Here is a 115,343-nt window from a genome sequence, read left to right as displayed (position 1 = left end):
TTGAACGGCGTGCGGCACAAGTGGGGGTTGCGAAGGCCGAGCGGTATCCGAAGTTTTCGCTGAATTTGGCGGACGGGATTCTGGCGGCGTCTTATCTCGGGTTGCCTACGTTGACCGACAATCTGTTCAGTGCGGCGTTGAGTGCAACTAGTCCGATCTTTAACGCTGGGCGTATTACCGCCGATATCACGCAAAGCGAAAGCCGGATGCGCGAGTCGGAACTCGGGTTAAGGCAGACGATGCTGCAGGCGCTGCGGGAAGTAGAGGACTCGCGTGCGAATCTCGTCAGTTCCGATGAAGCGACGCGGAAGCTTGATAGTGCATTGGCGGCTTCCGACAAGGCGCTTGGGTTGGCGAATCAGCTTTACAAGGGCGGCGCGACGGATTTTCTCGATGTGCTGTCCGCGCAGGAGGTGTATCTGCGGGACTCGGATTCGCTCAATCAGGTCAAGCGGGAACATGCGCTGGCGGCGGTGGCGTTGTATCGGTCGCTTGGGGGTGGGTGGAGCCGGAATGATGCGGCGGGTGGGCCGGAGGTGGAGGCGGTAGCGAAGAACTGAGCGGAATCACGATACGGCGCCGGCTTCGCCACTCGCCGGCGCGCCGCTCGTCAGCCGCACGATGAGGATCGGGCCGAGCACATTCATGGTGACCATCTGTTCTTCGGTAAACCGGCTCTTCTTCATGACTTCCTTTTCTCCATTGGAAGCCATTCTCTCTGTTTCAACTGGTCCGAAAATCCCCCGGGGCGGGTCACTCACATGCCCGAACAGGACGACTATCCCACACGGCGTCGTTCCCGGCCGCAAGTTGCACGATTGAAACATTTCTAGATAAATCACAGCAATGGGGCGCGCAGGAATCGAATGCCTGCCGTCGACGCAAAGCTGCGCCATACGTGTGTTTCCTTGCTGCGCGCGGGACTTGGAGAATCAGCGCGTCCTTCTGGAGTTTCAGAACTGAAACAACGTTGGGGTCCGAACGTTGCCTCACATCGCCTATCGATCGCTCGGCCCCGTGGTCATTGAGCCACCGCGTGCTGGTCCACTCCTTGCTCACGTGTTTCGCACACATCCACGCCGCACGGCCGTACAGCCCAGTGCAGGCAACGAACAACCAAAACGCAGGTCGGGGAAATCATGTCCAAGTACGCTACGGCTGCCATGCGGCTGCCTTCTCGTATCACCCCTCCGTACACGTTGATTGAGCCGCGCTCACGCGCGCGGTGAGAACTCGATACACGACGTGTTCGGGGGTACGTATGAAATGCAGAAAAGACTTGCATTCGCCACCTTCAAGGCTGGCATGCATCACCGGCGTATTGCCGCTTCCTTCTGGTGCGACAGCGGAGGTCGAGCCCGGCTGGCCAACGCACACCGCGGCACTGTCGCAGCGAGCGTTGCAACTTTTGAATGACGGGCACTTTGAGCAAAGTGCCGAGTGCGCGAGGCAGGCCATCTCTGTCGATCAGGGCTGCGGCTTCCTGCGTCTGCTCCTGGGCGTGGCATTGAACCAAGGTGGCCGACCACGCGAGGCGCTCGAGGAGTTCACGCTGGCCGCCGCGCTCGCGCCTCATGATCCGCAGATACGCTACAACCTTGCCGTTGCCTTGCACGAATCCGGGCAGCAAGAACTCGCGATGTATGAGTATCGCGCCTGCTTGGAAAGAGATCCGGATTGTGCCAATGCATTATGGAATTACGGCGAGCTTCTCCGGCTCCGGGAGCATTTCGGCAAGGCGCTCGAATGCTTTGACCGACTGGCTCACCTCGAGGGCAGATTGCGCGACAAGGCGGCACACCGGATGGCCGTGTGCTGCGCTTATCTGGGACTGGATGAGCGTGCCCAGGCCCTGTTCGAGACGCAAATCGCCGACGACAACGATCCGGTCACGCATTGGGAATACGCGCATTTTCTGCTTGGCAGGGGGCGGTTCAGGGACGCCTGGCCACATTATGCGAGGCGATTCGATGCGGGTAAGGAAATCAGCCTCAAAGGCATGCGCTTTCCGTATTCCGCATGGAGTGGCCAGTTCGAAGCGGGCTCGACGTTGATTGTTTCCGGCGAGCAAGGTGCCGGTGACGAGATCCTGTTTGCCGCGTTTCTGCCGCTGCTGCTGAAGCGGGCGCGATCGACCAATATGCGCGTGGTGGTGGTGTGCCGGCCCGCGCTCGTGCGGCTGTTCCGCGAGAGTTTTCCGTCGGCATTGGTATTGGGGGGAATGGTCACGCAAGCGCCGGATCTTCTCGCAGTTGCTCAACAGTCCTCAAGAATCTGGCAAATCGCGATCGGCGATTTACCTTTGTGGGTGGACAAACCTGAGCCGGTCGCTTATCTGAAGCCCGCGCCAGAGGATCAGCGCACTGCGCGGCAGTTGGTCGCGCAGTCGCGCTCGGGCGAGGGTTGCCGGCATATCGGCATCGTGTGGTCGGCCAATCCCGTCTCGACCGCGTCGAACCGGCTCGCGCGCAGTGTGCCATCGGAGCTGCTGAACGCGTATCTGAAAGACATTGGCTGTGTGCGCTTCTATTCGCTGATGCCCACTGAACATCGCGCGGTTCTCGCCGGTGTGCCCGATTTGCCTGTTACCGATCTTTCTCATTTTTTGACCGACTTCAGCCGGACTGCAGCGGCAATGCAGTGTCTGGATGAAATCGTGTCGGTGTGTACGTCGAGCGCCAATCTTGCGGGTGCGCTTGGACTGAAGACACATGTGCTTTTGCAAAAGCATGCCGATTGGCGGTGGTTTGGAGACACCGCCTGGTATCCCGATGTCGTGACATACAGGCAAGAAGCGCGCGCGGACTGGGGAACCTGTCTGCAAGCGCTCTCCGCGAACTGGCGCTGATGAGAACTGGGGGACAACATGAACAAGATCTACAAGTGCATTTTCAGCAGACGGCTGAATCAGATGGTTGTCGTTGCGGAGAGCGTGACGGGACAGGGGAAGTCAGGGGGCCGCTCACGTGCGGTACGGCGAGTGCGGGCCATTGCTGCCGCCGCGCTGGCGGCTGGCACGTGCATGTCTCTTCCGCAGTTGGGATGGGCGGACAGCATTTGCTATAACCACGGTCCCAGCAGCGACACTTGTGGAAGCACCTCGGCGACGTACACGGGAAGCGGGACCAACAACTCATTCTACGGGTATGTGAGCGGTACCGGCTTGACCGGCAACTCGGACACGGGTAACGGTGCCTTTTCGAGCTACAACGTCACGGGGGACTCGAATACGGGTAACGGGGCTTATTCGAGCTACAGCGTCACGGGCAGCAACAACACGGGAAGCGGAGCCAATTCCAGCTATGCCGTTACGGGCAGCAACAACACGGCAGTCGGTACGAGCGCTGGTCAGTACGTGAACGGTAACGGAAACGTAGCGTTGGGTGCATCTGCTGGATCGGGAACCAGCGGCAGCCCGCTCAATATCACCAACACCACGGCGATTGGCAACAGCGCGACGGCTACGGGGACAAACTCCGTTGCGCTGGGTTCCAGCAGCACCGACGCAGGCGCGGCCAACGTTGTGAGCGTGGGTAGCAGCTCGCTGCAGCGCAAGATCATTAATGTGTCGAGCGGGAATGTGGCGTCCGGTTCGACGGATGCGGTTAACGGCGGGCAGCTCTTTTCGCTCTCCACGAGCTTGAGTACGACGAACAATAACATGACGAGCCTGTCGACTTCGACCTCGACGGGGATCAGCACGGCGCAGAGCGGCGTGAACTCGCTGTCGACGGGCTTGAGTACGGCGAACAGTAACGTGGCGAGCCTGTCGACTTCGACCTCGACAGGGATCAGTACGGCTCAGAGCGGCGTGAGCTCGCTGTCGACGGGCCTGAGCACGGCGAACAGTAACGTGGCGAGCCTGTCGACTTCGACTGCGACGGGGATCAGCACGGCGCAAAGCGGCGTGAGCTCGCTGTCGACGGGCTTGAGCACGGCGAACGGAAAGGTGACGAGCCTGTCGACTTCGACTTCGACGGGGATCAGCACGGCTCAGAGCGGCGTGAGCTCGTTGTCGACGGGCCTGAGCACAACGAACAGTAACGTGACGAGCCTGTCGACTTCGACCTCGACGGGGATCAGCACGGCGCAAAGCGGCGTGAGCTCGTTGTCGACGGGTCTTAGCACAACGAACAGTAACGTGACGAGCCTGTCGACTTCGACCTCGACAGGGATCAGTACGGCTCAGAGCGGCGTGAGCTCGCTGTCGACGGGTCTGAGCACAACGAACAGTAACGTGACGAGCCTGTCGACTTCGACTTCGACGGGGATCAGCACGGCGCAAAGCGGCGTGAGCTCGTTGTCGACGGGCCTGAACACCACGAACAGTAACGTGACGAGCCTGTCGACTTCGACTTCGACGGGGATCAGCACGGCTCAGAGCGGCGTGAGCTCGTTGTCGACGGGCCTGAGCACAACGAACAGCAACGTGACGAGTCTGTCGACTTCGACCTCGACGGGGATCAGCACGGCTCAGAGCGGCGTGAGCTCGCTGTCGACGGGCCTGAACACCACGAACAGTAACGTGACGAGCCTGTCGACTTCGACTTCGACGGGGATCAGCACGGCGCAAAGCGGCGTGAGTTCGTTGTCGACGGGCCTGAACACCACGAACAGTAACGCGGCGAGCCTGTCGACTTCGAGCTCGACGGGGATCAGTACGGCTCAGAGCGGCGTGAGCTCGCTGTCGACGGGCCTGAACACCACCAACAGCAACGTGACGAGCCTGTCGACGTCGGCTGCGGCCGGCATCAGCACGGCTCAAAGCGGTGTGAGCTCGCTGTCGACAGGTTTGAACACGACCAACAGCACCCTCGGTGCACTGTCGACCCAGGAATCGACCGACGTCGGATCGCTGTCGACCAGCTTGAATACGACCAACGGCAACGTCAGCTCGTTGTCCACGGGCCTGAACGCCACAAACAGCAACGTGACAAGTCTGTCGACGTCGGCTGCGGCCGGCATCAGCACGGCACAAAGCGGCGTGAGCTCGCTGTCGACAGGTCTGAACACGACCAACAGCACCCTCGGTGCGCTGTCGACCCAGGAGTCGACCGATGTGGGCTCGTTGTCGACCACGTGAATGCGACGAACAGCAACGTCAGCTCGTTGTCGACGGGTCTGAGCGCCAGAAACAACAGCAACGTGACAAGTCTGTCGACCTCGGCCGCGGCCGGCATCAGCACGGCGCAAAGCGGCGTGAGCTCGCTGTCGACAGGTCTGAACACCACCAACAGCACCGTCGGTGCGCTGTCGACGCAGGAGTCGACCGATGTCGGATCGTTGTCGACCAGCTTGAATACGACCAACGGCAACATCAGCTCGTTGTCCACGGGCCTGAACACCACGAACAGCAACGTGACGAGCCTGTCGACCTCGGCTGCGGCCGGTATCAGCACGGCACAAAGCGGCGTGAGCTCGCTGTCGACAGGTCTGAACACGACCAACAGCACCCTCGGTGCGCTGTCGACCCAGGAGTCGACCGATGTGGGCTCGTTGTCGACCAGCGTGAATGCGACCAACGGCAACGTCAGCTCGTTGTCGACGGGTCTGAGCGCCACGAACAGCAACGTGACAAGTCTGTCGACGTCGGCTGCGGCCGGCATCAGCACGGCACAAAGCGGCGTGAGCTCGCTGTCGACAGGTCTGAACACGACCAACAGCACCCTCGGTGCGCTGTCGACCCAGGAGTCGACCGATGTGGGCTCGTTGTCGACCAGCGTGAATGCGACGAACAGCAACGTCAGCTCGTTGTCGACGGGTCTGAGCGCCACGAACAGCAACGTGACAAGTCTGTCGACCTCGGCCGCGGCCGGCATCAGCACGGCGCAAAGCGGCGTGAGCTCGCTGTCGACAGGTCTGAACACCACCAACAGCACCGTCGGTGGCTGTCGACCCAGGAGTCGACCGATGTCGGATCGTTGTCGACCAGCTTGAATACGACCAACGGCAACATCAGCTCGTTGTCCACGGGCCTGAACACCACGAACAGCAACGTGACGAGCCTGTCGACCTCGGCTGCGGCCGGTATCAGCACGGCACAAAGCGGCGTGAGCTCGCTGTCGACAGGTCTGAACACGACCAACAGCACCCTCGGTGCGCTGTCGACCCAGGAGTCGACCGATGTGGGCTCGTTGTCGACCAGCGTGAATGCGACCAACGGCAACGTCAGCTCGTTGTCGACGGGTCTGAGCGCCACGAACAGCAACGTGACAAGTCTGTCGACCTCGGCCGCGGCCGGCATCAGCACGGCGCAAAGCGGCGTGAGCTCGCTGTCGACAGGTCTGAACACCACCAACAGCACCGTCGGTGCGCTGTCGACGCAGGAGTCGACCGATGTCGGATCGTTGTCGACCAGCTTGAATACGACCAACGGCAACGTCAGCTCGTTGTCCACGGGCCTGAACACCACGAACAGCAACGTGACGAGCCTGTCGACGTCGGCTGCGGCCGGCATCAGCACGGCTCAAAGCGGTGTGAGCTCGCTGTCGACAGGTTTGAACACGACCAACAGCACCCTCGGTGCACTGTCGACCCAGGAATCGACCGACGTCGGATCGTTGTCGACCAGCTTGAATACGACCAACGGCAACGTCAGCTCGTTGTCCACGGGCCTGAACGCCACAAACAGCAACGTGACAAGTCTGTCGACGTCGGCTGCGGCCGGCATCAGCACGGCACAAAGCGGCGTGAGCTCGCTGTCGACAGGTCTGAACACGACCAACAGCACCCTCGGTGCGCTGTCGACCCAGGAGTCGACCGATGTGGGCTCGTTGTCGACCAGCGTGAATGCGACGAACAGCAACGTCAGCTCGTTGTCGACGGGTCTGAGCGCCACGAACAGCAACGTGACAAGTCTGTCGACCTCGGCCGCGGCCGGCATCAGCACGGCGCAAAGCGGCGTGAGCTCGCTGTCGACAGGTCTGAACACCACCAACAGCACCGTCGGTGCGCTGTCGACGCAGGAGTCGACCGATGTCGGATCGTTGTCGACCAGCTTGAATACGACCAACGGCAACATCAGCTCGTTGTCCACGGGCCTGAACACCACGAACAGCAACGTGACGAGCCTGTCGACCTCGGCTGCGGCCGGTATCAGCACGGCACAAAGCGGCGTGAGCTCGCTGTCGACAGGTCTGAACACGACCAACAGCACCCTCGGTGCGCTGTCGACCCAGGAGTCGACCGATGTGGGCTCGTTGTCGACCAGCGTGAATGCGACCAACGGCAACGTCAGCTCGTTGTCGACGGGTCTGAGCGCCACGAACAGCAACGTGACAAGTCTGTCGACCTCGGCCGCGGCCGGCATCAGCACGGCGCAAAGCGGCGTGAGCTCGCTGTCGACAGGTCTGAACACCACCAACAGCACCGTCGGTGCGCTGTCGACGCAGGAGTCGACCGATGTCGGATCGTTGTCGACCAGCTTGAATACGACCAACGGCAACGTCAGCTCGTTGTCCACGGGCCTGAACACCACGAACAGCAACGTGACGAGCCTGTCGACGTCGGCTGCGGCCGGCATCAGCACGGCTCAAAGCGGTGTGAGCTCGCTGTCGACAGGTTTGAACACGACCAACAGCACCCTCGGTGCACTGTCGACCCAGGAATCGACCGACGTCGGATCGTTGTCGACTAGCGTGAATGCGACGAATAGCAACGTGACAAGTCTGTCGACTTCGGCTGCGGTCGGTATCAGCACGGCGCAAAGCGGCGTGACCTCGCTGTCGACGAGCCTGACCACAACCAACAGCACCCTCGGGGCGCTGTCGACCCAGGAGTCGACCGACGTCGGATCGTTGTCGACCAGCGTGAATACCACCAACAGTAACGTGGCGAGCCTGTCGACCTCGGCGGCGGCCGGCATCAGCACGGCTCAAAGCGGTGTGACCTCCCTGTCGACCAGCCTGACCACGACCAATAGCACCCTCGGTGCACTGTCGACGCAGGAGTCGACCGACGTGGGATCGCTGTCAACCAGCGTGAATACGACGAACAGCAACGTGGCGAGCCTGTCGACCTCGGCTGCGGCCAGTATCAGCACGGCGCAAAGCGGTGTGACCTCCCTGTCGACCAGCCTGACCACGACCAACAGCACCCTCGGTGCACTATCGACCCAGGAGTCGACCGACGTCGGATCGTTGTCGACCAGCTTGAATACGACCAACGGCAACGTCAGCTCGTTGTCGACGGGTCTGAGCGCCACGAACAACAACGTGGCGAGTCTGTCGACTTCGGCTGCCGGCGGCATCAGCACGGCACAAAGCGGCGTGAGCTCGCTGTCGACAGGTCTGAACACGACCAACAGTACCCTCGGTGCACTGTCGACTCAGGAGTCGACCGACGTCGGATCGCTGTCGACCAGCGTGAATGCGACGAACAACAACGTGACAAGTCTGTCGACTTCGGCTGCGGCCGGCATCAGCACGGCTCAAAGCGGCGTGACATCCCTGTCGACAAGCCTGACCACGACCAACAGTACCCTCGGTGCGCTGTCGACACAAGAATCGACCGACGTTGGATCGCTGTCGACGAGCCTGAACACCACCAACAGCACCCTCGGTGCACTATCGACCCAGGAGTCGACCGACGTGGGATCGCTGTCGACCAGCTTGAATACGACCAACGGCAACGTCAGCTCGTTGTCGACGGGCCTGAGCGCCACAAACAGCAACATGACAAGTCTGTCGACGTCGGCTGCGGCCGGCATCAGCACGGCACAAAGCGGCGTGAGCTCGCTGTCGACAGGTCTGAACACGACCAACAGCACCCTCGGCGCGCTGTCGACCCAGGAGTCGACCGATGTGGGCTCGTTGTCGACCAGCGTGAATACCACCAACAGCAACGTGGCGAGTCTGTCGACTTCGGCTGCGGTCGGCATCAGCACGGCGCAAAGCGGCGTGAGCTCCCTATCGACGGGCCTGAACACCACCAACAGCAATGTGGCGAGCCTGTCGACGTCGGCCGCGGCCGGTATCAGCACGGCGCAAAGCGGTGTGACCTCCCTGTCGACAGGTCTGAACACCACCAACAGTACCCTCGGTGCACTGTCGACCCAGGAGTCGACCGATGTGGGCTCGTTGTCGACCAGCTTGAATGCGACCAACGGCAACGTCAGCTCGTTGTCCACTGGCCTGAGCGCCACGAACAGCAACGTGACGAGCCTGTCGACGTCGGCCGCGGCCGGTATCAGCACGGCGCAAAGCGGTGTGAGTTCCCTGTCAACGAGCCTGAACACGACCAACAGCACCCTCGGGGCACTGTCGACTCAGGAGTCGACCGACGTCGGATCGTTGTCGACCAGCGTGAATACGACGAACAGCAACGTGGCAAGCCTGTCGACCTCGGCCGCGGCCGGCATCAGCACGGCACAAAGCGGCGTGACCTCCCTGTCAACGAGCCTGACCACAACCAACAGCACCCTCGGGGCGCTGTCGACCCAGGAGTCGACCGACGTCGGATCGCTGTCGACCAGCGTGAATACCACCAACAGTAACGTGGCGAGCCTGTCGACCTCGGCTGCGATCGGCATCAGCACGGCGCAAAGCGGTGTGACCTCGCTGTCGACGAGCCTAACCACGACCAACAGCACCCTCGGGGCACTGTCGACGCAGGAATCGACCGACGTCGGATCGCTATCAACCAGCGTGAATACCACCAACAGCAACGTGACGAGCCTGTCGACCTCGGCCGCGGTCGGCATCAGCACGGCGCAAAGCGGCGTGAGTTCCCTGTCGACAAGCCTGACCACGACCAACAGCACCCTCGGTGCGCTGTCGACCCAGGAGTCGACCGACGTGGGATCGCTGTCGACCAGCGTGAATGCGACGAACAGCAACGTCAGCTCGTTGTCCACGGGCCTGAACACCGCGAACAGCAACGTGGCAAGCCTGTCGACGTCGGCTGCGGCCGGCATCAGCACGGCACAAAGCGGTGTGACCTCGTTGTCGACGAGCCTGACCACGACCAACAGCACCCTCGGTGCACTATCGACCCAGGAGTCGACCGACGTCGGATCGTTGTCGACCAGCTTGAATACGACCAACGGCAACGTCAGCTCGTTGTCGACGGGTCTGAGCGCCACGAACAACAACGTGGCGAGTCTGTCGACTTCGGCTGCCGCCGGCATCAGCACGGCACAAAGCGGCGTGAGCTCGCTGTCGACAGGTCTGAACACGACCAACAGTACCCTCGGTGCACTGTCGACTCAGGAGTCGACCGACGTCGGATCGCTGTCGACCAGCGTGAATGCGACGAACAACAACGTGACAAGTCTGTCGACTTCGGCTGCGGCCGGCATCAGCACGGCTCAAAGCGGCGTGACATCCCTGTCGACAAGCCTGACCACGACCAACAGTACCCTCGGTGCGCTGTCGACACAAGAATCGACCGACGTTGGATCGCTGTCGACGAGCCTGAACACCACCAACAGCACCCTCGGTGCACTATCGACCCAGGAGTCGACCGACGTGGGATCGCTGTCGACCAGCTTGAATACGACCAACGGCAACGTCAGCTCGTTGTCGACGGGCCTGAGCGCCACAAACAGCAACATGACAAGTCTGTCGACGTCGGCTGCGGCCGGCATCAGCACGGCACAAAGCGGCGTGAGCTCGCTGTCGACAGGTCTGAACACGACCAACAGCACCCTCGGCGCGCTGTCGACCCAGGAGTCGACCGATGTGGGCTCGTTGTCGACCAGCGTGAATACCACCAACAGCAACGTGGCGAGTCTGTCGACTTCGGCTGCGGTCGGCATCAGCACGGCGCAAAGCGGCGTGAGCTCCCTATCGACGGGCCTGAACACCACCAACAGCAATGTGGCGAGCCTGTCGACGTCGGCCGCGGCCGGTATCAGCACGGCGCAAAGCGGTGTGACCTCCCTGTCGACAGGTCTGAACACCACCAACAGTACCCTCGGTGCACTGTCGACCCAGGAGTCGACCGATGTGGGCTCGTTGTCGACCAGCTTGAATGCGACCAACGGCAACGTCAGCTCGTTGTCCACTGGCCTGAGCGCCACGAACAGCAACGTGACGAGCCTGTCGACGTCGGCCGCGGCCGGTATCAGCACGGCGCAAAGCGGTGTGAGTTCCCTGTCAACGAGCCTGAACACGACCAACAGCACCCTCGGGGCACTGTCGACTCAGGAGTCGACCGACGTCGGATCGTTGTCGACCAGCTTGAATGCGACCAACGGCAACGTCAGCTCGTTGTCCACTGGCCTGAGCGCCACGAACAGCAACGTGACGAGCCTGTCGACGTCGGCCGCGGCCGGTATCAGCACGGCGCAAAGCGGTGTGACCTCCCTGTCGACAGGTCTGAACACCACCAACAGTACCCTCGGTGCACTGTCGACCCAGGAGTCGACCGATGTGGGCTCGTTGTCGACCAGCTTGAATGCGACCAACGGCAACGTCAGCTCGTTGTCCACTGGCCTGAGCGCCACGAACAGCAACGTGGCGAGCCTGTCGACCTCGGCGGCGGCCGGCATCAGCACGGCACAAAGCGGAGTGACCTCCCTGTCGACGAGCCTGACCGCGACCAACAGCACCCTCGGTGCGCTGTCGACGCAGGAATCGACCGACGTGGGCTCGTTGTCGACCAGCGTGAATACCACCAACAGCAACGTGGCGAGCCTGTCGACCTCGGCTGCGATCGGCATCAGCACGGCGCAAAGCGGTGTGACCTCGCTGTCGACGAGCCTAACCACGACCAACAGTACCCTCAGTGCACTGTCGACTCAGGAGTCGACCGACGTCGGATCGCTGTCGACCAGCGTGAATACCACGAACAGCAACGTGGCGAGCCTGTCGACCTCGGCTGCGGCCGGCATCAGCACGGCACAAAGCGGTGTGACCTCGCTGTCGACGAGCCTAACCACGACCAACAGCACCCTCGGGGCGCTGTCGACCCAGGAGTCGACCGACGTCGGATCGCTGTCGACCAGCGTGAATACCACCAACAGCAACGTGGCGAGCCTGTCGACCTCGGCTGCGATCGGCATCAGCACGGCACAAAGCGGAGTGACCTCCCTGTCGACGAGCCTGAACACCACCAACAGCACCCTCGGTGCACTATCGACCCAGGAGTCGACCGACGTCGGATCGCTGTCGACCAGCGTGAATACGACGAACAGCAACGTGGCAAGCCTGTCGACCTCGGCTGCGGCCGGTATCAGCACGGCGCAAAGCGGCGTGAGCTCCCTGTCGACGAGCCTAACCACGACCAACAGCACCCTCGGGGCACTGTCGACGCAGGAATCGACCGACGTCGGATCGCTATCAACCAGCGTGAATACCACCAACAGCAACGTGACGAGCCTGTCGACCTCGGCCGCGGTCGGCATCAGCACGGCGCAAAGCGGCGTGAGTTCCCTGTCGACAAGCCTGACCACGACCAACAGTACCCTCAGTGCACTGTCGACTCAGGAGTCGACCGACGTCGGATCGCTGTCGACCAGCGTGAATGCGACCAACGACAACGTCAGCTCGTTGTCCACGGGCCTGAACACCACGAACAGCAACGTGGCAAGCCTGTCGACGTCGGCTGCGGCCGGCATCAGCACGGCACAAAGCGGCGTGACCTCCCTGTCAACGAGCCTGACCACGACCAACAGCACCCTCGGGGCACTGTCGACGCAGGAATCGACCGACGTCGGATCGTTGTCGACCAGCGTGAATACCACCAACAGCAACGTGACAAGTCTGTCGACCTCGGCTGCGGCCGGTATCAGCACGGCGCAAAGCGGCGTGAGTTCCCTGTCAACGAGCCTGAACACGACCAACAGCACCCTCGGGGCACTGTCGACTCAGGAGTCGACCGACGTCGGATCGTTGTCGACCAGCGTGAATACGACGAACAGCAACGTGGCAAGCCTGTCGACCTCGGCCGCGGGGCATCAGAACGGCACAAAGCGGCGTGATTGTCAACGAGCCTGACCACAACCAACAGCACCCTCGGGGCGCTGTCGACCCAGGAGTCGACCGACGTCGGATCGCTGTCGACCAGCGTGAATACCACCAACAGTAACGTGGCGAGCCTGTCGACCTCGGCGGCGGCCGGCATCAGCACGGCACAAAGCGGTGTGACCTCCCTGTCGACGAGCCTGACCGCGACCAACAGCACCCTCGGTGCGCTGTCGACGCAGGAATCGACCGACGTGGGCTCGTTGTCGACCAGCGTGAATACCACCAACAGCAACGTGGCGAGCCTGTCGACCTCGGCTGCGATCGGCATCAGCACGGCGCAAAGCGGTGTGACCTCGCTGTCGACGAGCCTAACCACGACCAACAGCACCCTCGGGGCACTGTCGACGCAGGAATCGACCGACGTCGGATCGCTATCGACCAGCGTGAATACCACCAACAGCAACGTGGCGAGCCTGTCGACCTCGGCTGCGGCCGGCATCAGCACGGCACAAAGCGGCGTGACCTCCCTGTCAACGAGCCTGACCACGACCAACAGCACCCTCGGTGCGCTGTCGACCCAGGAGTCGACCGACGTGGGATCGCTGTCGACCAGCGTGAATGCGACGAACAGCAACGTCAGCTCGTTGTCCACGGGCCTGAACACCGCGAACAGCAACGTGGCAAGCCTGTCGACGTCGGCTGCGGCCGGCATCAGCACGGCACAAAGCGGTGTGACCTCGTTGTCGACGAGCCTGACCACAACCAACAGCACCCTCGGTGCACTATCGACCCAGGAGTCGACCGACGTCGGATCGCTGTCGACCAGCGTGAATGCGACGAACAGCAACGTGGCAAGCCTGTCGACCTCGGCTGCGATCGGCATCAGCACGGCGCAAAGCGGCGTGACCTCCCTGTCAACGAGCCTGACCACGACCAACAGCACCCTCGGTGCACTGTCGACGCAGGAATCGACCGACGTGGGCTCGTTGTCGACCAGCGTGAATACCACGAACAGCAACGTGGCGAGCCTATCGACCTCGGCCGCGGCCGGCATCAGCACGGCACAAAGCGGCGTGACCTCCCTGTCGACGGGCCTGGCCACGACCAACAGCACCCTCGGTGCACTGTCGACGCAGGAGTCGACCGACGTCGGATCGTTGTCGACCAGCGTGAATACCACCAACAGCAACGTGGCAAGCCTGTCGACTTCGGCCGCGGCCGGCATCAGCACGGCACAAAGCGGCGTGACCTCCCTGTCGACGAGCCTGACCGCGACCAACAGCACCCTCGGTGCGCTGTCGACGCAGGAATCGACCGACGTGGGCTCGTTGTCGACCAGCGTGAATACCACCAACAGCAACGTGGCGAGCCTGTCGACCTCGGCTGCGATCGGCATCAGCACGGCGCAAAGCGGTGTGAGCTCCCTGTCGACGAGCCTAACCACGACCAACAGCACCCTCGGGGCACTGTCGACCCAGGAATCGACCGACGTGGGCTCGTTGTCGACCAGCGTGAATACCACGAACAGCAACGTGGCAAGCCTGTCGACCTCGGCCGCGGCCGGCATCAGCACGGCACAAAGCGGCGTGACCTCCCTGTCAACGAGCCTGACCACGACCAACAGCACCCTCGGTGCACTGTCGACGCAGGAGTCGACCGACGTCGGATCGTTGTCGACCAGCGTGAATACCACCAACAGCAACGTGGCAAGCCTGTCGACTTCGGCCGCGGCCGGCATCAGCACGGCACAAAGCGGCGTGACCTCCCTGTCGACGGGCCTGAACACCACCAACAGCAACGTGGCGAGCCTGTCGACCTCGGCCGCGGCTGGTATCAGCACGGCACAAAGCGGCGTGACCTCCCTGTCAACAGGTCTAAACACGACAAACAGCAACGTGGCGAGCCTGTCGACTTCGGCCGCGGCCGGTATCAGCACGGCGCAAAGCGGCGTGACCTCCTTGTCGACAGGTCTAAACACGACAAACAGCAACGTGGCGAGCCTGTCGACTTCGGCCGCGGCCGGTATCAGCACGGCGCAAAGCGGCGTGACCTCCCTGTCGACGGGCCTCAACACCACCAACAGCAAAGTGGCAAGCCTGTCGACCTCGACCGCGGCCGGCATCAGCACGGCGCAAAGCGGCGTGACCTCCCTGTCGACGAGCCTGACCGCGACCAACAGCAACGTATCAAGCCTGTCGACTTCGGCCGCGGCCGGTATCAGCACGGCGCAAAGCGGTGTGACCTCGCTGTCGACAGGTCTGAACACGACCAACAGCAAAGTGGCAAGCCTGTCGACCTCGACTGCGGCCGGCATCAGCACGGCGCAAAGCGGCGTGGCCTCCCTGTCGACGGGCCTGAACACCACCAACAGCAATGTGGCGAGCCTGTCGACGACGGCCGCGGCCGGCATCAGCACGGCGCAAAGCGGTGTGACCTCGCTGTCGACAGGTCTGAACACGACCAACAGCAAAGTGGCGAGCCTGTCGACCTCGACCGCGGCCGGCATCAGCACGGCGCAAAGCGGCGTAAGCTCGCTGTCGACTGGCCTGAACACGACGAACAGCACGGTCGGCTCGCTTTCCACGAGCTTGAACACGACGACCGGCAGGGTCAACTCGCTATCAACGAGTCTGAACACGACCAACAACAACGTATCGAGCCTGTCGACATCGGCATCGACCGGAATCAGCGCGGCGGCGAACGGCGTGACTTCACTCTCCACGAGCCTGAACACGACGAACAGCAATCTGGCGTCGTTGTCGACCTCGTATTCCGGCTCGATTGCCTCCTGGCTCAACAAACTGAACGCGGTCAACAACAGCCTGTCGACGTTGAGCCTTTCCACATCGACCAGCGTGGTTCAGCTCTTCACCGGCGTTGCGTCTCTCTCGACCGGCTTGAACACAACAAACGGCAAGGTGGCGGCGTTGAGTACCACGGTGACATCGCTGTCGACGGGGCTGGCCTCTCTGTCCACGCAGATAAACTCCCAGGGGTCTGGCAAAGGCGCGGTGCAAAGCACGAGTACGTCTACTGCTACCGCGCTCTCGACATCGACCTCGACAAGTGCCAGTACCGCGCAAAGCACCTCATCGACAGGGACGGCTTCGCTGTCTACCAGTTCGACCTCGCTCTCGACCAGCACGAAGGCAGTCGTTGCCGCGCAAGCAGTTCAGGGCATGTCGGCAAACCCGGTCGCGACAGGCGCCGCAGCACAGGTCGTCAACAGCTCCGCCACGGCAGCGGGCACCAACGCGCTCGCCTCGGGGACGAACTCGGTTGCGCTCGGCGCGGGAGCGGTAGCAACAGCGGAGAATTCGGTCGCGCTAGGCGCGAGCTCAATCGCAAACGAAGCGAACACGGTGTCGGTGGGCTCGCCTGGCAACGAGCGCAGGATTACGAATGTGGCGCCCGGGATGAACCCGACGGACGCGGTCAACATGTCGCAATTGGGAGCCGTGCAGTCGAACGTGAATCAGGTGGCAAGGATGGCCTATTCCGGAATTGCCAGTGCCGCCGCGCTGACGATGATTCCTGAAGTTGATCCCGGGAAGACGCTCTCGTTCGGCATAGGTACCGCCGGCTACCAGGGATATCAGGCGGTGGCCCTTGGTTTTACCGCTCGAATCACGAACAACCTGAAGGTCAAGGGAGGGGTGGCGATCAACGGTGCGGGCGGCAATACGTACGGTGCTGGCGCAGCCTACCAGTGGTAAGCCACGCATACGCACTCGGGTGAACAATCATGCGAATCGGAATTTCGGTTTTCACGCATGCCGGCCAGAACGTCTGGGAAAACGGCCTGGGCCAGAACGTGTTCTATCTGGCCCGCTTGTTGCGCACGTTGCCGTTTGTCGAAGAAGTGTTGCTGCTCAATTGTGGCGATCAGTCACACCTGCCCGATGACGTCGAGCCGGACGGTGCCGGCTTTCGGCTGATTGCGCCGCAAGACACAACCGACTTGATCGACGTGGCGATCGAAATGGCGGGCGGGCTCGACGTCAATTGGCTCGACCAATTGCGCTCGAAGGGAAAGAAGGTGGTCTACCACTGCTGCGGACAGCCCTATGCAGCCCTGATCGAGCCAACGATCTTCGGCAAGGAGGGCTATTCCTCCCGTTTTGAGCGCTGCGATGAAATCTGGACCTTGCCGAGAGACCGGTGCTTTCACCCAATGCTCGAATCCCTTTACCGATGCCCGGTGTACGACGTGCCCTATTTGTGGGAACCGGCATTTCTCGAGCGGCGCGCCACATTGCTGCGCAGGGACCATGCTGTCGAATTCGGATATCGTCCCCAACCTCGCAAGGAATATACGTTTCGCGCACTCAGGGCTGCGGTATTGGAGCCGAATATCTCCGTCACCAAGACATGCAGTATTCCAATGCTGATCTGCGATGCAGCTTTTCGCGCGAACGAGGATGCCATTGCCGAACTGCATCTGCTCAACACGATTCAGATGAAAGATCATCCGACGTTCGTGCATCTTGCCAACTCCCTGGACCTGACGAAGCGCCGGAAAGTCCGCTTCGAGCAACGGCATGATTTCGCCGGCTACATGAGCCAGTTCGGCGACGCCGTTGTCACGCATCAGTGGCAACAAGATCAGAATACGCTCTATCTGGATGCACTTTACGGCGGATACCCGTTGATCCATAACTCGAAGTGGCTGGGGTCGGCAGGGTACTACTATCCGGATGCGGACATACCGAGCGGCGCATGTCGGCTCATTGAAGCTTCCCGAAACCACGATGAGAATTTCGATTCCTATCGGCGCTCCGCAAGCGAGTTTCTGGCCGCGCTGAGCCCGCTTCACACGATGAATCAGACTGCGTATTCGCGCAGCTTGTTGCGGTTGACATCCGTACGAGATCGGAGGGCGGCATGTTGAATGGTTGGGGGCTCAAGGTAGGGGTGACGCTCTTCGTGCGTTCAGGTCAGCAATCCATGTGGGAAAACGGGATCTTTCAGAACTGTTTCTTCCTGGCCATGCTGCTCGCGAAATCGCCGCTCGTCGAGGCAGTATTCCTGGTCAACGGTGGCGATGGTCGTGCCGAGGATGCACAAGAATTTCTGGCTGATGCGCCGGCGCAGGTGATCGATCTGCAAACGGCGCGCTCGCAGCTTGATGTGATCATCGAGCTGAGCGCGCAGCTCGACCCGCAGTGGGCGCGAGACTTCCGGTCGCGCGGCGGGCGTGTCATCGGCATGCGCGTGGCCAACGATTACGCAATCGATGTCGAGCGCATGATCTTCAATCGCCCTCATGGCATGCTTGTTTCCGGTACCGGATACGACATGATCTGGACATTGCCTGCCTTTGAAAGAACGTGCTCTGCCTATTACGAAGCAGCATTGCGTGCCCCGGTGCGAACGATGCAGCATATCTGGAGTCCGGTGCTCCTCGAACGCGCAGTCGGCCGGAGTGCGCCGACGCAGCCGTTCGGCTATACCCCCGGCCGCTCGCGCTGGCGCCTCGCCATCCTTGAACCCAATCTATGCATGGTGAAGACCAGCCACGTTTCGATGCTGCTTGCGGATGTCGCATATCGTCAGTCGCCCGACATCATCGAGGTGCTGCGTGTATATAACTCGTTTCACCTGAAGAGCGACCCGCTGTTTGTCGGATTCGCGACGAGCCTCGACCTCGTGCGGCACGGGCTTGCTTCATTCGAGGCGCGCTTTCCCACGTATGAAATCATGGCGTTGCAGGCTGACGCGATCATTTCTCACCATTGGGAGAATGGACAGAATTACCTGTACTACGAGGCGCTGTATGGCGGGTACCCGCTTATCCACAACTCGACGCTGCTTGGGGACAGTGGATACCGGTATACGGACTTCGACCCTCAGGACGGCGCTTTGGCGCTACGCCAGGCGTTTGCAGAGCACGATGGGCGGCTCGACGACTACCGGTGTGCCGCGCGTGGTTTCTTGAAGACGCTTGATCCGCATGCAGAGCGCAATGTCGAGCAATACAGCGCGGCGATCGCAGAACTCTATCAGTGATCAAACCTTCAGTTTTTGCTCGAGACGGACGATTTATCGGCCGCGCAGCGCACTGCGCGAAGCCGGCAAGGCACTCGGCGTGGATCCAGCGATCGTCGATCGCGTTGCCAAGCAACACCGATGGTTCGACTCGCGCCAGGCCTGCTGCGGCGCGTCGTCGAGGCCGGCCTCGCCCACAAAAATGCGGACAGGTTCTCGCTGCGTTACCGGTCCAGCGCCAGCTTCGCGCCAAGTCCCAACAGGATCGTCCCCATCACCGCGTCGATCGGCTTGCGCAGTTTCGCGTAGCCGATCTGCACGCGGTTCGTCGAGAACAGCACGGCGACCGTGCAGAACCACGTCAGCGAGACAGCGACGACAACGGCCAGCGTCGCGCCATGCACCCATGCCGGCGCATGCGCGGGCAGCAGCGTGACGAACAGACTGCCGAAAAACGCCGCAGCCTTCGGATTCGTCAAGCCGACCAGCAACCCTTTCCGATATGCGTGCACGCCACCACGGACAACCGGCTGGCTCGCGGATTCGGCCGGTTGCGCGGACTGGCGCAGGCTCGATAGCGTCTTGATGCCGAGGTAAATCAGGTACGCGGCACCGGCGATGCGGATCGCCTCGTACAGCCACGCGAGCTTCGCGACGATCAGCCCGAGCCCGAAAATCGCCATCGCCGCCCAGGCTGCATGCGACGACGCGATGCCCAATGCAGCAAGCAGACCCGCACGGCGATTGCCGAGCGCATGGGACGAAACAGCGATCAGGTCGGGGCCGGGGCTGACGCAGCCAGCAACATCACGCCGCCGACTGCGGCGAGTTGGGGAAGATAGCTCATGGCGATTCGGTTGGATTCAAGGTGAAGGACGAAAGGCGATCTAATCTGACATGCCGATTTTCCGTGGATGCGGGACGGCAGGAAGTACGACGTGCAGGCATATCGCGCAAGCTTTCGAGCTGCTGACACGCCCCTAGCAACTTCGAATTACAGCGGCGGCCGCTTCAGCTTCACCCAGCGCTGCACCGACGGCCGCTCCCACTGCGCACGCGCATAGTCGGCGAGGCGTTGCGGCACCGGATCGTCATTCAGCACCAGGCGGTTCAGCATCACCGCCAGATCGAGATCGGCAATGCTCCACTCGCCGAACAGGTTCGCCGCGCCCGGCGCGAGCAATTTGTCGGCGGCCGCGAACAGCTTCTGCGCGGCAGCCTGCGCCAGATTCGACAGCGGCTCGCTCGTCGGGCCGTAGAACAGCACTTCGGTCGACCGCTCCGTGCGGATCGGCATCAGGTCGCTGCGCAGCCACGCCTGCACTTGTCGCGCACGTGCACGCTGGCGCGAATCGACCGGATAGAGCCGCGTGCCCGGGAATGTCTCGTCGAGATACTCGGTAATCGCCGACGATTCCGACAGCGCGAAATCGTCGTGCACGAGCGTCGGCACGCGTTGCGTCAGCGACGTCGCCGCATAGTCTGGCGCGAAATGCGCGCGGTTGCCGAGATCGACGGTGACCAGTTCGTATGGCAGTGCTTTTTCCTCGAGGGCGACGAAAACCGACATCGCGTAAGGGCTCGCGTATTGCGTATCCGCGTAGAGACGGAGATTACCGGTTTGCACTGCAGGCTCCTTGTGAGTGCGGAGGTCGGCGGCTACGGGGCGGGTGCGCCGACGGGCTCCGGGTGGGTCAATGCGGTGTGTGCGACAGATTAGCAGTGGCGGGAAAGGCGGTGCTAGTGGTTTCGTGTGCGTTGTGGCCGTTTGGTCATACTGCGCGTAAGTCGACACCTGATCTCTCAGTCAGTGTCAGATCAGATCCGAGCTCGATTGGCCGTCGCTTCATCGAGGGCCGTGATCGGCCCTTCCGAGACATTCGGCTGCTTCGAGGCGAGCGGCCGGTTCGGCCGGCGGATTCAACCGGCCGTTTGCACAGGCTTGCGTCGACGTCCGAGACGGGCCGGGTCGCGCCGATCGGTGAGCAGATGTCATTTGAACACCCCATCGGTGCCCTCGCGGAATCCGGCCGTTGCGCGCTCCTACGCGAACGACAACTCAATGCGCATCGATGAACGCCAACACCGCAGCGTTAAACGCGGTTGGATTGATCCGCGGCATGGAGTGACTGGAGTTCATGATGCGCACCTGCTCTGCATGCTTCAGGCAGGGCAGGAGGTTGGCCTGGACCTGACTCATCGAGGGTGTGATCTTCTCGGAACGCAGCAGCAGAACCGGTGCTTCGATGTGCTGGGCGTCCTCACAGGTGTACGGCGCCCAGTGGTTGCCTTCGTTGTCGGGGGCAATGAAAGTCCACGCATTGTCCCGGTACCACTGCCTGGCGCTCTCCGACATGGCATCCCAGGCGCCTGGGCCGTTGACGAATGTCGCAAAGGCGATCAGGCCGGCATCCTTGTCGCCCTGCTTGAATTTCTCGGCCATCTCGCGGTACAGCGCCCGCCGCTCTTCGCCGGCAGAAGAAGTCGAACTCGCAGGCATAAAGGCGCGCATGCCCGACGCGGGCTCGCTCAGCGAGAGACTACGGACCAGCTCAGGCGCGGCCTTGGCGACATACAGTGCCAGGGTGCCACCGCGCGAATGGCCGACCAAATGCACCGGTCCGGCCTTGAGTTGACGGATGAACGTGACCAGATCATCGGCGTGCTGCTCCAGGCTGAACTCACCCTCACCGTTCCAAGGCTCCGGATAGAAATGCCGTAGGCTGACGGAGATAACCCGGTACTTCTGGGCAAACGGGCCCATCTGGGCGCCAAAGAAGCGGTAGTCGGATCCTGCTCCTGGGATCAGCACCACCGGGACGCCGGAGCCCTGCTCTATGTAGGCCATGTCGTAGCCATTCACAGGCATCGATTTCACGCCGGGTGGGAGGCCCCAGGTACGTGCGGTGGGCGCCGTAGCCGAGGCGGTTGGCAGTGGAGACCGGCAAGCGGCCAGGCATAGAAACATCAAGGCCAGCAGCGTTGTTCTCATGAGACTCCTCCGTTTTGCTATGACGTGGAGGCCCCGTCTGTGTGACGGACACCCTAGCCAAGCATAGGCGACGGCCAGCGACCTGAATGCACCAAGAATGGCCTGTGAGCGATCGGCAGGCTAATGGGGGTCCGCGGTCTGGGCGAAGGGGACGCCTGAATGTCGGGATGAAGGTGTCGGCGAACGTCTCTTCATGGCCGGCAGGCGACGGCGAGATCGATGCAGCCGACCAGGTGGGATCGTGAATAGTCCTGGCGATTAGTCAGCTCGGTGCCACCGACCTGACTTGTCACACACGCTGACTCTTTCATCATTCAGCCGGACTTGCTCCTCATTTACCTTCAGCGAGGTCGAAAGATCAATGTCAAAGGCGACATTGAGCGCCTGCCTGACATGGATAGCCTCAACGGGAAGCTCCCAGGTCAGGAATAGCTGAGTGCAATCCTGGTCGGGCGGGAAGTCGTCCACATCAAAACCGCTGCTGCCGCGCCGAATGACGCCATGAGGCTGGCAGGTATCGAATATCAGAACCGAACCCCGGGTCAGGGGGATTCGAAGACCCAAAGACGGAAAGTGTACGTCCTGACCCTTATCCTCGCTCAGGAAGAGATTGCAGAAGGCCGCGCCGCCATACTGCTCTCCGTCGTGGTGATACCTCGCGCCGCGGCAAGCCATGAGAGCGACGTCACTGGAGGCAAGTACTCCGGGCAGTCCGAGCTTGCTTGCCCAATCAGCCACTGCCTGCACGCAGTGCGAGTAGTCCGGCCAGCGCGCTCGTGCTCGTGCCAGAGGTAACGCCTCAACATCCCCAGGTTCCAGGGTCATGCGGGACGAAATCTCCCTAGCCCAATCCGCGAGCAGACGCGCCGGCGGCTCTGGCACGTCGACCGTGCCCGACAGCACGATGTCACTAACGCGCCGACTGCGGATGGCGTCGCCGCTCCAGAAATAGGAGGTGAGGACGTTTTGGGGCTGGGGTTGCAGGGAAGGGTCGCTCATTTGTCGCAGTGTAAAGCGGCTACCTTGGTCGCCGTGCCATCTCGCGCCAGCGAATGGCGCTTCCCGGACCCGGAGCGGACCGTCAATGTACTCCGGTGTAAATGGCAGGTTCTAAGTTGGAACGGACGTTCAAACATCCAAACTGAGTGAGGATAAGCAACTTGGTATTTTCATTCAGTTATAACATCGGGTTAACACCTCTTTATGGGCGGCGTTGAACATCCTAGGCTCGTTGTAGCCATTCAAACAGTATTTCGCATCTAAACTACTGGTCAACGGGGTACACAAATGGTTACCAAGAAAGAAACAATAAAGCCACCGACATCGAAAGAATTGAAAGACGCGGGCAAACAGTTGCCGAAAGGACACTCCTCTGCCGGTCGCACTATGGCAGACAAGTCGGTCGCGGTGAAACAAGGCGTTGCAAGTCCAAAGAAGAAATGAAATTACAGACAATGCAGCGGAAAACAGTGGTACGGCGGCGCGAATTCATGGATAACAAAATCAGTTTCAAATAAATCGTCTCCACGCATCGTAAAACGGGGTGGCATATGGCGCTTTACAAATACTCCAATCACTTGCAACAAAACCAGCACGGAAATTTCGACACTCTCCGCGATCCAGGCACACAAGCTCCGGACGCAGGTATCTACAGGTGTAATGCTTGCGGGCACGAGATAGGGATAGCAAAGGATCATATACTCCCGCCTCAGAATCATCACACCCATGCTGCCAATCAGGGGCCTATCCGCTGGAAGCTACTAGTGGCGACGGGAAACTAGCATTCAACGCGCGACAGTGTCATATTTGTCTCCTTGATCGTCACACAAGTTCAAACCAATCCCGCATCCTGACTAAGCACGGTCGGAGGAGAGGATTTCTGGAAATGGCCCAATGTCCGCAGAGGATGACAAAGCAACGCTCGTACGTGGAACTCGAACGGCCGTTTGCGGGTAGAGCCGACATCTGAACTTCCGAATGACCAGCGGAGTTAACGACCGTTCCTGGCCGGACTGGGACACGTGCGACATTTGGTCCGACATCAGTTGCACAAACGTTGCCACGCAGTAGCACGACTGTGGCGCCGGTCGCACTTACTCTGGCGCCCTACGATCGCGGATGTCGACATGTCGCATAAAACTAAATACAAGTTTTTTTGCATCGAATTCTCTGAAATCAGTCGATGAAAATCGATCACTCCAAGGTGGCGCAAACCCGCCGCTGAAAGGCGTACCGGGGTGGACTGCTCCTGTGCCGACCGTGCGTGAACGCACAGACGCGGGCAATCACCCCGGGTAGCTTGCCCGCAGATGCGTGCCGCAAACACCTGCGTGCGCAGCGCGAAGCCGCACGAAAAGCAATCCAGAGGGCACCATCATGAGCGCGCTTCACCAAGGACCACCCGTCCCGTCTGGCCTTCGTCGCCTGTCCTGCGCCACATCCCGGTTGTCACTGCCGGCGTCAGCCGCGCGGCCTTCCCGCCCACGGCTGCGCAGCGCGCTCCTGCTGCTGGCGTGCCCGGCGCTGGTCACGCTGGCGGGCTGCCCGTCGACCGCGACCAGTCTCAAGATCAAGCCCCCACAACTGCAGGCGGTGCAGATCGATCTCAAGCGCCAGCTCGGGGTCTATCTTGCCGAACGCGCGAAGCGCAAGCCGCCCGTGGGACCGCTGGATTGCGGCAAGGGTGACATTGACTTCATGGTGACGACGGTCACGATGGACCTGAAGACCACGATTGACTGGACGGGGGGGGTCGGAGGCAAGGGCACCGTCGGCAGTCCGATCACGGTGCTGCTGCCCTCGGCGACGGGCACCCATGAAAACAGTCAGCACCTGACCTTCACCCAGACTCTGATGCCGCCCGCGCTGCAGGATCCCGCGCTGTTCGACCCAAAGAACGTGGCACTTCTGGAACAGAAACCGTCGGCCATCGCCGATGCCATATTCGCGCTGCGCGACGGGCTCGTGACGGCCGCCATGCGCGCGCCGGACGGCAGCCGCCTACCGTGCATGACCATCGTCGCAGGCGATGCAAAGGACCAGGGTGGCACTTTCGTGATCGGCATCACCGTCAGCAGCGACCTGTCCGGCAACATCACGCTGGGCGCACTCGACTGGGGCCCGACCTTTGCACGAAAAGCCTCAAATGAGAATACGCTCACCGTCACCTTCGTCCCGGTCTCAACCAACCTGCCTGCGGCTGTGCCGCCAGCAAATGGCCCTGGTCAACCTGCCGGTCAGGGCGGCTTCGTTGCGCACGCAGCGAGACCCGCTGCATGCAAGGTCAAGCCCGAGGACATCAATACGCATGTGCTGTGTACGAGCCCGACAAAGCACGACGTGACCTTCTGCGATACCTGTGGACGCGAGATTGGACCGTGGCAGCTGAACGGCGTGGAGGCAATCATGCGCGTGACGCCCCACAACGACCTGCGTTAGTCCAGCGCGGTGAAGTCGCAGTCGACGAGTGCTTGGTGGATTTTCTCGGGCGTATCCAGATAGCCCCTGAGCATCAGGAAGACATCCGGGAAAAGACCGACCGAAAACGTCATCTGGAAATGCGTCGGGTTGTCCTCATCGACCCAAAGGAGGCCTGCTTCAGCATGCGCCTCGTATAATTCGTAACCCTGCACCTCGGTCAGGCGCAGCTTCTGCTCGGTCGTCTTGATCCTCATCAATATGCGGTCGTCTTGCTCATTGCCGTGCTCGAAGATGTAGGCGAGAAACTCCCGCTGTCTGCGGGACAGCTCCACGAGCTTCCCGTGGAGTTCTACCAGGCCATCGAACAGCGCCTTGGCGTCCGCTGAACCGGGTTTTTCGTCCGCATGCTTGAGAAACGACCTCGCGCTTTTGGGCGGCCGATCCTCAACCTTTTCCGCCTGTGCGAGCAGACTGCCGGGCGACATTGCGCGGGCGACGGGGTGCAGCTGTTCGGTGACGTAGTCACTCAGCTTTTTCATCTGCGCGAGCGGAAGCTTTTCGATCGCATCCAGCACGTCGTCGATATCAATAATGTCTGTCTTGTGATCAAACTCGAAATCGTGTTCGGGATCCGTTTCGAAATCCTTCGAGTGGTTCGTTTTCTCGACCAGCATGAGGAACATCAGCCTGTCGTACTGCTTGTACAGCTCGTTTTCAACGAACGTCTCGATCGTCGTCTCGACCTTCGATCTTCCCGACGTGGACGAGAGCTGGAAACACAGCCGCGCACCGGGGTCAGCCAGGTCGATCGCCGCCGCGTTCATCTTCGCGTCGTTCGCGTTGACGAGATGGTACCCATACACCTGGTTCAGCACCTCGCAGTAGAAGCGCTCACAGTGCCGGTTGACGTCGGTCAACCCTCTTTTGGACATGCTTTTGACCACGTAACGCAGCACCGACAGCCGCATTACGATACCTTCGAACAGCTCAGCCTTCTCCAGGACCATATCGTCGCTCCGAGGACTCGGCGTGCCCGAGTGCAAACGCCGGTTTCAAAGCCGACGATTCTAGCGGATGCGGGGACTACCACATCGGAAGCTGCGCAACACGCGATTACCGCGCAATCGCTCAGCCCATAGGAGAAGTACAGGCAGGGCCGCCACGGCCATCACCGCCACGCACGCGGCCTGCATGCGCACGCGCAGGAGCCACAGCGGACACGCCACCATCCCAAGGACGCCGAACAGGATCAGCAGGGAGTCGTGCGGACCTACACCCCGCAGGGTCTCGGCCAGCGCGGCGATCCACGCGACGGCGGCCAGCCATATCGTCCACTCGGGCCCACGGCCGGCATCTGGCGGCAACATGAAAAGCCGCAAGCCGGCGAAGCGGGACCAGATCTGTCGAAACGGTGACATGGACTGTTATAGCCGACTCCGTTTTGATCCGGATGCCGAAGTTGACGTGAACCAGCACGTCGTCGACGTCATCCTAGAATGGACGGCATTTCCGAACTCGCTGCCCCGGATCATCGACGCGTCTGCAACCGGTTCATTTTGGCGTCGGCTGCAACAGGAGAGATTGACGTTGCTGGTGAGCGTCCGCTACTTGAGCGGGAGCCGACTCTCAAGAGTCTGCACTTTAGCCCATGCCAATGTCTGAAAGTGGCCGAACTGTGTCAGACGATCTGACGCTGTCTGTTTGGTCTAGTCTAGCCTTATACACATACTGCGTCGGGCCAGCGGTAGCCGATCACTTCGTTCAACGGGTACGCGAGTTCGCGCACTTCTTCCAGTTGGTTGCCGCCGAACAGGTGGACGTGTTCGTCGTCGTGGCGCAGGTAGAAACCGACGTGACCTTTCCAGCTCACGGGATCGTCGCGCGTCAGGATGGCGATGCAGCCGTAGACCGGGCGTTCCAGCGGGCAGCCCCACTCGAGCCATGAGCGCGCGAGCGCCGAACCCGTGCCGCGAATGCCGGCGTGCGTCATGCACCAGTTGACGAATGACGAGCACCAGGAAATCTTGTCGTCGTAACCGACCAGGTTCGTCTGGTTGTTGTATTCGACGATACGCGGGTTGATGCTGCCAGGCGGGTGGCGGCGGATGCCGAGTTCGGCCAGCGCGACGGACATCCACGGCGGATGACCGGCTTTCGGTTTGCTCTCAGGATTTGATAGGGTCACGTCGTTCTCGGGCGAGTGTCAGTGTGATTTCGCTCAATCTTCGCATGAATATAGCGAGTCTACAGCGCCCTTCCCGCCTTGTGATTTCCTTTCGATCCACCCGTATCATGTCGGCAGCGCCATCGACTCCCCTGCCCGCCATGCGCATCACGCCCCTGCCGCCCCTTCAGTGCCTCGTCGCGTTCGAAGCCGCCGTGCGGCACGCGAGCTTCACGAAAGCCGCCTCCGAACTGCACCTGACCCAAAGCGCGATCAGCCGCCAGATCCAGCAGCTCGAGGAATTCCTCGGCCGCTCGCTGTTCGTCCGCGAGCATCGTTCGTTGCGGCTGACGATCGCAGGCGAGCAATACGCGGCGCAGGTGCACCATCTGCTCACGCAATGCGCGGAAGCCACGCACGACGTGATGAAGCCGTATGGCGACCTCGAACTGACGATCGCGTGCTCGTCCGGCGTCGCGCTGCTGTGGCTTACGCCTCGGCTACCGGACTTTCGCACCGCGTATCCGAACATCAAGCTGCGCCTGATCGTGCGCGATGGTCTTGCGTCGATGTCGCCGGCGGAATTCGACGTCGGCGTCTACTACGTGCGCCAGCAAGCGCCTGCCGAATACACCGCGCGCCGGCTGTTCGACGAGGAAGTGTTTCCCGTATGCGCGCCCGGCTATCTGGCCGGCCGCACGCTCGACGCGACCGATCTCGCGAACGAGACGCTATTGCGCCTCGAGGACGGGCAGCGCCAATGGATGTCCTGGTCCGAATGGTTCGACATGAACGACGTCGACCGGCAGAAGGCGCAGCCGCAGGACATCACGATCAACTCCTATCCGCAGATCGTGCAGATGACCATTCTCGGCCAGGGCGTGTCGCTCGGCTGGCGCTACATGATCGACGCATGCATCGAGGCCGGGCTGCTCGTGCGCGTGACGGAAGCGTCCGCGAGCCACGGCGGCGGCTATTACGTGATCTCGCCCAACGACCGCGCGCAGAACCAGGCCGCCCGCCTGTTCACGCGCTGGCTGTTCGAACAGGCGGAGAAACAGACCGCACCCTGAGCGCGATGCATGCGTGCAGCGCATGCGTGCATGCGAATCTTTCGTTTCAGAAAAAAATCCGGCTGTCCTTAGCATGGGATTCACGCGGGGCAGCCGTCCCGTCTTCTGACAAAGGAAGAGACCATGCAAGGAACGCTTTCCCCGCGCGCCGCGCCTTCCATCGATGTGGCAGTGCAGCAGCGCCGCCGCGCCATGTCGCGACCGTGATCGGCAACGGTCTCGAATGGTTCGACTTCACCGTCTACAGCTTCTTCGCGGTGATCATCGCGAAGCTGTTCTTCCCGACCGGCAACGAACTGACGTCCGTGCTGCTCACCGTCGCGACGTTCGGCGTCGGTTTCTTCATGCGGCCGGTGGGCGGCATCGTGCTCGGCGTCTATGCCGACAAGGTCGGACGCAAAGCCGCGCTGTCGCTCACCATCCTGCTGATGGCAGCCGGCACCGCGCTCATCGGGATCGCGCCGACCTACGAACAGGCCGGCATCGCCGCGCCGCTGCTGATCGTCGTCGCGCGGCTGCTGCAAGGCTTCTCGGCCGGCGGCGAGATGGGCGGCGCCACTGCGTTCCTCACCGAATACGCGCCGCCGGAGAAGCGCGCGTATTACTCGAGCTGGATCCAGTCGAGCATCGGCTTCGCGGTGCTGCTTGGTGCTGCGACCGGCACGTTCGTCACGACGTCGCTCGACGCGCAGGCGTTGCATAGCTGGGGCTGGCGTCTGCCGTTCCTGCTCGGGATCATCGTCGGGCCGGTCGGCTACTTCATCCGCAGCCATATCGACGAGACGCCGGCGTTCAGCGCCGTCGAAGCGCAGGCGAAGGAAAGCTCGCCGCTGAAGGAAGTGCTGTCCACCTACCCGCGCGAGACGTTCGCGAGTTTCTCGATGGTCATTCTGTGGACCGTGTGCACCTACGTGCTGCTCTTCTACATGCCGACCTATTCCGTGCGCACGTTGCATCTGCCGCAGTCGACCGGGTTTGCGGCCGGCATGGTCGGCGGGCTGATGATCATGTGCTGCTCGCCGATCGTCGGCAGGCTCGCCGACGTGTGGGGACGGCGCGTGTTCCTGTCCGGCTCGGCGCTCGCAATCCTCGTGCTCGCTTGGCCGATGTTCGCGTGGATCAACCATGCGCCCGGGTTCACGTCGCTGATCGTGTTCCAGGCCGTGTTCGGTGTGCTGATTGCGACTTATACCGGGCCGATCCTTGCGGCGTTCGCCGAACTGTTTCCGACCAAGGTGCTGTCGACCGGGCTTTCCGTTGCGTACAACTTCGCGGTGACGATCTTTGGCGGGTTCGCGCCGTTCCTGATTACCTGGCTCATCGCCCGGACGGGCAGCAACATGGCGCCTGCCTTCTACGTGATCCTCGCGGCGGCAGTCAGTTTCGTCGGGACGCGTTTCGTGAAGGATGCGAAGCGTGGCGCCTCCATGACTCGATAAGGATATTTCCCCATGACCATTACCGTGCTTCAAGGCGGCAACGTTCTCGACCTCGAACGAGGCGTGTTGCTCGAACATCATCATGTCGTGATCGAAGGCGAGCGGATTGTCGAAGTTACTGATCGGCCGGTGGATTTGCCGAATGCGCGGGTGATTGATGTGCGCGGCAAGACCGTGATGCCGGGGTTCATCGATTGCCACGTGCACGTGCTGGCTTCGAATGCGAATCTTGGTGCCAATGCGACGCAGCCGAATATTCTCGCGGCGATTCGGTCGTTGCCGATTCTCGATGCGATGTTGTCGCGTGGGTTTACCAGTGTGCGGGATGCGGGCGGTGCGGATTGGAGTTTGATGCAGGCGGTCGAGACGGGGCTGATTTCTGGGCCGAGGATTTTTCCGTCGGGGAAGGCGTTGTCGCAGACCGGCGGGCATGGGGATTTTCGGCCTCGGGGGGATTTGCTGGAACCCTGCTCTTGTTGTTTTAGGACGGGGGCGATTGCGCGGGTCGTGGATGGAGTTGAAGGTGTGCGGCTCGCGGTGCGCGAAGAGATTCAGAAAGGCGCGACGCAGATCAAGATCATGGCTTCTGGTGGGGTTGCGTCGCCGACTGATCCGATTGCTAACACGCAATATTCCGAGGATGAGATTCGGGCGATCGTCGATGAGGCCGAGGCTGCGAGTACTTATGTGATGGCACATGCGTATACGGGGCGGGCGATTGCGCGGGCCGTGCGATGTGGCGTGCGGACGATCGAGCACGGGAATCTCGTAGATGAAGCGGCCGCGAAGCTCATGCATGAGCACGGGGCGTTTGTGGTGCCTACGCTCGTTACTTATGACGCGCTTGCCAAACATGGCGCGGAGTTCGGAATGCCTGCGGACTCCGTGGCGAAGGTGGCTTCCGTGCAGCAGAAGGGACGCGAGTCGCTGGAGATCTATGCGACGGCCGGCGTGAAGATGGGGTTCGGGTCGGATCTGCTTGGGGAAATGCACGCGTTTCAGTGCGGGGAGTTTCGGATTCGGGCTGATGTGCTCGGGAATCTGGAAGCGCTCAGGTCAGCGACGACGGTGGCGGCGGAGATTGTCAATATGCCGGGGCAACTGGGCGTCGTGGCCGCCGGTGCGATTGCCGACATGGTCGTGCTCGACGGAAACCCGCTCGACGATATCGGCGTCGTGGCCGGTGAAAGCGAGCACGTCGCCTATGTGCTGCAGCGCGGGCGGATCGTAAAGGCGCGGGACGGCGGGCGTTGACGCGTCACTTGTGCACGCACGTGGACATTCAAGGTCATCGCTTGAATCCGGATGCGTCCGATCGTTTCAACACGCGCGGCGCGGCCTCACGGGCCTTGCGGTCGTGACAGTTGTTGAAGGTGGTTGTGAGCGCGATTCGCACCGTACAAGGCCATGGCCGGGGCAGTTGCGCCCCGGCAGTCAGTCACGTTCGAGCAAAACTTGCAATGCACCCGCAAAGGCCACGCAAAGTGGCCCTTGCTGTTTATGCCTCGTCGTCTTCCTGGGCAGCCTGACCGTAGGGCTGCTCTCGCCAGTTCAGCGCGCTGTGGTCAGGCGTGATGGTGACCTTTCGGAGATCGAAATTGAACTCGAGATAGACGTGATCGCCCGGTTTGAATCCGAACATCTCGAAATGCGCGTCGATGGCGCGCATCCAACGCATGTACGGTTGGCCCTCTTGGGGAAGGTCGGGCTTGTTGTCGAGGGTCAGTTCAACCTCGGGGTACCGTTTGAGCTTCTTGGGACGTGACTTACTATAGGCGTTAGCCATTTCCGACTCCGTGTATGAGTTGGTGGTGGTCAGCGGGTCGTATGGGTTGCCGCCCATGCGGCCCGCGCTTTTTGTTGCCGTGGATTTCCCTACTCTCTCCCCCTTCGCTGCGTCTTGTTGGGCAAGACGGACTTTTTTCGACCATCGGGGCGAAGGGTGCTGCGAACTACTCCGATGGGCGAGAAGCAAGGCTTCATGACCAGTGTAGTCGCGCTGGCATCTCAGAAATGGGGAGTTGGGGGGGATTGGCTGTTAGGTATAGGGATGCGCGTGAAGCGGAAGATCGGGCTGCGAGTCCCCCTTGCGCCAGCGCTCCCCTATTACCGCTTTCAGAGTGTCCGTGTACTAGATCCACCGTCTCTGTTTCATTGCAACACTCTTCACAATGCGAGCATCAAGCGTGTTGGATCAACAGATTGAACTCACAACCGCACTTTTATTAACGTTTAATTTTTTAAAAAAAATCCATAATTTAAAATATTAGTTTTTTAAAAACATCACTGCCACGAAATGCCGAGAAAACATAAAAATTTATTGATATACTATAATTAGTATTTTTAATATTTAGGCAATGCGATAAAATCCACCCTCTTTCACTCCCTACTCATCCCGCGTTTGTGGCTTTTTAAAATTTCAAAATGCCGACGGCCTGAGTTGGCCGTTTTTATCCAAAGACTCAGGAAATAAAGGCTCACACAGACCGACGGCATCAAAGTTTCATCTCACTACCGACAATGTCATTTCATGCAGCGGTAGCTACCAGCTTCTAGATGCGTCCCCACGGCGCAAATGAATTCCCGAAGGATCACGCCCACTGACGTTGAAGCACGTCTCAGATCCAATGTCTTAATTCCTTGCCCGCCATCAGACATAGATTGCTCGCCATGTGCAATCTTGTTTCTTTTATTTTTAACCCAAAGCATTCTTTCCGCGTCACCCTTAATAAAAGGTATTTTTTCCATACCATACGAAATACCGATGACATTTAATTTCCTCGCGTCCACATTTCCCGAGAATAGTGGCTGCCTGCGAAGATAGTCGGAGAATTCAGGAAAAGTCTGCCCCATGGATCTGAACCTGTACTCCTGATCGGCGACTTTATCCGCATCGCTAATGTAAGCCCCCGCAGTCTTACCAAAGGCATAACGGAGCATCTTAATCCGAAAGGCATCTGAAAGATCATCGTAAAACAAAGAAGACGCTCGATCATGAACTCTCTCAATAGCAGAATATGCCGTTGCCTCGATATTATTGTACAGCGCAATAAAAACACTTGATTTAAGAACGACAATCACATCAACCTTGCGACGAATTTCGCTGACGTCGTCAATATGATCAAGCAGCCGACTGATAGAGTACTCTCTATCAGCAAGATCCGCGAGAACCCCATTCATGTTTAGGCTCGCATGGACAAAATGTGATCCTTGACGAAATGAATTCGCTTCAGCAAATTTTCAGTGGAATGAGTCCGATACTCACCATTTATTGATTTATTGAACTCTCGGTCCCTCAACCAATACTGGACATCAATCTTCTTTTTGAGTACTAGTTGAGGTACTTCCTTGAGTGCGAGATGAGTACCAACTGCGATTGCCTCAAAGAAGATACGCGAGGCATCCTTGTTTGGACCCTTAAGGAAGCCATACTCGAAATTCTTGACAACGAATTCGATCATCGAATTGAAATTGAGAAGCTTTTCAGCCTTCTCATCGCTAACGAATTCATCCCGCTTCGACGCCATGTAATGATCAAGTGCTTTGCTAACACTGCGAGAAAATTCCGTATATTTTGGATAAATGTCAACAAGAGCGAAATATCGTAGGACCAACTCCTCATACTCCTGACGCTTCTGGACATTTCGAGAGAGCCGTAGCGCGGTACGGAAATCCATATTATTAGCGCATTCATTATATAAAAAATCGGTAAAGGGTCCTCGATAGACACCCTTGCGAGTTTCCATATTGCGCAGAATATCGCTTCCCTTGTTGATCCGTTCGAAGAGATCATTTTTTATTTCATCCGTCGCGCTTTCTGAAAGAACGATGACGGTGAAGGTCGTATTATTGAATTTTCTCTTTCGTGAAACATCGAAATCATCAAAGGCCATGCCATTCAGCTTAGTGACCTTATCAAGAGCATCAAGGCGCAGTTCGTTATTTAGAAATGCGCTAAGCGTGCGCACCCGCTGCGACCCATCGACAATCTCTAGGCGACCGTCCTTGTTTTCGGCTACAAATATTGGTGGAATAGGTAGCCCGAGAACAATTGACTCAATCAAACGAGACTGGCGCGCATTGTCCCAAACAAAATCTCGCTGATACTCCGGCACGTAAATTTCGTTCTCGTTGTCTTCGATGCCATCCATATACTTTTTCACAAGGATCTCAATAGTATAGTCCTTGCTATCATAGGCAACAGTTTTCTTCAACTCAATAATTTGACTTTCAACATCACTCATTTTTACTTTTTACCTTTATGGTTAAACAATCATCAATACTGCCATGACAACCGCGATTGCAGCGTCTACTGCTTTCGCAAACTGAACACCCGGTTACTGACGCCGATCTGACGTCTAAATGGTCGAGCAACACCATAGACGAACATCGCTTCCTGGCCGAATCCGGTCATCGATACATTGCATCCCCGTACCGCGCGACACGAGCGTCTGCAGTTACATTTCAGTTATTCCTCACACACGCACATGACATCGGGAGACTGCGTCCTATTGAATGACTTTATCTGTATAAGGCTGGACTAGATCAAACAGACAGCGCCAGATCGGCTGACTCAGTTCGGCCAAAAACAGTCATTTCCCAAGAGCTGTTTTCGGCCCCAAGATGGCGAATCTATAGATGCGTCCCTACCACTGCACGAAACCAAACCTCAGTTAGGGCTTGGCTCGCGCTCAGCGAGCACTTAAATCGACGCCCGTAAAAATATCTGCATTATTGAATGCGCTGTTTCGAGCTCCCCGCTTGCGCAGTGACGCCATTTTCAGTCGGCACGAGCGTCCAGATCTTGGCATCAATTCCGTCGTTTTGCAGCTTGCGCAGGAAGTAACGTGCCTGCAGAGCGTCATGGGTAGCGATCACGACCTGGAAACCATGATCAACTATGTAGTCACGCAGCAAATCGAAAACAGCAGAGGCATGCACCAGGTCGTGGTGCTGCGTCGGGTCATCCAACAGCAGCGCTTTCCAAGGAGACCACTGATGACTCATGGCCATTGAGAGTAGGAAGGTCAGTTGAAGATCCGTCAGCTGTGCCTCACTCGCGATATCTGGTACTGGTACCGCTTTATTGCCAAGCGGTACAGAAACGCCAGCACGATCCTTGTTATATGAGCTGAAGAACTTCAGGCTTGCCTCGTTGTCACGGATCGGCGTAAAGGAGCCGGGGATGATCGGCGTAATGGCGCCAGTAGAACTGGGGTAAAGCGCGGGTTCGAACGGTTTCAAGGTTGCGGTTTTTTACCGTTTTTGGCAACTGTATTTTGGGGCAGATCAGGCATGGGTTTCGGTGCGCGTCGGCTGTCGCCTTCAAGCACGAGCCGGTAGGCGCCGTGGCGTAACCGATCCAGAGTTGCTGTGCCGAGGATGCGGTTGTCGGGGAACGCGGCGCCCCATTCATCGAAGTGCAGATTCGATGTGAGGATCGTCGCCGCGCGCTCGTAGCGGGCATCCACGAGATCGTGGAAGTCCTCATCCTGCGGGGTATGCAGAGGTTTAAGCGCGAAGTCGTCAACGATCAGCAGCGGTACCTTGGCGAACTGCTGGAACCGGCGTTCGTAGGTACCGGTCGCGCGCGCGGCGTTCAGCCGCTTGAACAGCTCGGTCTGCGAGATGAACAGCACGTCGCGCCCCTGTCGGGCCGCGCAATGTCCCAGCGCTTGCGCCAGATGGCTCTTGCCCGTGCCTGTCTGCCCGGCGATCAGGATCGAGACCTTCTCGTCGAGATAGCGGCCGGCCGCGAGATCGTAGACGTAGGCGCGGTTCAAGGCGGGCAGCAGGTCGAAGTCGAAGGACTCGAGCGTCTTGCCGATGGCGAAGCCGGCACGCGAGAGGCGGATGGCGAGCTTGCGGTTCTCGCGGCGGGCAACCTCGTCGTGCAGCAGCATCGCGAGGAACTCGGTGTAGGCAAGTTGTCCGTCGATGGCCTCGCGGTTGCGCTGTTCGAGCGAGTCGAGGATGCCGGACAGGCGAAGCTGCTTGAGGATGGAATTCAGTTCGGGACTCGGATTCATGGATTCAGTGGATCAGCAGGGATTGAAGGTCACGGCCGAAGCGGCCGCCGTCCTGGTAGGTACCGCCCGGCATCGCGGTAGCGCGCGTGGTGGCCTGGCCTTCCAGGCCCTTGTCGAGGATGCCCTTGACGGTGCGATACTTCGGGCTGCTGAAGGCGAGCGCGCGCTCGCAGGCCGCTTCCAGCCGGGCGTCGCCGACCTGCTCGCGCAGCCGGATGAGGCCCTGCGCGCCGCGCAGGTTCACGAGCACCGTGTCGTTGAACAACGCGAGGATCACGCCGTGGCACGACGGCCCGATCTCCTTCGCCCGGGCCAGACACCACTGCGGATCGTGTTCGAGCCAGGCCTGAGCTTCGGGCGGCTGATGGTCCCGGACCGTATGGCGACCACCGGCCCGTTGCCGCGGGTGGGTCGCGACGAGCTGATGCTGGTGGTACAACTGGATGACCGTGTCGGTCGCCTTCAGCCAGAGGGGCTTGCCGACCAGTGCATACGGTGCCGAGTACAGCGCGTTGCGGTAGACGATGTGGCCGTCGCGGTGGACGCTGACTTCCTTCCAGACGGAGATCACCGGCGCCACGTCCGGCAACGCCGCGAGCAGCGGCTTCTCGATCGCGAAGCGCGCGAGCGGTTGCTCGTGGGTCGTGCCGTGCGTGCGTGTGCCGGCTTCCTGCAGGACCCACTCGCGAAGCTGCCGATTCGCATCGGCCAGATCCCGGAACTCGCGCAGCGGCACGAAGGACTTCTTGACGTATTTGACGCCCGACTCGACGACGCCTTTCTTCTGGGGATCGCGTGGCGGACAGGCGTCGATCTTGAAGCCGTAGGCCTCGGCAAGCGCCGCGTAGGAGCGTTGTACGGCCGGATCGTACCGGCAGGCTCGGATGATCGCGCACTTCGCGTTGTCGATGATGATCCGGCTAGGCCGGCCGCCGAACCATTCGAAGGCGCGCCGGTGGCAAGCCAGCCACGTCTCGACGGTTTGATCCAGCACGATCTCGGCGTACTGGTGACGCGACCAGCACAACGTCATCACGAAGATCCACGTCCGAACCTCAATGCTCTCGACGCTCAGCACGGGACCGGCGCCGAAGTCGACCTGCACCGCGTCGGCCGGCGCGAACTCGAGGATCGTCGTGGCAGCCACGCCGCGCTCGGCGGCAAGATGCCCAACCATACGGCGAACTGCCGAGTAGCTACCGGTGTAGCCGTGGTTGCGGCGAAGTGCGGCGTGGATCGTGGTGCCCTGAACGCCAGCCGCGAGCCAGTTGCGAATCTGCTCGCGAAACGGCTCCACAGTCGACACACAGGTACTCGGCAGATGCGGCGTGCGGCCGAAGACCCCTGCAATAACCGTATCGTCCGGCAACGGTTGCGTGGGATCGAGCCAACCCCGCGTCTGTGCTTCGCGGCGTACGCTCGTGAGCTTCTTGCGTCCCATCAGTCCGCCGCGCGCGATGTCGCGGTCGGAGTCGCCCTGCCGCATACGGACAAGGACTTGGCGATACTCAAACAATTCGAACCTCCGATTGGCCATGGACGCTCCGTTCAAAAAGAACAGAGCGTACCGACTAGGAAAGTTCGAACCGCGCCTTTGCCCCGGCGCTGCTGGCGTCTTTACGCCGATCCTGGACTGGCGCCTATGCGCCGATCATCAGGTGGCGCCTATATGCCGATCACGGATTGGCTCCATAACGGCGATCCGTGACACTCGTGGAACCTGGACTCCCGCACGACTCGTTTCAGCAGCGCCTGCCAGCGGGGCACCACCTTGGCGACATGCTTTTGAACGTTCTCAATTTCTTTCTTGAGTGAGCCGTCCAGCAAATCCATCGCTTCCGAGATCAAGGTCAATCGGGAGAAGCTGGATTGCGCCGCATTGATGCTGTCATTGAGGAAAGCTTCGAAGACCTCTTCTGAACGGTCAAGACGCTGAGCATCAATCAGCCGCTGGGCCAGTTGTGATTCATTCAACTTGGCCCAAGCAGAGATTTCTACCCCAATACCTTCGAGTGCTGAAACATAGCCCTCAAGGAGCGTCAACGTAGCGTGCAGCGTCGCTTCACGGGCCTGTGCAGCCTCCGCAATTGGGTCGCCGGTCAACTCCAGCTCTTGCCAGCTTGCCCGGAATTGAAGAAGGCGAGTTTGAACCCTTCTGATTTCTTCCTCAATACTCTTGACAACGGCCGATGACTCAAGCAGCTGATGCTGTTGGGTTTCTAGGGCGGATTGCACAGTCCCGACCTTACCGTTTAGATCACTGATCTGCTGTTCCAGCTGAGCTTTTGCTGCAGTGAGTTGCTCTAGCGTACGAACCGGCGGTTCCCCATAGGTGAGCGCGGCCAGTGCGGTGACTGCTTGATCCAGTCGCGTGGCCGCTTCGCTCTGTTGAACTCGGGCCAAGTCAAGCATGTGCTGTGCCGAGTTGAATGCTCGCTCAGTTTGTTCAAAAGCTTCAGGGGTAGGGAGAGCGTCCAACGCCGCTCGCTGATCAGCCAAACGCTTTTTGGCAGGAGAAATGCTATCGAGTTGCTGTCTGAGTGTCTCCCTTGCCAACGAGAGCGAGTCACTAGCCAAAATCGGGTCGGTACGAAACTGCGAAACTTGCCGTCCCAGTTCCAGGCGGCTGGACTCCAAAGCACCCAACTCTCCTCGACTGAGGTCTAGTGCTTGCTGCGCTTTCTCAACCGCGATCTCACCGGCCGTTAACGCTTCCACCGCAGCCCGCAATTGCTGCTCAGCTGAGGTCAAACTAGGATTGATCGCATCAAGGGCTTGAGCCACACGGAACTGAAGTTTGGCTGCACCATGCGGCTCCAGGCAAAGCGGGCATTGATCTTGGTCAGCGGGAAGTTGTTGCGCTATGGATGCAACAGCCTGACGGATTGCATCGGCGGAAGAACTGAGCATCTCATAGTGTGATCGGGCAGTGGCCTCCGCAACCTTACACGTCTCATACGAGGCACGTTCGGCATCCCGATTGATGCTCTGTTTATCGATGAGCACTTCGAGAGCTGTGATTCGCTGAACAACCTCGCTGATCCGCTGCTCAGTGGCCTGCCAGTCGGCAAGCATTAGTCGACCCGCGTCCATGAGATGCTCGGTCTGACTAATGCCCTGAAGCTGGGCGTCAATCTGAGCATGCTGATTACGAACACGTTGGTTGTGCTCATGCTGCTCGCGAAGTACGCGAGAATCTTTTTCAGCCTCACGTAGGACAGCAATCGCTGACGTCAACGCATCATTACGGTGAACGATTTCCTGTTTGGCAGTTGTTTCTCCAATCAGGCGCTCAAGTTGCTGCCCGATACTAGTAAGCTCTTGCCGTGCAGAGTAGATACTGGCCTGATACTCCTGCAATGCGGCACTGCCTTGAGCCCTTGTAGTTGTGTGGCGCTCAAACGCGTCACTTGCCGCTGTGAGGTCTTCATTGAGCTTTTCAAGCTGCTCCTGCGCCGAAACGAAGCTTTCAACAAGCTCATTTACCAAGGCGAGGCTTGAGATATGCGCCCGAACCCTGTCAACCTTTCCTTGCAAAATCTCGGACAGTGCGGAGTGTGCAATCGCCAGCCCCTCTTGGCTTACAGGCCCGGTCAACAACCCGGGCGGAATCTGGCTCTGGCTTTGCGTCTGGTTTGCAGCGTCAGAGAGCATGTCAGCAATTCGATCGCGCGGGCGTAATGCACCTACTGCACCGGCAGCAGCGATGTCACGCTCCTGAAGTAGACGAATCCACTCGTTCAAATCAGTCTTATGCCCAATCAGCGCTTCTTCCGCATGGGTTTTTTGCTCCGTCAGCGAGCGTCGCACAGCAGCAAGGGTGGCGCGAGCTTTAGAGCCATCGCTACCGATCGGCAGCTTGGCGAGCTGTGATCCTGCTTCTTTTTCCTCCGCATTGACGATCCACCCGTTCTCCCTCTGATCTAAAAGGTGGGTTAGACGCAGCAAGAATGGGACGTCATTTTCGGACACGTTAGGGAAGACACTGCTTAAGTCTCCGTCCCGGCTAACCTTGCCCGCTGCAGTCACGCGTGATGTCGCAGTTAGCTCAGAGAAATTCAGACTGACTGTCGCTGCAGCCTGATCATCACGAATGATGTGGGTAAGGTCGTCGCGGAGCCGCGCGATTTTCCCGGTTAGGCCAAACTCGATCGCCTCGAATACTGTTGTTTTGCCGGTACCATTGGGTGCGAGCAAAATAGTCGCTCCGGGACTCAGCTCGATCGTGACGTCAGACCCGAATTTGCGCAGGTTCGACAGGGTGATGGAATTCAACGTGCTCACGACTGAACCTCGCTTTCACTCAGCGAATCGGTAAGGACACGCACCACATCCGCTCCGTTTGGGTTGGTCAGAAGCTGCGCTTTCCAGGCAGCAATGTGAGGAGCCGACCAAGGGTGCGCATTGGACAGTGTGTTCAGTGCCGACACCAAAGGATCGCTAAGTGTCTCGTCATGGCCAGCCGGATCCAAGGCCGCCAAGAATGTCCGGTTAAGAAAGTCACCAACCGCTTCAGATTCACGCACAACAACCTTGCGGCAAAACCTGTCATCAGTCTCAATACGAGCAGCAGCATCCTTGGCGATACCGCTGATCATTAGAAACATATAGAGGTCTGCAGTCTCTGGCTCCGGCAGCACATCCCGGACATCGGCAGCCCATTGATTGGCCGCCTGCAGGGCCGTTAATGGGAGCTCCATGAGCAGAACTGTCCGCCAGCCCGCCCGTTCCATATGTGAGCGTTTGAGCCGAACAACATGCGAGTCGCACTCGACCTCAGGCAGCATAAGCTCCGTTACGTCCCTGGGACACACGTCATACCGACCCTCTACACGCTGAATGATTGCGCCAGTCAATTCCTGCAGTGTCAGCATGATTAATGTCCTTCCCCATGAGCTTGGATTGCACCTTCGCGCGCATCGCGCCAAGCATCCCAATGACGTTTAAATTGCCCCTGCAGCTCGGCGAGTGTCCCGGTTCGCAGGTACCTGAGCACCCCAAATCGCGTCACCAGCAACCTGGGCTGTCGCTCAGCTGCCATGCTGTTGCTGGTCTCAAAATCATCAGCCATTCCGGACTCGAGCAGGCTCGTGGGAGACCCTTCGACGCCTGCAAGAATGACCACCGGCGCTGGTGAAGGCCCCAAGACGGCCATCAGGTCATCGGCAAGAGGCCTGGCGCCGCCGTGATCGCCTGAAGCGCCCGACCAGTTCTTCAACGCGATGCTAAGAACATCCCCAACTTCAGGGATTTCACGCCAATTGCCGTCGTCGTTGCCGATTGCGACGCACACCAGAAGCAGCATCAAAATAGCGGATTCGAGCAGGTCTGCAGTGCGAGGCCCGACGCGCAGCGCGTGCTTCCCGTCCAAGCCTTCTGTTTTTGGGTACATCAGCTGCTCAAACAGTGACTCACGCGCAGTGGCGTCAGCTGTTAACTCAGCGGCCCAGGAGCGCCATTTCGGTTCCAATGCTGCCAACAACGGAGTGTCGGATACCGCGTTCAACCTGGCCGTGATGCGGGTTTGTAGCTGCTCCCACACAAGATCGTTCATTGCAGTGTGAAGTGCTGAAGACTCGTCCCGAGTTGCCAGGATCGTCGAAAGCTCGCGACTCGACGCGCAGGACAGCGCCTCAAAATTCTCTATCCAAGGAAGCTCATCAAGGTCACTTTCGCTGATCCCAAGCGTTCTACCGAGCTCGTTCCCGGCCCCTTGTCGCCAGAGTGGCTCACCCAAAAGCAGGCAATGGCTCCCGCTTTTCAAGTGCAGAGCCAAGCGAAGGATGGCGGAGGGGAGAGCCACAGCATTTGGCGTAGGCGGGCAGTAAGTAGCGTGCAGCCGCAGCCTTCTGTTGTTACCGCCCGCCGTCCAGTGGTGACCGACAATTTCCGCGGCAGCATGACGCACTGGAAAGCTCGGCGTACCATTAACGTTGTGGGTACCAGCTACCATCCAGCTCGACCCAGCCGGCGGCTTCATGAGGTATTGCGTCCACGTCTCAGCGTCTGATCGAAGTGCGTCTTTGAGATGGTTGATCATCGCATGACAGCTGATGGCGTTAACATCCGTGGTACTTGTTGAAATGTACCCTACCAGCTTCTCCAGGGTCGCCCGCGGATCATTGAAGTGCCGTCCTAACGACTCGCACGCACGGTCTTCAAGGTTCTCTTCACTCCCAACGGCATGGATCGTGAGTGCCCGCATCGTTTGGCGAACGTGATGCCAGTCGGTAAAACCGCACCACGTTGTCAACCATTTGTAGACATTTTGCGTTGGGGTATCGGTGCGGCTGGAGAGGGCAGCCAGGTCAAGGCCATCCTGCTTGCAGAGTCGGCAAAACTCATGCAGGTGATTGGCGGTAATGGAATCATTCGATTTGCCCTTGATGATGACTTCCAGGCCGAGCAGGATGAGTGAAAAGGCACGGCCTGGCGGCTGCTTGGACTGCGGATTGAGACTCCAGGCAGACAAACTCTTCATGGCCTTATCAAGCTCAGAATCGATGGTGCTATCGGGAGGGACAACTGGTGTAGCACTCGCTGCCGCCTTGCTGGCGGCCTTGGGTTTATAGGACTTGATGTAGTCGGCTTTATCGATGTGCTTATCGCTGAAGGGGGTCGTCTGCCGTTTGATCTGGAAGTGCTCGTAATGCTCATCCGCATGGTAAATGACCACGTCATCCCATTCGCCGATACCGCCCTGCTCGGCGCCGATCAGCAACGGTGCAGTGCGTCCATCCAGGTATCTGTCCACCATTTCCGACAAACGTTGAGCAATTACCAGCTTCTCGTAACGGCCTTTTTGCTCAAGCCGGAACCTTCTTATCATTCTGAATCCCTTCAAGCATTTCGTTACCCAAAACACCAATGGCAGATGGCTACATAGTAGCGAGACGGCTTGGCCGAAGAAACAGCGCTCTCAACGTCTTCCCGTAATTTAGTAGCAGTTGGCATCAGAGTCCAGCCTGCGAGCAGTCAACTCAGCGCTGTAAGAAAGCTGCCTGGTTCAGGATTGTTACGACAGGCTACTTTTGGCCGAAAGTCGAAGCTCACCCTCTGCCATAAAGCTGTCATTCAGGTCCCACCTCTGATAGGGCCGCCGGAGGCGGGAGTGCGATGATGTTAGATCTCAGTTTGCTCAGAGATTTCAAGTGCATCGTCTACCTCTACGCCGAGGTGCCTCGCAATAGATTCTAGTTTGGAATGACCAAGTAGACGCTTGACTGCACACAGGCTTTTGGTGCACCGATAGATCAATGTTGCCTTGGTTTTGCGCATCGAGTGCGTACCATACTTAGCACGATCCAGTTCAAGCTCATCGACCCGATTTCCAACGTTCCTTGCGTATTGCCCACTGCCTACGGCGGCTGAACTCAAGGCGTTGGCGATTGTCTGCTATGGGTCGATCATGGCCCGTGATGAAGTGACGGCCAACCAATCTCAGACCTGATCTGACGCTGACTGATAGATCAGGTCTTGACTTACGCACTTTATCCACTATCGCCCTCACTACCACCACAAGCCCCAAATAGCCCCTCTGTGCCGGTAAATGCTTCGTGAAACTCTCCTGCTGTCTTTCCTCGGCCGCCTGCTGTTCCGCGCAAGCCGCAATCCCTAGAACCTTCACATCCTTCCAGACAATATAAACCCGCTCCCCCTGCCTGCCGCCACCGCCAACGCATTCGGCCCCTCAGGCACCCCATCCTGGCTTTCCCCCAGCAGCAACGCCTTCACCACCGCATCAGCCAGCTTCCGCTTCACTGACAGTTCGGCAAACCGAAATACTGCAGAGTCGTCGCTGAACACATCTGTATAAAACGTCTCGTTGTCGAAGATAACGGCAACATCATCCCTCAACTTGAGCCCCATATCTACCGTCTTTGTCCAAGCCTTCAAAAGTGGAACGATCGTGACAACAAGACTCATCTTCCCGTCACACGACTTGAAGAACAGCCCATCCGGCCCCGGCGTCATCCCATCGTCAGCGATAGCGCCCTGAACGTTACTCCCCACCTTCCCGGAAAATCCCTTCGCCTTGACAAGCCCAACGAGCTTTACCAGCTTCGCATTCAACTCGGCGGTTTATTTCTTGTCCAAATCCGCCCGATCTTCCATCGGAGCCGCATTCACTGCCTCGGCGACCTTCTTCCGATCCGCGAGATAAGAATCGGTTGGCGACGCAACCACCTTCGCCCCGACAACAGCAACGAGAGTCAGAAGCACAACCACCCCCACCCCGACTTTCAGTTTCGAAATGCTTTTCATTCTTATATGACGCCCCCGAAACCAGGCCCGAATGCAAAACGGCTGCCGTGACCCCACGGCAGCCGTCCCTCAGAAACGCCTCATTCTAAAATGCCAAACAGACTTTATTCATCCACCTTGAACGCCGACACCAGCTTGGTCAATTCCGCCGCCTGCTGCTTCAAACTCGCCGCAGCCGCCGCGCTTTCCTCCACCAAAGCCGCATTCTGCTGCGTCATCTGATCGAGCGACTGCACAGCGTCCCCAATCTGATCAATCCCGGCACTCTGCTCCAGGCTAGCCTCAGCAATCTCGCTCATCATCGCGCTGACGCCTTGAACCTGCGAGACAACATCGCTCATCACCTTCCCCGCCTCGCTAACCAGCCGCGACCCGGTATTCACCGTCCCCGCGCTATGTTCGATCAGCGCCTTGATCTCCTTCGCCGCCTGCGCGCTGCGCTGCGCCAGATTCCGCACCTCCGAAGCCACCACCGCAAACCCACGCCCCTGCTCCCCCGCCCGCGCCGCTTCCACAGCCGCATTCAGCGCAAGAATATTCGTCTGAAACGAAATACTGTCGATCATCACGATGATCTCGGAGATCCGCTGCGACGCGTCGCTGATCTGCTGCATCGTGCTCACGACCTCACCCACCACCTGCCCGCCACGCGCCGCCGTATCCGACGCGCCATTAATCATCTTCGCGGCCGTCGTCGCCGTCTCGGTGTTGTTCCGCACCACGGCCGTGATCTCTTCCATCGACGAAGCTGTCCGCTCCAGGTTGCTCGACTGCCCTTCGGTGCGTTCGCTCAAATCCGCATTCCCCGAAGCGATCTGCGCCGACCCGGTCGAAATCGACGCGGACGCCGCCCGAATCCTGTGAACGAGCGTCGACAACGACGACACGAACCGGTTGAACGCATCCGACAACTGCCCGATCTCGTCCTGGCTCTCGACCGTCATCCGGCGCGTCAGATCACCCTGGCCGCTGGCAATCTCCGACAGCAACGTAGCCGCACGCCGGATCGGCGCGGCAATCGCGCGCCCCACCAGCCAGATCACGAGCAGCGCGACCCCAAGCCCCACCACCGCCGCAACCAGCGCCGCACTACGAATCGCGCGCGTCACCGGCCCGAGCAGTTCCGCCTGCGGCACCTCGACGACGACATACGCATTCAGCTCCGGAATGAACGACGTCGCGATGAACCGCGCGCCGCCGTCGCCGTTGTAGCTCAGGTACGCATACGGCTTGCCGGCCAGCAGCGTCGACGAAGCATCGTCAGGCAGCCCATGCTGGTCCTTCAGGAAATGCTTGCCGTCGATCAGCGACGTATCGCGATGCATCATGATCGCGCCGTCCGGACGCACGAGATACGCGAACCCGGTCTCGCCGATCCGGTATGCCGAGATGCCCTTCGCGAGCGCATCGACAGACAGGCTCATGCTGGCCGCGCCGATCGGCACGCCGTCGAGTTCGACGCGGCTGTTGATGAACATCATGTAGCCGCCGACGGTCACCTCGCGATCCATGTTCACATCGAACGCCTTGCCGGACGACAGGAAGCTGGTCAGCCACTGATCCTTGTCGGTGACCTTCCGCTGCAGGCCGGCTTCGTTGTAGTAGTTGCCGCTCTTCACCGACACCCACTGCACGGACGCGGCCTTCTGCTCGTCCTTCACGTTCTTCGCGAGCTGGATCCAGTTGCGCGTGCCGGCGTCGGGTTCGCCATCGGCTTCCCATTGCAGCAGGAACGCATCGCGCGCGAGAATGCGCGACGCGGCGATCGGCCCGGCCATCTGCCGCTGCACGTCAGCGCGGATGCCGTTCACTGCCGTCGGCAACTCTTCGCGGACGACGCGATCGCGCACCGCGTTGCCGATCAGACGGATGCTCAGTCCGCTCGAAATCGCGACGAACACGAGCAGACAACTCGTCATGCTGAGAATCAGCTTGTTCTGAATGGAAAGCTTGCGCCAGAAATGCATGGGGAACCCTCGATAACCGCTCGGTCTGAGCCAGATTGGGTTATCGGCATGCACGCGCGGAAGCGCATCGCTGATTTCAGATATCGATCATGCGAGATTCGTTATGTCGTTGACTGGTGGGCATATGCGGCCGCCTATACCCACAGGATCAGCGCAAATCAATACGCAACGAAGATCGTTACGCGCCGATTCCGCGCCCGTGCGGCCGTATCGTCACCCGCCACAAGCGGTTGCGTATCGGCCCGCCCGATCGCCGCGAGCCGATGCGGCGCCACACCGCGCTCGGTCAGGTAGCGCACCACACTCCCCGCGCGCGCCGACGAAAGCTCCCAGTTCGATTCGTATTTTGCGTTCGCGATCGGCACGCTGTCCGTATGCCCTTCGACGAGAATGTCGCCCGTCGCATGCTCGCTGAGTGCCTGCGCGATCTGATTCAGCACTGGCGACGAATCGGGCAACAAGCGCGCATCGCCGACATTGAACAGGATCTTCGCGTCGATGCCGATCTCGACGCCATGCGGTGCCTTCACCAACGAAATCCGGCCGTTCGTCTTCAACGAATCGAGCAACGCGAGCCAGGCCGGCGCGCGTTCGGGTGTGACGACATTGGCAGCACTCGCAGCGCCACCGGCATGTCGCGCAAGCGTCTGGTATCGCGCATCGAGCGCGTTGTATTTCGCGAGCTGTAGCACATACAGCGCGAGAAACAGCACCATCAGCGTCGTGATGAGATCCGCGTACGAAATCAGCCAGCGGCCGGACTGCGTGCCTTCGTGTTCATCGTCGTCGCGATCGGCAGCGGATGCGCCGTCAGTTCGAGCTGTCATGCCGAAGATCCCTGTTCGTCGTACCGCATACGCAGCACATCACGCAAGCGACTCGGCCGCACGCCCACGCACATCACCGGTCAGCCGCGTTTCGATCGTATGCGGCGACTCCTTGCGCGAGATCGCAAGCAATCCGTCGAGATACAGCTTGCGGAACCGCAGTTCGCTATCGATCTGCGCACGCAACTTGCCGTAAAGCGGCAGAAACACGAGGTTTGCGAATGCGAGCCCGTACAGCGTCGCAATGAACGCAACCGCGATGCCCGGCCCGAGTTGCGCCGGTTCGAGAATATGGCTCGTCACCTGCACGAGCCCGAGCACCGATCCGAGAATGCCGAACGTCGGCGCATAACCGCCGGCCTGCTGCCACACGCGCGCGGCGGCCAGGCGGCTGCGCTCATACGCGTCGAGTTCGCGCTGCAATGCATCCTCGAGCACGGCGGTCGACACGCCGTTCGCCAGCAGTTCGAGCCCGCGGCGCGCGAACGGATGGATGCCGCTCACGTCCATCGATTCGAACGCGAGCAGCCCGTCGAGCTTCGCGCGGTCGCCCCATTCGAGCAGATCGGACAGGTTCTTGCGATCGACCTCTCTCGCCCGCACGAACGCGAGCCGCAACTGCTTCACCGCGTCGAAGAAGCGTGCCCAGGTGTTCTGGATCATCACCGCGCCGAGCGTGCCGCCGAGCACGATGACGAGCGCCTCGAACTGGAACAGCATCGTGAAATGCCCGCCTTCCAGCGCGAAACCGAACACGATTGCCGCGCCGCCCTGCACCACACCGGCCAAGGTCAACAGATCCATACGCCTCCCCGTGTCACGCATCCGATGCCGACGCCACGGACGCCGCACCCGTCGCAGGCGCCTTGGCCGTGCGCACGGCATCCAGCACGCGCTGCTCGATATCCTCGATCTCGATCGGATCGAGCTTGAGCTCGCGGCGCATCACCCACGACACCTCGTTGCGCCGCGCTTCGGTCATCACGGAAAACAGCTTGTCGGCCACCGCGCGATCGTCGAGGTTCGCGATCAGCTTCGCGAGATCGTACGTATCGAACGCGCTGATCACGTCGAACAGCGTGCGCTGGTCGACCCACACGAGATCCTCCAGCGCGCGCACGTCGCCGCCGCGACGCGCGTTGCGCCGTGAGAAGTACGCGACGCCCTTTTGCTCGACGTAACTGAGTACCTTCGATTTACGGAACGCAAACACCTCATCGGCAATCTCGCCGTTCGACAGCTTGTTGAGCAACAGCGTCTTCTCGACGCCGATCAGCGCTTCGAGATCGGCCAGCTCGATGAGCTCGAGTTCGCTGTTGATCGACAGGTCGAGATCGTGATCGGCAACTTGCTGCGCGCGGTCGATCACGCGGGCGGCATCGAACGTAACGACCTGGCGCGCATCCGACGAAGCCGCATAGTCGGCTGCACCGCCGGCATGGTCGGCCTGCGCGGCTTCGATCGTGACGAGGTTGAGCTTCTCCATGCGTCGCAGCATCGCGAGCACGTGCGGCCGCGAGTGGCCGGCAATCGCGCGGCATTTGCGGATCACTTCGGCGAGCGGCACCGAGGTTTCGGCCGCGTGAGCCTGCATCGGCCGGCGCGCCCACGCGTCGCCGGATTCGCGCGCATCGGCGCCGGCCATCAGCGACAGCACATGCGCATACGACAGCACGCCGGGCATGAAGTCCGCATGCGTGTAGGTCGCAAGCTGGTCGTCCTTGCGCTTCACGCGCCGGATCATGGTTCGCACGATATGGCGCAGCAGCGCCGACACGCGCTCGATCTCTTCATCGAGCATGCCGGCCGGCACGACCGTGAGCTGACAGAATGAAAGCGCCTTCGCGGTATGGGCGCGCGGCTCGGCGGCGAGCAGCGCCGATTCGCCGAAGAACTCGCCGCGGCCGAGCGTCGCGACGATGACGCGCTTGTCGTCGCATCGCGTGGACAGCTCGACCTTGCCGTCGGTAATCAGAAAGATCACGGGTTCGCCCGCGAAACCTTCCGAGTAAATGATTTCTCCGGGCGCCGCTGTACGCGTCCACGATTGCTGACGATTCACGTCGATTCCCCTGCTGCGCTGGTTGTTGCGGACTGCGCGCCGCACGTCGAAAGCATGCGTGTCGCGAGTCATCCCCGTGACTCGTTTACGTCATCGGGCTCAACATCCTTTAGGGAATTCGCACTCGGTTTAACCCGATATCAAGGTAAAACGTTTGCGCATTGCACAGTAGCACCGGGAATTTCATTTCTGCGCAGGCGCACGTAGTGCAATTGAAAGCACGCTGCGATGATGCACGTCAGAACTCCATGTCGAGTTCGTCGATGTCTTCCTGCTCCGCCTTCGCCGCATCGATCCATTCCGCGACGAACGGATGCGCGAGCACGCGCATGCAGTACTCGGCGATGTCCGGCTCCAGCTTCACGTCGTAGGTCAGGAAGCGCGTGACGACCGGCGCATACATCGCGTCGGCGATGCCGATCTCCGCGCCGAACAGCCAGGGGCCGCCGTACGCGGCCAGACACTCGTGCCAGATCGTCACGATCCGCTGGATGTCGTGCTGCGCGCGCGACCAGATCCGGAAGCCGGGGAAATGCGCGCGCAGGTTCATCGGCAACGCGGAGCGCAGCGCGCTGAACCCGGAATGCATCTCGCCGCAGATCGACCGGCAATGCGCGCGCGCACGCCGCCCTTCAGGCAGCAGCCGCGCCTGCGGCTGGACTTCGTTCAGGTATTCGGCGATCGCGAGGGTATCCCACACCTTGTTGCCGTCGTGCGTCAGGCATGGCACGAGAATCGACGGCGACAGCAGCAGCAACTCCGCGCGCGACGCAGCGTCGATCGGCACGCTGACCGTCTCGAACGGAAGCCCGCTCAGCTTCGCGAGCAGCCAGCCGCGCATCGACCACGACGAATAGTTACGGCTGCTGATGGTCAGCGTCGTCTGTCCGGTTGATTCCATGTCGCTCCCCTGCTGAAAGCCGTTCGTGCCCCTGCACCGAAAGCGGACGCCGCACCCGTCACCCGCACCACGCCTGTGCGGCGCATTCGCCGAACTGGCGCAGCGCTGCACAGTGTCGCGGCACGGGCCGCTCGCGAGGCCGGCGTGGAAACGCATCAGGCTCGGCTGCCGGTCGTCGCGTGCCGCCTGAGCCGCCGCATGACCGAACCGCGTGCAACGCGCGTGCCAGCTACACGCTGGCACACGGCTTGCCTCGTTCAATGCAACGCAGCGCAACGAGCGACGGCCATGAACCTGCTTGCCTATCCGTTTTACCAATGGTCTGCCGAATGCCTGCGGCCGGCGCGCGCATGGGCCGCGACCGCACGCGCGACGATGTCGCTGTGGCCCCCGTCGACGGCAACGCCGACGGGCCGCATGCTCGACGCGCTGTGCGAACTGCTGGAATGCTGCGCGTTCTCGCATCGGCGTCCGCCGTTCGGGATCGAGTCGATCGTCGTCGACGGAGAAACGGTGCCGATCGTCGAGGAAGCGGCAGCGGCCACACCGTTCGGCACGCTGCTGCATTTCCGCAAGGCGCGGCCGGTCGCACGCCAGCCGCGCGTGCTGATCGTCGCGCCGATGTCCGGGCATTTCGCGACGCTGTTGCGCGGCACGGTGCACACGATGCTGGCCGATCACGACGTTTACATCACCGATTGGCACAACCCGCGCGACATCCCGCTGACGGCCGGACGCTTCGGCTTCGACGAATACGTCACGCACGTGATCGATTTCGTTCGCCAGATCGGCCCGGACGCGCACGTGCTCGCGATCTGCCAGCCGACCGTCGCCGCACTCGCGGCGGTCGCGCTGATGGCCGCCGGCGGCGATCCGGCGCAGCCCGCGAGCCTGACGCTGATGGCGGGCCCGATCGACTGCCGCGTGAATCCGACTAAGGTCAACGCGCTTGCCACGAGCCAGCCGATCGAATGGTTCGCGAAGAACCTGATCAGCGTCGTGCCGGCCGGCTTCGTCGGTGCGCAACGGTGCGTGTATCCGGGCTTCGTGCAGGTCGGCGCGTTCATGTCGATGAACCCCGACCGGCATGCGGCGTCGTTCGCCGACCTGTATTACGAGCGCGCGAAAGGCGACCCCGCAAAAGCCGACACGCTGCGGCACTTCTACGACGAATACTTCGCGACGGCCGACCTCACCGCGGAGTTCTATCTGGAGACGGTCGAGAAGGTGTTCCAGCAATACGCGCTCGCGCGCGGCGAACTGACGGTCGGCGACCGGCTCGTCGAACCGGCGGCGATTCACCGCACCGCGCTATTGACGATCGAAGGCGAGAAGGACGATATCTGCGCGGTGGGCCAGACGGTGGCCGCGCAGGAGCTGTGTTCGGGGTTGCCGCCGTACCTGAAGACGCACCACGTGCAGACGGGCGCGGGCCACTACGGCGTGTTCAACGGCAGTCGCTGGGAAACGCAGATCTATCCGATCGTGCGCGCGACGATCCACGACAACGAGCCGTACGACCGCACCGCGGATGCGGAAGGCAACGCGAACGGCACGCATTACGTCACGCTGCGCGCACTGCTCGATGCGCGCACAACCGGGCACGATGCGGCGACCGCGGCACCCTCTTCGCATCACGCCCACTGAAGCCGGGCGACGACACAACGACCGGCGTTGCAAATGAATCGCCCCGCCGGGTTGGCGGGGCGTGATTTCCTGCTGCGTTCAGACGGCGCGCGAGCGCATGAACTCGCGCGCCGCGCCCGCGTTACGAGCAGGTCTTGCCGTGCGACGCGTGGAAGCCCTTGGCCTTCGCATCCGCTTCCGACATGTAGCTGCCGTGCTTCGTCTTGCCGTAGTACTTGTCGGTCGAGCAGTGATAGACCTTCGTGCTGTCGTTGGCCCACACCTTGCCCGCGCCGCCGCCCGGCGCCGCAGCGGCGGTCGTCGCCGAGGCGCTCTTCGCGGGCGCGGCACCGGACGCAGCGGCAGCGGAAGCCGCCGTTGCCGGCGCCATCGCGGCCGGCGCGCTGGCTGCCGCCGCCGACGATGCGCCGTACCAGGTCTTCACACCCTTATGGCCGGCGCATGCACCCTTCTTTGACGCGCCCGAGTAGAACGAACCGTCCTTGCACAGACCGGTCGTGCCGGCCGGCGCGCTGGCCGGAACCTGCGCGAACGCACCGATCGACACACCCATGCCGGCGACGAGCGCGGCGATCAACATCGTCTTTTTCATAGTCCTCTCCTGATTTGCCTGACTTGCCTGAATGGTGAAAGCGTCCCGGTCATCCCGGGGGAAAGCCACGGTTACCGCACCCAGCGGCACACGCGGTGGTGGTGATGATCGAAATGGCACACACGGTGCGAATGGGCTTCGGCAAGCGCCGGAGCGAGAACGGCGCAAGCAACTGCGGTGGCCGTCAGGATCTTCGCAATGCGCTTCATGAACTCTCCCGGGTAGATCAGCCGGTGATCCGGCTGGTACCTCCTTAACGCCGGCCGTCGACAGGCCGTGCACCGCGCAGCCTCCAATTGACGATCTTTGACACCACGTAACAATCCGTGACGCGAAGCTGACGAATGTCTTTCCTTTCTTTCCGGATCTTCAGCTTCGCAACCCTTCGGAATTCGAATGACCGGATCGAAGGGGAAAGCAGGTCGTGGGTGTCAGCGGAGCGCGCGGAGGCTTCCAGGAAGGATCAACGAAAAACCGCCCGAAGGCGGTCTATCGCGAACGTCCACACGATGCGCGTCGGTCGGCGCATGCGCGCGTCGGGAAAACCGGCAGCTACGCGCCCGTCTCGCCCCACGGCGTCGGCGCGGGCACCGCGCACGGCCCTTCGACGTCGATCGACTTGAAATCGGCGGGCCCGACGATCTCCAGATACTCCATGTCCGGCGAGTAATCGAACAGGTAGTGGACGATCCCGGGCGCCTGATGCACGCAGTCGCCGGCGGACACCAGCGTTTCCTGTTCGCCGTACATGAAGCGCGCCCAGCCCTTCAGCATGATCACGATATGGAACTCGGCCTCGTGACGGTGCCAGCCGGTGCCCGCTGTCGGTGCATGATTCGCCCTGACGAGTTGCGCGACGACCTTGCCGTTCGTCGCGGCCGCGATGCCGAGATCGCGATACAGGAAGAAGTCGCGCAGGCCTTCGCCCCGATACGGGGTGTCCTGCGGCTTGACATGGGAAAAGGCGGTGGTGGTCGGTGTGCTCATCGTGGTGCTCCTTCATCGAAAGGATCAAGCCTGACAAGCACTTAGCGTTCCAGTTCGCGACGGCGCGAAGCCGTTCAGGTCACCGCTCGTGCGTGTCGCGCAGCGCGCCTTTGACGGATGCGCTCGCGCAACTGTAAGCGTACTTCAATCTGCGCCTCGCCCGTGACGCCATGGCGGCTGCACGTGCGAGGCGCAACGCTGCGTGCCGACTTACTTCAACCGCCCCGACAGAAACTGCCCGAGCCGTTCGCTCTTCGGATTCACGAGAATCTCCTGCGGATTCCCTTCCTCCTCGATCTTCCCCTGATGCAGGAAGATCACGTGATTCGACACGTTGCGCGCAAAACCCATCTCGTGCGTGACGACGACCATCGTGCGGCCCTCCTCGGCGAGCTTCTGCATCACCTTCAGCACTTCGCCGACGAGTTCCGGATCGAGCGCCGACGTCGGCTCGTCGAACAGCATCACTTCCGGCTCCATCGCGAGCGCGCGCGCGATCGCGACGCGCTGCTGCTGGCCGCCCGACAGGTGCGACGGATACATGCCCTCGACGCGCGGCGCGAGGCCGACCTTCTCCAGGTACTTGCGCGCCCGTGCGATCGCTTCTTCCTTGCCGATCCCGAGCACGGCCATCGGCGCCTCGATCACGTTCTCGAGCACCGTCATGTGCGCCCACAGGTTGAAGTGCTGGAACACCATCGACAGCTTCGTGCGCATCCGCTGCAGCTGCTTCTGGTCGGCCACGCGCAGCGACCCGTTGCGGTCGCGCGTGGTCTGGATCGGCTCGCTGCCGATCGTGATCTGCCCCGAGCACGGCTGCTCGAGGAAGTTGATGCAGCGCAGGAACGTGCTCTTGCCGGAGCCGCTCGAGCCGATGATGCTGATCACGTCGCCGGCCTTCGCCTTCATCGACACGCCCTTCAACACCTCGTTGTCGCCGAATTTCTTGTGCAGGTTGTCAACGGTGAGCTTGTACATGCTTGGTCCTTCCTTGCGAATCTTGCGAATGCATTAATGGCCGCGCGGCGAGAGGTACGCGAGCCAGCGCGTCTCGAGCTTGCGGAACGCCCAGATGAGCGTGAACACGACGGCGGCGTACAGCACGGCTGCGATGCCGTAGGCCTGGAACGACATGTAGGTTGCCGAATTGACGTCGCGCGTGACCTTCAGGATGTCGGGCACGGTCGCGGTGAATGCGAGCGTGGTCGCGTGCAGCATCAGGATCACCTCGTTGCTGTAGCTCGGCAGCGAGCGGCGCAGCGCGGAAGGCAGGATGATCCGCGTATAGAGCTTGAAGCGCGACATCCCGTAGGCTTGCCCGGCCTCGATCTCGCCGGCCGACGTCGCCTTGATCGAGCCCGCGAAGATCTCCGTCGCATACGCGCATTCGTTCAGCACGAACGCGAGCAGCGTGCAGTTCATCGCGTTGCGGAAGAACGTGTCGAGCAGCACGTGGTTGTGCACGACCTGCAGGCTGTAGATGCCCGTATAGCACATCAGCAGCTGCACGTAGAGCGGCGTGCCGCGGAACACGTACGTATAGAGCCACACCGGGCCCGAGATCCAGCGGTTCGACGATGCGCGCGCGATCGCGAGCGGCACGGCCAGCGCGAAACCAAGCGCGATCGACACGACCAGCAGCCACAGCGTGATCGCGAGGCCGCTGAAGCGGTAACCGTCGGTGTACAGATAGCTTTGCCAGTACTGGCTGATGAGTTCGATCACAGTGCGAGCCTCCGGACGCCCACGGAATAACGCTTCTCGAGGTGATGCAGCACGACGTTGGACACCGTCGTGATCGCGAGGTAGATCGCGCCTGCGGCCAGCGTGAAGAAGAAGAAATCGAGCGTGCTCTTGCCCGCGTCCTGCGACGCCTTGACGACGTCGGCGAGGCCGATGATCGACACGAGCGCGGTGGCTTTCACGAGCACCTGCCAGTTGTTGCCGATGCCGGGCAGCGCGAAGCGCATCATCTGCGGGAACAGGATGCGGCGGAACACGCGCCAGCCGCCCATCCCGTACGCGAAGCCGGCTTCGAGCTGGCCGCGCGGCACCGCGAGGAACGCACCGCGGAACGTCTCGGTGAAGTACGCGCCGTAGATGAAGCCGAGCGTGATGACGCCCGCCACGAACGGGTCGATGTCGATCTGGTCCCAGCCGAGCATGTCGGTGAAGTTGTTCAGCAGGATCTGGATCCCGTAGAACAGCAGCAGCATCAGCACGAGGTCCGGCACCGCACGGATCAGCGTCGTATAGAAGGTGCCGATCGACTTGAGCACGCGGTTGGTCGACAGTTTCGCGCTCGCGCCGACGAGGCCCAGCACGAGCGACGCGGCGAGCGACAGCACCGCGAGCTTCACGGTCTCGACCGTGCCGGCCCACAACAGCGGGCCAAATCCTTGGAAGATCATATAAGGGATCCAGAACGATGTGGCTGGATTGTTAATAGCCATTAACCACGCATCAAACGATATCTACGCACTACCTGATGCAACCTGCTCATCAAGCCCGACGCATCCCGTGACGCGGACGGCGCCCGGCAACAGACGCGGCGCGCACCGTAGCCGATGCGCGCCGCATGGACGGTCAACCGCCGTAGACGTCGAACGCGAAGTACTTCTTCTCGAGCTTCTTGTACGTGCCGTCCTTGATGATGTCGGCGATCGCGTGGTCGATCTTCGCCTTCAGCTCAGCGTCGTCCTTGCGCAGGCCGATGCCCGCGCCGTTGCCGAGCGTCTTCGGATCGTCGATGTCCTTGCCGGCGAAATCGAAGTTCGCGCCGCGCGGCGTCTTCAGGAAGCCGATGTCGGCCTGCACCGCGTCCTGCAGCGCCGCGTCGAGACGGCCGGACATCAGGTCCTGGTACACGCCGTCCTGGTTCTGGTAAGGCACGACCTGCACGCCCTTCGGCGCCCAGTAGGCCTTCGCGTAGGTTTCCTGGATGGTGCCCTGCTCGACGCCGACCGACTTGCCCTTCAGCGCTTCGGCCGTCGGCTGCAGGTTCGCGCCCTTCTTCGCGACGAGGCGCGTCGGCGTGTTGAACAGCTTGTCGGAGAACGCGATCTGCTCGGCACGCGCCGGCGTCATCGACATCGACGACAGCACGCCGTCGAACTTCTTCGCCTTCAGCGCCGGGATCATCCCGTCGAAGTCGTTCTCGATCCACACGCATTTCGCCTTCAGGCGCGCGCAGATCTCGTTGCCGAGATCGACGTCGAAGCCGACGACCTTGCCGCTTGCGTCCTTCGATTCGAACGGCGGGTAGCTGGCGTCGACGCCGAACCGGATCGTCGACCAATCCTTGGCGTGGGCACCGACCGCGATGCAGGCAAGGGCAATACTGAGCGCGAGTTTCTTCATGGCGTTCCTGTCAGAGGCGAACTGGGCAGGGGTCCGTCGGGCGGCCCGCACCGGCGCTGCCGGCACGGCGGCTCCGCCGCGACCCCTTCCAACCCGGGAATCGCCCTGCTAGGCGACACCCCAAGTTGTACATACAACTTTGCCTTTTCAGGGGCATCGCCAGCAATCCGTGTTTATCTCTATGTCGGCAGGTTTTTAGTAGATGGCCACGAATATCCTTAAATTTCAATTAATTACACATTACGCAATGCTGAATTCAGACTTTCTCGATGCCTACAGGCGCAGCCGGACGGCACGTGCAACCTGTCTATACATCGCGGCTCGCACTGACCGTTTCCAGTCCTACCAGCCGGTAGCCGAACTGCAGCTCGGTCAGCAGGTGCCGCGGGCGCGCCGGCACCGGTTCGAGCTTCTGCCGCAGGTTCGTCATGTACACGCGCACGTAGTGCGCGCGATCCGCGTCATGTATGCCCCACACTTCGGCCAGCAGTTGCCGCGCGGCGACCACGCCGCCGCGCGCACGGATCAGCGCGGCGAGCAGCCGGAATTCGAGGCGCGTCAGATGGATGGGCTCGCCGCCGCGCACGACTTCATGCCGGCCGAGATCGACGGTCACGTCGCCGAACCGCACGATCGACGACGCCTGCCCGTCGGCCGACACGAACGCCGCGCGCCGCAGCAGCGCACGCGCCCGCGCGAGCAGTTCGGGCACGCCGAACGGCTTCGCGAGGTAATCGTCCGCGCCCGCATCGAGCGCCGCGACCTTCTCCACTTCCTGCTGCCGCGCCGACAACACGATCACGGGCACCGTCGACCACTCGCGGAGTTCGCGGATGAACGCCTTGCCGTCGTCGTCCGGCAGCCCCAGATCGACGATCACGAGATCGGGCTTGCTGCCCGACGCATACATCCGCGCCTCGCGGGCCGTCGACGCCTCGCAGGTGTCGAGCCCCTCCTGCTCCAGCGCCATCCGGACGAAACGGCGGATGTCGGATTCGTCTTCGACGATAAGTACGCGCGATCTGATCATGCTCGGCTCTCGGGTTCGATATCGGGCGGCGCGCCCAATGGCAGGCGAATCTCGAACCGCGCGCCGTGCGGATCGAGCGGCACCGCGCGGATCGAGCCGCCGTGCGCGTTGACGATGCTGCGGCACAGTGCGAGCCCGAGCCCCACGCCGCTGATCGACGATTCCTTGCGTTCGCGCTCGAACGGCTCGAACAGCGGTTCGGTGTTGCGCGCGACGAAGCCGGGCCCGTCGTCCTCGACGAACACGTACAACGTCTCGCCGAACACGCGTGCGCGCACCGACACGGCCGCGTCCGCGCCCGCGTACTTCGCGGCGTTGTCGAGCAGGTTCATCAGCACGCGCTCGATCAGCAGCGCGTCGACGTCGATCAGCGGCAGGTCGGCCGGCAAGTCCGCACTCACGTCGCGGCCGGCCAGCACGCCGGCCGAATGCGCGAGCGCGCTGCCGACGATCTCGTCGAGCATGTGCCACTCGCGATTGAGCCGCACGCCTTCGCTCTGCATGCGCGCGAGGTCGAGCAGGTTCACGACCAGCCCGTGCAGCGCCTCGGCCTGGTTGCGGATGCCGTGCGCGAGCGCCGCCGGCTGCCCGTCCGCCAGGCGCTCCGGCCGCTCCAGCGTCTCGGCGAGCCCGCGAATCGCGGTGAGCGGCGTCTTCAGGTCGTGCGACACGGCGGCCAGCAGTGCGTTGCGCAGCCGCTCGCCTTCGATCCGGACGAGTGTGTGCTGTGCGACGCCGACGTAGTGCACGCGTTCGAGCGCCATCGCGATCGACGAGCACAGCGCGTCGATCAGACGCCGATCGTCGGGGTCCGTGGGCACCGGCTGAGCGTCGCCGAACAGCACGAGCACGCCGCGCACGCGCATCGGCGCCTTCAGCGGCAGGTACTGCGCGGCCGCGCGCTCGAACGGCGGCATCCCGCACCCGGCGCCGCGCGCCTGCTCGTACGCCCAGTGTGCGGCCGGCAGATCGACGAACCACGCGCCGGGCACGGGCATCAGCCGGTCGTTCTCGTCGGGCAGCACGAGCGCCACGCGCACGCCGAGCAGCGGTGCGATCGTGCCGGTGCAGATCGACGCGATCTGCTCGGTCTCTACCGCGGCCGACAGATCGTGCGCGACCCGCGCGAGCGCAGCCGAGCGTTTCTCGTTCGCACGCGCGGCGCGCGCCTCCGCGCGCAGGCGCGCCGCGAGCTGGCCAATCGCAAGCGCAACGGCCAGCATCAGCGCGAACGTGAACACGTACTGCGTATCGGACACCGCGAACGACAGCCGCGGCTCGACGAAGAAGAAGTCGAAGCAGCCGACGCAGACGAACGCGGCCCACGCGCCGGCCAGCCGGCCAAGCCGCAACGCGATCAGCACGACGGTCATCAGGAACAGCATCACGACGTTCGACAGGTCGAACACGCGCAGCAGCGCGCTCGCCGCGAGCGTCGCCAGCGCGCAGACGAGCGTGGCCCACAGCAGCGGCACCGCGTACTGCGATATCCATACGTGCGTGCGCGGGTGCGCTTCCCGCACGGCGAGCCCCGGCCGAGTATCGGGCCCGGCGCCGGCGATGCGGTCGGCGATGCCCGCGCACGTGCGCAGCACGAACCGCCAGCGGTCGCGCCTTGACGCAGTTTCCAGAGGCACCCTCGCCCGTCGATTCGCTTCGTTCACGTCCACATTCACATCCATGATCGCTTCCGGCAATTGAAACGCCGAACGGCCCCGCGCACGCCGCGAGGGCGTGAGCGGGGCCGCGACGGCGCGTTCGGTCAGATAAACGGCGTCAACAGCATGTCGATCAGCTTGATGCCGATGAACGGCGCGACGATCCCGCCCACGCCATAGATCAGCAGGTTTCTCCCCAGCAGCGTCGCGGCCGGCTCCGCGCGATACCTCACGCCCTTCAGCGCAAGCGGAATCAGCGCGACGATGATCAGCGCATTGAAGATCACCGCCGACAGGATCGCCGACGTCGGGCTGTGCAGCCCCATCACGTTCAGCGCGCCGAGCGCCGGATACGTCGCGACGAATGCGGCCGGGATGATCGCGAAATACTTCGCGAGATCGTTGGCGATGCTGAACGTGGTCAGCGCGCCGCGCGTCATGATCATCTGCTTGCCGACTTCGACGACCTGCATCAGCTTCGTCGGGTTGCTGTCGAGGTCGACCATGTTGGCCGCTTCCTTCGCCGCCTGCGTGCCGCTGTGCATCGCGACGGCCACGTCGGCCTGCGCCAGTGCGGGTGCGTCGTTGGTGCCGTCGCCCGTCATCGCGACGAGATGGCCCTTCGCCTGGTGCTCGCGGATCAGCCGCAGCTTGTCTTCCGGCGTCGCTTCGGCAAGGTAGTCGTCGACGCCGGCTTCCGCCGCGATCGCCGCCGCGGTCAGCCGGTTGTCGCCGGTGATCATCACCGTCTTCACGCCGACCTTGCGCAGCTCGGCGAAGCGCGCGCCGATCCCGTGCTTGACGATGTCCTTCAGCTCGATCGTGCCGAGCACGCGCCCGCCGTCGGCGACGACGAGCGGCGTGCCGCCGCGCCGCGCGATGTCGTTGACGGCCGTCTCGACCGCGTGCGGAAACGCGCCGCCGAGCGCATCGACATGCGCGCGGATCGCGGACGCCGCGCCCTTGCGCACCTGCCGTTCGCCGATATCGAGGCCGCTCATCCGCGTACGCGCGCTGAACGGCACCGCGATGCCGCCATCGATTGCGGCCACCTCCAGCGAGAAGCGCTGCTTCGCGAGCGCGACGATCGAGCGCCCTTCGGGCGTCTCGTCGGCCAGCGACGACAGTTGCGCGGCCTCGGCCAGCGCGCGCTCATCCACGCCGGGCGCGGGCCGGAACTGCACGGCCTCGCGGTTGCCGAGCGTGATCGTGCCGGTCTTGTCGAGCAGCAGCACGTCGACATCGCCGGCCGCCTCGATCGCGCGGCCCGACGTCGCGAGCACGTTCGCGCGCATCATGCGGCTCATCCCCGCGATGCCGATCGCCGACAGCAGCGCGCCGATCGTCGTCGGGATCAGGCAAACGAGCAGCGCGATCAGCACGGTCAGGCTCACGGCCGCACCCGACGCATTCAGCAGCACGCTGAATTGCGAGAACGGCAGCAGCGTCACGCACACGAGCAGGAAGATGATCGTCAGCGCGACGAGCAGGATCGTCAGTGCGATCTCGTTCGGCGTCTTGCCGCGTTTCGCGCCCTCGACCATCGCGATCATCCGGTCGAGGAACGCTTCGCCGGGTTGCGCAGTGATCCTGACGACGATCCAGTCGGACAGCACGCGCGTGCCGCCCGTCACCGACGAGAAGTCGCCGCCCGACTCGCGGATCACCGGCGCGGATTCGCCGGTGATCGCCGATTCGTCGACCGATGCGACGCCGTCGATCACTTCGCCGTCGGCCGGAATCGTGTCGCCAGCCTCGACGAGCACGATGCTGCCGGCGGCGAGCTCGTCGCTCGGCACGCGATGGCTGGTGCTGCCGTATTGCTTCGGCTCGTCGAGCACCTTCGCGTACACGCGCTTGCGCGCCGCGCGCAGCGCATCGGCCTGCGCCTTGCCGCGCCCTTCGGCCAGCGCCTCGGCCGCGTTCGCGAACAGCACGGTGAACCACAGCCAGCACGCGACCGCGAAGATGAAGCCGGCCGGTGCGTCGGCTGCGCCGGTCAGCGCCTGCAGCCACAGCGCGGTCGTGACGATGCTGCCGAGATAAACGACGAACATCACCGGGTTTTTCAGCTGCACCTGCGGCGCGAGCTTGCGGAACGCCTCGCGCAGCACGGCAGTCCGGCGCATCGGCGGCACGCCGCCGATCGGCATGGCCGCCTGATTGATCGGGGTTTCGATATGGGACATGAGTGACTCCGTTATTCCTGCTCTTTTCGAGCGCCGGCCGCGTGGCCGAATGCACGGTCGAGCGCGAGATTCAGGTCGAGCACGCGCACGCGCGGTTCGCCGAGCACGCCGAGCTGGCGCGGCGATGCGATACGGTCGACGAGCGCCGCGACCTGCGCGGCATCGACGCCGCGCGCATGGGCGACCCGCGCCGCCTGCAGCCGCGCGTTCGCGACCGATATCTCCGGATCGAGCCCCGACGCGGACGCGGTGACGGCATCCGCCGGCACCGGCGTGCCATCGGCGAGCGCGTTCTCCTGCCGGTACGCACGCACGCGCTGTGCGATATCGGCCAGCAACTTCTTGCTCGTCGCGCCCTGGTTGCTCGCGCCGCTGCCGGCCGCGTTGTACGGCTGGTCGACCGTCTTCGACGGATCGGCCGGATCGGCGCCGACCGTCGCGCTCGGACGCGCATGGAAGTAACCGGCGCGCGTGAACTGCTGCCCGATCACCGCCGAACCGATCGTCGTGCCGTTGCGCTCGACGAGACTGCCGCGCGCCTGCGCCGGGAACAGCACGTTCGCGACGCCCGTGGTCAGCAGCGGATAGGCGATGCCCGTGACGAGCATGAACAGCACCGACGATGCGATCACCGGCCGCACGAGGCCGCGCGTCGCCGCGCCGAACGAAGAACCGGGTGCCGGCGCGGCGACGGCCGCTGCCTGGCGATTGCGTTGAATCATGATGTTTCCCTCAGAACAGTTGGCCGCCCGACATCATCAGGTGCTCGACGACCGGGCCGAGCGCGAGCGCAGGCAGGAACGTGAGACCGCCGACGACGAGGATCACGAAGATCAGCAGGCCGGCGAACAGGCTCGTCGACGTCGACAGCGTGCCGGCACTTTCGGGCACGCTCTTCTTCGCGGCGAGGCTGCCCGCGACCGCGAGCATCGGCAGCAGCGTCAGGTAGCGGCCGATCAGCATCGCGAAGCCGATCGTCGTGTTGAAGAACGGCGTGTTCGCGTTCAGGCCCGCGAACGCGGAGCCGTTGTTGGCCGTGCCCGACGTGTACGCGTACAGCACTTCGCTGAAGCCGTGCGGCCCGAGGTTCGCGAGGCTGTCCAGCGTCGAATGCAGCATCGCGGCCAGCGCGGTGAGACCGAGGATGCTGAACGGATGCGCGAGCACCGCGAGCATCACGAGCTTCATCTCGCGCGCCTCGATCTTCTTGCCGAGAAACTCCGGCGTGCGGCCGATCATCATCCCGACGAGGAACACCGTGAGGATCGCGAACGTGAACAGGTTGATCAGCCCGACGCCGTCGCCGCCGAACACGTTGTTCAGCATCATCTGCGCGATCGGCACGAGCCCGCCGAGCGGCGTCAGCGAGTCGTGCATCGCGTCGACCGAGCCGGTGGTCGCGGCCGTCGTGACGGTCGCGAACAGGCTCGTCTGCGCGATGCCGAAGCGCATCTCCTTGCCTTCCATATTGCCGCCCGGCTGCACGGCGCTCATCTGCTGGTCGACGCCGAGCCCGGTCAGCAGCGGATTGCCGTGCTTCTCGGCCTGATAAATCACGGCCAGGAAGCCGACGAACATCACGACGAACGCACCGAGGATCACCCAGCCCTGGCGGCGCCGGCCGATCATCGTGCCGAGCGTATAGGTCAGCGCGGACGGAATCAGCAGCATCGACAGCATGTGCAGCGTGTTGGTGAGCGGCGTCGGGTTCTCGAACGGATGCGCGGCGTTCATGCTGAAGAAGCCGCCGCCGTTCGTGCCGATGTGCTTGATCGATTCGAGGCTCGCGACAGGCCCCATCACGATCTGCTGGCGCGCGCCTTCGAGCGTGGTCGCCCACGCGTCGGACGCGAGCGTCTGCGGCATGCCCTGCCATACGTACACGAGCGCCATCGCGAAGCTGAGCGGCAGCAGCACGCGATAGGTCACGCGCGTGAAATCGACCCAGTAGTTGCCGATGTCGGCCGCGCTCTTGCGGCTCAGCCCGCGGATGAAGCCGCCCGCGGCCGCGATGCCGGTCGCCGCGCTGACCATCATCAGGAACGTGATGACGGCCATCTGCGAGAAGTTCGACAGGCTGCTCTCGCCCGCATACGCCTGCCAGTTCGTGTTCGTGATGAACGACGCGGCCGTGTTGAACGCGAGATCGGGGCTTTGCGCAGCGCGCTGCAGCGCATCGAACGGCAGCGCATCCTGGACGCGCAGCAGCAGATAGCCGAGCAGCATCATCCCGGCATTGCCGAGCAGCAGCACCATCCCGTAGCGCTGCCACGACATCGCTTCGTCGGGATTCACGCCGAGCAGCGCATAGGTGCGGCGTTCGACCCACGCATGACGCGGGCTCGTAAAGGCGTGCGCAAGCCATTTCCCGACGACGGGCACCAGCGCCAGCATGATCGCGAGAACGATCGCGAATTGAATGAGATTGTTGAACATGTCGACGCTCGCTCAGATCCGGTCGAGGCCGGTGATGAAACCGGCCGTCAATACAAAGAATGCAAGCGTGAACAGTACGAAAAGCAGATCGCTCATGACATTCACCGATATTTTCGAATTCCTGTTGAATCGCGCCGATCAATACCGCTCGGGCTTGATCAATGCATGAAACAGATAGATAAAGAGCGCGATCGATAACGCGCCGGTGATCCACAACATGGCTTTCCCCTTGGTTCGTATGCGCGGAATATCCACGCGATCGTCGGCGTATCGGGCCTCGCCGTGTCGGCGCAGCCCGGATGACGCCCCCATGCTCATCTGGCGAATGGGATGCGACAGTGTAGAAATCCGCGTATCAAAGCGGTGTTCAATTTCCTTACGGAGAATAAAAAAGCTGTAAAGACGACAGCCGGCGGGCGTGGTGTTTTTATGCGTTCTTTTCAGGGCCGGTGCGAGTCTATACACCGTATCGTCACGGTGATTCCTAGAATGGGCGCCATGTCCAACACGAGATCTCCGCAGTGCGGAGCACGATGCGACCCGGGGATGAACGCATGAAACCGACCAGAACCGAATCCGCTGCTTCACGCGATCTGCCACCCGCTCGGTCGCGGCGCCGGTGCGCTGCGGACGACCTCGTGCTGCTGTCGATCCGCGTCGAATCGGACAATCTCGCTGTCGTGCGGCGCCTGCTGCATCAGGCTGTCGGCGCCGCGCTCAATTTCTATACGGCCGCGATCGACAAGCGCACCGGGCGCGCGTGCATCGAACTCGAAGTCGCACGGTCGCAGGCGTCGCCGGCCATCATGGAGATCCTCCGCCTGCTGCCGGCCGCCGAGTTCGGCACGATCCGCCTGTTGCAGCACTAGCCGGCGGTCGCCGCACGCTCCCCTTTCATCGATTCGAACGCACGCATCCGGCCCGAACGGGCGCGGTTCTTCACGAACCGTGCGCGTTCGCGCGCCGGCGCGCGCGACGGATCGTCGTTCCCGTCGTTACGGGCCTTTCCAGGAAGTCACACAATGAAAAAAGCAGTCATCGGTACCCTCTCCCTCGCATTCTTCAGCGCCGCCGCGCATGCGCAAAGCAGCGTCACGCTCTACGGGATGCTGGATGCCGGTATCGCCTATACGAACAACCAGTCGGGCAAGAGCGTGTGGCAGCAAGGCAGCGGCCTGCTGTCGAATACGGTGTTCGGCCTGAGCGGCAACGAGGATCTCGGCGGCGGCCTGCACGCGCTGTTCCGCCTCGAGAACGGCTTCAACCTGAACAACGGCACGCAGTCCTACCGGAACACGATGTTCGGCCGTCGCGCATACGTCGGCCTGCAGAGCGACCAATACGGCGCGCTGACACTCGGCCGGCAATACGACTCCGTCGTCGACTATCTCGGCCCGCTGGCAATGGCGAACAACGGCGACGGCAACAACCTCGCGTCGCATCCGTTCGACAACGACAACATCGACGATTCGTTCTACATCGACAACGCGGTGAAATACACGAGCCCGACGCTCGCCGGCTGGCAGTTCGGCGGCCTGTACGGCTTCAGCAACGCGGCCGGCGGCTTCGCGAACAACCGCGCGTACAGCGCGGGCGTGTCGTATGCGAACGGGCCGGTCAATTTCGGCGCCGCGTACCTGCAGCTCAACCGTGGCGGGCTGACGGACGGCGGCGCACTGTCGACGAACGACGGGCCGAACTTCCCGGCCGTGCGCCAGCGCGTGATGGGCGCCGGCGGCAGCTATGCGTTCGACCGGCTGACGGTCGGCGCGCTGTGGACGCATTCGATGTTCGACGAAACGGCCGCGGCGTCGCTGCCCGGCGCGCTGAACGCGCTGCGGTTCGACAACTACGAGGTCAACGCGCGTTATGCGCTGACGCCGGCAGTCTCGTTCGCGGGCGCCTATACGTTCACCGAAGGCCGCTACGACGACGCAGCCGGCAGCCACCGGCCGAAATGGCATCAGGTATCGCTGATGGCCGACTACGCGCTGAGCAAGCGCACCGACGTGTATGCGGAAACCGTGTACCAGCACCAGTTCGGCGTGCCGTCGGGCGCGCCGCTCGGGTTCGCGAACGTCACGGGGCTCGCGGCTTCGTCGACGAACACGCAGGTGGTCGCGACGGTCGGCATCCGGCATCGGTTCTGACCGCGCGCCGGCCATCGACGGCCGGCCGCTCTGTGCAATCCCGCATGGACGCGCGCCGGCCGAAAAGGGATCATTCGGGGAATCCGGGCCCGCGCGCCCGCGAAACCGGTACACTCGGCGCCGGGCGCGCGCCGGATCGGCATTCGGCGGCGGGCCGCTGCCGACTCTCGAATCCCGATCTCATGACCACACCGATCTATCAGGAAATCAAGGACTTCATCCTCGCGCGCATTCATGCCGGCGAGTGGGCGGAAGGCGACCAGGTGCCGTCGGAGAACGAGCTCGCGCGCGAATTCAACGTCGCGCGGATGACCGTCAACCGCGCGCTGCGCGAGCTGACCGCCGAACAGGTGCTCACGCGCACGCGCGGCTCGGGCACGTATGTCGCGTCGCCGAAGTACGAATCGACGCTCGTCGCGATCCGCAGCATCTCGGACGAAGTCGCCGCGCGCGGCCACGGCTATCGCGCGCAGGTGCTGCAGGTCGGCGCGGCCGTCGCCGATGCGAAGCTCGCCGACGAGCTGCAGCTCGATACCGGCAGCCCGATCTTCCATTCGCGCGTGCTGCACTTCGAGAACGACACGCCCGTGCAGCTCGAGGAACGCTGGGTCAATCCGGCTTGCGCGCCCGAATATGCATTGCAGGACTTCACGACGACGACGCCGAACCAGTACCTGACGCGCGTCGCGCCGTTGCAGCGCGTCGAATACCGGATCGAGGCCGCGATGCCCGACGCCGAAACGCGCCGTCATCTGACGATGGACGATCGCGAACCGTGCCTGATGCTGCATCGGCGCACGTGGTCGCAAGGGTTGGTCGCGTCGGTGGCCAATCTGTGGCACCCGGGCAGCCGTTACCGGTTCACCGGACACTTCTGACGCGCCGCCTCATCGCGCGCCGGGGCGCCCCCATCGCTCGATCGCGCCGACCGCCAGCTGCAAACCGTCCTCCTGCGCGATACGCGCGCCGAGCTCCGTTGCGCGCGCCTTCGTGTCGCCGCGCTCGCCAAACGCAATCGCCCGCGCAAGCGCGGCGGCGTCCACGCGCCGCCCCGCGACCGGTGCATCCGCGACGCCGAGCCGCTGCAGCCGGTTCGCCCAGAAGAACTGGTCGCCCGCGAACGGCACGACGACCGACGGAATGCCGGCCCGCGCGGCCGAATGCGCGGTGCCCGAGCCGCCGTGATGAATCGCCATCGACACGCGCGGGAACAGCCAGTCGTGCGGCGTGTCGCCGATCACGCGTACGTGCGCCGGCAACAGCGACGCATCGATGCCGCTCCAGCCCGGATAGAACAGCGCACGCCGGCCGTCAAGCGCACGCACCAGCGCGTCGGCCAGCGCGGCCCGGTCGAAGCCGGCCATGCTGCCGAAGCCGATGTACACCGGCGGATCGCCCGAATCGAGAAAGGCCGCGAGTTCAGGCGGCGGCGCCCATGCGCTTGCATCGATACGCCACTGGCCGCATGCGCGCACGTGCGACGGCCAGTCTGCCGGGCCGGACAGCAGCGCCGGCGATACGCCGTACAGCATCGGATGATCGGTCCACACCTGCTTGCGCGGCGGCAGCCCGCACACGCTTGCGCGCGCCGCGTTCGTCGCCTTCCGGAACGCCTGCCACAGCAACGCGTTGACCAACCGGTGGCTCGCGCGGTTCAGCCAGCGCGGCAGCTTGCCCGGTGGCAGGAACGGCGACGCGAACCCGGTGGTCGGCGTGATCGGGATCATGCCGGTGCCGATCGCCGGCACGCCGCGATATTCGGCGACCGACAACCCGACGAACGACGCGAGCCCCGACACGAGGATCGCGTCGCAGCCGGCCGATGCGTCGGCGATTTCGCGCATCCACGCAGCCGTGTTCGCATTCGCGATCGCCGCGAGCGCCTTCGACGTGTCGTTGAAACCGCCGCGCCCGCGCACCGCGTCCGACAACGCGCCGTCCGGTGCAATCGCGCGGCGGATATCGCCGGACAACGGCGCCGACGGCACGCCGAGCGCGTCGGCCGAACCGAGCGTCGCGCCATCGGCCAACAGCCGGACTTCATGACCGGCATCCAGCAACGCACGGCCAAGCGCCGCGAGCGGGCGCGTGTCGCCTTCGGTGCCGTAGGTGGCGATGACGAGCTTCATGCATGACTCCTCGAGCACGGCGGAAACGGTGGATTCGCAAAAGAGCACGTCGTATACTAATGCAATTCGTACACTTTCAGTCGACACCGCCGCCATGCCGATTCCGACCGACGATCCGGGCCGCCGCGCGCGCAAGCGCATCCAGATGCTCGCGCATCTCGCCGCTACCGCCGCACGCCTGTTCGATGCGCACGGCTACGATGCCGTCACGATGGAACAGATCGCCGCGCAGGCCGATGTCGCGAAGCGCACGCTGTACAACCATTTCCCGACGAAGGAAGCCGTGCTCGCGCACTGGCTCGAAGGCGAGCTCGCGCGCGACCTCGCGCATCTGCAGCGCGACGTCGCGCGGCGCAAGACCTTCGCGTCGCGTATCGGCTGCGTGCTCGATGCATCGGCCGCGTGGTGCGAGCAGCATCCGGTGTACCTGCTCGCGTATCTGCGGCATCGCTTCCTGAGCATCGGCACAGTCGAACCGGAAAGTGGCGGAGAGAATCGCAGCGATATCGCGCTGGTGTGGCAGCAACTGATCGCCGCGGGGCAGCAATCCGGCGAACTGAACGCAACGCTGCGGGCCGACCAGCTCGCGACGTGGTTTCATCACCTGTATCTCGCGGCGATGCTGCGCTGGCTGACCGTGCCGGGGCTGTCGCTGAAACGGGAGTTTCAGTCGGTCGCGAAGTTGTTTGTCGACGGCGCGGAAGCGAAAAGCTGAGCGGCGCAACGCGCCGGTCGGGCGCTCACAAATTCACACACTCACAAGCGCCCGAGCACGACCGCGAGCAGCGAGCGCCCGAAACGGGCGACCGCAGCACCGCATACGACAAACGCGCGCCTCATTTCTTCCGCGACGCTTTCGCTGCCGGCGCACCGCGCTTCGCGGCATCGTTACCACCCGACGGCCATTGCGTCTCGTCGAGCAGCCGGTCGAACAGCCGCGCGCGCTCGTCGGCCGACAGCGGACACAGCCCGAACATCGCCGATAGCGCGAGCCCCCAGGCCGCTTTCCATCGCAGCAGCGCAAGATCGGGATCGTCGGATTCGGCCGCGATGCGCTTCGCGTTCTCGCCGTCGATATCCCGAACCTGCTGCAGCGGCGCCGGATCCTCGACCAGCGCCGCCATGATCGCAAGCGCCGCCGACGGCTGCTGGTCGATCACTTCGCGCATCGTCGCGATCTGCGCGGACAGCGTCGGCTGCGCTTCGCCCGGATCGCGCGCGGCCAGGTAGTCGCGCTGGAATCGTTGGTAGTAGTCCTGCTGATGCTCCATCAGCGCGTTCAGCACATCGCCTTTCGTGCGGAACTGATGCATCAGCCCGCCCTTGCTGATGCCGCTTTCGCGCGAAATCGCGTCGAACGTGAGCTTGCCCGGACCGTCGCGCTCGAGGATCGCGAGCGCCGCCTGGATCGCGGCAGTGCGCGTTCGCTCGGAACGCGTCGGGTTATCCATGAACTTTCCCCGGTATGAAGTGATGCAATGCGACCGCGCCGAACCGGCACGATCGTATGAAGGAAGTGCGCGGAGTCTATCACAAACAAACCGCCTGGTCGGTTTACATCCGGAAATGGCGGTGCTACGATCGGCTCCCGCATCGGCCCCGGCCGGATGACGGAACGCGTCGCGCACCGCATGGCGCGACGCGAGCGCCGCCTGTGACGCGGCTGTCCGGCCGATAACCACTGCCGTGCGGCTTGCCGCTCCCGGAATTCATGCGGTTATTGCACTCCACAAACAAACCGTCTGGTTGGTTTTTTTAACCCCGAGCGGCAATGCCGCCCTGCTGCACCACCCTTCGCACCGGCCCGACCGGCGCGAACCCTGACCCGGAGCATCAAATGAACCGATCGATCAAGCCCAGCCACCTGCTCAACGCCGCGCTTTGCGTCGCGCTTGCCGGATGCGCCGGCGTCCAGCCGACCCGCTATAGCGGCATCGAATCGTCGCCCTACCTGCGCAGCGATCCGCAGGACAAGTCCGGCCGCGTGCCCTACCGCTACGCGCTGCCGGCGGACTGGCACACGTACCGGAAGCTGATTCTCGACCCGGTGGCCGTCTATCGCGGCAACGACCATCAGTTCGGCGACCTGAGCGACCAGGACAAGTCGACGCTCGCGACGTACATGGGCGACACGTTCGCGAAGAAGCTCGGCAAGCGCTTCGAGCTGACGAGCGCGCCGGGCCCCGACACGCTGCGCGTGAAGCTGACGCTGACGGGCGCCGTGACGACGACGACCTTTGCCGGCGCATTCGCGCATTTCGATCTCGCGGGCAACGTGTACAACGGCGTGCAGGCGATCCGCGGCCGCGAAGGCGCATTCACGGGCTCGGTCATCTACGCGGTGGAGATCCGCGATGCATCGACGAACCGGCTGATCAGCGCGTACGTGACGAAGCAGTATCCGAATGCGATGAACATCGGCGCGAGTTTCGGTGCGCTCAGCGCGGCAAAAACCGGTATCGACAAGGGCGCCGATGCACTCGTCGCGCAATTCGACTGACACCCTTCGGTGCGCGTTGGAGCGTTTCAAGCAGGTGCTCGCGCGCTGGCCGCGAGCGGCGATCGTCTGGATCGTTCCGCTCGCGGCCGCCGCGTTCTGTGTCGCATGGGGCGTCTCGTCGCTCGGCAGCCGCGGGCCGACGATCACGATCGCGTTCGCGACAGCCGAAGGACTGGAAGCAGACCGATCGACGCTGCGGCTGCGCAATGTCGAAATCGGTCGCGTCACGCGCGTTCGCGCGTTGCGCGGGCAACCCGGCGTGATGATCGATGTGCGACTGGACGCCAACGCTCAGGCACTGGCGGTTGCGGACACACGCTTCTGGATCGTGCGGCCGCGCATCGGGCCCGGCGGTTTCTCCGGTCTCGATTCGGTGCGGTCCGGTTCGTACATCGCGGCCGCGCCTGGCGGTTCGCGCGAACCGCGCACGACGTACACCGGGCTCGATGCGCCGCCGGTCACCGAAGCCGGCGGCCGTCACTACACGCTGCGCGCGACGTCGCTCGGCTCGGTCGCGATCGGTTCGCCGGTCTATCACCGGCGCGCACGCGTCGGTCAGGTGGCCGGTTATACGCTCGATGCCGACGGGCACGGCGTATCGATCGACGTGTTCGTCGCCGCGCCGTTCGATCGATACGTCGACGTCGATGCGCGCTGGTGGCAGGCGGGCGGTCTCGGCCTGCGGCTCGACGCGGGCGGCATGAAGCTCGGCACGCCGTCGATCGCCGCGCTGCTCGCCGGCGCGCTCGCGTTCGCCGCACCGCCCGGGCGCACCTCGAATGTCGCGGCGCCGGACGGTACGCGCTTTCGCGTGGCCGACGACGAAATCGACGCGATGCGCACGCCGAACGCGCCGGCCGCGCCGGTCGTGATGCGTTTCGATCGCTCGCTGCGCGGCCTCGATGTCGGCGCGCCGGTGGATTTTCGCGGCATCGAACTCGGCAACGTGACGGCCGTCGGCACCGAATACGATGCGGCACGCGGCGACGTCGCGATGCGCGTGACGATCGCGCTCTACCCCGATCGCCTCGGGCAGCGCTACCGCGACGTGCTCGGCAACGGCGACACCGATGCCGGCAAGGCGCTGCTGCGCACGCTCGTCGCGCGCGGTTTGCGCGGCCAGTTGCGCGTCGGCAATCCGATCGCGAACCGCTCGTATGTCGCGCTCGACATGTTCCCGCACGCGCCGCCCGCGTCGGTCGATACGGATCGCATGCCGATCGTGTTGCCGACCGTGCCCGGCACGCTCGACGTGCTGCGCGTACAAATCGCCGATATCGCCGGAACGCTTTCCCGGTTGCCGCTCGATCGCATGGGCACGGATCTGAACGCAGCGCTCATGCACACCGATGCGCTGTTCGCGCAACTCGATACCGAACTCGCGCCGCATGCGCGCGACGCGCTGGGCACCGCACGACAGGCGTTCACGGCCGCGCAGGCGATGCTCGCGCAACAGGGTGCGGCCACATCGAACGTCCACCGCACGCTGACGCAATTCGCACGCACGTCGAGCGCACTGCGCGCATTGGCCGGCGATCTGGAACAGCATCCGGAGTGGTTGCTGCCGAATGCATCGGGTGTCACGCAACCGGACGACACGCCGCATCCGGCGAGTGCATCGCGTTGAGCGCGTCGCGCAGCGCATACGGATTTTCACGACGCATGCATGCATCGCATGCCAAATTTCCCGTGCAGCAGTATGCTGGTGTCGAACGGTTGCGCACGGTGCATCGGGTAATCCCGTAATTGGCACGTTGTCGCGCCGCCGTCTCGACCGCAATCATGCGTTGCAAGGAGGGATTCGCGATGACCACCACGCATCAGCACTTCCACCTCGAACTACGAAACGCCACCGCGCCGACCTATTTCATCAGCTACCTGTTTCCCGCGTTGCTGTTCATTTACGAACTGCTGCGCGTCGGGCAGTGGATCCGCGATCACGGAATGCAATTCGCCGCGTTCAAGCAGATGGGTTACGAGTATCTGCTGATGCTGCTGTTCGTCGGGCTGCAGATCGTCGTAGAAGCGATCTTCCTGCTCGGCGCCGCGATGCGCCGCGACAATCGCGACTTCGAGCACCGGCTGCCGAACGTGATCCTCGGCATCGGCTGCTCGATCGCGCTGCTCGCGATCGATCTCGCGATCCAGCTTGCGTTCTGACGGCCGGCGGGCACACGCCCGCCGCATGCCGGAGCGCTCAGGCGCCCGCGTCGCGCAGGAACGTCGCCACGGCGGCCAGCACGTCGTCCGTGCGCTCGCGGTGCGGCATGTGCCCGCATCCGGCGAGCAACAGGAACGACGACGGCCCCGCGACGCGCGCGGCGATCCGCTTCGGATGCACGTCGGAGCCGTATTCGTCGTCTTCGCCGTGAATCGCGAGCGTCGCGCATTGCACGCGCGGCAAGTCGTCGTCGAGATTCCAGTCGCGAAACGCCGGCGACAGCCACGTATCGACCCACGCGCGCAACACCCACTCGGCCTTGTCGCCGTGATAGCGCGCGAGCCGGTCGAGCTGGCCCGGTTCGTCGAACTGCAGCCCAGCGTCGCGAATGCCGGCCAGCGTGCGATCCTCGACGAATGCCTGCGCGGCGACCGTCACGAGTGCACGGCAACGCTCCGGATGCGCGGCGGCGCAGCCGACTGCCATCCCGCCGCCGACGCTGTGCCCGAACGCGACGAACGCATCGACGCCGAGTTGTTCGAGCACGGCATCGAATGCACGATCGGCCTCGTCGCGCACGAACGTCGTGCCGAGCTTCCCCGGATGACGATCCGAACGGCCGAAGCCGAGGCGGTCGTATGCGATCACGTCGCGTTGCGTGGCCTGCGCGAGTTGCGCGGGAAAATCGCGCCACAGGTCGACACAGCCGAGCGAATCGTGCAGCAGCACGATGGGCGCGGCCGGCTTAGATGCGGCCGGCTCAGGTGCGGTCAGCGTGGACGTGCCCGCCGCGTCTTGCGCCGGACGAGCGCGCCAGCGTTTCGCAAAGAGACGCCCTTGCGGCGTCTCGACGGTTGTCTCCTCGATCGTGCTATCGGTCATGTGTTGGTCGTTGCGTGAATGCGGCCGCACGTCGGCGGCCACACCTGGGCGGCCCCATCGGATCCCGCATGTTGTCCCGCCGGCGCTCGCGGCGTCAAGCAAGCCCCCATCGCCTGCGCGCTCATTCAGGCTGCGGCCGCAGATACTCTATCTGCGCTTCGTCGTACAGCCGGTAGATCAGCGCCTGCATCGCGCGGATGTCCTCCGATTCGTCGAGCATCCGCATGCTCATGATGATCGGCGACACGAGGTTCGGATCGTCGAGCGGCTTGTAGCTGATGTCGTCGCGCTTCAGCCCGTACACGCTGTGCGGCACGACCGACACGCCCTCGCCCATCGCGACGAGGCCGAGCGCGATCTGCAGTTCGCGCGTCTCGTAGATCCGCCGCGGCTGCAATGCGCGATCGTGAAAGGCCGCGAGCACCTGGTCCGCATAGCTCGGACGCGGCGCCTTCGGGAAGATGATCAGCGTGTCGTTGACGAGATCGTGCAGCGACAGCACGGGCTTCGCGCCGTCGAGCGGGTGGCCGACCGGCAGCGCGACGATCATCCGCTCCTCGCGCAGCACGACGCGCCGCACGCTCGGATCTTCATGGCGGATGCGCCCGAACCCGACGTCGATGCGCCCTTCCTTCAGCGCCTTGATCTGGTCCATTGTCGACATCTCGTGCAGGCTCAGCTCGACGGCCGGATACTCGCTGCGAAAACGCCGGATGATCTTCGGCAGCATTCCGTACAACGTCGAGCCGACGAAGCCGACCGACATGCTGCGCTCGATCTTGCCGACCCGCTTCGTCATCGATTCGAGTTCGGTCGTCTGCGCGAGCAACTGCACCGCGTGCGAATAGAAGAAGCGCCCCGCGTCGGTCAGCTTCAGCGGCCGCGCGTTGCGTTCGAACAGCGGCACGCCGAGCGCTTCCTCGAGCTGCTGGATCTGCCGGCTCAGCGGCGGCTGCGCGATATGCAGCCGTTCCGCCGCCCGCGTGAAATTCCGCTCCTCGGCGACCGCGACGAAGTAGCGGAGGTGTCTCAACTCCATTTCGATGCCTCCCGGACAGCGATCCGGCGTCAAACCAAGGCCGGACGATGTCGTCACGATACCGCACGCGGCGCGAACCGCCACGCGCACGGCCACGCGCCGCCCAAAGCAAAACGGGAAGCCTTCAGGCTTCCCGTTTCCCGATCGACGCCGGCCGCGCTGCAGCGGCGTCGCGACCGCCCATCACACCTCGGTCGCGTAGAGCGCGTCGCGCTGCTCGTTGCTCAGCGTATCGAGCGGCACATCCGGCAACCGATAGCAGATCATCGTGCCGTACAGCTCGGCGAGGCAATTGCTGCCGGCGTCGAGCGCGTAGCCGTCCTCGCCGTCCGGTGCCGGCGGGTACACTTCGCGCCACGCGTTGATCGCGGCTTCGATTCGCACGATGGAAACGGGTCCGGCCTTCCGCTCGGCGGGTGATGCGCTCATGGATTCCTCTGGGTTGCGCGCTCCGCGGGCCGTGCCGGCCCGGATGGAACGATGAAGACGCCGGGCGCCGCCGGCCGCCGCACACGACGCGCGCCGGATGCCGATCCGCGCTGCGCCTGTCGCGCCGGCCGGGCCGTGGCCCGGTAGGGTCGGGCAATATAACCGGCTTTGACCCCGTGCACACAAAAGCCGGGCAAAAAAAACGGGAAGCGCGAGGCTTCCCGTTTCATCGCACGTTGCGCGGCCGCCTGCCGCACACGCGTCAGCCCGCGGTTTCGCGGTTCGCCACCGGCTGCCGCTGCGCGCTGCGGCTCGCGGCGATCCACGGCGCGATCTCCATGTCTTCGTAGCGCACGAAACGGCTCTTGTTCAGGAACCGGAAGCCGAGCCACACGACGAGGAACAGCGGAATGCCGACGTAGGTCGCCGTCACGCCCGCCCAGTCGATCTTGTTCGCGAGGAACGCCTGGTAATCCTGGCCGAGCGCGATCACGAGGCACAGCACGAACGCGAACAGCGGGCCGAACGGGAACCACTTCGACTGGTACGGCAGTTGATCGAGCGCATAGCCCTGCTTCACGTAGCCCTTGCGGAACCGGTAGTGGCTGACCGCGATGCCGAGCCATGCGATGAAGCCCGTCATCCCCGACGTGTTCAGCAGCCACAGGTACACCGTCTTGTCGCCGTACAGCGACGTGAAGAAGCACAGCGCACCGACGGCCGTCGTCGCATACAGCGCATTGCGCGGCACGCCGCCCGGCGACAGCTTCGCGAACACCTTCGGCGCGCGGCCTTCGGTCGCGAGGTTGTAGAGCATCCGCGTCGACGCATACATGCCCGAGTTGCCGGCCGACAGCACGGCCGTCAGGATCACCGCGTTCATCACGCCGGCGGCAAATGCGAGGCCCGCGTGGCGGAACACGAGCGTGAACGGGCTCACGCCGATGTCGGTCACGTCCGTCTTCAGCAGGTTCGGGTCGGTATACGGAATCAGCACGCCGATCACGAAGATCGCGAACACATAGAACAGCAGGATCCGCCAGAACACCTGACGCACCGCGCGCGGGATCGTCGTGCGCGGGTTCTCCGATTCGCCGGCCGCGACGCCGATCAGCTCGGTGCCCTGGAACGAGAAACCCGCGATCATCGCGACGCCCATCAGCGCCGGCAGGCCGCCCGCGAACGGCGCGTCGCCGATCGACAGGTTGCCCCAGCCGTCGCTGGGCGCGCCTTTCAGAATGCCGAAGATCATCAGCAGGCCGACGCCGATGAACGCGACCACGGTGACGACCTTGATCAGCGCGAACCAGTATTCGGCTTCGCCGAAACCGCGCACCGACAGCGCGTTGAGCAGGAACATCACGCCGAGGAAGGCCGCGCTCCACCACACGCCCGGCACGTCCGGAAACCAGTAGTGCATCACGAGCTGCGCGGCGACGAGCTCCACCGCGATCGTCACGGCCCAGTTGTACCAGTAGTTCCAGCCGAGCGCGAAGCCGAAGCCTTCGTCCACGTATTTCGCGCCGTAGGTTGCGAACGAACCCGACACGGGCATGAACGCGGCCATTTCGCCGAGGCTCGTCATCAGGAAGTACACCATCAGGCCGATCAGCATGTACGCGACCATCGCGCCGCCGGGGCCGGCCTGCGAGATCGACGCGCCGGACGCGACGAACAGGCCCGTGCCGATCGAGCCGCCGATGGCGATCATCGTCAGGTGGCGCGCCTTCAGCGCGCGATGAAGCTTGGGTGGGTTCGCGGACGAACCGGGTTGGTCGGGATTCGGAATTGCGGACATAAACGAGACGAACGTTGAGCGGCCGGCATCCGTAGCCGGCGCATGCGGAATCGGAGCGCGGTGCGCGTCCTGCGATGCATTCGATGCGGCCCCGATACGCGCTGCGCGGCGGGCGCCTGCGGCGAAGCGCGGATTCTACCTGATTCGCCATCGGGACCGCTCAGCTGCGCCCGCCCGCCGCGACCGGGGAGATTTCGCAGAATCAACGAGTTGGCTGCCCCGGCGCGGCCGCAACGGAATGCCGGCGCAAAAAACCATGAGATGTCCGGGGTTATTCGGCTTTTCATTCCGCGCGACAGGCGGGTAATCCCGTCTCGATCCGCCAAATACCGCACCGATACGAAAAATCGACCGGTTATCGCAACATTAATCAGACAAAACGACCGGCACTGGTAATTGATTCAAATCAAATTGCCCGCGCGCAATGCGGTAATGATGCGTAATCGTTTCGAATCGCCATTTCCGCATGCATGTTTTGCATGTGCACGCGAATTGCCGGAATTCGCGAGATAATACGGGTTAATTCGAAATAATCAGCGCGCGGAACCGTCGACGACGCGAATATCCGCCGCCCGACCCCCACCGAGGATGAAGCCACTCCCGCTGCCCGCCGCGCTGCGCCGCCATACCGCGTCGATCGTGGCACGCATTCTGTCGCCCCGCGGCGTACTCGTTGCGGGCATCGTCCTGCTGATGTTCAGTTGGGGACTTTCCACGTCGCTTTTAATCGAGGCACGGCGCGACGCATATGACCATGCGGTCGAAAATGCGCGCAACCTGATGCTGCTGATCGAACGCGATATCGCGCGCAATATCGAACTCTACGATTTGTCGCTGCAAAACGTCGTCGACGGCGTGGCCGATCCGGAACTGATGACATTGTCGCCGCGCCAGCGCCACCGGCTGCTGTTCGACCGCGCGGCGACCGGTGCGTATCTCGGGTCGCTATTCGTGATGGATGCGCACGGCAATATCGTGATCGATTCGAGCGCGTCGCCCGCGCGGCAAGGCAACTTTGCGGACCGCGACTATTTCACCGTGCACCGCAACGGGCTCGCGCAGGGCCTCTACATCAGCCGGCCCTATGCGTCCCGGCTGCGCGGCGGCGCACTGACGATCGCGCTCAGCCGCCGGATCACGCTGTCCGACGGCACGTTCGGCGGCGTGGTCGTCGGCACGCTCAGCATCGACTACTTCCGCGCGCTGCTCGACGGCCTCGCGGTCGGCAAGCGCGGCAGCGCGGCGATCGCCGAACTCAACGGGATGCTCGTGAGCCGCCTGCCTTACGACGCGCGCATGGTCGGCCTCGACCTGCACAATTCGCCGCTGTTCATCGAGGCGCTGCGCAGCCGCGAAGGCGTGCTGGCGGGCACCGGCAGCATCGACGGCGTGCGGCGCATCTATGTTTACAAGCATCTCTCCGGCCTGCCGCTGATCGTCGACGTTGCACCGGCCGAGATCGACGTGTACGCGTCGTGGCACCACCGCGCGGTCTGGACCGTCGTGCTGATGTGCCTGTTCACCGGGTTCATCGCGTGGGGCTCGCTGGCGCTGTCGCGCGAGCTGAAGCGCCGGCAGATCGCCGAATCGAAGCTGTACCGGCTCGCGCACACCGATTCGCTGACGGGCCTCGACAACCGCGGCACGTTCGACACCGTGCTCGCGAAGGAGACGCAGCGTGCGGCGCGCAGCGGCCGCCCGCTGTCCGTGCTGTTCGTCGACGTCGATCACTTCAAGGCGTTCAACGACTACTACGGCCACCCGGCCGGCGACGACGTGCTGCGCCGCGTCGCGCAATCCGCGTCGCGCTGCCTGCGCCGCGAAGGCGACCACGTCGCGCGCTACGGCGGCGAGGAATTCGTCGTCACGCTGCCCGACACCGACGCGCAAGGCGCGGCGACCGTTGCCGAAGGCATCCGGCGCGCCATCGCGGAGCTCGGCATCGAGCACGTGAAGAGCCCGTACGGGCGCGTCACGGCGAGCATCGGCACGGCAACCGCCGCCGACGGCCGCATGAACGCCACGACGCTGCTGCGGCGCGCCGACGAGGCGCTGTACCGCGCGAAGTCCGGCGGACGCAACCGCGTGTCGGACGCGCAACCGAGCGCGGCCGACGCATGGCGCGACATCGCTTGACGTGTCGTCGTGACACGATGCGGCAGCCGGCCAGGCCGGACCGCCGCGCCGTGGACAGCCCGCGCGCGTTCGGCTAGCGTTACGTCTGCTGCGCACGCGGCGCGGCGCCGGCCCGCGTTGGCCGCCGTGCGCGTTCCGGCCACCCTGTTTCCGTCATGACCGCCCCGTTCCCTACCCGGCTGCCGCCCCTGCTGCGCAACGCGCTCCGTCCGCTGCTCGACCCGTATCGCCGTTACCGGCACGCGAAGCTGATCCATGCGGCGCGCGTCGCGCTCGCGATTCTCGTGTCGATCGCCCTGTCCACCGGCCTGCGCGTGCCGCACGGCGAGTGGTCGACGATCACCGTGCTGATCGTCGTCGGCGGGCTGCAGCACCACGGCAACATCCGCAAGAAGGCCGCCGCGCGCGCTCGGCACGTCGATCGGCGCGCTCGCGGGGCTCGGGCTGATCCTGCTGTATTCCTTCGCGCACGCACCGCTCGCGATCTACCTGCTGATGGCGATCGCGTGCGGCTTCTGCGCGTATCACGCGATCGGCAAGGCCGGCTATATCGCGCTGCTGTCGGCGATCACGATGGTGATCGTCGCCGGGCACGGCGACAACGAGATCGTCGACGGCCTGTGGCGTGCGGTGAACGTGCTGACGGGCATCGCGATCGCGCTGGCGTTCTCGTTCGCGCTGCCGCTCTATGCGACCTACTCGTGGCGCTACAAGCTCGCCGACGCGCTGCGCGCGTGCGCGGCCGTGCATGCGCGGCTTGCCGGCGACCGCCACGTCAGCGACGACGCGCACCTGAAGGAAATGGCCGCGCTGAGCGCGCTGCTCGTGCAGCTGCGTTCGCTGATGCCGTCGGTGTCGAAGGAATGCGAGACGTCGATGACGCAGCTCGAGGCGATCCAGCGCAGCCTGCGCCTGTGCATCGGCTATCTGGAGATCCTGTCGAGCGCGGTGCCGGCCCGCGACGACGTCGCGGCCCGCGAATACATGCGCGTCGAGATGAAGACTGTGAACCGGCGCATCCGCGACACGCTCGTCGGCGCGAGCCGCGCGCTCAAGTTCGGCACGCCGAGCCGGCTCGCGCCGCGCCGCCGGCCGGCCGACCTGCCGCACGACGCGCCGCCGCCGCAGTTGTCCGGCTACGTGTCGATCACGGCGAAGCTGGCCGGCGAGGTCGATCAGTTGCGCGAGAAGCTGCTCGATACCGCGCAGTCGTGGAATATCTGAGGATCGCGGGATTCCGGGCCTTGCACGTCAATCTTTCATACGCCTTTCGGCTCGGCAGACCCGCATCCTGACGGCGGCGACTCCGCCCTTCAGCCGATCCGGCCCCGGAAGCACGGCCCGCGACGGCGCTCGTTCGCGACCGTTTCGGCCGCCGCTCGGCGCCGGTTAACGCGGCGTTCTCCACCTGGTTAACCGCCCGCCAGGCCCGCCGCGACAGGCCGGACGACGGATCCGCGCGAAAATCAGCCCTTGCCCCAACTTCCCGGACAGCCGATACTCGCATATTCCGCGAAATACGATCCCCCCGGACCCAATCCACGGTAATTCCTATGAGCACGATTCTCGAAAGCCTCCCGACCGGCCAGAAGGTCGGTATCGCCTTCTCCGGCGGCCTGGACACCAGCGCCGCGCTGCACTGGATGAAACTGAAGGGCGCCGTCCCGTACGCATACACGGCGAACCTCGGCCAGCCCGACGAAGACGATTACGACGCGATCCCGAAGCGTGCGATCGAATACGGCGCAGCCGGCGCCCGCCTGATCGACTGCCGCGCGCAGCTCGTCGCCGAAGGCATCGCTGCGCTGCAAAGCGGCGCGTTCCACATCACGACGGCCGGCGTCACGTACTTCAACACGACGCCGATCGGCCGCGCCGTGACGGGCACGATGCTCGTCGCCGCGATGAGGGAAGACGGCGTCAACATCTGGGGCGACGGCAGCACGTACAAGGGCAACGACATCGAGCGGTTCTACCGCTACGGCCTGCTCGTGAACCCGGACCTGAAGATCTACAAGCCGTGGCTCGACCAGACGTTCATCGACGAGCTCGGCGGCCGCGCCGAAATGTCCGAATTCATGAACCAGGCGGGCTTCGCGTACAAGATGTCGGCCGAGAAGGCGTATTCGACCGACTCGAATCTGCTCGGCGCGACGCACGAGGCGAAGGATCTCGAAAGCCTCGAAAGCGGCATCAAGATCGTGAACCCGATCATGGGCGTCGCGTTCTGGCGCGACGACGTGAAGATCGCCGCCGAAGAAGTGACGGTGCGCTTCGAAGCCGGCCAGCCGGTCGCGCTGAACGGCGTCGAGTTCACGGACCCGGTCGAGCTGCTGCTGGAAGCGAACCGCATCGGCGGCCGCCACGGCCTCGGCATGAGCGACCAGATCGAGAACCGCATCATCGAGGCGAAGAGCCGCGGCATCTATGAAGCCCCGGGCCTCGCGCTGCTGTACATCGCGTACGAGCGCCTCGTCACCGGCATCCACAACGAAGACACGATCGAGCAGTACCGCGAGAACGGCCGCCGTCTCGGCCGCCTGCTGTACCAGGGCCGCTGGTTCGATCCGCAAGCGATCATGCTGCGCGAAACGGCGCAGCGCTGGGTTGCGCGCGCGATCACCGGCGAAGTGAAGATCGAACTGCGCCGCGGCAACGACTACTCGATCCTGAGCACGAAGTCGCCGAACCTCACGTACCAGCCGGAACGCCTGTCGATGGAGAAGGTGGCATCGACGTTCTCGCCGCGCGACCGGATCGGTCAGTTGACGATGCGCAACCTCGATATCACCGACACGCGCGACAAGCTGCGCGTTTATACGCAGGTCGGCTTGCTCACGCCGGGTGAATCGTCGGCGCTGCCGCAGATCAAGGGCGATAGCGGCGAGTAAGCCAGTCGCTTTCGCGAGCGGCCGGGCGGCGTAAAAACCGCCCGGCCGCGTGCAGTACTCCCCTCTCAGGTTTCCTCAAGCACTGCCGGATTCGGAACGCGTATTCCGACGATCCCGCAGTCGCATCAAGATCATTTCGATGCCGTGGCCGCCCCGGTCGCAGTCGTCGTCGCAGTCGTCGTCGCAGTCGTCGTCGCAGTCGCAGTCGTCGTCGTAGCCGCAGTCGTCGTCGTAGCCGCGGTCGTCGTCGTAGCCGCGGTCGTCGTCGTAGCCGCGGTCGTCGTCGTAGCCGCGGTCGCCGGCGTCCGTGCCAGATCCTGACCGATCATGTCCGCGACCGACTTCTCGCACGACTTGATCCCTTCCACCGACTTGTCGAAACGCTTCTCGAGATCGCTGAAGCTGCCGTACGTGTAAGCGAAGTCGCTGTCGATGTGGACGCTGTTCGACTTGATGTCGTAGCCGCACGCGAACGTCTTGTAATAGATGTCCTGCTTCGTCTTCGCGTCGAGAATGCGCGCCCGGACGACCACCCACGGAATGTAATCGGGCTGGTCGGGCGGCGAGATATAGCCGAACGACGTGAACCACACATTCATGATGGCATCCGCGTCGGTCTTGATCGCGGAGTAGTCGTCCGACTTGCCGTCATCCGCGAGCTTCACCTTCTGGCCGTCCAGCTTCACGACCTGATACCCGTTGCCGGTGAGGCGGCCCGTTACGCCGTCCGCGATGTCCGGTGCGAATACGATCTTGCTGGTGGCCACGTGATCCGTGTAGGTGCTCGTATGGCTCGCGTTGATGGCGGTTTGCGCCAGTGCGCCGATCAGGCCGAACCCGCCCGCCGCGCCGCCGAGGTTGACGACCGCGACACGCTTCGGCTCGGTGACTTCGAGGATGGCGATCGAATGCAGCTTCTCGCGCGCTTCGGGTTTCAGGTCGGTGTTCGGCAACGTGACGCAGCCGGACAGCAGCGTCACGAGCAGGCCGCAACCGAACAGGGTAGCTTTGGATGAGTTCTTCATTGAGTGAATGGGCTTTCGTTGTTGACGGAACGTTTTCGTCGGACCGTCGCACGCGGCGCGCGAAAACGCCGCGTGCGAGCCGGCCGTGCGTTTATTGCTTGATGACCTGACCGTAGGCGACGAAGCTGTTATCAGCGGCGCGCAGCACGTACAGGATCGATCGCTGGAAGCCGTTGGTCCCCTTGATCGGCACGAACATGATCGCGGCGCTGCCCGACAGGGGAACGCCCGCCGGGAGCCTGCAGCCCGTCGATGCCGATGCTGCCAGCGACATGTCGTACATGTTCTGGTTCGTGCCGGGCGTGGCGAGCATCAGCGTGCCGGTCATGTTGCAGCCGCTCAGCGTGCCGGTGACCGTGCCGCCCGATGCGATCGCGAAGGACGCGTTCGTGGTCGCCCACGTGCCCACGACGCTGTCCTGCGTGACGCTCAGTGCGTTTGCGGCGTTATAGGTCAACGTGACGGTCGACGCAGTACCGCCTCGGCTGATCGTTCCGGACAACGTCTGCTTCGCGCTGTACGCACCGGAGCCGGAGTCGATTTTGGTGAGCAACCCGCCCGTGCCGAAGTTGACGCCCGAACCGAGCGACCACGTCGCGCCATTGACCGTCAGACTCGAGAAATCCTCGGACATCACGAACGATCCCAGCAGATTGAGCGTGGTCAGGTTGTTGCGCGGATCGACCAGGGCGATGGTCGAGTAACCCAGGTTGCCGGATTCCGTCCAGATCCCGATCGGGCCGCTCGCCGTTGCGGCAGTCGAACCGGCTTGCGGGGTCGACAGGCTGGGCAGCGCTTCGCCGACCGTCACCGGCTGCGACGAGGCGACCGGCGCGCTCGCCGGCGGTGCCGCGAGCGGCGTGGATGCGACGACCGGCGTACTGGCTGCGTTATTGGCGCCGCCGGTGTTTGCGGGCGTGCCGCTGCTTGCGTTCGACGAGCCGTCACCGCCGCCGCCGCAACCCGCGACGACGAATACCGAGATCGCGGCTGCCGCCAGCAAATAAACAGAATGCTTCTTCAATTCAATCCCCGATTTACGATGCATTTTTAATAGTCAATATTTTGAATATCGTTGTACTGCTTTTATTGAAAGATCGTTTCGTGTTCTCGCTTTTCTTGCTTCCCTCCGTGAACGGCGTTGAATAGGTGGTGTGATATGCCGGCGAGGGAAGGCGTCAGGTCCGTCGGTTGCCGGACGTTCGGCACGACGGATACAGGCGTGGGTGTGTTCGTGCGGGGCAAGGCCCGCAGCGGCGGTAGTGCGATGCGGCAGCAGCCTCGCTGTGGCAAGGCAGAGGCAGAGGGCGCGCCGGCCCCCGATGCCCGCGCGCCGAATCGAATCGATGCGTCCCATCTTCTGATCATGCGCACGGCATCGCCGGCCGTGCGTCCCTCGGTTGTTTGTTTGGTCGTGTGGTTGTGCGGCTGTGCGGTTGCAGTGCTTTCGTGTGGTTTTGCGAGCCGCCGAGGAAGTGTAACGGCAGGAGTTTCGCTTTCTTTAGGGTAGGTGCTGAATATTTTTTATTTCGATTAGCTTAAAGAAATATTACTGAATCACTTCAGCAAAGCAGAAAACGCTGGTGCGGCCGTACCGTATCGCTTCTGCAACAATCCGGCGACTGATTGACGATCGTGCTCGCTTTGGTGCCAACGTTGTTCAACGTCTGCGCTGGCTTTCGAAATGTTGAATGACGGGCAGGTTTTGTTCGAGGCCGTCACGTCCGTCTCAACGTTCTGCATGTGCGGCCGGGCGGCGTGAAAACCGCCCGGCGAGCATGACCCTCGCCCACAAAATGATGGATAGGCCCTCCATTTCGGACGGCAATGCTTCGGCTATTTCCTCGCCTTGAGTTCTTGCACGATCCGATTCCAGTATCGAACTGCCTCGATATGTTGCTGCCTCGTGAGCCACGCTTTATTGGACATATCATTCGGGTTCCCGCCAAGAATCATCGGTTTTACATCAAACAGCTCCATTCCCAATGGACGTGCCTCGCCCTTCCGCGACTTCATTCTGATGCTCCCGAAAGTAGCGTAGTGAGACTCCCCGCAATCGGTATGACATCGGCAAGATCCATACCGATGAACGGAACCTGGACGATTTGCATCGGACTCACTCGAGTATCAAATGCATATGCCTCCCCACCGCCATTGGAACCAAAGAGCAATAAGCCTGGCGCATATTCAGCAACCTCGTATTCCTCGTTGAACGTGACGATATCTTCTGCCCTCCAAAGCATAAGATATTCATTATCGACAAATCCCTCTCCCCCGTTGTGCTCCCTCAGAAACGCGAGGTAGTCGTCAGGAAGAGGAATCTTGATCAGGGCGATCAGATCTGAAACAGCCTGATTCGATGCCCCTTCGTTCCAATGCCAATTGGCCAATCGCTTACTATCCATCATGTCTGTGCTGCCGTAGAAGCCCCTCACTTAGCAATATCCTTCTTCAACCTATTCCACCATGGCGTAACCTGTTGACGGCGTGGATCTCGCGGAAGTACGACTTTGTTTCCCGAGTCCGTGGGGCTTCCGCCAAACTTGACGGGCTACACCTCCTATCGCTTGCGTTGGCACGGAGAATTATGACTGTCTTGCCGGCTCATCCCCGTCCAGTATCCGCAGTTCGAACGCCCGAGCTTTAACAGTTATCTCCACCGATGAGGCGATCCCTTGCAGACTGCCGGACAACTCAAATATCGACGTCTCGCCTTGCGCCTTCCCCGAATACGAATACTTGATGGGATCACGCCAAATCACACCATCCGCGCGGTTCTCGTACGGAACCACGACCATATCGAACTTCTCAATATCCAGAAAAGCAAATTGACAGTGCCCAACAAACCCCTCTGCATTTTTCCTCAAAAATAAACTCTCAATTTCATCAAATACGGCTAACCAGTGACTTACATAAACAATGACATCATTGCCATCAAATATGTGGGCAAGGGGTTCTTGAAGATCAGATTCCCACCCGCTTTGGCCGCCTGAATCTGCGCTTGGCATGCCGCGTTAGGCCCTGTTGCACACGCCTGCGCCAGATTCTGATCATTCTGGGCCGACAAGGCAGCGAGCTGGTTCTGCTGATTACAGGCCGGCCCTGAGCCCCCCTGCTGCTGACATGAGGCCGCGGCCTGTTCATACTGCTCCTGCTGCGACAGCAGCATTGAGCTTGGCCGCACATGACTCAGCCAGTTGTTCTGCGACGGCGTAAGTACCCCGCATCGGCGTGTTCGGTCACCGATAGAGCCTCGATCAACTGAAGAAGGTCCTTTCGGACGGCAGCCGGGAGTTCACCCTCTGTCGTAATCGACGTCGCAGCTGTCGATAATGCGTTCGTCAGATGTTGTGGAATGCGCATCGCTTATGCTGATTCTCCATAACGTCCGATGGACATGATGATTGAATATCGGGGCAAGGCCTGATGAGCGACCTATTTGTCGCTATCGCCTCGCCCCGTATTCTTCACTACCCCGTGACAAAATCCGGTCGCTTTACGTTCGGCATGTCATCGTATGCCTTCAGGATGGTTTGCAACGGTGTCAGCGATGGGTCGCGATTCCATAGACGATCTTGAGCCACGTCGCACCGCATGGGAACTGCCCGGCACCGAACCATCTCGATTCAAGATTCGCTTGCAGCATACGTCGGCCCGCTTCGAACAAAGCATCGGCTGTGTAGGCGTTGGCGTGACCGATCAACCCCTGCGTACCAACCAGCCAACGGCTAGCGAACCGCCGGCCGGCAAATGTCGAAGGCTGCAATCGCGGCGACCTGCCTCTGCGTCACATCTTGATCACCGCCCGTAATCGCACTCGCCGCAAGTGGCGTGAGCGCCGCACTCACGGTCTCACCAATCCTCCCTCTAATTGAACACGCTGGCTCACCATCTCCTTGCCCAACATTTAGCGTTATATTTTTTCGCAACCTCACCAAGAACATCAAATCAGAAATTCTTTCGTCAATAATTATTTATCAAACATTCGATAAATTTTCGATCAAAATTCCCATGCAACTTAGCTACCCCATCCACAATCGCGGATCGAAAATCATTGATCGACAAAAAGTCCTCGCCATTCAACGAATTGAAAACAAATAAAGACAGCGGCGATGTCGATTTGAATGCCAAAAGCCCCCATTCGACTGGCGAGTGCTGCGCCATCACCCAATTTTCATCCAAATCTGCAACAACTAGCCCATATGGTTCATTTTGCCGATTCAATTCCTGGTCGATGCATGCAATTTTACCCGACCAACTTTCACCCTCACCACAAAAGCACAAAAAATTCAATGATCGCGCATAGAAGACATTAATCCCCCTCCCCCCTCCTGAAATACTTTTAATCTCATCGAAGATAGAAAATTCAGTTCTCATAGAAAAATCAAAGAATAGAAACCTATCATACTCACTCGACACAAATCTCGCCGGAAGAATGGGAGGTCCGATAATTATTTCAGTAATTTTCTTCATTAATAACCCCACTCATTTCGCGATAAATCTGATCTTTGTTGCTTGACCGCCCACTGTAACAGACGCCGACGGGACACCACTGTTGGCACCGGCAATACCATTTCCAGTACTGGCAGGATAAAAGGTGTACTTCACACTCCCTTTTGAAAGCATGCTTACCGTGCCATCCTTACTAGTGGACAAGGCATATCCGCTTGCCTGGAGATTTGCAATCGCTTCACTCTGGGTCATATTCACCTCTATCTGAGTCGCACTGCGCTTAGTAAGTGGAGCGGGGTATGACACATCCACATTTTGCGCACCGATGTCGCTTACGATTTGCTCACTTGCAGCAGATCGTCCAAACGAATTGCTCGTTGAATTAACGTTGTTAGCGGGTCCTGATCCGGAACCACTGGTACCGCCCTGCAGCTCGCTTTCCCCATTATCACTGCCTTTCGACAATGACACGTTCGGCGGACCGCCAGGCCCACCAGGTGCTGGCGACATGGTGCAAACCGGAAACTCACATACCACCACGGCTCCCGTTGGTGGAGTATTAGGTCCATTGGACGACGGTCCCTGATTGACCAGATCTTTCGCTCTCGAAAGAATGCCGTTCCCTGCGGCCTCGGTGATTGGATTGCCCGGCAGCCAGGGCATCAGTCCGTACAGAGTAATCGCACTGGTCTGGAGGAACGTCTGAACGACAGATTTTTGAGAAGTCGCGTTGTTCACGGCTTCATTCGCAGCCCATGTCGAACCCGCGCCGGCATTCGCGCCTGCTAGTGCTGCCGCCAGGCCGCCACTGACAGCCGAAATCCCGTCAGTGATCGCATTAAACGCCTTGTTGTTATAGCTCGTCGTCTGCGTGAGCGTGCCATTGCCGTTATCCGTCGTAGTGACCGTTTCCGAACCGTTGTACAGGCCGTCCCGCACCAACGGCGCGATCAATGCACTCGTCGCCCCGCCAATCGCCCCACCCGCACAGCCGGTGCCGCTAGCTGCACTCGCAGCACATCCGAGTGCAGCATGCATAGTCACATATCCGATCTTGCCCAGCCCACCTTCGCCAAAGAATTTGTCAAAATCCAATTGGCCGACAGTACTCGCCGCAATCGCGGCCAGATCGCTAATGACGCTTCCTTTCACCGCGGCCCCGAAGCTGCCCCCATATGCGACGGTATCAACAGTGGCCGATACCAACCCCCGGCCTGCGATTTCAAACGCGCCCCGAAGGAGCTGCTCCGAGGTGATCGTATTCGATGCGATGTTGTTTCCGATCGTCTGCATCGGCAACTCATTGAGGTCCAATCCTTCCATCAACCCCTGCGTCACATCAGCAACCGCTCCGGCCTTGAGAACCTCCCCAAGGCTGAACCCTTGATCGCTGAACGCCTGGTTCATCGCTGACGACACCATGGCGCCCACGACAGGCATCCCCATCGCGGACAACGCGACAGCGGCCGCCATCGAAAAAAGTTGCTCCGGACCGAACCCGCCCTGCTGTACGAAATCCGAATGCAGATGGTCCGCTACCGTCTCTTGCGTGAAGCCGCCGCCGAGTTGATGTTGCAGCGATGCAAGCATCGCCTGCGTCGAAGCCGCGTCAACCGTCCCGTCCGCGTTGAGCTTCTGCAGCGCCCCACCGATCTGATTGAGCGCCTGAACATTCAACTCCATGTTCGCCGCGCTCATGAACCCGCCCGGCTGCACCACCGTGCCGGTCGTCTTCAGATACCCGCCATCGACCTTCTGCCAGATCTCTCCGACATTGACCTGGTTCGCCTGGTTCGTCAGCGTGTGCGTATCGACGCTCAGCGTCCCCGACGCCGTGATGCTCCCCGTATTGAGGATGCTGCCGTTGCCGTCCTGGTTGAACTTCAGCGTGACGTCGCGTCCGGAGATATTGCCGCCCGCCGACATCGCCTGCGTGTCCTGCGGCAGATACACCTGCGGCATCAAAGCAGTGATCGTCGGGCACGATGCCGTCCCCGTCGCATGACACGTCGGATCCGGCACGGTCTGCTCGACGTACCACAGCATCGGCTTGTCCAGCGTGTTGATCTGCTCCTGCGTCAGCGCGGCACCGAGTTGCAGGTCATGTGCCTTCGAGTAGTCGACTGCATTCTGGTACAGGTACATCTTTTCCTGCGCCGTCACCGACAAGTTTCTCTTGCTGTCGTACGTCAGGCCGTCAACGAAACTCGACTTCCCGGTCTGCTTCAGCGCAGCCTGCTGCAACAGCAGGTCCTCTTCCTGCGGGTTGTAGTAAAACAGCGACGACGACGGCTGAAGGCTCGGCGGCAGATTTTCCAGCAGGTCTTGCGGCCCGAGTGAACCAAGCGCGGATCCGCCAAGCGACGCGTCGACGTACGACGCCTTCCCCGCGACCGGCGTCGGCAGCTTGCCCGTGCCGATCGCGCGCGGCACCGACAGGTTCAGCCCCGGCAGGTCCACCGGGCTCAGCGAAATGACTTGCGACGGCGCATTGACACGCGGCGTGTACGTGTTCGCCGTCGTGATCCCGTTGATCAGCTTCTGGCCCGTCAGCGACACGTACGTGCCGATCACGTTGCCGACGTTCTGGATCTGACCGTTCGACGAGATCGACAGGTTCGGCGCCTGGATCGTCGCCGCGATGTTGCCGACCGGCGTCGGCGGATCGATCGTGCCGCCGGTGCTCGTGTACGCGCTGCCGTACAGCGCCTTGCACTGCTCCGGCGTGCCGCACGCCCAGATATCGTGGCGCTTGTCGCTGCTGAACATGCCGGTTTCCTGCACCCAGTGCGAGTGCCAGTAGGCGTTCAGCACCTGCGCCTCGTTGACCACCGGGCCAGCGACGGCGATCGTCGCGTTGTTGCCGGCTGCGATCAGGCTGCCGATGTTCGTCAGGCTGCCCGCATTGATCTGCAGGTTGTTGCCCGCGCTGATCACCGACGAGCTGCCCGATTGCTTGTCGACGTAGCCTTCGCAGTAGCTTTCCTTGTAGCCGCCTGCGGTCATGCAGCCGGAGTACTGTTCCTGCTTGCCGTAGTTCTCGTGTACCGGAACGGGCGGCGGCAGGTTGTTGGTGATCGCGCCCGATACGTTCAGCTTGATGTCGTTGCCGGCAACGATGTTGCCGGACGTGTTGTTCAGGCTCTGTGCGGGCGTGGTCGAGCTCGCGGTCGTGCCGACACCGCCGATGACGATGTCGTGGCCCGCGAGCAGGTTGCCGTACGTGTTGTTGATCTGCCCGGCTGCGATGACGAGATCGTGGCCGGCGTAGATCGTCGCGTCGTTCTGGCTGTAGCCGAACGTCGTCGTGGTCGGATTGTTGCCGCGCGGTTGGCCTGCGTTGCCGCATGCCGAGTTCGGCACGCCCGATGCGCAGCCGACCTGGCTCGAATAGTTTTGCTGGTTGCCGCCCTGGTTGGTTAGCGTGCCGGATGTAATGGCGACGTTGTTGCCTGCATACAGCACCCCCGCGTTGGCCAGATTGCCGCCGCCGAGCGCCAGGTCGTGGCCCGCGGCTATCATGCCCGTCGGCGTCGTGAAGGTCACCGTGCCGGTAGCAACAGGCGCAGCTGCACCCTTGTTGATTTGGAACGTGGTCGGCCCGTATGGCGAGCCCACCTGACAAGAATTGCCCGAGTCGCAATTGAACACGCCGGTCGGGTTGCCGGTGCCTTGGACACCGATTGACCCGAGCGCCGCGAGTTGCGTCAGAAAATTCGTATATTGGGCCTGGTCGACATATGTCGTGCTGTTGACCGTCATGGTCGGCGCAACCGCGCCGTTACTCAACGACTGGACATTGAGCGCGATATCGCCTTGCGCCGAGATCTGCCCGCCTCGATTCGACAGCGTGCCGGCAGCCAAAGTGATCGAACCGCCGGCCGAAATAACGCCCGAGGTTCCTGCTTGTTGATTCGTCGTCGTCTGATAGACCGTCGGCAACGTGAACGTCGCCGATTGGAGCGCACCGGCCGCGGGCCCCGTTCCGACAAACCAATAGTTCGAATTGAGCGAAACGCCGTGGTCGTTTGTGCCGGTCAGGACTCGGTACTGATTGAACGTCACCGTACCGGACGTCGCGACCGGATCGGAAGCCGACAATAAACCGCTGTTCGTGGTCGAGCCGGTCGGCGCCAGCAGGCCGCCGAGCGTCGCAGACGACGTCACGTAAGCTGCCGACACAGTTTGCTCATGACCCGATATCTTTTCATAGCCGGCGGTCACCGTGCCGACCGACCCCGACATCAGGAGCGCCGGATCGCTGATTTGCGTGGTCGTCGTGACGGCCCCCTGAGGCGCAGTCTGATCGTTGATCACCTGCGCAGCAGTGATGCCGATGTTCCTTCCGGCGAATATCGAGCCTCCAGTATTGAACAGCGAACCGCTCAGATTGAAATTCGCATCGCCTCGCGACTGAGTGGTCGCACCCTGGTTGTCATAGTTGCCGCCATTAGCGTTGAGAACATTGCCCGCCTCGACCGTCCCCCGGTTCGTCGTGTTGCCGTTCAACGTCAACACACCGTCCGCATGCATCACCGCCCCGGCCGCGTTGTTCAACGTGCCGTTGAACGTCACATCCGAACCGGTAACCTGACCGTGATTCTCGAAACTGCCGCCGGCCGTCAGCGTCAGCGGCGCCGTTCCGGTCATCGTGCCGTCGTTCGTGATCCCGTTCAGCCCCGTCAGCGAAACGCTCTGCCCGCCGTAATTCCACGTGCCGCCGACATTCACGTACCCCGCCGTGATGGACAGGTTGCCGCCCTGGCTGATCGTCCCCTGCGACGGATCGAACGCCATGCTGACCGCGCTGATCCCCATGTTCCGTTGCGCGAGCAACTGTCCGCCCGCGTTGTAGAACGCGCCGTTCCCGCCATTGATCGTCAGCGACACGTCGCCGGTCGCACCGGTCGCGGCCTTCGGGTTCCCCGCAAAGACGATCCCGTTCTGGTTGTTCAGCGTACCGGTATTGATGTCGAGCGCATTCACGGCCATCAGCGAGCCGCCGACGTTCGTCAGCGCGCCCCCGACGGTGACGTTGGTCGTCGTCCCGTTCACCAGCCCGGCGTTCGCAAAGCTCGATGCATTGATCGTCGTCGTGCCGATTGACGCGAGCGACGCGCCGGCTGCATTCGTGAGGTTCGGTGCGGACACGTTGAGCGATCCGGCAAGCACGCTCGCGGCGTTATACAGCCCGTTCTGCGAAGTCAGCGTTGCGTTGCCGACGACGTTCACCGCCTTACCGCCGGCCAGCGTGAGTTGGTTCGACGCCTGCGCGGTGAGCGATCCGCCGACCGTCGCAGTACCGAGCGTCACGTTCGCGCCGTTCACCTGCAGATTCTGCGACGCGATGAGCGAAGCATTGCCGGCATCGACCGTCCCTTGCGCGGATACGGTCACGTTCTTCGACCCGGTCACCGAACCGCTCAGCGTGACGTTGCCGCCCGACACGCCCAGTTGCCCCGCGACAACGCTGCTGCCGCTCAACGTGACCGCCTGCCCGGCATGCAGCGTCGTGTCGCCGTTCGACGACACGCCTGCGACCGCCACGTTGCCGTTGATGCCGTTGACGTTGACCGTCCCCATCGATGCCACGCCGCCCGTGAGCGACGCATTGTTCGCGGCCTGAACGGTGGCATTGCCGCCCGATTGCAACAGCCCGCCGAACGTCACGCTGCCGGCATTCGACTTTGCCAATACATCGCCGACCGCGGTCGTCGCACCGATCGACATATCGCCGCCCGACACCGCCGTCAACTTCCCTGCGCCCTGAATCGCGCCGAGCGCAACGCCTTCACCGGCATTGACCACAATGTCCTTGCCATACGTCAGCGCCGCGCCGCCACCGCCGATCGCACCACCCGCGTTGATGCTCGCGCCACCGAGACCGAACAGCGCGCCGCCGAGCGTCATCGCGCCGCCCGACGTCAACGTCGTGTCGCCATTCACGAGCCCGCCGGAAAGCAGCGCCAATCCACCACCTGCGCCTGCACGGAAGTTACCGGTCGACACGACCGCACCGCCGACGCCGAGCTTGCCTGCGGTCGCGCTCAGCGTCGCATCGCCACTCGAATTGATCGCGCCCGCGACACCGAGGTCGCGCCCTGCAGTCACGTTCAACGCGCCGCCGCTCGACGCACCGCCGATGCCCGCATCGCGCGCGGCGGTGATCGTCGTCGCCTTGCCGGACGCCACCGCGCCGTTCACCATCACGTCGCCGGCGCCGTTGCGCCCCTGCGCTTGCAATCCGATCGCGCCGCCCGCCTGCACCGAACCGGCCGACAGATCGTTGCCTGCGGTCATCGCGAGATCGCCGTTGGTCGCGACGTTGCCCGCGACCGCGATATTGCCGCCCGCGTTGACGGTCGCCTGTTGCGCGAATGCGATCGAGCCGGCACTCACCGAGCCGCCCGCCGTCAACGTGCCGCTTCGCTGCGCGCCGATGCCGCCCGCAAGCGCCATGTCGTGGCCCGCGTTCAACCATGCATTGCCACCCGCAACGGTCTGCCCGGTGACCGCTATGTCCTGTGCAGCACTGACGTTCAGGTTGCCCTGCGTCGTCAGGCTCGTCGCGCTCGCATTGCCACCCGAAGCAGTTACACCGAGATCGCCCGCCGAATTGACGGCCGAAACCGCGACAGCGCGCGCCGCGTCGATCGTCGTCGTACCGCCGGTGTTGATTGCGCCCGCAACGGATACATCCCGTGCGGCTTGCAGATGCATCGCGCCGAACGCGGTTGCCGCTCCGCCGAGCGTCACATCGCCGCCGCCCGCACCGCCCTTCGCCGTTACGTCGAGATTTCCGCTGACGGCCTGAACCGTGCCGAGCCCCGCATGGTTCCCGCCCGTTACGTTGACGGTCGCGCCTTGCAGCGCGCCGGTCAGCGCCACGTCGTGCGCCGCGTCGAGCGTCGCCACCTGCGCGAATGCAGCCGAACCCGCACCGCTGATGTCGCGCCCCGCGCTCAGCGCGCCGTCAAGCTGTCCCGCGAGTGTCCCGGTCAACGCGATGTCGCGGCCGGCTTGCACGCGGGTCTGCTTCGCCACCGCGATCTGGCCGCCGAGCTGCGTATCGAGCCCGGAGATGCTGTTGAACGCGCCCGCGGTCGTCGTGGAGCCGGTCAGCAGCACGCTGCCGTTCGTCGCGGTCGTGTTCAGATCACCTTTCGACTCCACGCCGCCGCTGACCGATACGTTGCGTTGCGCAGTCAATGCCAGCGCATCGCCACTGCCGAGCGTGCCGCTGACCGAGACGTCGCGCGCGCCGGTAACGCTCTCCGCGCCCTGCGCCGATGCCGCGCCCGTGATGCCCGCGTCGCCTGCGCCGGCATTGCCGTTCGCGGTCAGCGTCAGCGTGGTCGACGACGACGCGTCGTGCAGCGACGCGTTGTTCCCGCCGCTCACCGTGATCGCAGCCGCCTGCATGCCCCCGGTCAGCGCCACGTCATGCTGAGCCGCATAGTTCGCCGTCGCGGCAAACGACTGCTTGCCGCCGCCGTTGATGTCGCGCGCGGCCGTCACCTTGCCGTTCGCCTGCCCGACCATCGTGCCGTTCAGCGTGGCATCGCGGCCGGCCGTCAGCGTCGCATCGCCGATCGCGCTGGTGCTCGCGCCGAGCGACAGGTCGAGGCCGGTCGCGATATCGAGCTTGCCGCCGCTGTTGATGCCGCCGGTTGCGTTCAGGCTGCCTTGCCGTGCAGCGAGCGCCGTGTCGCCGACCGACTCGACTGCGCCGCTCACCGCGATGTGCCGCTGCGCGGTCACGCCGACCGTCGAACCACTCGCGACCTTGCCGCCGATCGCAACATCGTTCTGCGCGAGCGCCGTGATCGCGCCCGCGGCGGCGACCGAGCCATCGATGCGCAGATCGCCTGTGCCGGTTGCGGTGTTCGTGCCGTTCGCACGCAGCGCGATCGTGCCTGTCGACTCGACGTTGTTCACGGCCGCATTGCCGGCCGCCGTCACGCTGACCGACTGCCCCTGGATCAGCCCCTGCTGCGCGACGTCGCGCCCGGCTTCGAGCGTCGCCTGCTGTGCGAACGTCAACGTGCCTGCACCGACGATGTCGCGCGCAGCGTTGACGATGCCTTGCCCCTGTCCGGCCAGCGTGCCGTTTACATTGACGTCGCGTCCGGCTGCAAGCGTCGTGTCGCGCGACACCGTCGTGCTGCCGCCGAGATTGATGTCGCTGCCGGCCTGCGCGGCGAACGCGCCTTTGCTCGCGATCGTGCCCGTCGATCCGACGCTGCCGCTGCTCGCCCGTAACGACGTATCGCCGGCCGACTGCAACGAGCCGCTGATGTCGATATTGCGCGCAGCGGCAAGCGCAACGTCCGCGCCCCCCGTCACCGCACCGGTCACGCTCAGGTCGTTCGCCGCGCCGAGCGCGAGCGCCGATGCAGCCTGCACGTCGTGCAGCGTGGCCGATCCGCCTGCTGCCGTCTGCACGTTGCCGCCGCGCAGCGAGCCGGTGAGATTCGTATCGCCGCCAGAATTAACGTTCGCTGCGAGCCCGAACGCAACGGCGGCCGCACCGCCTATTGCGCCGCCGGCGTTCAGCGTGCCGTTGCCCTGCGCCACGACGGACCCGTTCATCGTCAGGTCGCGGCCCGCGTCCACCGTCAGGTTGCCGAGCGACGACGTCGATTGCGTGCCCAGATCCACGGACTGTGCGGCGCGCACCGACAGGTTGCCGCCCGACTGGATATTGCCGGTGCTCGTCAGCGAACCGGCCGCATTCGTCAGCGCGACGTCGCCGTTCGACTGGACCGTCCCGCCGATCGACGTATTGCGACCGCCGCCGACGGCCAGGCCGCTTGCCGTCCGCAGCGTGCCGTTGACGGTCACGTCGCGCGCTGCATCGATCGTCCCGTTCGTCAGCGAATTCACGTTGCCGCCGATCGAAATGTCGCCGGTGCGCGTCGCGAGATGGAGCCCCGCGTTGGCCTGCACGTCGTTCAGCGCAATCGAACCGGCCGCCGTCATCGAGACGGAGTGCCCCTGGAACGCCCCCATCACGTCGATGTCGCGACCCGCGCTCAACGTCGTGTCCTGCGCGAAGCCGCTGTTGCCGCCGGCGACGATGTCGCGCGCGGCCGTGAGCGTCGCGACGCCCTGCCCGGCTAACGCGCCGCCGATCGTGAGATCCCGGCCAGCCGTTGCGGTCACGTCGCCCGTTACGGTCGTCGCGCCGGTCAGCGCGACATCCTGCGCGCCCTGCGCAGTCAGCGCACCCGCGCCGTTCAACGTGCCGATCGACGTGACGCTGCCGCTCGCTGCCTTCATCGCGAGATCGCCGACGGCCTGCACGGTGCCGCTGCCGTTGACGATCACGTTGCGCTGCGCGGCAAGCGCGACCTGCGCGCCGCCGGCGAGCGTGCCGTTCACGACGACGTCGCGCGCCGCGTGCACGTCGGCCGCGCCGAGCGCCGCCGCGTTGCCGTTGAACGCGACGTCGCCGCCGCCCGCGCTGCCGTTCGCCGTCACGCCGAATGCGCCGCCCGCCTGGACCGCCGAAAGGCTCGCGCTGTTGCCGGCGTCGACTTGCAGGCCATTGGCGAGCAGCTTGCCGGTCAGCGCGACATCGTGTGCGGCATTCAACGCACCGCTCTGGCCGAACGCGATCGAACCGCTTCCCGTGATGTCGTTGCGTGCGTTCAGCGTCCCGTTGCGCTGGACGATCACGATCCCCGATGCGTCGACGTTGCGCCCCGCGTCGACACGCGCGTCGGTCCCGACCATCAGCGAGCCGCCGACCGATGCATCGCGCGCGACATCAGCCGCGAACGTCGTGCCGCTCGCGAGCGAACCGCTCACGCTCAGGTCGCGCCCCGCCTGCACGCTTACCGCGTTCTGCGCGGTCGCCTGCGATGCGACGAGGGTGTCCTGTCCAGACGTCAGCGCCAGATTGCCGCCGCTCTTCACCGCCGCATGGGTTGCGACATTGCCCTGCGTGGCGGTCAACGCCAGATCGCCGGAGGTCTGCAGCGCCGCGTTGACCGTCGCATCGCGTTGCGCGGCAACCTGCAGCGTGTTGCTGTTCGTCTGCCCGTTGACGTTGACGTCGCGGGCCGCCTGCACGGTCGTTGCGCCGGTCACGACCGACGTGCCGTTCAGGTTCACGTCGCCCGTGCCGTCCGTGCCGCGCGCGGTCACCGACAACGCACCGCCACCCTGTACGTCGCCGAGCGCCACGCTCGCACCGCCCGCGATCGTCATGCCGCCGTTCGCCTGCGCATTCGCGACGTTCACGTTACCGCCCGCCGCAATGGCGAGCTTGCCGCCGGACTGAATCGAGCCGTTCGATGTCACGTCGCCGTTCGCATCGATCGCGTAGCCGCCGACCCCGATATGCGCGCCCGTCATCGACACGTTGCCGGTGCTGTGGACCGTCGCCTGCTGCTGCGCGGCGGAGCCCGCAACCGATACGTCGCCATTCGCCGACAGCAGCAAGTCGCCCGCATTTGCGGCAAGCTGCGCGTCGGCTCGCACGCCCATCCCCGCTGCGGTGCTGATCACCTGGATCTGACCGGCCGTCATCGCGCCGAATGCGGTTGCGTCGATCGCGAGCGACCGGTTCGCGCCGCCGTTCGCGGCATTGATCGCCGCGGCGGAATTGTCCGAGCCGTTCGATGTCGTGCCGTATGTGGTGCCGTAGGCATCCGCGACGGCCGGCGTCACGAACTGTCGCCCCGCGATCGCGTTGATGCGCGTGCCTGCATAGAGCGGGGCATTGATGCCGATCGTCTCGCCGATCAGGTCGATCGTGCCGACGGTCCCCTCGATCCCCGCGCCGGGCCCGTTGACGCCGGCATTGCCGTCGATCTGCAGGTGGCCGCCGGTCACGTTGTAGCCGATCGCCTTCGCGTTGGCGAAGTCCGTCGCGGCGCCGCCGATACCGTTCAGAAACTGCGGCGCACCGGTCGACAGCGTGACGCCGATCGTGTTGGTGAAGCCCGTGCCGCGCGTCGTGATGCCGTTCGGGTTCGCGATCACGACGGCCGCGGGTGCGCCGAACACTTCGAGCGGGCCGTTCAGCAAGCTCGCGTACGCATTGCCCGTCGACGTGACCTGGTTGACGATCACGCTCGCCGTGCGGCCGTTCAGGTTCGGGTTGGCCTGCACGTTGCCGCCCGTCAACGACGTGCCCGACATCAGGCTGTTGTTCAGAATCAGCCCGACCGGATCGATATTGAATTGCTGATACTGGTTCAGCGAAATGCCGGCCGCGTTCGGCGCGGTGATATTGACGACCGGCACGCCGCCGCCAGCGCCGGTCGACTGCGTGATGGCGGGCTGAAACGAGATCGGCGCGGTCGGATCGGTGATCGGCGCAGCAGCCGCAAGCTGCATCGAGAATCGCACGCGCAGCGAAGCGAGATCGAGCAGCCGCTGCCATGCGTCGTCGTCGACACGACGATTGCCCGCGCCGAGCACGCCGGCCGCATCGCGGCACTGCTCGACGGTGACCGCGATCGGGCCGATGAACATCGTCAGCGCAACGAGCGCGCTGGTCGCGCGCTGCCACCAGCGGTACGAACCCGCGACCTGGGCAACCGCGAGGAAACGCGGCGCACTTGCCGCCGACCGCGCGTGCGCACCGATTCGCGCCGCACCGGCGGCGGCAAGCTGCTGAAGGACTTTACGCTTGGACGTATTCATCTTTTGTTCGCTTCGTTCTTATGGGCTCGCGCCTTGCGCTGCACGCCATCGGCCGGCCGACCGTGACGTCGAGCGATGCCGGGATTTCCCCGCCCGGCATCTCGTGCGTGTTCGCCGGGTCGATGCCCGGCGCTGCTGCCTGCTACTTGCTGCCTACTGCTGAATCCGCGCGTTGCGGATCAGATCCACGACCACCTGCGCGGTCGCCTTCTCCATCGCGACCTGCTCGAGTTGCTGTCGCAGCGTGTCCTTCGCCTGATCGAACGTCGGCACCTGCGTCGGCCGCTTGTCGTCGGCGCGCACGATCCAGTACGCGTCGCCGATCTGCACGGGTTCACGCGTCAGGCCGCCCTGCGGCAGCTTCACGAGCGCCTCGGCGAGCGGCTGCGGCCAGTTCTGCGTGCGGCCCGCTTCGATCGGCGTCTTGAACGAGATCCAGTTCAGCGCACCGCCTTGTGCTGCCGCCGGCCCCTTGCTGAACTGCCGGGCAAGCCCGCCGAAGTCCTCGCCCTTCTTCAGCCGCGCGATGATCTGCTTTGCGGTGTCCGCGTCGTTGACCGCGATCACGCTCGGCTTGTATTCGTTCTCGCCAAGCGTCGCGACAACCGCGTCGTAGCGTGCCTTGACGTCCGCGTCCGTGACCGCCGCCGGCTTGACCTGATCGCGCAGGTACGCCTGCGTCATCGCGAGCGCCTTCGCCTGCTCGACCGCGGCAACGACCTGCGGCTTCGTGTCGTAGTGCTGCTTGAGCGCCGCCTGGCGAAACAGCTCGCGCGCAATCAGCTGGTTCTTCAGCGCCGCGCGCAACGCGGGCGTATCGGGCGAGTTCGACTGGCGTACGGCTTCGTCGATCTGCGCTTGCGCGATCGGCACGCCGTTCACGCTCGCCACCGCGTCGGCAGGGATCGCGGCGGTCGCGGCGGCGGGCTTCTTCGCCGCCTTGTTCAGCGCGAACGCATGCGGTGCCACGGCGCTACAAAGCGCCGTCGCGGCGAGCGCGACGGCGATTTTGCGGATGCGCGCCGACAGGTTCGATTGCATCGCGATCTCGCGACCGTTCGACAGGCGATTCATGAGGTTCTCCATCAGTCCGTCCAGTTGAGTGTTGCCAGCAGCACGGTGGCCTTCTTGCCGAGTGCGGCCGGTTGCGCGAGCGCCTGCCCGACCAGCACTTCGGCCGACACGGTCCCGCTTTTCAGGCGCCATTGCGCGCGCGTGCCGACGCCCGTGCCCACGAGCGTCGGCCAGCCGCCCTGCGCATTCAGATGGGTCTTGCCGCCGTCCAGAAACACGTACGGTTCGATGCGTGCGTCATGCCATGCGGGCACGTTCTGCCATGCGAGCTCGTTGCGTGCGAACATGCCGCTGTCGCCCGCGATCCCGCCTTCGGTGAACCCGCGGACCGAGCCCATGCCGCCGAGAAAAATCTGCTCGTTGCCGAACAGCGCGACGCGGCTGTACTGCGCGCGCAGCGTGCCGCGATAGGCCCACGCGGAACCGGCAAAATTGCCGAGCGTGAACTGCAGCGTGCCGGTCGCGTCGAGCTTCGTGAACTGGCTGTGCGCGTCGTCGATGCCGATCTCCGATGCGTCGTGGCTGGCCGCGAGCCACGGCAGCCCCTGCGCTACGCCGACGTCCCAGGTCGCGGCCGCGCCCTGCCCACGCATGACGAACCGGGACAACCCGTTCAGCGCGACGCGCAGCACCGTCAGGTTCTGCGGCGACAGCGGGATGCCGTTGACGTCGCGCTCCGTGCGCAGCTTGTTGAGCGTCACGTCGACGCTCAGGCGCCCGCGCGGCGAGCGCACGAGCACGTCGTTCCAGCCGAGCATCTGGCTGAACGTGCGCCCCGCGAGCAGCGCGACGTCGCCGATCGCCTGCTGGTACTCGGACATCGACGCCGTGTAGCTGAAGGTCTGATACCCGTAAGGCACCGCCGCGGAAAACACGAGCGCGTTCGTGTCCGTCGTCCCGACGTAGCTGAACGACAGCGACTCTTGCAGCCCGATCACGTTGTCGGCTTCGACGCCGGCCCGATAGCGCGTGGTGCCGGTCTGCGAGCTGCCGTAGTTGTCGATGCCGAAGTCGTAATGAAGACGGTCGCCGGAGCGGTTCGAAATCGCGACGATCGAATCGCCCGGCGCTTCGCCCGGCAGGATCCGGATCTCGGCCTGATTGCGCCGCAACCGGTTGATCTGATCGACGCCCTGCTCCAGATCGGGCAGGCGCAGCACGTCGCCCGGCGTGCTGGCGAATGCCCACGCCGTGCCGGCTTCGGTCAGCAGCCCGCCGCCGCGCACCTCGTACCACTTCTCGTCCGGGTCGCGCGGCCTCAGCGGCTTGCCGTTCAGCGTCAACGCAGCCACGCGACCGGGGACGAGATTGATCTTCAGCGTGCCGGACGCGAGATTCTGCGGCCCGAGATACGCACGCGTCGTGATGTAGCCGCGCGAGATGAACGCTTCGGTCAGCCGGCGCAGCAGCAGGTTGATCCGGTTGCGCCCGAGTTGCTTGCCGATGAACGGCGCCGCGATACGGTCCAGTTCGGGCTGCCCGAGGATCGTGTCGCCGGTGAATTCGATCCGCTCGATCAGGAACGTCGGCGCGACGTCCGGCAGCGTGTCGACGTCGGCGCCCGGCGGCAGGTCGGGCATCGCCGGCTGCTCGGGCAACGCGATCTGCGCGGGCGGCTGCGCGATCTCGTCGCGGCGCTGCCGGTCGCGCTGCTCCTGGAGCAGACGCTGCGCGGGGTCCTGTTCCGCACGCGGAACCGCGACCCCGGGCGGAAGCGCGCCGAGGCCCGGCAGCGGGCCGGCCGGCGGCGCACCCGCGAGCTGTGCATGCGCGCAAGGCGACGCCGCGCCGCTCATCAGCGCAACCGCTGCGGCCGCGCGGAGCGGCATACGGACCATCACAGACCGAACCACGATACGAGGCCCATGTGGTTGCCGTTGCCGACCGTCACGAGATCGCGATGCGGCGGCCGAATCGTCACGACGCCGCCGGCGGCCAGGACACCCTCCGGCGCGCTGTACGCGCCGCCGTCGATGTCGGCCTCGCCGGTCACGCGCACCTTGCCGGTTCCGCCGGTGAAGAGTCCGCCGGTGTCGGTCGCATAGATGGCCGCCCAGCGATTCCCGAACCACGCCTTCAGGTCGTGGTTGCGGTTGATCACGGTGTAGCCGGGCACCCCCTGCGCGAGCGTTCTCGGCGCATCGAGCGTCAATGCGCCGAGCGCCCGCACCGTTCCACCGGTGTTCGTGATCTGCGTACCGGCTTTCAGCAGGATGTCGGCCTTGGCTTCGATCATGCCGCCGAACGCCTGCACGCTCGACGACGCGCTCGCGCGGCAGAACACGAAGCACGAGCGCCGGAACGATGCCTGGCCCGTGAAGATCGCTTGCGTCAGGATGTTGTCGCGCGCGGCGATGTCGATCGCGCCACCGTTCGACAGGATCGATCCGCCGATATTCGTCACGTTCGCGGCGCGCACGGTCACGTTCCCCGCGTCGGCCGTGATGTAGGCGAGTTTCGATGCGTCGGCCAGTGCGCCGTAGTCGACGCTGAAGCCGTCGCTGCGATGCCGGAAGAACAGGAAGCGGCTGCCCTGTTCGGAGAATCCGACCACCGCGCCGTTCTGCACGCCGGTGTTGTGGTCGACGATGTTCTGCAGATCGCCGCCCGCGTCGATGCTGACGTTCTGGTTCGACAGGATCCGCGCATTCTGATTGACGATATCGGCGCCCGCGGTCAGCGACACGTCGCCGTGCACGCCGAACAGGATGCCGATCCGCGTCTGCGGCAGCGACTGGTTCAGAATGCGGCCGGCCGCGTTCAGCGTCACCGCGCCCGCCGAATCGGCATCCGCGTCGATCGCGGCCTGCCCCTGCACGAGCGAACCGACATTCACGATGTCTGCCGTGCTCTTGAGCACCACGCCGCTTTGCGACGATGCGACGGTCGAGCCCGTCAACGCATCGTCGGGGTTCAGTGCGATCCCCGCACCGCTCAGCTTCACGCTGCCGGATGCCAGCAGGCTGCTGCCGGTCAACGCGATTGCGTCGGCGGCGGACAGATTGGCGTGGCCACCGTTCGCCTTCATTTCGGTGTCCGTCAGCGTGATGCCGCCCTGCGCGGTCACGTCGAAGTCGCGCGCGACGACGACCTTGGCATGGGACATCTCGACGTTGCCGTTCGACGCCAGCGTGAAGTCACCGAGCGACGCGTTCATCGCGCCGGCGCTGCGCACGCCCGGTCCGCGATCCGTGACGATCAGCTGCACGCGCCCGCTCGTCACGCTGCCCGCAGCGGTGATGTCGATCGCATAGGACGATCCGGTGTCCGGGTTCGTCGTCGCGGTACGCGCGAGCCAGTCGTTGGCGTTGTCGGTCGGCGACAGCCCCGTGTTCAGCTCGACCCGGCTGCGGCCGGCCAGCAGGCGCACGCCGGCCGTCGACGACGAAAACGTGTTGTCGATCGCGCCGTCCACGATGATGTTCTTCGCGATCAGATCCAGCCCGATCAGCGCGCCGGCCAGGCCGCCCGGACCGACGACGATCGTGCCGGTCGACGTATCGAGCACGACGTTGCGCTGAATCACGCCGGGCGCGATCTGCAGATCGTTGAAGGTCACGTTGCCGGTGGACAGCGCGACGTGCCCCGTATTGACGAATGAGCCGCCGTTGACCGTGATGCCGTTCGGATTGGCCAGCACGACGTTCGCACGCGGCCCCGCCACGGCGATCTCGCCTTCGATCAGGCTCCGGTTCGTGCTCGTCACCTGGTTGACGATCGTGCGCGCGTTGATGCCGACGTTGTTCAGCGTGGCGCCGGTGGCCGTCACGTTGAACGACGAATACGTGTTGCTCGATACGCCGGCGACCGCCGGTGCAAGATTGACGAGCTGCCGGCCGTTCGGCGCAATCGACACGCTCGTGGGCGTGCCGCCGTCCGGGACGATCCCTGCGGCGGCGGCGCAATGCGGCAGCAGTCCTGCTGCGGCAAGGCAAAGGCAGAGCACGCGCCGGCCCCCGATGCCTGCGCGCCCCATCGAATCGGTGCATCCCATTCTGATCCTGCGCACGGCTTCGCCGGCCGTGCGCCCTCGGTTGTCTGGTCGTGTGGTTGTACTGCTTTAGTAATACTTTTATGAGCTACCGAGGAAGGGTAACGGCGACGCCGCGACTTTCTTTAGGGTGCTTTATCGAATAATTTCTCCAATCGCTTCGCCGCCGACATTACAAATCCATTTCACGCCGAGGCACAATGCAGGCGTTCCGATCGAGCACGCCATCATGATTTCTGCAGCGAACCCACCTCTCACCGTCATCCACCTGAACGGTCCGATCAACAGCGGCAAGACGACGATCGGTCGCGCCCTCGCACGCGCGCTGCCCGATGCGCGCTTCATCGACGGCGACGATCACGATGCGCCCGAAGACGCACCGTTCGATGTGCAGTGGGCGATCGCACTGGAGCGTCTCGCCACGCAAATCACGCAGGCGCGCGAACGTCATCTCGTGATCGCCTATCCGATCGGCGACGCGGAATTCGACCGGCTGCGCGCCGCCTGCGACGCACGCGCTGCGCGCCTGTTCGTCGTCACGCTCGCGCCGCCCGAAGCGGTCGCGGCTTCGAATCGCGGCACGCGCGCACTGACGGACTGGGAGCGGCAACGTATCGCCGAGATGTATCGGGAAGGGTATTCGGCGCGCGCGTTCAGCGATTGCGTGATCGATACGTCGAAGGCGTCGGCCGATGCGTGTGCGCGAGATATTGTGCAAAGCGTCCACGCATCAAACGCATAGCGGCGAGGCCCTGGCGAACGATTCACTGCCGCCGCCTCACGCCGCGTAGTGGGCGAATGCCTCGTTCACGCGATCGCCGGCACCGAAGTGGAACACCTCGACCGCGCCGCGTCCATTTGCGCCGCGATAGTGAATGGCGACGCTAGCCACGCCCGCCAGCACCGAAATGAACTCGAAACGTAGGTCCGGAATGAGTTGCAGCGCCTTCGCCCAGTACGCGCGCACCGCATCCTTGCCGCGCAGGCATCCGCTCGGCTCGCCCGCGATCCGCACGATCATCGGCGAATGCATGACGAAGGCATCATCGTAGTGCGACAGGATGCGGTCGAGATCGTGCGCGTTCCAGGCGTCGATCCATTCCCGCGCAAAGTGCTGCGCGAATGCGTCGGTGATCGGTTCCATCCGGCTTGTCGTCTCCGTATCGGGGCGCGGCGTGAATGCCGGCCCGTGCGCTCGAGTGTATCAGCGGCCGCGCGGCTCCCGTGCACTCGCCACGTCCAGAATGCCCCGCCGTCAATGATGCTGCTGCGCCCCCGGCACGACCTGCTCCCTCGCGCCCTTCCGGCTCAGCATCAGTGTGACGATCGCCGACACCGCAAGCGTACCGGCCACGACGTAAAGCCCCGCCGCATACCCACCCGTCGCATGCTTCAGCCAGCCGATCGCGAACGGCCCGACGAAGCCGCCGAGATTGCCGATCGAGTTGATCATCGCGATCCCGGCGGCCGCGCCGGCACCCGACAGGAACGCGCTCGGCATCGCCCACAGCGGCGCCTTCGCGGCGCTGATCCCGATATTGACGACGACCAGCGCGAGCACGGTCAAGAGCGCGGTGCTCGCCTGCCCCGCGAACACGAAGCCGATGCACGCGAGCACGCACGGAATCACCACGTGCCACGTGCGCTCGCCGGTGCGATCCGAATGCCGCGCCCACACGATCATCGCGACGACGGCGGCGACGCTCGGGATGCCGGTCAGCAAGCCCGTCTGCAGCGCGGTGAAGCCGAACTGCTTGACCATCAGCGGCGCCCACAGCCCGAGCGTGTACAGCCCGGCCGACGTGCCGAAGTAGATCAGCGCGAGCGCCAGCACGCGCGGATCGCGCAGCGCCTGCCACGCGCCGGCCGTATGCCCGGCATGCGTGTGGCGCACGTCCGCTTCGGCCTTCAGCTTCGCGATCAGCCAGTCGCGCTCGTCCGGCTGCAGCCATGCGGCCTTCGACGGCGAGTCGGTCAGGCACTTCAGCACGACGAAGCCGAGCACGACCGCCGGCAGCGCCTCGACGATGTACAGCATCTGCCAGTCGGCGAGCCCGAACATCGGCGGCATCTGCATGATCGCGCCGGACAGCGGCGAGCCGATCGCGGTCGAGATCGGCGCGGCCGCCATGAACCACGCGGCGGCCACCGCGCGCTGCTTCGCGGGGAACCACAGGCTGAGGTACAGGATGATGCCGGGGAAGAACCCGGCTTCGGCGACGCCGAGCAGGAAGCGCAGCACGTAGAAGCTCGTCGGCCCGGCCGCGAACGCGGATACGGCCGACACGAGGCCCCACGTGATCATCACGCGCGCGATCCAGATGCGCGCGCCGACACGATGGAGAATCAGGTTGGACGGCACTTCGAACAGGAAGTAGCCGATGAAGAACAGGCCGCCGCCGAACCCGAACGCGGTCGGCGACAGGCCGATCGCGTTGTTCATCGTCATCGCGGCAAAACCGACGTTGACGCGATCGAGAAAGCTGACGAAGTAAAGCAGCATCACGAACGGAATGATGCGCCACATCAGTTTCCGCGCGACGCGGGTTTCCAGATCCGTTTGCATGTGTCTCCTCCTTCGAGGTCGAGCCGTGCTCTGTCTGTGAGTACTCGCCGGCGCCGCGACGAAGCGCGCGGGCCGGCACCCGGCTCGCATCGGACGCGCGAGTCGCGGGCATGAAAAACCGGTAGGACGACGAACGGGCAGCGGCAGGCTACCGGTTGCGTACACGCGCCGCCGCTACATCGCGGCGCATACGCACAGCGCCGCCTCGATCGTCAGGCCGCGACCGCCGCGTTCGCGACGCGCTCGCAGACGGCCGCCGTCACCTGCACGGTCGTCGCGCTGCCGCCGAGGTCGCGCGTATGCAGCGACGGGTCGGCCGTCACGGCCTCGATCGCCTGCATCACGCGCGCGGCGGCTTCCGTTTCGCCGAGATGCTCGAGCAGCATCACGACCGACCAGAACGTGCCGACCGGATTCGCGAGACCCTTGCCCATGATGTCGAACGCGGAGCCGTGGATCGGCTCGAACATCGACGGATAACGGCGTTCGGGATCGATGTTGCCGGTCGGCGCGATACCGAGGCTGCCGGCCAGCGCGGCGGCGAGATCGCTGAGGATGTCCGCGTGCAGGTTGGTCGCGACGATCGTGTCGAGCGACGCCGGCCGGTTGACCATGCGCGCGGTCGCCGCGTCGACGAGCTCCTTGTCCCACGTGACGTCGGGGAATTCCTGTGCGATCTGCTTCGCGATCTCGTCCCACATCACCATCGCGTGCCGCTGCGCGTTGCTCTTCGTGATCACGGTCAGCAGCTTGCGCGGACGCGACTGCGCGAGCCGGAACGCGTAGCGCATGATGCGTTCGACGCCGGCGCGCGTGAGGATCGACACGTCGGTCGCGGCCTCGATCGGATGGCCCTGGTGCACGCGGCCGCCGACGCCCGCGTATTCGCCTTCGGAGTTCTCGCGGACGATGACCCAGTTCAGGTCGTCCGGCCCGCAGCGCTTCAGCGGCGCATCGATGCCGGGCAGGATGCGCGTCGGGCGCACGTTCGCGTACTGGTCGAAGCCCTGGCAGATCTTCAGGCGCAGCCCCCACAGCGTCACGTGGTCGGGCACGTCGGGGTCGCCCGCCGAGCCGAACAGGATCGCGTCCTTGCCACGCAGCGCGTCGAGGCCGTCGGCCGGCATCATCGCGCCGTGCTGGCGGTAGTAGTCGGCGCCCCAGTCGAAATCCTCGAACTCGAACGCGAAACGGTCGCTGCCGCGGGCCAGCGCTTCCAGCACCTGTTTGCCGGCCGGCACCACTTCCTTGCCGATGCCGTCGCCGGGAATCGTTGCGATACGGTAGGTCTTCATGCGGACATCCTCGATTGATCGTGAGCGTGAACGCACTTTACCGAACCGGGAGTGCAGGAACCGGTGCTAGACTCAAAGCATCTTTAACTTCAATTCACGAATCCCGTCATGGCGGAAACCGTCCAGCCGGCCGATCTCGGCTTCTTCTCGACGCTGGCCGCGTCGGGCAGCCTGAGCGCGGCCGCGCGCGAACTCGGGCTGACCGCGGCGGCCGTCAGCAAGCGGCTCACGCAGATGGAGCGGCGCGCGGGCGTGACGCTCGTCAACCGCACGACGCGGCGGATGATGCTGACGCCCGAGGGCGACGTGTATCTCGACTACGCGCGCCGGATCCTCGACCAGATGGACGAACTCGGCGAGCTGCTCGGCAGCGCGAAGCAGCGCCCGAAGGGGCTGCTGCGCGTGAACGCGACGCTCGGTTTCGGGCGCAGCCATGTCGGCCCCGCGATCTCGCGCTTCGTCGCGCGCTATCCGGAGGTGTCGGTGCAGTTGCAGTTGTCGGTGATGCCGCCGCCGCTCACCGACGACGCGTTCGATGTCTGCATCCGCTTCGGCGAGCCGCCCGACACGCGCGTCGTCGCGCGGCGGCTCGCGCCGAACCGCCGGCTGCTGTGCGCGGCGCCCGCGTATCTCGCGCGGCACGGCACGCCCGGCACGCCGCATGACCTGACGCGGCACAACTGCATCGACATCCGGCAAGGCGACGAAGGTTACGGGATCTGGCGCCTGACCAGCGGGCGCGGCGCGGCACGCGACACGGAAGCCGTGCGGATCAACGGCAACCTGACGACGAACGACGGCGAGATTGCCGTGAAGTGGGCGCTCGACGGGCACGGGATCCTGATGCGCGCGGAATGGGATCTGCGCGACTATCTCGCCGACGGCCGCCTGGTGGTCGTGCTGCCCGACCACGAAACACCGAGCGCCGACATCTATGCCGTGTACGCGCAGCGGCACCAGATGTCCGCGCGAATTCGCGCGTTCGTGGATTTTCTGGCGGACGAGTTGGGACGGTTGAGGGCGGTGTAGGGAAAACCGTGCGAAGCCTGGTTCGCCTGGGCGGACATCAAAAAGAAAATATTCTGGCGAAACATGCGCAAGAATCGCCAGAATATTTACATCTTCCGGCACCGGACCTCACCCCGCGACGCGACTCGCGCTGCCAGCCCGCGAGCAGGAGCGCATGGCCGGCGCGTTCGATCTCGCGAACGATTGACTGCCCTTCGTTCAACACCCGTCGTTCACGCCATCGCCACCTGACTGCCCTCTCGATCTTTCATCTCGACGGCTTCCGGCACCGGCTGTCGCGCCATGCGCCCCGCGACGACCACACCTTCCAGATCCTGCGCAAACCGCTCGGCGATCCAGTCGACGAACGCGCGCACGCCGGGCGACACATGCGGGCGCTTCACGTAGACGGCCGACACGGCGATCGCGTCGGGCCGCCAGCACGGCAGCACTTCCCGCAATCGTCCCGCGTCGATCAGCGGCTGCGCGGCGACGCGCGGCGGCTGGATCAGCCCGAGACCGTGCACGCCGCACGCGAGGTACGCGTGCTCGTCGTCCACGCTGACGATACCGTCGAGCCGCACCTTGCGTCCCGCACCATCCACCATGAAATCGAGTTCGGCCGTGCGCTGACCGGAAACGGACGATCCGCATACCGCGCGATGCGCGGCGAGATCGTCGAGCGTGCGCGGAACACCGTGGCGGTCGAGATACGCCGGGCTCGCGCACGTCACGCGCTCGAGCATGCCGAGCCTGCGCGCGACGAGCGACGAATCGGGCAGCTCGCCGAGCCGGATGCTGCAGTCGACCGCATCGCCGACCATGTCGGCCGCGCGCCCGGACACGCCGAGCATCAGCAAGAGATCGGGATGCCGTGCATGAAATTCGCCGAGCGCGGGCAACACGATCGCGCCCGCCACCGCCCCCGGCAACTCGACGCGCAACGGCCCGCTCGGATGCAGCGCGGCGCCGCGAATGCTGGCTTCGAGCTCGTCGACGTCCGCCGTGATGCGCAGGCAGCGCCGGTAATACGCGTCGCCTTCGGGCGTCGCACGCAGCGCCCGCGTCGTGCGCACCAGCAGCGGCATGCCGAGCGCCGCTTCGAGGTCCTGCACGGTCCGCGTCGCGGTCGCGCGCGAAATGCCGAGCGTCTGCGCCGCGCGCGTAAAGCTGTTCATTTCAACGATGCGCGTGAAGATGCGCATCGCGCGGATCGGATTGTCCACCGGACACCCCTGCGTGGTTGCTACATGCCGCGGCGCGCATTCGCGCACCGTGCATGCGTGTCGATGTCGAGGAAAGCCGCGCCGCCGGCGCGGCGGCCGGTTCAGCCGGTTCAGCCGGTTCAGCCGGTTCAGCCGGTTCAGCCGGTTCAGCCGTTCGCCGCCGCGGCGCCGCGCGCCGGTTCGTCGAGCAGCCGTTGCGCCAGCGCGAGCGCATCGTCGCGGCTCGCCGCGGCGTTCAACGGATAGCCCCAGACTTTCTCGAACGCACCCGAGAACGCGTTGAGCGCCACGCGCCGCGCCGCGTCGGGCTCGATCGCGATCATCGCGGGGATCCATTCGCGCGACTGCACGCGGTTGGCCTTGCTCCACTTCGCGAGCTGCTTGCGCATTTCGTGATCGCCGGCGCCGCGATCGTCGCCGGACGGCGCGTCGTCGGTCAGCAGAACGAAACGTTCGCGACGCGCCAGCAACGCGTCGAGTTCGGCGAGCAGGTGGGCGGGGTCGGTGTGCGTCGAGCCGCTGTAACGCAACCAGACAAACGGGAATTCAGTCGTGACGATCTGCATGTCGGCCTCCAGATGAGAACGATTCTCATTTTATGGATCGAGGCCAACCGCGTCATTTTTCATCCCGGCCAACCGCTTTTTCATTCCGGCCAAACGTGCGTGCGCCGGCCGTTCAGCGTTGCCGGTCGGTCAGGAATTGCGTCGGCGACTTGCCGGTCGCCTTGCGGAACATCGTCACGAAACTGCTCGCGCTCTCGTAGCCGAGATCGAGCGCGATCTGGTGCACGCGGCGGCCGGTCGTCAGCATCCGCAGCGACAGCGCGACGTGCAGCCGCCGGCGCCAGTCGCCGAGGCTCATTCCGAGCTCCTTCGTCGCGAGCCGCGTCAGGCTGCGCTCGCTGACGCCCGCGCGCCGCGCGAGTTCGGGCAGCGACGACTTGTCGGCCGGATCGTCGAGCAGATGGTCGATCAGCTTGCGCAGCCGGCGGTCGGCCGGCATCGGCAGGTACAGATCCTCGACCGGCGCCGCGACGAGTTCGTCGAGCAGCGTCGCCATCAGCCGCCCTTGCGGGCCGTCGACGTCGTACAGGTTCGGGAAGCTCGCCGCCTTCAGCAGCAGCTCGCGCAGCAGCGGCGACGTCGACAGCGTGCAGCAGCGCGCGGGCAACGCCAGCGCGGCATCGGGTTCGACCAGCACCGCATAGAAGGTCGCGCCGGCCGAGCCGCGCGCCGCATGCGGAACGTCGCCCGGAATCCACACCGTGCATTGCGGCGGTGCGCTCCACACGCCGCCGTCGATCTCGCAATAGATGACGCCGCTCAGCGTGTAGAGCAGTTGCGCCTGGCGATGGCTGTGCCGCTCGAGCCGCCACTCGGGCTCGACGACCGAGCCGCCGAACACGACGAGCGGACGCGGCACGTGATAGACGTCGGCGTGCGCTGCGGGATCGGTGGTCGGTAGAAGCTTGCGCATGAAACGGTAAGCGGTGGAGGATGCCGGGCACCGTGCCCGCGCGTCGTTTCGTGCTTATACCAGAAAGGCGGCGGCGCAGCCGGGCGGTTCGCGGGCGCGTCTGCGGCCGCGCGCCGAACCGAATACAATGCGCCGATCCCCCGCCGCTGCGCCAACCTGCCGGAGCCGCCATGTTCGACCTGACCACGCTGACCACCTTCACGGCCGTCGTCCTGGGCCTGTTCCTGATCCCCGGCCCCGCCGTGCTGCTCGTGCTGAGCCGCACCGTGCAGGGCGGCCGCAAGACCGGCATCCTGACCGGCCTCGGCGTCGCGAGCGGCGACTTCGTGCATACGCTGTTCGCGGCGGTCGGGCTGTCCGCACTGCTGATGACGTCGGCGCTCGCATTCAACGTCGTGAAGCTGGTCGGCGCCGCGTACCTGATCTATCTCGGCGTGCGTGCGCTGCTCGACAAACCGTCCGATCCGTCGCTGCCGGCGGTGTCGCCCGTCACACCGCTCAAGGCGTACCTGCAGGCGATTCCCGCCGAAGTGCTGAATCCGAAGACCGCGCTGTTCTTCCTCGCGTTCATGCCGCAATTCGTGCACCCGGAACGCGGCTCGACGTTCGTGCAGTTCGCGGTGCTCGGGCTGATCTTCGTCGTGCTCAGCTCGCTTTATACGACGCTGATCGCATGCTCGATCCGCCCGCTCGGCCGCCTCGTGAAGCGGCTCACGTGGCTCACGCGCTGGCAGGGGAAGATCATCGGCTCGATCTTCATCGCGCTCGGGCTGCGGGTGGCCGTGCAACAGCGCTGATGCGCGCGGCCGCATGACGTCCGGCACGGCGCCCGCCGGCGAAGCCCTCTACACCGACCCGCGCCTCGTCGCGGTCTACGACCTGTTCAACGCGGGCGATCGCGATTTCGCGTTCTACGCATCCGTGATCGGCGCCGCGCGGCAACGCATTCTCGATCTCGGTTGCGGCACCGGCACGTTCGCGCGCCGGCTCGCGGCGGCCGGACACGACGTCGTCGCAATCGATCCCGCGCCGGCGATGATCGATTACGCACGACGCCAGCCGGGCGCCGACGCGGTACGCTGGATCGCCTGCGATCTCGACGGCCTGCCGCCCGGCGCGCCGTTCGATGCGGTCGTGATGACCGGGCACGCATTCCAGTGCCTGCTGACCGACGACGCAATCGACGCGACGTTGCGCGGCACGCGGCGCGTGCTCGCCGACGGCGGCCGTTTCCTGTTCGAGACCCGCAACCCGTGCGTCGCGCCGTGGCGTGCATGGACACCGGAGCATTCGGCACGCAGCGTCGAATCGCGCGAATCCGGCATCGTCGACCTCCATCATGCGGTGCGCGCGGTAAACGACGGGATCGTGACGTTCGACACGTATTACCGTTTCCGCCGCGACGACATGTTGCTGAAGAACACGAGCCGGCTGCGCTTCGTCGCGCAACCCGAATTGCAGGCCCGCGTGGCGGCCGCCGGATTCTCGTCGGCCGACTGGTGCGGCGACTGGCAACGCGCACCGTTCGACGCTGCCACCAGCGCGGAGATCATCGCGATCTGCCGCGCGTGAGTGCGCGTTCGATTACGTCAGCCCGCACCAAGCAGCGTGTCCACCGCATACGCAGCCGGAGCGTGCGGCCCGATAACCCGATACTGGAGACTCGACCATGCCCTTCCCGCTTCATCCCGCGCAGGTTCGCGCGCTGCTCGAATGCTATCTGCGCGCGAAGGACCTGAACCGGCCCGCGTCGATCGCCGACTGCTTCGCGGCCGATGCCGAGCTGAGCTTCTCGCTCGCGAACGACGACATCGATTTTCCGCCGCGCGTGACGGGCGCGGCGGCCATTGCGCGCACGCTGGTCGAGGAATTCGGCGAGCGGTTCGAACGGTGCCGGACCTATTACGTCTGCACGGAACCGGCAGTCGACGAACACGGCGTCAGCGCAATGCCGTGGCTCGTCGTGATGCGGCAGAAGGACAACGGCGCGCTGCGGATCGGGCACGGCACGTATCGCTGGCAGTTCGCGCGCGATGGCGACGGCGTTGCATGGATAACCGCGCTGCACATTCATATTGCACGGATGGATACGATCGACGACCGGCAGTCGGTGAAACTCGATGCGCTGCACGCGGCGTTCGGGTATCCGTGGCTGCCGGCGCAGGCGTTTGCGCGCGGGCTGGCGGATGTGGCGGCGGCGCAGCCGGATTGGGCGTTCCTCGCGCCGTTCCGGGAGGCGGCAGCGGCAGCGGCGTGACCGAACCCGCCCGCGTGATTGCGGGGCCATTCGGCTCCGCGCACCGCCGCGCTCACCGCGCCACTTCGAGCGCCTGCCGCACTCCCTCCCAATCGAGCCCGAACCGCGCGAGATACTTGCGCAGCCGATCCGCATCGTTCGGCTGCTTCTTGTTCTGCCGCGACACCGCGAACAGCGTGCGCCCGGCTTCCGACAGGCTCGCCGACACGCGGCACACGTCGAGCACGCGTTCGAGCTGCGCGCGGTCGAACAGGTCGAGTTCCGCCGCACGCGCACCGAACACCGCATCGACCCACGTATCGGACGCCCCCGTGCCACCCGGCGACGACCACGTGCGCGTCAGCCGCTCGACCTCCTGCTCGGCCAGGTCCTCGGTGATCCGTCCCGCATCGGCAAGCGTCGCCATCCGCGTGACCGACGCCGACAGCTCGCGAAAGTTTCCTGCCCACGCCGCGCGCGGCGACGCTGCAAACGCGAGATAACGCCGCTTCGCCTCGACGTTGAAACGCACCTGCTCGCCCTGCTCGCGGCCGAAACGGTCGAGCTCGAATTCGAGGTTCGGCTCGATGTCCTCGCGGCGTTCGGCGAGCCCCGGCAATTCGTATGTCCACAGATTGATCCGCGCATAGAGATCCTCGCGGAACGTGCCGGCCGCCACCATCTGCCGCAGGTCGCGGTGCGTGCCCGCGATCAGCTCGAAATCGCTGGCCACCTCGACATCCGCGCCGACCGGCAGGAAGCGCTTCTCCTCGATCGCCTTCAGCAGCATCGCCTGTTCGTCGAGCCCGAGTTCGCCGATCTCGTCGAGAAACAGCAGGCCGCCGTCCGCCGCGCGCAGCAGCCCAGCACGCGCCGACTGCGCACCCGTGAACGCGCCCTTCACGTGGCCGAACAGCGTCGACATCGCCGCGTCGCCGCGCAGCGTCGCGCAGTTGATCTCGATGAACGGCCCCGCGAGCCGATGGCGGCCGCGCTTCAGCTCGTACACGCGTTTTGCAAGAAACGACTTGCCGGCGCCCGTCGGCCCGACGAGCAGCATCGGCGCGCGCGAACGCACGGCCACGCGCTCCAGTTGCTCGATCAGCGCATTGAAGCGCGCGTTGCGCGTCGCGATGCCGGCCTTCAGGAACGACACCGTTTCGTCGCGCTCGCGCGTGAAACGTTGCGCGATCCGGTTGTAACGCGACAGGTCGAGATCGATCACCGACAACGTACCCGGCCCGCTCGGCCCCTCGTCGGTCCGCTGCGGCGGCCCCGTCTGCA

87 protein-coding genes and 6 pseudogenes (2 of these 93 cut by a window edge) are annotated in these 115,343 nt (G+C 63.5%); 29 read left to right on the top strand and 64 right to left on the bottom strand.

Features of this window, described 5'->3' with window-relative positions:
- Window positions 1–560, top strand: the 3' portion of a protein-coding gene (locus tag LXM88_RS34380) for an efflux transporter outer membrane subunit (protein WP_262543941.1). It extends 877 nt beyond the left edge of the window; the window shows 560 of its 1,437 coding nt (coding positions 878–1,437); the start codon falls outside the window, past its left edge; the stop codon is at window positions 558–560.
- Between the two features lie 6 nt (window positions 561–566).
- Here LXM88_RS34380 and LXM88_RS34375 read toward each other — a convergent pair whose 3' ends face one another.
- Complete coding sequence (locus tag LXM88_RS34375) at window positions 567–896, bottom strand: hypothetical protein (protein WP_262543940.1); 330 nt, start codon at window positions 894–896, stop codon at window positions 567–569.
- A 365-nt stretch (window positions 897–1,261) separates the two neighbouring features.
- Between LXM88_RS34375 and LXM88_RS34370 the strand changes: the two genes are divergently transcribed.
- The 3 genes and pseudogenes from LXM88_RS34370 to LXM88_RS37360 form a co-directional block, all read left to right on the top strand.
- Window positions 1,262–2,848, top strand: coding sequence for a tetratricopeptide repeat protein (locus LXM88_RS34370; RefSeq protein WP_262543939.1), 1,587 nt, complete (start codon window positions 1,262–1,264; stop codon window positions 2,846–2,848).
- An 18-nt stretch (window positions 2,849–2,866) separates the two neighbouring features.
- Window positions 2,867–2,950, top strand: a pseudogene (locus tag LXM88_RS37365) (ESPR domain-containing protein); the annotation flags it as partial.
- Window positions 2,951–3,559: 609 nt separating this feature from the next.
- Window positions 3,560–6,332: pseudogene (locus LXM88_RS37360) on the top strand (beta strand repeat-containing protein); the annotation flags it as partial.
- 134 nt (window positions 6,333–6,466) lie between these two features.
- On the opposite strand, the gene LXM88_RS37355 reads toward LXM88_RS37360, so the two are convergent.
- Genes LXM88_RS37355 through LXM88_RS37345 form a run of 3 tightly spaced genes read right to left on the bottom strand, consistent with a single transcriptional unit; the run spans window position 6,467 to window position 8,296 of the window.
- Window positions 6,467–7,522, bottom strand: coding sequence for a hypothetical protein (locus LXM88_RS37355; protein ID WP_262543937.1), 1,056 nt, complete (start codon window positions 7,520–7,522; stop codon window positions 6,467–6,469).
- 9 nt (window positions 7,523–7,531) lie between these two features.
- Window positions 7,532–7,864: a hypothetical protein gene (locus LXM88_RS37350; RefSeq protein ID WP_262543936.1), complete on the bottom strand. Its 333-nt coding sequence runs from the start codon at window positions 7,862–7,864 to the stop codon at window positions 7,532–7,534.
- Window positions 7,865–7,873: 9 nt separating this feature from the next.
- The gene (locus tag LXM88_RS37345) at window positions 7,874–8,296 is read right to left on the bottom strand and encodes a hypothetical protein (protein ID WP_262543935.1); all 423 of its coding nucleotides are present in this window, start codon (window positions 8,294–8,296) and stop codon (window positions 7,874–7,876) included.
- Here LXM88_RS37345 and LXM88_RS37335 point away from each other — a divergent pair.
- Window positions 8,214–12,938, top strand: a complete 4,725-nt coding sequence (locus LXM88_RS37335) for a beta strand repeat-containing protein (protein WP_441301343.1) — start codon at window positions 8,214–8,216, stop codon at window positions 12,936–12,938. The two genes, LXM88_RS37345 and LXM88_RS37335, sit on opposite strands and share 83 nt — an antisense overlap.
- A gap of 2,830 nt (window positions 12,939–15,768) precedes the next feature.
- Here the strand turns inward: LXM88_RS37335 and LXM88_RS37155 are convergent.
- On the bottom strand, window positions 15,769–16,053 hold the full coding sequence (locus LXM88_RS37155; protein WP_318654699.1) for a hypothetical protein: 285 nt from the start codon (window positions 16,051–16,053) through the stop codon (window positions 15,769–15,771).
- 34 nt (window positions 16,054–16,087) lie between these two features.
- Between LXM88_RS37155 and LXM88_RS37150 the strand changes: the two genes are divergently transcribed.
- Genes LXM88_RS37150 through LXM88_RS34315 form a run of 3 tightly spaced genes read left to right on the top strand, consistent with a single transcriptional unit; the run spans window position 16,088 to window position 18,917 of the window.
- Window positions 16,088–16,624, top strand: a complete 537-nt coding sequence (locus tag LXM88_RS37150; RefSeq protein ID WP_318654698.1) for a YadA family autotransporter adhesin — start codon at window positions 16,088–16,090, stop codon at window positions 16,622–16,624.
- Window positions 16,625–16,653: 29 nt separating this feature from the next.
- The gene (locus tag LXM88_RS34320; RefSeq protein ID WP_262543932.1) at window positions 16,654–17,799 is read left to right on the top strand and encodes a DUF2827 domain-containing protein; all 1,146 of its coding nucleotides are present in this window, start codon (window positions 16,654–16,656) and stop codon (window positions 17,797–17,799) included.
- Complete coding sequence (locus tag LXM88_RS34315; RefSeq protein WP_262543931.1) at window positions 17,793–18,917, top strand: DUF2827 domain-containing protein; 1,125 nt, start codon at window positions 17,793–17,795, stop codon at window positions 18,915–18,917. The genes LXM88_RS34320 and LXM88_RS34315 overlap by 7 nt, the downstream gene beginning before the upstream one ends.
- Window positions 18,918–19,120: 203 nt before the next feature.
- Here the strand turns inward: LXM88_RS34315 and LXM88_RS34310 are convergent.
- The 4 genes and pseudogenes from LXM88_RS34310 to LXM88_RS34295 all read right to left on the bottom strand — a co-directional run bounded on the left by LXM88_RS34310 (window position 19,121) and on the right by LXM88_RS34295 (window position 22,887).
- Window positions 19,121–19,743 (bottom strand): annotated as a pseudogene (locus LXM88_RS34310) (LysE family transporter).
- Window positions 19,744–19,890: 147 nt separating this feature from the next.
- A complete protein-coding gene (gene yfcF, locus LXM88_RS34305) occupies window positions 19,891–20,523 on the bottom strand; it encodes a glutathione transferase (protein WP_262543930.1) in 633 nt (210 codons plus the stop codon).
- A gap of 432 nt (window positions 20,524–20,955) precedes the next feature.
- On the bottom strand, window positions 20,956–21,888 hold the full coding sequence (locus LXM88_RS34300; protein ID WP_262543929.1) for an alpha/beta fold hydrolase: 933 nt from the start codon (window positions 21,886–21,888) through the stop codon (window positions 20,956–20,958).
- A gap of 258 nt (window positions 21,889–22,146) precedes the next feature.
- Window positions 22,147–22,887, bottom strand: coding sequence for a hypothetical protein (locus LXM88_RS34295; protein WP_262543928.1), 741 nt, complete (start codon window positions 22,885–22,887; stop codon window positions 22,147–22,149).
- A gap of 288 nt (window positions 22,888–23,175) precedes the next feature.
- Between LXM88_RS34295 and LXM88_RS34290 the strand changes: the two genes are divergently transcribed.
- Complete coding sequence (locus tag LXM88_RS34290) at window positions 23,176–23,331, top strand: hypothetical protein (RefSeq protein WP_262543927.1); 156 nt, start codon at window positions 23,176–23,178, stop codon at window positions 23,329–23,331.
- A gap of 933 nt (window positions 23,332–24,264) precedes the next feature.
- Window positions 24,265–25,326, top strand: a complete 1,062-nt coding sequence (locus tag LXM88_RS34285) for a hypothetical protein (protein ID WP_262543926.1) — start codon at window positions 24,265–24,267, stop codon at window positions 25,324–25,326.
- Here LXM88_RS34285 and LXM88_RS34280 read toward each other — a convergent pair.
- From LXM88_RS34280 to LXM88_RS34270, 3 genes are all read right to left on the bottom strand, one after another.
- Complete coding sequence (locus LXM88_RS34280) at window positions 25,323–26,315, bottom strand: SMEK domain-containing protein (RefSeq protein WP_262543925.1); 993 nt, start codon at window positions 26,313–26,315, stop codon at window positions 25,323–25,325. The genes LXM88_RS34285 and LXM88_RS34280 overlap by 4 nt on opposite strands.
- Before the next feature lie 60 nt (window positions 26,316–26,375).
- Window positions 26,376–26,726, bottom strand: a complete 351-nt coding sequence (locus LXM88_RS34275; protein ID WP_262543924.1) for a hypothetical protein — start codon at window positions 26,724–26,726, stop codon at window positions 26,376–26,378.
- Window positions 26,727–27,025: 299 nt separating this feature from the next.
- A complete protein-coding gene (locus LXM88_RS34270; RefSeq protein ID WP_262547066.1) occupies window positions 27,026–27,442 on the bottom strand; it encodes a TIGR02594 family protein in 417 nt (138 codons plus the stop codon).
- Window positions 27,443–27,633: 191 nt separating this feature from the next.
- Here LXM88_RS34270 and LXM88_RS34265 point away from each other — a divergent pair, with 191 nt between their 5' ends.
- The 3 genes and pseudogenes from LXM88_RS34265 (at window position 27,634) to LXM88_RS34255 (ending at window position 31,238) form a co-directional block, all read left to right on the top strand.
- On the top strand, window positions 27,634–28,545 hold the full coding sequence (locus tag LXM88_RS34265; protein ID WP_262543923.1) for a LysR substrate-binding domain-containing protein: 912 nt from the start codon (window positions 27,634–27,636) through the stop codon (window positions 28,543–28,545).
- 123 nt (window positions 28,546–28,668) lie between these two features.
- Window positions 28,669–29,984: pseudogene (locus LXM88_RS34260) on the top strand (MFS transporter).
- Window positions 29,985–29,996: 12 nt separating this feature from the next.
- The gene (locus tag LXM88_RS34255) at window positions 29,997–31,238 is read left to right on the top strand and encodes a metal-dependent hydrolase family protein (protein WP_262543922.1); all 1,242 of its coding nucleotides are present in this window, start codon (window positions 29,997–29,999) and stop codon (window positions 31,236–31,238) included.
- Between the two features lie 244 nt (window positions 31,239–31,482).
- Here LXM88_RS34255 and LXM88_RS34250 read toward each other — a convergent pair whose 3' ends face one another.
- From LXM88_RS34250 to LXM88_RS34175, 16 genes and pseudogenes are all read right to left on the bottom strand, one after another.
- Window positions 31,483–31,770, bottom strand: coding sequence for a hypothetical protein (locus tag LXM88_RS34250; RefSeq protein ID WP_262543921.1), 288 nt, complete (start codon window positions 31,768–31,770; stop codon window positions 31,483–31,485).
- A gap of 737 nt (window positions 31,771–32,507) precedes the next feature.
- The gene (locus LXM88_RS34245; protein ID WP_262543920.1) at window positions 32,508–33,164 is read right to left on the bottom strand and encodes an MAE_28990/MAE_18760 family HEPN-like nuclease; all 657 of its coding nucleotides are present in this window, start codon (window positions 33,162–33,164) and stop codon (window positions 32,508–32,510) included.
- A gap of 2 nt (window positions 33,165–33,166) precedes the next feature.
- Window positions 33,167–34,228, bottom strand: coding sequence for a DUF262 domain-containing protein (locus LXM88_RS34240; protein WP_262543919.1), 1,062 nt, complete (start codon window positions 34,226–34,228; stop codon window positions 33,167–33,169).
- Window positions 34,229–34,715: 487 nt separating this feature from the next.
- Window positions 34,716–35,228 (bottom strand): hypothetical protein, encoded by a 513-nt coding sequence (locus LXM88_RS34235; protein WP_262543918.1) that lies wholly within the window; start codon window positions 35,226–35,228, stop codon window positions 34,716–34,718.
- Window positions 35,225–36,013, bottom strand: coding sequence for an IS21-like element helper ATPase IstB (gene istB / locus LXM88_RS34230; protein ID WP_262531593.1), 789 nt, complete (start codon window positions 36,011–36,013; stop codon window positions 35,225–35,227). Before istB ends, LXM88_RS34235 begins: the two co-directional genes overlap by 4 nt.
- Before the next feature lie 4 nt (window positions 36,014–36,017).
- Window positions 36,018–37,529: an IS21 family transposase gene (gene istA / locus LXM88_RS34225; protein WP_262531624.1), complete on the bottom strand. Its 1,512-nt coding sequence runs from the start codon at window positions 37,527–37,529 to the stop codon at window positions 36,018–36,020.
- 149 nt (window positions 37,530–37,678) lie between these two features.
- Complete coding sequence (locus LXM88_RS34220; protein WP_262543917.1) at window positions 37,679–40,297, bottom strand: AAA family ATPase; 2,619 nt, start codon at window positions 40,295–40,297, stop codon at window positions 37,679–37,681.
- On the bottom strand, window positions 40,294–40,887 hold the full coding sequence (locus LXM88_RS34215) for an ABC-three component system middle component 1 (protein WP_262543915.1): 594 nt from the start codon (window positions 40,885–40,887) through the stop codon (window positions 40,294–40,296). Before LXM88_RS34215 ends, LXM88_RS34220 begins: the two co-directional genes overlap by 4 nt.
- 2 nt (window positions 40,888–40,889) lie before the next feature.
- Window positions 40,890–42,842 carry an ABC-three component system protein gene (locus LXM88_RS34210; protein ID WP_262543914.1) on the bottom strand — a complete coding sequence of 651 codons (1,953 nt, stop codon included), beginning with the start codon at window positions 42,840–42,842 and terminating at the stop codon, window positions 40,890–40,892.
- Window positions 42,843–43,135: 293 nt separating this feature from the next.
- A pseudogene (locus tag LXM88_RS34205) lies at window positions 43,136–43,372 on the bottom strand (integrase); the annotation flags it as partial.
- Window positions 43,373–43,636: 264 nt separating this feature from the next.
- Entirely contained in the window at window positions 43,637–44,086 is a 450-nt protein-coding gene (locus tag LXM88_RS34200; RefSeq protein ID WP_262543913.1) for a hypothetical protein, read from the bottom strand.
- Between the two features lie 296 nt (window positions 44,087–44,382).
- A complete protein-coding gene (locus LXM88_RS34195) occupies window positions 44,383–46,245 on the bottom strand; it encodes a methyl-accepting chemotaxis protein (protein ID WP_262543912.1) in 1,863 nt (620 codons plus the stop codon).
- 158 nt (window positions 46,246–46,403) lie between these two features.
- Complete coding sequence (locus LXM88_RS34190) at window positions 46,404–47,072, bottom strand: OmpA/MotB family protein (RefSeq protein ID WP_262543910.1); 669 nt, start codon at window positions 47,070–47,072, stop codon at window positions 46,404–46,406.
- Between the two features lie 39 nt (window positions 47,073–47,111).
- Complete coding sequence (locus LXM88_RS34185) at window positions 47,112–47,876, bottom strand: flagellar motor protein (RefSeq protein WP_262543909.1); 765 nt, start codon at window positions 47,874–47,876, stop codon at window positions 47,112–47,114.
- Between the two features lie 13 nt (window positions 47,877–47,889).
- Complete coding sequence (locus LXM88_RS34180) at window positions 47,890–49,134, bottom strand: cyclic nucleotide-binding domain-containing protein (RefSeq protein ID WP_262547064.1); 1,245 nt, start codon at window positions 49,132–49,134, stop codon at window positions 47,890–47,892.
- A 238-nt stretch (window positions 49,135–49,372) separates the two neighbouring features.
- The gene (locus LXM88_RS34175; protein ID WP_262543908.1) at window positions 49,373–50,035 is read right to left on the bottom strand and encodes a glutathione S-transferase family protein; all 663 of its coding nucleotides are present in this window, start codon (window positions 50,033–50,035) and stop codon (window positions 49,373–49,375) included.
- 288 nt (window positions 50,036–50,323) lie between these two features.
- Here LXM88_RS34175 and LXM88_RS34170 point away from each other — a divergent pair, with 288 nt between their 5' ends.
- The gene (locus LXM88_RS34170) at window positions 50,324–51,682 is read left to right on the top strand and encodes a polyhydroxyalkanoate depolymerase (protein ID WP_262543907.1); all 1,359 of its coding nucleotides are present in this window, start codon (window positions 50,324–50,326) and stop codon (window positions 51,680–51,682) included.
- A 121-nt stretch (window positions 51,683–51,803) separates the two neighbouring features.
- Here the strand turns inward: LXM88_RS34170 and LXM88_RS34165 are convergent, their stop codons facing one another.
- The 13 genes from LXM88_RS34165 to kdpF all read right to left on the bottom strand — a co-directional run bounded on the left by LXM88_RS34165 (window position 51,804) and on the right by kdpF (window position 64,399).
- Window positions 51,804–52,274: a hypothetical protein gene (locus tag LXM88_RS34165; protein ID WP_262543906.1), complete on the bottom strand. Its 471-nt coding sequence runs from the start codon at window positions 52,272–52,274 to the stop codon at window positions 51,804–51,806.
- Between the two features lie 71 nt (window positions 52,275–52,345).
- Window positions 52,346–52,483, bottom strand: coding sequence for an HHHH-motif protein (locus LXM88_RS34160; protein WP_167347852.1), 138 nt, complete (start codon window positions 52,481–52,483; stop codon window positions 52,346–52,348).
- Between the two features lie 343 nt (window positions 52,484–52,826).
- A complete protein-coding gene (locus LXM88_RS34155) occupies window positions 52,827–53,261 on the bottom strand; it encodes a cupin domain-containing protein (protein WP_047901532.1) in 435 nt (144 codons plus the stop codon).
- A gap of 210 nt (window positions 53,262–53,471) precedes the next feature.
- On the bottom strand, window positions 53,472–54,239 hold the full coding sequence (locus LXM88_RS34150; RefSeq protein ID WP_047901533.1) for an ABC transporter ATP-binding protein: 768 nt from the start codon (window positions 54,237–54,239) through the stop codon (window positions 53,472–53,474).
- A gap of 33 nt (window positions 54,240–54,272) precedes the next feature.
- Entirely contained in the window at window positions 54,273–54,986 is a 714-nt protein-coding gene (locus tag LXM88_RS34145; RefSeq protein WP_262543905.1) for an ABC transporter permease, read from the bottom strand.
- Window positions 54,983–55,672, bottom strand: coding sequence for an ABC transporter permease (locus tag LXM88_RS34140; RefSeq protein WP_262543904.1), 690 nt, complete (start codon window positions 55,670–55,672; stop codon window positions 54,983–54,985). The genes LXM88_RS34145 and LXM88_RS34140 overlap by 4 nt, the downstream gene beginning before the upstream one ends.
- Before the next feature lie 175 nt (window positions 55,673–55,847).
- Window positions 55,848–56,621, bottom strand: coding sequence for an ABC transporter substrate-binding protein (locus tag LXM88_RS34135; protein WP_262543903.1), 774 nt, complete (start codon window positions 56,619–56,621; stop codon window positions 55,848–55,850).
- 307 nt (window positions 56,622–56,928) lie between these two features.
- Window positions 56,929–57,651: a response regulator gene (locus LXM88_RS34130; RefSeq protein WP_262543902.1), complete on the bottom strand. Its 723-nt coding sequence runs from the start codon at window positions 57,649–57,651 to the stop codon at window positions 56,929–56,931.
- Window positions 57,648–59,333 carry a DUF4118 domain-containing protein gene (locus LXM88_RS34125; protein WP_262543901.1) on the bottom strand — a complete coding sequence of 562 codons (1,686 nt, stop codon included), beginning with the start codon at window positions 59,331–59,333 and terminating at the stop codon, window positions 57,648–57,650. Before LXM88_RS34125 ends, LXM88_RS34130 begins: the two co-directional genes overlap by 4 nt.
- An 80-nt stretch (window positions 59,334–59,413) precedes the next feature.
- The gene (kdpB, locus tag LXM88_RS34120) at window positions 59,414–61,462 is read right to left on the bottom strand and encodes a potassium-transporting ATPase subunit KdpB (RefSeq protein WP_262547063.1); all 2,049 of its coding nucleotides are present in this window, start codon (window positions 61,460–61,462) and stop codon (window positions 59,414–59,416) included.
- 47 nt (window positions 61,463–61,509) lie between these two features.
- Window positions 61,510–62,220, bottom strand: a complete 711-nt coding sequence (kdpC, locus tag LXM88_RS34115; protein ID WP_262543900.1) for a potassium-transporting ATPase subunit KdpC — start codon at window positions 62,218–62,220, stop codon at window positions 61,510–61,512.
- Window positions 62,221–62,230: 10 nt separating this feature from the next.
- Window positions 62,231–63,934, bottom strand: coding sequence for a potassium-transporting ATPase subunit KdpA (gene kdpA / locus LXM88_RS34110; RefSeq protein WP_262543899.1), 1,704 nt, complete (start codon window positions 63,932–63,934; stop codon window positions 62,231–62,233).
- A 138-nt stretch (window positions 63,935–64,072) separates the two neighbouring features.
- Window positions 64,073–64,399 carry a K(+)-transporting ATPase subunit F gene (gene kdpF / locus LXM88_RS34105; protein WP_262543898.1) on the bottom strand — a complete coding sequence of 109 codons (327 nt, stop codon included), beginning with the start codon at window positions 64,397–64,399 and terminating at the stop codon, window positions 64,073–64,075.
- Window positions 64,400–64,488: 89 nt separating this feature from the next.
- Here kdpF and LXM88_RS34100 point away from each other — a divergent pair, with 89 nt between their 5' ends.
- From LXM88_RS34100 to hutC, 3 genes are all read left to right on the top strand, one after another.
- Entirely contained in the window at window positions 64,489–64,803 is a 315-nt protein-coding gene (locus tag LXM88_RS34100; protein ID WP_262543897.1) for a hypothetical protein, read from the top strand.
- Window positions 64,804–64,956: 153 nt separating this feature from the next.
- Window positions 64,957–66,084 carry a porin gene (locus LXM88_RS34095; RefSeq protein WP_262543896.1) on the top strand — a complete coding sequence of 376 codons (1,128 nt, stop codon included), beginning with the start codon at window positions 64,957–64,959 and terminating at the stop codon, window positions 66,082–66,084.
- 182 nt (window positions 66,085–66,266) lie between these two features.
- Window positions 66,267–66,962 carry a histidine utilization repressor gene (gene hutC, locus LXM88_RS34090; protein ID WP_047903626.1) on the top strand — a complete coding sequence of 232 codons (696 nt, stop codon included), beginning with the start codon at window positions 66,267–66,269 and terminating at the stop codon, window positions 66,960–66,962.
- A 9-nt stretch (window positions 66,963–66,971) separates the two neighbouring features.
- Here hutC and LXM88_RS34085 read toward each other — a convergent pair whose 3' ends face one another.
- Complete coding sequence (locus LXM88_RS34085; protein ID WP_262543895.1) at window positions 66,972–68,213, bottom strand: glycosyltransferase; 1,242 nt, start codon at window positions 68,211–68,213, stop codon at window positions 66,972–66,974.
- Between the two features lie 94 nt (window positions 68,214–68,307).
- Here LXM88_RS34085 and LXM88_RS34080 point away from each other — a divergent pair, with 94 nt between their 5' ends.
- Entirely contained in the window at window positions 68,308–68,928 is a 621-nt protein-coding gene (locus tag LXM88_RS34080; protein WP_262543894.1) for a TetR/AcrR family transcriptional regulator, read from the top strand.
- 121 nt (window positions 68,929–69,049) lie between these two features.
- On the opposite strand, the gene LXM88_RS34075 is transcribed toward LXM88_RS34080, so the two are convergent.
- Window positions 69,050–69,664 carry a TetR/AcrR family transcriptional regulator gene (locus tag LXM88_RS34075; protein ID WP_262543893.1) on the bottom strand — a complete coding sequence of 205 codons (615 nt, stop codon included), beginning with the start codon at window positions 69,662–69,664 and terminating at the stop codon, window positions 69,050–69,052.
- 386 nt (window positions 69,665–70,050) lie between these two features.
- Here LXM88_RS34075 and LXM88_RS34070 point away from each other — a divergent pair, with 386 nt between their 5' ends.
- From LXM88_RS34070 to LXM88_RS34060, 3 genes are all read left to right on the top strand, one after another.
- Window positions 70,051–70,713 (top strand): DUF3313 domain-containing protein, encoded by a 663-nt coding sequence (locus LXM88_RS34070; RefSeq protein ID WP_262543892.1) that lies wholly within the window; start codon window positions 70,051–70,053, stop codon window positions 70,711–70,713.
- 16 nt (window positions 70,714–70,729) lie between these two features.
- Entirely contained in the window at window positions 70,730–72,340 is a 1,611-nt protein-coding gene (locus LXM88_RS34065) for a PqiB family protein (protein ID WP_262543891.1), read from the top strand.
- Between the two features lie 179 nt (window positions 72,341–72,519).
- Complete coding sequence (locus tag LXM88_RS34060) at window positions 72,520–72,873, top strand: hypothetical protein (protein ID WP_047903627.1); 354 nt, start codon at window positions 72,520–72,522, stop codon at window positions 72,871–72,873.
- A gap of 37 nt (window positions 72,874–72,910) precedes the next feature.
- On the opposite strand, the gene LXM88_RS34055 is transcribed toward LXM88_RS34060, so the two are convergent.
- The 4 genes from LXM88_RS34055 to LXM88_RS34040 all read right to left on the bottom strand — a co-directional run bounded on the left by LXM88_RS34055 (window position 72,911) and on the right by LXM88_RS34040 (window position 77,022).
- Window positions 72,911–73,756, bottom strand: a complete 846-nt coding sequence (locus LXM88_RS34055) for an alpha/beta fold hydrolase (RefSeq protein WP_262543888.1) — start codon at window positions 73,754–73,756, stop codon at window positions 72,911–72,913.
- Between the two features lie 121 nt (window positions 73,757–73,877).
- On the bottom strand, window positions 73,878–74,795 hold the full coding sequence (locus tag LXM88_RS34050; protein ID WP_262543887.1) for a LysR family transcriptional regulator: 918 nt from the start codon (window positions 74,793–74,795) through the stop codon (window positions 73,878–73,880).
- A gap of 183 nt (window positions 74,796–74,978) precedes the next feature.
- The gene (locus LXM88_RS34045) at window positions 74,979–75,224 is read right to left on the bottom strand and encodes a DUF3717 domain-containing protein (RefSeq protein ID WP_096474969.1); all 246 of its coding nucleotides are present in this window, start codon (window positions 75,222–75,224) and stop codon (window positions 74,979–74,981) included.
- Between the two features lie 262 nt (window positions 75,225–75,486).
- A complete protein-coding gene (locus tag LXM88_RS34040; protein WP_262543886.1) occupies window positions 75,487–77,022 on the bottom strand; it encodes an amino acid permease in 1,536 nt (511 codons plus the stop codon).
- A gap of 588 nt (window positions 77,023–77,610) precedes the next feature.
- Between LXM88_RS34040 and LXM88_RS34035 the strand changes: the two genes are divergently transcribed.
- The 3 genes and pseudogenes from LXM88_RS34035 to argG all read left to right on the top strand — a co-directional run bounded on the left by LXM88_RS34035 (window position 77,611) and on the right by argG (window position 82,049).
- Window positions 77,611–79,158: a GGDEF domain-containing protein gene (locus tag LXM88_RS34035; protein WP_262543885.1), complete on the top strand. Its 1,548-nt coding sequence runs from the start codon at window positions 77,611–77,613 to the stop codon at window positions 79,156–79,158.
- A gap of 155 nt (window positions 79,159–79,313) precedes the next feature.
- Window positions 79,314–80,382, top strand: a pseudogene (locus LXM88_RS34030) (FUSC family protein).
- A 329-nt stretch (window positions 80,383–80,711) separates the two neighbouring features.
- A complete protein-coding gene (argG, locus tag LXM88_RS34025; protein ID WP_047901550.1) occupies window positions 80,712–82,049 on the top strand; it encodes an argininosuccinate synthase in 1,338 nt (445 codons plus the stop codon).
- Window positions 82,050–82,180: 131 nt separating this feature from the next.
- On the opposite strand, the gene LXM88_RS34020 is transcribed toward argG, so the two are convergent.
- From LXM88_RS34020 to LXM88_RS33980, 10 genes are all read right to left on the bottom strand, one after another.
- On the bottom strand, window positions 82,181–83,074 hold the full coding sequence (locus tag LXM88_RS34020) for a hypothetical protein (RefSeq protein ID WP_262543884.1): 894 nt from the start codon (window positions 83,072–83,074) through the stop codon (window positions 82,181–82,183).
- 91 nt (window positions 83,075–83,165) lie between these two features.
- Window positions 83,166–84,098: a hypothetical protein gene (locus LXM88_RS34015; protein ID WP_262543883.1), complete on the bottom strand. Its 933-nt coding sequence runs from the start codon at window positions 84,096–84,098 to the stop codon at window positions 83,166–83,168.
- 988 nt (window positions 84,099–85,086) lie between these two features.
- Window positions 85,087–85,509, bottom strand: coding sequence for an SMI1/KNR4 family protein (locus tag LXM88_RS34010; RefSeq protein WP_262543882.1), 423 nt, complete (start codon window positions 85,507–85,509; stop codon window positions 85,087–85,089).
- A 150-nt stretch (window positions 85,510–85,659) separates the two neighbouring features.
- Complete coding sequence (locus LXM88_RS34005) at window positions 85,660–86,082, bottom strand: hypothetical protein (RefSeq protein ID WP_262543881.1); 423 nt, start codon at window positions 86,080–86,082, stop codon at window positions 85,660–85,662.
- A complete protein-coding gene (locus tag LXM88_RS37330) occupies window positions 85,983–86,243 on the bottom strand; it encodes a DUF6862 domain-containing protein (protein WP_412524160.1) in 261 nt (86 codons plus the stop codon). The genes LXM88_RS34005 and LXM88_RS37330 overlap by 100 nt, the downstream gene beginning before the upstream one ends.
- A 794-nt stretch (window positions 86,244–87,037) precedes the next feature.
- Window positions 87,038–87,547 (bottom strand): hypothetical protein, encoded by a 510-nt coding sequence (locus tag LXM88_RS34000; RefSeq protein WP_262543880.1) that lies wholly within the window; start codon window positions 87,545–87,547, stop codon window positions 87,038–87,040.
- 12 nt (window positions 87,548–87,559) lie between these two features.
- Window positions 87,560–99,184: a two-partner secretion domain-containing protein gene (locus LXM88_RS33995; RefSeq protein ID WP_262543879.1), complete on the bottom strand. Its 11,625-nt coding sequence runs from the start codon at window positions 99,182–99,184 to the stop codon at window positions 87,560–87,562.
- Between the two features lie 153 nt (window positions 99,185–99,337).
- The gene (locus LXM88_RS33990; RefSeq protein ID WP_262543878.1) at window positions 99,338–100,258 is read right to left on the bottom strand and encodes a peptidylprolyl isomerase; all 921 of its coding nucleotides are present in this window, start codon (window positions 100,256–100,258) and stop codon (window positions 99,338–99,340) included.
- Between the two features lie 11 nt (window positions 100,259–100,269).
- Window positions 100,270–102,096 (bottom strand): ShlB/FhaC/HecB family hemolysin secretion/activation protein, encoded by a 1,827-nt coding sequence (locus tag LXM88_RS33985; protein WP_412524178.1) that lies wholly within the window; start codon window positions 102,094–102,096, stop codon window positions 100,270–100,272.
- Window positions 102,096–104,252, bottom strand: coding sequence for a filamentous hemagglutinin N-terminal domain-containing protein (locus tag LXM88_RS33980; protein ID WP_441301340.1), 2,157 nt, complete (start codon window positions 104,250–104,252; stop codon window positions 102,096–102,098). The genes LXM88_RS33985 and LXM88_RS33980 overlap by 1 nt, the downstream gene beginning before the upstream one ends.
- A gap of 226 nt (window positions 104,253–104,478) precedes the next feature.
- Between LXM88_RS33980 and LXM88_RS33975 the strand changes: the two genes are divergently transcribed.
- Window positions 104,479–104,991, top strand: a complete 513-nt coding sequence (locus tag LXM88_RS33975) for a shikimate kinase (protein ID WP_262543873.1) — start codon at window positions 104,479–104,481, stop codon at window positions 104,989–104,991.
- Window positions 104,992–105,027: 36 nt separating this feature from the next.
- Here LXM88_RS33975 and LXM88_RS33970 read toward each other — a convergent pair whose 3' ends face one another.
- From LXM88_RS33970 to LXM88_RS33960, 3 genes are all read right to left on the bottom strand, one after another.
- Complete coding sequence (locus LXM88_RS33970; protein WP_262543872.1) at window positions 105,028–105,393, bottom strand: nuclear transport factor 2 family protein; 366 nt, start codon at window positions 105,391–105,393, stop codon at window positions 105,028–105,030.
- 111 nt (window positions 105,394–105,504) lie between these two features.
- Window positions 105,505–106,815, bottom strand: a complete 1,311-nt coding sequence (locus LXM88_RS33965) for an MFS transporter (RefSeq protein ID WP_262543870.1) — start codon at window positions 106,813–106,815, stop codon at window positions 105,505–105,507.
- A 212-nt stretch (window positions 106,816–107,027) separates the two neighbouring features.
- The gene (locus LXM88_RS33960) at window positions 107,028–108,110 is read right to left on the bottom strand and encodes a tartrate dehydrogenase (RefSeq protein WP_262543868.1); all 1,083 of its coding nucleotides are present in this window, start codon (window positions 108,108–108,110) and stop codon (window positions 107,028–107,030) included.
- Window positions 108,111–108,218: 108 nt separating this feature from the next.
- Here LXM88_RS33960 and LXM88_RS33955 point away from each other — a divergent pair, with 108 nt between their 5' ends.
- Complete coding sequence (locus LXM88_RS33955; protein WP_262543866.1) at window positions 108,219–109,139, top strand: LysR substrate-binding domain-containing protein; 921 nt, start codon at window positions 108,219–108,221, stop codon at window positions 109,137–109,139.
- A gap of 212 nt (window positions 109,140–109,351) precedes the next feature.
- Here LXM88_RS33955 and LXM88_RS33950 read toward each other — a convergent pair whose 3' ends face one another.
- The 3 genes from LXM88_RS33950 to LXM88_RS33940 form a co-directional block, all read right to left on the bottom strand.
- On the bottom strand, window positions 109,352–110,344 hold the full coding sequence (locus LXM88_RS33950; RefSeq protein WP_262543864.1) for a LysR family transcriptional regulator: 993 nt from the start codon (window positions 110,342–110,344) through the stop codon (window positions 109,352–109,354).
- Window positions 110,345–110,490: 146 nt separating this feature from the next.
- A complete protein-coding gene (locus LXM88_RS33945) occupies window positions 110,491–110,910 on the bottom strand; it encodes an ATP--cob(I)alamin adenosyltransferase (RefSeq protein WP_262543863.1) in 420 nt (139 codons plus the stop codon).
- A 112-nt stretch (window positions 110,911–111,022) separates the two neighbouring features.
- On the bottom strand, window positions 111,023–111,823 hold the full coding sequence (locus LXM88_RS33940; protein ID WP_262543861.1) for an AraC family transcriptional regulator: 801 nt from the start codon (window positions 111,821–111,823) through the stop codon (window positions 111,023–111,025).
- A 170-nt stretch (window positions 111,824–111,993) separates the two neighbouring features.
- On the opposite strand from LXM88_RS33940, the gene LXM88_RS33935 reads away from it, so the two are divergent.
- From LXM88_RS33935 to LXM88_RS33925, 3 genes are all read left to right on the top strand, one after another.
- Window positions 111,994–112,620: a LysE family translocator gene (locus tag LXM88_RS33935; protein WP_262543860.1), complete on the top strand. Its 627-nt coding sequence runs from the start codon at window positions 111,994–111,996 to the stop codon at window positions 112,618–112,620.
- 13 nt (window positions 112,621–112,633) lie between these two features.
- Window positions 112,634–113,395: a class I SAM-dependent methyltransferase gene (locus LXM88_RS33930; protein ID WP_262543859.1), complete on the top strand. Its 762-nt coding sequence runs from the start codon at window positions 112,634–112,636 to the stop codon at window positions 113,393–113,395.
- A gap of 97 nt (window positions 113,396–113,492) precedes the next feature.
- The gene (locus LXM88_RS33925; RefSeq protein ID WP_262543858.1) at window positions 113,493–114,080 is read left to right on the top strand and encodes a nuclear transport factor 2 family protein; all 588 of its coding nucleotides are present in this window, start codon (window positions 113,493–113,495) and stop codon (window positions 114,078–114,080) included.
- A 52-nt stretch (window positions 114,081–114,132) separates the two neighbouring features.
- Here LXM88_RS33925 and rtcR read toward each other — a convergent pair whose 3' ends face one another.
- Window positions 114,133–115,343, bottom strand: partial view of an RNA repair transcriptional activator RtcR gene (rtcR, locus tag LXM88_RS33920; RefSeq protein ID WP_262543857.1) — the 3' portion only. The gene runs 409 nt beyond the window's last position; only the last 1,211 of its 1,620 coding nucleotides appear in the window; the start codon falls outside the window, past its right edge — the gene reads right to left on this strand; its stop codon occupies window positions 114,133–114,135.

The sequence above is a fragment of the Burkholderia sp. S-53 genome, from assembly GCF_025560745.1.
Taxonomy (GTDB): Bacteria; Pseudomonadota; Gammaproteobacteria; order Burkholderiales; family Burkholderiaceae; genus Burkholderia; species Burkholderia pyrrocinia.
This window is presented reverse-complemented; position numbering and strand designations above follow the sequence as displayed.

Bases quoted from the DNA above. Each gene is read 5' to 3' on its own strand.
- LXM88_RS34370 (WP_262543939.1), top strand. From the start codon at position 1,262: ATGAAATGCAGAAAAGACTTGCATTCGCCACCTTCAAGGCTGGCATGC.
- LXM88_RS34255 (WP_262543922.1), top strand. From the start codon at position 29,997: ATGACCATTACCGTGCTTCAAGGCGGCAACGTTCTCGACCTCGAACGA.
- LXM88_RS34005 (WP_262543881.1), bottom strand. From the start codon at position 86,082: ATGCCAAGCGCAGATTCAGGCGGCCAAAGCGGGTGGGAATCTGATCTT.
- LXM88_RS34130 (WP_262543902.1), bottom strand. From the start codon at position 57,651: ATGATCAGATCGCGCGTACTTATCGTCGAAGACGAATCCGACATCCGC.
- LXM88_RS33995 (WP_262543879.1), bottom strand. From the start codon at position 99,184: ATGAATACGTCCAAGCGTAAAGTCCTTCAGCAGCTTGCCGCCGCCGGT.
- LXM88_RS34050 (WP_262543887.1), bottom strand. From the start codon at position 74,795: ATGGAGTTGAGACACCTCCGCTACTTCGTCGCGGTCGCCGAGGAGCGG.
- LXM88_RS34375 (WP_262543940.1), bottom strand. From the start codon at position 896: ATGGCGCAGCTTTGCGTCGACGGCAGGCATTCGATTCCTGCGCGCCCC.
- LXM88_RS34080 (WP_262543894.1), top strand. From the start codon at position 68,308: ATGCCGATTCCGACCGACGATCCGGGCCGCCGCGCGCGCAAGCGCATC.
- LXM88_RS33975 (WP_262543873.1), top strand. From the start codon at position 104,479: ATGATTTCTGCAGCGAACCCACCTCTCACCGTCATCCACCTGAACGGT.
- LXM88_RS34210 (WP_262543914.1), bottom strand. From the start codon at position 42,842: ATGATAAGAAGGTTCCGGCTTGAGCAAAAAGGCCGTTACGAGAAGCTG.
- LXM88_RS34280 (WP_262543925.1), bottom strand. From the start codon at position 26,315: ATGGTCCTGGAGAAGGCTGAGCTGTTCGAAGGTATCGTAATGCGGCTG.
- LXM88_RS34020 (WP_262543884.1), bottom strand. From the start codon at position 83,074: ATGAAGAACTCATCCAAAGCTACCCTGTTCGGTTGCGGCCTGCTCGTG.
- LXM88_RS34285 (WP_262543926.1), top strand. From the start codon at position 24,265: ATGAGCGCGCTTCACCAAGGACCACCCGTCCCGTCTGGCCTTCGTCGC.
- LXM88_RS33990 (WP_262543878.1), bottom strand. From the start codon at position 100,258: ATGAATCGCCTGTCGAACGGTCGCGAGATCGCGATGCAATCGAACCTG.
- LXM88_RS37350 (WP_262543936.1), bottom strand. From the start codon at position 7,864: ATGCCGGCCGCCGCCGAGGTCGACAGGCTCGCCACGTTACTGTTGGTG.
- LXM88_RS34045 (WP_096474969.1), bottom strand. From the start codon at position 75,224: ATGAGCGCATCACCCGCCGAGCGGAAGGCCGGACCCGTTTCCATCGTG.
- LXM88_RS33945 (WP_262543863.1), bottom strand. From the start codon at position 110,910: ATGCAGATCGTCACGACTGAATTCCCGTTTGTCTGGTTGCGTTACAGC.
- LXM88_RS34250 (WP_262543921.1), bottom strand. From the start codon at position 31,770: ATGGCTAACGCCTATAGTAAGTCACGTCCCAAGAAGCTCAAACGGTAC.
- LXM88_RS34160 (WP_167347852.1), bottom strand. From the start codon at position 52,483: ATGAAGCGCATTGCGAAGATCCTGACGGCCACCGCAGTTGCTTGCGCC.
- LXM88_RS34185 (WP_262543909.1), bottom strand. From the start codon at position 47,876: ATGGATCTGTTGACCTTGGCCGGTGTGGTGCAGGGCGGCGCGGCAATC.
- LXM88_RS34125 (WP_262543901.1), bottom strand. From the start codon at position 59,333: ATGGATGTGAATGTGGACGTGAACGAAGCGAATCGACGGGCGAGGGTG.
- LXM88_RS34190 (WP_262543910.1), bottom strand. From the start codon at position 47,072: ATGACAGCTCGAACTGACGGCGCATCCGCTGCCGATCGCGACGACGAT.
- LXM88_RS34320 (WP_262543932.1), top strand. From the start codon at position 16,654: ATGCGAATCGGAATTTCGGTTTTCACGCATGCCGGCCAGAACGTCTGG.
- kdpA (WP_262543899.1), bottom strand. From the start codon at position 63,934: ATGTTCAACAATCTCATTCAATTCGCGATCGTTCTCGCGATCATGCTG.
- LXM88_RS34070 (WP_262543892.1), top strand. From the start codon at position 70,051: ATGAACCGATCGATCAAGCCCAGCCACCTGCTCAACGCCGCGCTTTGC.
- LXM88_RS34075 (WP_262543893.1), bottom strand. From the start codon at position 69,664: ATGGATAACCCGACGCGTTCCGAGCGAACGCGCACTGCCGCGATCCAG.
- LXM88_RS34215 (WP_262543915.1), bottom strand. From the start codon at position 40,887: ATGCTGACACTGCAGGAATTGACTGGCGCAATCATTCAGCGTGTAGAG.
- LXM88_RS34270 (WP_262547066.1), bottom strand. From the start codon at position 27,442: ATGTCCGTCGCGCTGGCCGAACTCGGCATCCGCCGCCACCCGCCTGGC.
- LXM88_RS34265 (WP_262543923.1), top strand. From the start codon at position 27,634: ATGCGCATCACGCCCCTGCCGCCCCTTCAGTGCCTCGTCGCGTTCGAA.
- LXM88_RS33970 (WP_262543872.1), bottom strand. From the start codon at position 105,393: ATGGAACCGATCACCGACGCATTCGCGCAGCACTTTGCGCGGGAATGG.
- LXM88_RS34000 (WP_262543880.1), bottom strand. From the start codon at position 87,547: ATGAAGAAAATTACTGAAATAATTATCGGACCTCCCATTCTTCCGGCG.
- LXM88_RS34095 (WP_262543896.1), top strand. From the start codon at position 64,957: ATGAAAAAAGCAGTCATCGGTACCCTCTCCCTCGCATTCTTCAGCGCC.
- LXM88_RS33965 (WP_262543870.1), bottom strand. From the start codon at position 106,815: ATGCAAACGGATCTGGAAACCCGCGTCGCGCGGAAACTGATGTGGCGC.
- LXM88_RS34165 (WP_262543906.1), bottom strand. From the start codon at position 52,274: ATGAAAAAGACGATGTTGATCGCCGCGCTCGTCGCCGGCATGGGTGTG.
- kdpB (WP_262547063.1), bottom strand. From the start codon at position 61,462: ATGCCGATCGGCGGCGTGCCGCCGATGCGCCGGACTGCCGTGCTGCGC.
- LXM88_RS33985 (WP_412524178.1), bottom strand. From the start codon at position 102,096: ATGGTCCGTATGCCGCTCCGCGCGGCCGCAGCGGTTGCGCTGATGAGC.
- LXM88_RS34060 (WP_047903627.1), top strand. From the start codon at position 72,520: ATGACCACCACGCATCAGCACTTCCACCTCGAACTACGAAACGCCACC.
- LXM88_RS34140 (WP_262543904.1), bottom strand. From the start codon at position 55,672: ATGATCTTCCAAGGATTTGGCCCGCTGTTGTGGGCCGGCACGGTCGAG.
- LXM88_RS34195 (WP_262543912.1), bottom strand. From the start codon at position 46,245: ATGCATTTCTGGCGCAAGCTTTCCATTCAGAACAAGCTGATTCTCAGC.
- LXM88_RS34150 (WP_047901533.1), bottom strand. From the start codon at position 54,239: ATGTACAAGCTCACCGTTGACAACCTGCACAAGAAATTCGGCGACAAC.
- LXM88_RS33925 (WP_262543858.1), top strand. From the start codon at position 113,493: ATGCCCTTCCCGCTTCATCCCGCGCAGGTTCGCGCGCTGCTCGAATGC.
- LXM88_RS33940 (WP_262543861.1), bottom strand. From the start codon at position 111,823: ATGCGCAAGCTTCTACCGACCACCGATCCCGCAGCGCACGCCGACGTC.
- LXM88_RS34085 (WP_262543895.1), bottom strand. From the start codon at position 68,213: ATGAAGCTCGTCATCGCCACCTACGGCACCGAAGGCGACACGCGCCCG.
- LXM88_RS37150 (WP_318654698.1), top strand. From the start codon at position 16,088: ATGTCGGCAAACCCGGTCGCGACAGGCGCCGCAGCACAGGTCGTCAAC.
- LXM88_RS34275 (WP_262543924.1), bottom strand. From the start codon at position 26,726: ATGTCACCGTTTCGACAGATCTGGTCCCGCTTCGCCGGCTTGCGGCTT.
- LXM88_RS33930 (WP_262543859.1), top strand. From the start codon at position 112,634: ATGACGTCCGGCACGGCGCCCGCCGGCGAAGCCCTCTACACCGACCCG.
- LXM88_RS34300 (WP_262543929.1), bottom strand. From the start codon at position 21,888: ATGAGAACAACGCTGCTGGCCTTGATGTTTCTATGCCTGGCCGCTTGC.
- LXM88_RS33980 (WP_441301340.1), bottom strand. From the start codon at position 104,252: ATGGGATGCACCGATTCGATGGGGCGCGCAGGCATCGGGGGCCGGCGC.
- LXM88_RS34315 (WP_262543931.1), top strand. From the start codon at position 17,793: ATGTTGAATGGTTGGGGGCTCAAGGTAGGGGTGACGCTCTTCGTGCGT.
- LXM88_RS34035 (WP_262543885.1), top strand. From the start codon at position 77,611: ATGAAGCCACTCCCGCTGCCCGCCGCGCTGCGCCGCCATACCGCGTCG.
- LXM88_RS34100 (WP_262543897.1), top strand. From the start codon at position 64,489: ATGAAACCGACCAGAACCGAATCCGCTGCTTCACGCGATCTGCCACCC.
- LXM88_RS34155 (WP_047901532.1), bottom strand. From the start codon at position 53,261: ATGAGCACACCGACCACCACCGCCTTTTCCCATGTCAAGCCGCAGGAC.
- LXM88_RS34055 (WP_262543888.1), bottom strand. From the start codon at position 73,756: ATGACCGATAGCACGATCGAGGAGACAACCGTCGAGACGCCGCAAGGG.
- LXM88_RS34290 (WP_262543927.1), top strand. From the start codon at position 23,176: ATGGTTACCAAGAAAGAAACAATAAAGCCACCGACATCGAAAGAATTG.
- LXM88_RS37330 (WP_412524160.1), bottom strand. From the start codon at position 86,243: ATGCTGCTGTCGCAGCAGGAGCAGTATGAACAGGCCGCGGCCTCATGT.
- LXM88_RS34240 (WP_262543919.1), bottom strand. From the start codon at position 34,228: ATGAGTGATGTTGAAAGTCAAATTATTGAGTTGAAGAAAACTGTTGCC.
- LXM88_RS33955 (WP_262543866.1), top strand. From the start codon at position 108,219: ATGGCGGAAACCGTCCAGCCGGCCGATCTCGGCTTCTTCTCGACGCTG.
- hutC (WP_047903626.1), top strand. From the start codon at position 66,267: ATGACCACACCGATCTATCAGGAAATCAAGGACTTCATCCTCGCGCGC.
- argG (WP_047901550.1), top strand. From the start codon at position 80,712: ATGAGCACGATTCTCGAAAGCCTCCCGACCGGCCAGAAGGTCGGTATC.
- kdpC (WP_262543900.1), bottom strand. From the start codon at position 62,220: ATGATTCAACGCAATCGCCAGGCAGCGGCCGTCGCCGCGCCGGCACCC.
- LXM88_RS34040 (WP_262543886.1), bottom strand. From the start codon at position 77,022: ATGTCCGCAATTCCGAATCCCGACCAACCCGGTTCGTCCGCGAACCCA.
- LXM88_RS37355 (WP_262543937.1), bottom strand. From the start codon at position 7,522: ATGCCGGCCGCAGCCGACGTCGACAGGCTCGTCACGTTGCTGTTCGTG.
- LXM88_RS34245 (WP_262543920.1), bottom strand. From the start codon at position 33,164: ATGAATGGGGTTCTCGCGGATCTTGCTGATAGAGAGTACTCTATCAGT.
- LXM88_RS34295 (WP_262543928.1), bottom strand. From the start codon at position 22,887: ATGAGCGACCCTTCCCTGCAACCCCAGCCCCAAAACGTCCTCACCTCC.
- LXM88_RS34170 (WP_262543907.1), top strand. From the start codon at position 50,324: ATGAACCTGCTTGCCTATCCGTTTTACCAATGGTCTGCCGAATGCCTG.
- istB (WP_262531593.1), bottom strand. From the start codon at position 36,013: ATGAATCCGAGTCCCGAACTGAATTCCATCCTCAAGCAGCTTCGCCTG.
- LXM88_RS34175 (WP_262543908.1), bottom strand. From the start codon at position 50,035: ATGGAATCAACCGGACAGACGACGCTGACCATCAGCAGCCGTAACTAT.
- LXM88_RS34135 (WP_262543903.1), bottom strand. From the start codon at position 56,621: ATGAAGAAACTCGCGCTCAGTATTGCCCTTGCCTGCATCGCGGTCGGT.
- LXM88_RS33935 (WP_262543860.1), top strand. From the start codon at position 111,994: ATGTTCGACCTGACCACGCTGACCACCTTCACGGCCGTCGTCCTGGGC.
- LXM88_RS33960 (WP_262543868.1), bottom strand. From the start codon at position 108,110: ATGAAGACCTACCGTATCGCAACGATTCCCGGCGACGGCATCGGCAAG.